Raw genomic sequence first — 115,343 nt, forward strand, 5'->3', positions numbered from 1 at the left:
TTCCGGCGTAAACCGTATTGTTGCCAATCACAATCGTGCCCTGAGTCGGCTTCTCCAGCCCGGCGACCGCGCGCAGCAGTGTAGTTTTGCCACTGCCGGACGGGCCAAGCAGGGAGACCACTTCGCCGCGCTGCAAATTCATCGACACGCCTTTAAGCACCGGATTGTCGCCGTACGTTAAGTGCAGGTTCTCAACCGATAATTCAATCATGTAATTTGACTCCAAATCGCAGGGCAATACCCAATCCGACCACGACCAGCAGGATGTTAATAAAGGAGAGTGCGGCAACGATATCAATCGCGCCCGCCGCCCACAGGGAAACCAGCATTGAGCCGATGGTTTCCGTGCCGGGCGAAAGCAGATACACGCCGGTGGAATATTCGCGCTCGAAAATCAGGAACATCAGCAACCATGAGCCAATCAGGCCGTAGCGGGATAACGGAATGGTGACGTGACGCGTAATCTGTCCGCGTGTGGCGCCGGTGCTGCGCGCCGCCTCTTCCAGTTCTGGACCCACTTGTAACAGCGTTGAGGAGATCAGGCGCAGACCATACGCCATCCACACCACGGTGTAGGCCAGCCACACGCTGAAGATGGTGCTGCGCAGCGAACGCAGCCAGACGATCAGGTGATCGCGCAGCCACTGCGACCAGACGAAATCCGATAGCCAGCCCGATTTGAGCGAGTTATCCAGCCACATCGGCAGGAACAGGAACACCCAGAGAAACGCCAGACCGGCCAGCAAACCCGGCACCGCACGCGGCACCAGCACGCTGTAATCAAGGAAGCGCGTGGTGTTATCGGGTTTTCGGTGCATGGCGATACCGATAAACAGATAACAACCCACCGCCAGCGCACCGCCGATCACGCCAATTGCCATTGAGTTGACGATTGCGCGCAGCAGGTTGGGCTGCGCCCAGATGGTCTGGAAGGTCTTGATCGACAGCTCATCCCAGATCGAAACGCCAACGCCCCAGTTAGAGATAAACGCACGCAGCACCACGCCCAGCAGCGGTACGCCAATGGTCACCGTCAGCCAGAACGCCACGACTGCGCCCGCCACCCAGCGCCATTTGCCCAGCGGCAGCGCACGCGCCTGGGAAGCTTTACCTTTCACGGTGACAAAGCGGTTAGCGGTGCGCATCAGGCGGCGTTGCAGCATCACCAGCGGAATGGTGATACAAATCAGCACCACCGCCACCGCAGCCATCAGGTGATAGGACGGCGTACCGAGTTTATTGGTCAGCTGATAGAGATAGGTGGCCAGCACCATGTTGCCTTCAGGATCGCCCAGCACCAGCATCAGGCCGAACACTTCCAGCCCGAGGAAGAACAGCAGCACGATGGCATACAGAATGGACGGGCGTACCATCGGCAAGCTCACTGCCGTCATCACCTGCAACGGCGAAGCACCCGAAATACGCGCCGCTTCTTCCACATCCGATCCCACGCTGCGCAGGGCAGAAGAGATATACAGATAGGCGTGCGGGACGTGCGTCAGACCAGCGATCACCACGATGCTCGACATGTCGTAGATATTCCACGGCACGAACCCGAGCAGTGATTGCGCCCACAGCGAGAAGAATCCCACCGGGCCCGCCGCCACCACATATCCAAAGCCCAGCACCATCGGCGAGACAAAAATTGGCACGAGGATCAGCGGCTCAATGATGCGTCTGCCGGGTAAATCGGTTCGCACCATCAGGAACGCCAGAATACCGCCCAGCGGAATGGCGATGATCACCAGCCCAAAGGCGAGAATAAATCCGCTGCGCAGCGCTTTGTAGAAATCGGGATCGGTGAAAATAAATTCAAACGATTCCAGGCTCCACTCTTTCGACGGCGCAAAGAACGGCGCGGACAAGAAGCTTTGTATAACGATAAACGACAGCGGAACGTAGATAACCAGCGCGGTTATCAGCACCACAACGCCGCGCGGCAGGCTTTGCCACTTTCTATGCAATGCACGCATATTGAGACCCTGAATGGCGAAATCAGATAAGAGAAAGCTGAGCGCGGCGCAGTCGCCGCGCTTGATAACGGCGGTTATTTACCGGCGGCTTCGCGCCACTGTTTGATGTAATCCAGACGTTTTTTCGGTTGCAGATATTCCAGCAGACTTTCATCAACCGGGATCGGTTTCAGCGCGTTGCCCAACATTTTGGTCATGCCATCAATGTCGTTTTTGCCTTCAATATCGTTGCGCAGAGAAGGGATGTCGGCCTGATTAGCCAGAATGCTTTGTCCTTTCTCAGACAGCACGTAATCGAGCCACAGTTTGGCGGCATGGCTGTTTTGCGCTTGCTGGCTGATGAACGAAACGCGTGATAGCACCAGCGTGTAATCCTTCGGATAAGAGATGCCCAGCGACGGATCGGTTTTAGCGCGCGCTTCGGCGTAAGAACCGAGGATGTTGAAGCCGATCAGGTTTTCACCGGATGAGACCCTTTCCATCATGGTGCCGGTGGAAGACTGCACGGCTAAACCGCCTTTCGCCACGTCGGCCAGGGTTTTGAAGTAGTTGGGATCGGCTTTGTAATCCTGCACTGAAAGCATGAAACCCAGTCCCGATTTCTCAATATCGTAGGTAGTGACTTTGCTCTTGAATTTGTCGGTCTGGCTGGCGATCAGCTTGGCCAGCGCGGTGTGTGAATCGGGCACATCACTGGCCGGGATCAGGCGCTTGTTATAGATGAACACCACCGGTTCGTAGGTGGTGCCGTAGGCTTTGTTGTTCCACACCGCCCACTTCGGCAGCTGCGCCAGTTCAGGGGATTTGTACTCCTGCGCGTAGTCGGTCGCCAGCTTCAGACCGGTATCCATAGAGGAGCTCCACACCACGTCGCCGCTGGTGCCGCCCGAGGCTTGTTCGCTGATAAAACGGTTGTACAGCTCGGTGCTGTTCATATCGTTATATTCAACTTTGATGCCGGGATAGGTGGCTTCGAAACCCTTGATCAGCGGACCGGCAGCTTTGATGTCGGTGGTGGAGTAAACCACCACTTTGCCTTCTTTAGTGGCGGCATCAATCACGCTTTGATAATCCGCTGGATAGCCTTGCGGCGGGGCAGCAACCGCTGACATAGACACAAAAACAGTTGCAGCAATCAGAGACAGAGGGAAAGTGTTCGACATTATAATTAACCTTTTAGTTACATTTGAGGAACTAAAGGTCAACATAGCCTATCGACTTTTCCACACAAGAGGTGACGGATTGTTATCTTCACGAAGTGTGATTGTTGGCGTCGTTTAGGCAATTAACACCATAAAAACCACGACAGGCCGCGCGCGCGATCTGCGCCAGATCACAGGATTTTGCGGTACAGCCGTCGCGGATGGCCAATGTTGCCGTACTGCATTTCGACGCCGATAAAACCGATCTCCACGCAATATTCCAGGTAGCGACGACCGGTGGTTTTACTGATGCCAACGCGTTCTACTACCTGTTCAACCGACCAGCTACTTTCTGGGGCAGCGCTAAAAAAGCTTTTCACCCGATCGAGCGTAATGGTTTCAATCCCTTTGGTCGAAGGTGCTGACGGCGCATCACTGGCTGGCAAATTAAACAGCTTATCCAGCGCCTGCTGATCAACGTTTTTCATCTGGCGCATGGTCTGCACCAGCAGCATAAAGCGTTCCAGCGATGCGCGCAGGCGATGGAAAAACACCGGTTTCAGCAGGTAGTCGAATGCACCGCTGCGCATCGCATGGCTACAGGTTTGCATGTCGCTGGCGGCGGTGATGAAGATCACCGAGCACTCAAAGCGCTTTAGCAGCGGATCGTCAATCAACGTCACGCCCTGACCATCCGGCAAATAGTTATCGAGCAGCAGCAGTCGTGGCTGATGTAATGTAATCAGCTCACGCGCCTGCGCCAGCGTAGCGGCAATACCGACCACGCGCAGATGAAAGTTCTGCTCAATATATTCACGATGCAGATCGGCCAGATGCGGCTCATCTTCCACAATCACCACATCAAGCGGCTTAGCATTATTCATGAGAAAGTCCTGTTAACGCGGCGGGCGGGAACGGGATAAACACCGAGAAAATGGTGCCCTGTGGTGAATTCTCGCTGATCTCAATGCTGCCGCCCGCCTGCTGTACATAACCCGCCGCCAGATAAAGGCCGATGCCGTGTTCTGCACCCAGCATATCGTCGCCGCTGTTGGGTTTACTGGTGACGCCTTGCTCAAACAAATGCGGTTTAATGCTGTCATCGATGCCGCAACCCTGATCGGCCACTTCGATTAACAGCTCCTGATTACGACCGGAAATATATAACTCAACCGGTGTCGCGGGCGTTCTGGCGTTGAGCGTGGCGTCCACCGCGTTATCCAGCAGATTGCCGATCACCGACATCAACGCCGTTTCACTCAGCGCGGCAGGAATGCGACTCAACTGGCAGGCGGGGTCAAATTTCAGCTCGACGCCTTTTTCCCGCGCGCTGACATATTTCCCCAGCAGCAGCCCACAAAGCGCGGGCGAGGTGAAGCGCGCCGAGACAAAATCCAGCACCTGCTGCGCGCCAGCAGATTGCGCGTGGATGTAGCGCATCGCGTCGTCGTAGCGCTGCATCTGCAGCAGGCCGACCAGCGTGGCGGTCCAGTTCAGCTGTTCATGACGCATGATGCGCAGATTATCCGCGTAGCGTTTCACCTGACTGAGCTGGCTGCTCAATGTGTTGATGTCGTTTTTATCGCGGAAGCTGCACACCCAGCCGCCTGGCTCGCCGGGTTCCAGCTCAATCGCCACCCGGTTAACGATCACCTGACGCTGATTGAGCACGGTGACGTGATCATGGGTTTTCACCTCATGCTGGCTTAAAAACGTCGGATGGATTTGCAGCACCTGATCCAGCGGTTTCCCCAGCAGTTCACTCTCACTCTGCTGGATATCCAGCAACTCGCGCGCAGCGCGGTTGATAAGAATCAGCTGCCGTTCCGCGTTCACCGCAAACACCCCTTCATACATCGCTTCCAGCAGCGCTTTTTGTTGCAGCACCAGCAGGGCGATATCTTTCGGCTCCAGCCAGAACATCTGTTTTTTCAGATTGCGGCTAAACATCCACGAAAAGATAAACAGCAGCAGCAACAGCGCCACACCATACAGGCTGGCCTGCCACAGTAAGCTGACATTGATATTGGCAATATAGGAGGTGAGATAACCCACCGAGACAATGCCAATCACCTGATGCTGCGTATTAAAGATCGGTGCCTTGCTGCGCAGCGACACGCCGATGCCGCCTTTGCGCACCGAAATAATGGTTTTGCCCTGCAGCACCTCCGCATTGTCGCCGCCAATCATCGGTAAATTGAGGCGCTCCGGTGATTCCGAATGGTAGAGATGCTGTTCCTGCGTGTCGCCAATCACGATGTAGCTGGCATCGCTTTGGTTGCGCAGCGGCTGGATCAACGCCGCGATACCGGCGATATCGCGGCGCGCCACTTTCTCCGCCAGACCGGGCATCAGCGCAATCTCACTGGCCTGCACCCGCGCGCGCTGCCCCAAATCGTGATGCAGTTGACGATCGATGAAATGGAACAGAATGGTGCCCAGCAAGGCGAGTAGCAGGCAGGAAAACAGCACCAGCGACAGGAAGAGTTTTACCTGAAAAGATAATCTGCGTTTCATACAACCTGCAGTAAAGGAAAACTGGAGAGAGGCATGGCTGGAGACTAGCACGCGAAAATGCGTGCTGTGACAGGCTAACATCAGAGTTGTGAGCTGGCTTCAATCCCGGCGCGGCTTAGGCGCTGGTTTCTGTTGGCACGATGTCAGCGATATTCCCATCTTATTCCTGGTCATCGCCTGCTGCGGCGCTAATCAATCAATAAAAAACCCATTCACCCCGGCTAATCTATGCGCCGCTATTTAATCCCTCCTTTCTCTGAGTAAATTCCGTTTTAACCCGGCAGCCATTGACCTTATAACCCCGAGTGGTGAGAATGCCGGGAAAAGTTTTGAATTAGATCGCAAGTTTTGGGCATCAAGCCTCTTGCAGTGCGGCTGCGATAGCCACACTGAATTAACGCCACTTGCACTTATCGGCGCGCGAATGACGCGCCAGCGTTATTAAAGTGCAGGGCATACAGCAAATATCGTTAATGTCGTGACGTTCGTTGAGAAGGCCCGTCTTTGGATGTACCTTCTCAGCCCCGGTCGGCATTTCTTGTTTTTAGTGATGAGCACGATAAAAACGCCAGCGTTTTTCAAGGTTCATTACCGGAAAGATAAAAAATTTAATTTAAGTGCGTCATGAATGGCGTGGTAATGGCGTTAAGCCAAATTACCAAAAGAAAAAACGTAACTAACTGAAAATAAACTGAACTCTTATGAGTGCAGCGCAGCTTCTTTACGCCAAAATAATGGGTTTCACTGTGGTCAGTATACAGGTAGCTGCAAGCCTGGGGCGGTAGCCTGCCTGGTTTAGCTAACGAAAACAGAATGAAACTGCACGGTTTATTTGGCGATTATCTTATTTAGCGATCTTTTTACAGAGAATTAAAGGCCAGTTTTAATTGACCTGAGGAAACTCTGAAATAGACAAGCAACAAATGTTAAGCCGGGCGCAAGCAACGCGCAGTGTGAATCACTGCAATGTTCACCGATTACTTTTTTGCCCGCAACGTTTACTCCGACAGAGTCCAGAGGTTATATGCAAAATCCCGTTAACGACGTTTTAATCAGCGTCATCGTGCCGGTGTATAACGCCGCAGCGTATCTGGAGCGATGCATTGATAGCCTGCTTCAGCAGGAAGAGAGCCGTTTTGAAGTGATATTTATTAACGACGGCTCCAGCGATAACTCGCTCGCGCTATTACAGAGCTACGCCCATTACCCACATTTTCATATCATCGACAAAACCAATGGCGGCGTCTCGTCGGCGCGCAATCAAGGCATTCGAGCCTCGCGCGGCAAACTGCTGTGCTTTTTAGACGCCGATGATTTTCTGCCAGCCAGCGCGTTTGCCACCTATGTGCGGCTGATGCAAAACAACATTGCGATGGTGGGTGGCGAATCGCAGCACTTCACGCCGCAAGGCGAGCCGCTCGATTTCCCGGCCAACACGACTGACACGCGCCAGCTGACCGCTTCGGCGGCGATCAACGATCTGCTCTATTTCAATCCGCGTCACGGTATCTGCGACAAGGTGTTTCGTGGCGATGTGATTCGTCAGCATCAGCTCAGTTTTAACGAAGAGATTTATAACTTCGAAGATCTGCTGTTCGTGATCAATTACCTGCATCTGCAACAGGATCGTCAGGTGATCTTCACCCAGCAGGTGGTTTATCACTATGTGGAATCTACCAACTCCGCCACGCGATCGGCGCTACGGGAAAAGCATTTCTCCTTTGCGCGTTCATTTAATGGCATGCAGGCGTTTTTATCCGCGCAGCATAGCCGCTGTTATTACCATCTCTATTTAAAAGTCACCTCATCTTATATCTATAAAGCGCTGCACAGCGACGGATTCAGCCGCGCCTTTATTGATGAATATATTTCGCTCTACCGTCGCAGCTTTAAGTCCTATTTCACATCAGGATTAATGTTCAATCCGTGGAGCCTGTACTTTGCGCTGTTTTTTGTCAGTCCACGACTGGTATCGCGTCTGCGCCGCCTGGCACAGAAATAAACGCTGAGGTTAAGTTGTGAAAGATAAATTAAAAAACTCCATGTGGATGATCGCTGAAAAGCTGATTGCAGTATTCGGCCTGATATTTATCACCTCCTATGTGGCGAAATACGTTGGGCCAACCACTTTCGGCATTATCTCGATCTCGATGCTGGTATTTCAGTTCATCCAGAGCATCGCGTTAATGGGCAGCGATGTGATTCTGCTGAAACGCTTGTCGCAAAATCATCACTCCGGCATGCGCTTAATGATGGCGACCTTTCTGCTGGTGTTGGTGATTTACGGCGTGCTGGCGGCCAGCGGCATGTTGATTATGGGCGAAGAGTGGAGCACTGAAGCGCGGGTGTTTATCTGCGCCGCGGCGATTGCCTGTCTTTTCTCTTCGCTGGATCTGGTCAATATCTACAACGAAGCGATGCTCAATGCGCGCCTGAATGTGATCGCCAATCTGGCGGGTTTGGCTATCAGTCTAACGGTGCGCTTCTTTATTTCGTATTACGGTTTGGATTCGCAACTGTTGTCGATTCCGATCGTACTGGCGACCTTTATTCCTTTTGCTATCAAACTGACGATATTCCTGAAATACCATCGTCAGGTACCGATTCCGGCACTGCGCCAGATGAAGAAATATTCCCGCTATATGGTGGCGTCCGGTATTTCTCTGGTGTTTTCTGTGATTGCGGTGGCGATTTATACCCGCGTTAACCAAATCAGCGTGTCGTATTTCCTTGGCGTGAAAGAGGCGGGGATTTTCTCTGTCGCGCTGACGCTCGCCACCGCGTGGGTATTTTTACCCAATGCCTTGCTGGCTTCCTTTTTCCCGGCGTTCTTTGCCGAGCGTGACGATCGGCAATCGATTATCAAAGCGCAGAAATTACACCTGCTGGTGATTGGCGTCTCGTCGCTGGTGATTCTGGCGATTTGGTTATTGTCCGGATGGTTTATCCGTGACTTTTACGGTGCGGAGTATCTCGATGCGGTCGCGCCAACGCTGTTACTCAGCGTCGGTGCGATGTGCGCGGTACTGAGCAGCGTGATGGATCGTTTCATTATTAAGTACAACGGATATCGCTATTTAGTGAAGAAAACCTTCGTGGTGTTATTAATTTGCGTGGCCTCTTCTTTAATTTTGGTTCCTAACTTCGGTTTAAATGGCGCGGCCATGAGCGTGGTATTAACCGAATTTTTATCGTTCTCCCTGCTTAATTACTTTTTCCCTGCTCAACCGGTAATGCGTATTCACCAAATATTTATCAACCCCAGGAAACTATGGCTGTTATTCAACAATATCAAAACCTCAGACAGTAAAGAGAGTTTATCATGAATGAAAAACCACTATTTAGTCTTATCATTCCCGTCTATAACTCACAAAAAACCATTAAACGTACCTTGCTGAGCGTGCTTAAACAGACGTTCAGCAGTTACGAAGTGATTGTGGTTAATGACGGCAGCAGCGATTCAACCGCAAATATTCTGCAGGAGTTTAGCGCTTATTCGCAGGTCACGGTGATTCACCAAATAAATGCCGGTGTCAGCGCTGCTCGAAACAGCGGAATGCAGCAGGCCTGCGGTGAATATGTGTTATTCCTCGATGCGGATGATTGGGTGGACGATAACTTCCTGATGATCTTCAAACAGAATCTCGATGCCTGGCCAGCGGAGTCTGTCGATTTGATGGTGGGAAACCTCAACGACAACCGCGTAGGAAAAGTGTCGCAGGCGGGCTTCTTCAGCAACGAGGACATTCCTTATGTGCTCGGTGAGCTGGAGATGAGTGATAACATCGGTTATCTGCATAACAAATGTTATCGCCGTCAGATTATTGATGAGCTGAACCTGCGCTTTTTGGAAGGTATCTCCATGAGCGAGGATTTGTTGTTTAACCTTAAATTCTTCAGTTGTATTAGCAATTTCCTTGTCACACCGGGCGCTGCTTATCATTATGAAGATGTGGAGGGTTCATTATCGAAGCGTAAAGTGCAATACAGTGAACTGAAAGTGCGTAAACAGTTTCTCACTGCACTGTATGATTCGATAATCAGTAAATATCAGTCCAGCAATCTCGATTATTTCCTCAAGGGCATTTCCAAACGTGTACTCGCGTTGGATATGCAAATCGTGACGGCGATGTATCACTCTTCGTTTTCACCTGCGGATATAGCCCAGGAAATTAATGAAATAAAGCGGGGTAAATACTCAAAAGGTATTTTCATTCTGCTGAATAAAAATGAAAAATTGAAGTACATGATTATGAATTTGAATACACTTACAGCGTACTATTTTCTTTATGCACTCTACAGGATGCGCGCATTCTGATTTGAAATTCTCCCGGTGTTAGTCTCTGGACGCATTTGCTGTACAGAGGCTAGTTGCCGGGGGAGTTTCACCCGATGTTCTCAGCTTTACCCGTGGCAACAGCCCAGCGTTGCCACACCTTTCCACTTTCCTCCCGTCTTTCTGCACACTCTCCATTTCTCCTTCTTGCACTCATCCCGCGTCTCATGTCAAATAGCGCCCCATGCAATCGATTGCGCGCATGTTCCGTGCATTTAGTGCGGCGCAAAACATCAGGATGCGTGAATTTCATCTCATGAAGCGTCATCCTTTGCGTTCCGGCCGGGCGGAGCAGCCTACGCCATGATGAGCAGTCATCCTTGTGGCTGCGTGTTGATAAAGCTTGAAATTCTGGAGAGACAGATGGACAACTCACAAACCGGTACGCTTGGCACCGTAGAAACGGCGGCTAAGGGCTGGCGTAAGAGTGATACCGTGTGGATGCTGGGTCTGTACGGTACGGCGATTGGTGCGGGCGTGCTTTTTCTACCGATTAACGCTGGTGCAGGCGGGCTGATTCCGCTGATTATCATGGCGATTCTTGCCTTCCCAATGACCTATTACGCGCACCGCGCGTTAACGCGCTTTGTCCTCTCCGGTAAAAATCCCGGCGAAGACATTACCGAAGTGGTGGAAGAGCACTTCGGCGTGGGCGCGGGTAAGGTCATCACTTTGCTCTACTTCTTTGCCATCTATCCGATCTTGCTGATGTACAGCGTGGCGATCACCAATACCGTCGATAGCTTTATCGTGCATCAGCTGGGGCTGGTTTCGCCGCCACGCGTGCTGCTGTCGCTGATTCTGATCATCGGCATGATGACGGTGGTGCGCTTTGGCGAGCAGATGATTGTGAAAGCGATGAGCGTGCTGGTGTTTCCGTTTGTGGCGGTGCTGATGCTGCTGGCGGCTTATCTGGTGCCGCACTGGCATGGCGCGGCGCTGGAAACCTTATCGTTAAACGCGAATGTAAGCGGCCACGGCATTCTGATGACGCTATGGTTAGCGATTCCGGTGATGGTGTTCTCCTTTAACCATTCGCCGATCATCTCCTCTTTTGCCGTTGCCAAGCGCGATGAGTACGGCGCAGGCGCGGAGAAGAAGTGTTCGCGCATTCTGGCGAACGCCCATCTACTTATGGTGGTGACGGTGATGTTCTTTGTGTTCAGCTGCGTGCTGAGCTTGTCGCCCGCCGATCTGCAGGCGGCGAAAGATCAGAACATCACTATTCTGTCTTACTTAGCCAACCACTTTAATGTGCCGATGATTGCGTGGATGGGGCCGATTGTTGCGATGGTGGCGATCACCAAATCGTTTCTCGGGCATTATCTGGGTGCGCGTGAAGGGTTTAACGGCATGGTGGTGAAGTCACTGCGCAGTCGCGGAAAAACCGTTACGCCGCAGCGCCTGAATCGCCTGACCACCGCGTTTATGCTGCTGACCACCTGGCTGGTGGCGACACTTAACCCCAGTATTCTTGGCATGATTGAAACGCTGGGCGGGCCGATCATTGCGATGATTCTGTTCCTGATGCCGATGTACGCCATCCAGAAAGTGCCGGCGATGCGTCAGTACAGCGGGAAGATCAGTAACGTGTTTGTGGTGATTGTCGGCGTGCTGGCGATTTCGTCGATTGCGTATTCGCTGGTGAGTTAGCATTGTAGGGGCGCCATTAATGGCGCTCAGTTAAGCATTGAGCGACTTTCGTTCGCCAGTTGCTGAGGCAGTTGCAGCACCTTCGTGCGGCGACCGAGCAGAGAGCGCCTGGCCGCGCCCTCTGCACTCCCGGGCCTTGCGCCAGCCCAACCCGCCGCTGCGCGGTACCTTCACTCATTCACGATTCCTGACGGACCGGTGGCGATTCGCTCCTGCTCAGCGCCACCTCTCGCCGCATCCATGCGGCTCGCCCTGGAATCCCTCATTCGCTCAGCGGTTTGGGATGTCGCCTCAACACCGTCGCTGTAGCAGTCGTGCGTATTCTTAACTCAAAATCGCTATAAATCCCGTAGGGTTGCCATTCATGGCAACCTGTTTATCTTTACACCGCCGCCGTTTTAAACACACTCATTGACTGCGCCAGACGATCGGCCTGTTCCTGCAACGCCTGCGACGCCGCTGAGGCTTCCTGCACCAACGCGGCGTTCTGCTGCGTTACCGCTTCCATCTGCGTAATCGCCGAGTTGATCTCGCTGATACCGCTGCTCTGCTCGCTGCTGGCAATGGTGATTTCGCTCATGATGTCCGCCACGCTTTTCACGCTGTTAACCACTTCACCGATGGTTGAACCGGCGTGTGTCACCAGACGGCTACCTTCATCTACCTGCGCCACTGAATCTTCGATCAACACCTTGATCTCTTTCGCCGCAGATGCCGAACGTGCCGCCAGATTACGCACTTCGGTGGCCACCACGGCGAAGCCACGGCCTTGTTCACCGGCGCGTGCGGCTTCGACGGCGGCGTTAAGGGAAAGAATGTTGGTTTGGAAAGCGATAGAGTCGATTACGCTGATAATATCAACGATCTTCTTCGAAGAGAGCGTAATCGCTTCCATCTTCTCGATCACCTGTTCCATCACTACGCCGCCTTGCTTCGCCACGTTGGAGGTATTGGCCACCAGCTGATTGGCTTCGCGCGCGTTCTCGGCGTTGTGCTTGACGGTGGCGGTCATCTGCTCCATCGCTGACGCGGTCTCTTCCAGCGAGCTGGCCTGCTGTTCGGTACGCGACGAGAGATCGATGTTGCCGCTTGAGATCTGATTTGATGCCACGGCAATGGTATCGGAACCGGCGCGCACATCGGAAACGATGGTCAGCAAGTTGTCGTTCATCGCCTGCAGCGCCTGCATCAGCACCGCCGTTTCATCTTTGCCGCTCACTTCTATATGTGAACTGAGATCGCCTGCTGCGACTTTTCCTGCTATTTCCACCGCTTCATTCAGCGGACGCACAATCGATCGCGTCAGCATAAAGCCCAACACGATGGCGGCGGCAATGGCGATAGCAGAGAAGATCAGCGTCATCTCAATGGCTGATGAGCCGTTATCAATAATTTTTGCGCCTTCCTGCTCCAGCTGTTGTGACTGTGAGTTGGCAAACGCCACGGCGCTATCGAGAAAGGCATTCTGCGTGCTGGTAATGGATTTCAGTACATAGGCGCTGGCGGCATCAGCATCGCCTGCATGTACCAGATTCAGCAGCGCATTTTTCTCCGCTTCAAACTTGTCGCTGGCGGCTAACAGACCGGCAATCTTCTTTTTACCCACTTCAGTCACCTGCACCGCTTTGATTTTATTCATCGCGCTGTTGGTTTTGTCAGTGGCGTCCGCTAATTGCTGATAACGTTTGACGTTATTTTCCGGACGCGTGGTATCAATCACGATGCCGCGCAGATATTTGATCTGTTCGTTCACGCCGTCGCGCACGTCAAAGCCAAGACGGACTTTCATGTAGCGATCTTCAACGATCGAGGTAATGCCGGTTTTGATGTTGTTAATTTTGGTTATCGACGTGACGCCGACGATGATTAACAGTGCCACCACCAGACCAAAGGCGATGCCCAGACGGACGCCGACCTTCATATTTTTTAAGCTCAACATTGGATCTCCCCGTAATGCCAAAAATTGATGTTTTCAAGACGGACAAGCAGGCAAGGTGCCCGCTTCAGGTTGATGTTTTGTAAGGTGAAAATCGTTGCGCAGCGTGACAAAGCTGGTATGGCAGCACCGGCGCAAGCGCTATCAGTTATCGGTTGTTAATGTTTTAACTTTAATTTTTTAGAGGTACGTCACAGTTTGGTTAATGACGTTAACATTGAGATTTGGCTGGACGGGAATGCTGGGGATTTTGTAGGGTGCGCATTCATGCGCACCTGGTTAACTGGTTGAGATGAATGGCGTAATACTGAAATCATGTTTCCCTGAATTTGGTGCGGGCTCTGACGCATCTGCTGCGTCACGGGCCGTCCTCGCGCCGCTAACGCGGTACCTTCGGCTTCCACGTTGTGCCAACGGACCGTTCGCGGATCGGCCGTCCTGGCCGGCCCCGAACTGCCTCACGCATCCATGCGTGAGGCTCCTGGCCCAACGTAAAAGCCTCAGCGCTGCGAATGCCCTTTTGCCGCAGCAGACGTGCCAGCGCCTCTGGAAATGTGCCCTTTTCAACAACACGCACTGAAGCTTACGAGCAGGCCGGGGACACTTTTGGGCAGGCAATCCGCAGCGCTGAACGGAACGAGGAAGCCAGGAGAGCCCGCAGGACGCGGGCGAAAGGCAGAGCCGGGACATGGAAGTCCCGTCTCAGCCGGTCCGTCAGGCAGACGAGCGAAGTGAAGGCACCGCGATAGCGGCGCGAGGACCGCCAGACCAAAAGTGTCCCGGGCCAGCGCAAGCGTCGTTGGCTTAACTGACAAGCATTACGCCATGAAGGGGGGCGTTACGATAATTAACGCGGCTTTTTCAGCACGCCGTGAATCACATTCGACAGCTCGTTGATTTCGAACTTCGCTACGTAACCATCGGCACCGACTTTACGCACGTGATCTTCGTTGGCGCTGCCGGAGAGCGATGAGTGAATCACCACCGGAATCTGACGCAGATTGTTATCGCGCTTGATGTTGCGCGTTAAGGTAAAGCCATCCATTTCCGGCATTTCGAGATCGGTCAGCACCAGCGCGATCTTGTCGTGGATCGATTCACCGTTGGCTGCGGCTTCTTTCTGCATCTCGTTAATTTTGATCCAGGCTTCAAGACCGGTGTTGTGCATAATCGCCGGGATGCCCATGCTTTTCAGGCCTTGCTCCAGCAGCTGACGCGCCACTTTGGAATCTTCCGCCACAATCGCTACCTGACCTGGCTTCAGATTGAAGTCTTTGGCGGTCTCTGCGCTCGGCTCAACGCCGCGCACGGAAGGAATGATGTCATACAGAATCTGCTCAACGTCCAGCACCATCGCCAGATTGTTGCTCTGACCATCGGTATCCAGACAAGCGATGCTGGTGATGTTGCGGCTGCCGATGCCCGCTTCAGCGGTATGCACCTGGCTCCAGTCGAGACGCACAATGTTCTCCACCGATTCCACGGCAAACGCCTGAGTGCTGCGCGCATATTCGGTCACCAGCAGCAGGTTAAGGCCGGTTTCCGGTTTGCAACCGGTCACGGCAGGCAGATCGATAACCGGAATAAACTGGCCGCGAATACTCGCCATGCCGAGCAGCGGCGATTGCATGCCCGCAGCGCGGGTGATGGTTGGCATCGGCACGATTTCACGCAGTTTAAACACGTTGATGCCGTACAGCTCAGATTTGCCTTTCAGCTGATCGGAACCCAGTCGGAACAACAGCAGTTCGAATTTATTGGAAAGCGCAAGGTTGGCGCGTTCATCGATCTCTTTCTGAAAATTATCCATCATGGCCTCGGAGCAGATCTGGGCTGGGTAAAGGGCAGGGCAATATCGCCGTGATTAACTTATCGGCAGAAGAGAAAAAAAATGAAGGGGAGATAACGGAAATTTTAGCGTGAGAGCGATCGCCCTCACGCGGGTACGATTTATTTCAACAGAATGGCGCGCACGCTTTTACCTTTGATCTTGCCCTCTTTCAGCTTGATCAGCGCTTTCTTCGCCTGAGCGGCGTCGATAGCTACATAGGCGTGCGTGGCCGTCATATCGATCTTGCCGATCTGATCGCCGCTGAAACCGGCTTCGCCGGTCAAGGCACCCAGAATATCGCCGGGACGGATTTTGGCTTTGCGGCCACCATCAATGCACAGCGTCATTTTGGTCGCCGGCAGCGATTTGGCGCTGGTGCCTTTCAGCGTGCTGGAGGAAACCCAGTTAAGCTTCTGCTGCAGATACTCTTCCAGCGCATTGGCGCGCACCATTTCATCGGGGGCGACAAAGCTCACCGCCAGACCTTTCTCACCCGCACGACCGGTGCGGCCGATACGGTGAATGTGCACTTCCGGATCCCACGCCAGCTGGAAATTCACCACCAGCGCCAGCGACTTGATATCCAAACCGCGCGCGGCGACATCGGTGGCGATCAATACGCGGATGCTGCCGTTGGCGAAGCGAATCAGCACGCGCTCACGATCGCGCTGCTCGAGATCGCCATGCAGCGCTAACGCACTGATATCACGTTCGTTGAGCGCGGCGGCCACGTCGTCACACTCGCGCTTGGTGTTACAGAACACCACGCAGGAGGCCGGTTGCTGCTGGCTGAGCAGCGCACCGAGTAGGCTGTGACGCTCTTTGGCACTGGCTTCAATAAACTGCTGCTCAATGGTTGGTAACTCGGTTTTATCTTCGGTGGCGACCGCCAGCGCATCGCGCTGAAAACGCTGGCTGAGGCTGGCGATGGTATCCGGCCAGGTCGCAGAGAACAGCAGCGTCTGGCGCGTTTCCGGCGTAAAGCCGATGATCGCTTCCATATCGTCGCGAAAGCCCATCTCCAGCATGCGATCGGCTTCATCCAGCACCAGCGTTTGCAGCTGGCTGAGATCGAGGTTGTCGCGCTTCAGGTGATCGAGCAAACGGCCCGGCGTGCCGACCACAATGTGGGGCGCATGCACTAAGGAATCGCGCTGCGCGCTCATTGGCTGGCCGCCGCACAGCGTCAGAATTTTGATATTGCGCGTAAAACGCGCCAGCTGGCGCAGCACGTTACTGACCTGATCGGCCAGTTCACGCGTCGGGCACAGAATCAGCGCCTGGGTGTGAAACTGGCTGTTATCGATGCGGTTCAGCAAACCCACGCCAAAGGCGGCGGTTTTGCCACTGCCGGTTTTCGCCTGCGCACGCACGTCGCGCCCTTCCAGAATCGCGGGCAGGGAAGCGGCCTGAATCGGCGTCATGGCGTCGAAACCCATCTCGCGCAGGTTATCGAGTTGGCTGGCGGGCAGTTGCGTCAGGGTAGAAAAAGCAGTCACGGGAAAGTCTCTAATTGCGGGTAGGATTGCGGCGGTCAGTCTGGCAGAAAGGGGCGTGATCGGCAATGGCAAAAGCGCCGCTGGTTCCTACTTGAAATCAGTTAGCGTTATACCCGATCTGTCTCTTTTTTAGACATTCAATGGTGCGAAGTTCTAATGCTTTTAAGGTTGATTTGATCCTGAGAAGTTGCGTTAAAAAAAGACATCTTTAACGAAAATGGAGAATTAGCGTTGTGAAACAAATGTTATCACGTCTTTTGGCACCCTTTTTAGAGGTGTCTCGCTAATGAATGGCTGCGGTTAGGTAAAATTCTGATTAAAACGAATGGCTGATTTGCTTTATATTTAGCGCGCCATTTGGCTAATTATTAAAAACCCATAATATTTCAGAGGTCATTTTGAGTCATTCTGTCCAGGGACAAAACGAAGACATTCTGAAAATCGTCGGCCGCGCCGTGTTAACACTACATGTGCATGGAGAAACCTTATCCTCGGATAAAGTGAGTTCCATGATTGCCTGTTACGCGGAAGAAGAGCCTGTCCGTGACGATGAAAACCAGCGGCTGTACGCGTTGGCGATTCAGATGCTTTCGTAAAATCCAGCACTCATCGGGTGTGCGCATGCCGCCCTGTTTATGTCGTACGTAAAGCCTCCTTGCGGAGGCTTTTTTGTTGGGGTGGTGCGGCCATTGAGAAGGTCGCCATGAATGGCGACCCTATGGCAAGATGCGCGTTGATGCGTATCGGGGATTATCAGGCGCTGAATACGGGCAACCCGCGGTGGAAGGTGGCGCGTACCGGGGAGATGCGGGCGACGGCTTCGGCGGAGCAGCTGGCCTCGACCAGCATCATGCTGGCTTCATCGTTGACCTTCGGCCATTGTCGCTCGCCCTGATTCGACAGCGGCAAAATCCCGCCGGTGGCGATATGCAGCGCGCGGCTCAAGCCAAACTCATCGGAACCGCGATACAGCTGCGCGTACAAATTAGCTTTTTCCAGCATGCTGCCGGTGCCAAACGGTGACCAGTGATCGATCACGCTGTCGGTGCCGGTCATCACCGTGATGCCCGCCGCCTGCAACTGCGGCAGCGGCATGGTCAGTTTGCCAATTGGAATGGTCGAGGCCACGCTCATCTGCTGCTCGGCCATGCCTGCAATCATCTGATCCAGCGCTTTGCCTTCCAGCGTGCCAAGCGCAAAGCCGTGGCTCAGCGTCACTTTGCCCTTGAGCTGCGGGTTTTTCGCGATGGTATCGATCATGTACTGAATCGCCGCCACGCCGGATGGCGAGGTTTCATGCAGATGGATATCCACGCCGCGCTGGAAATCAAGGGCGATCTGGAACATCGCATCCAGCGACGCCTGCATCGCGCCATCCACGTTGGTGGGATCGAGCCCGCCGACAAACTGCACACCCATCTGCATCGCTTCACGCATCAAGCCATCGACCTTCGAGTGCAGCAAACCGTGCTGCGGGAAGGCAACGATTTCACACGGGAATTCCGGATGATTCGCCAGCGCCAGCTTGAGGTGCTCAAGGCTTTTCAGGCCGCTAACCGGATCGATGTTGCAGTGGCTGCGCGCTTCGGTGGTGCCTTTGCTGTGCAGCAAACCAATGATCCCTTCCGCTCGCGCCTGCGAGGTCGGCAGCAGTTGCGGGATCAGCACCTGTTCGCGCGCAATCATATCCATGATGGTTTTGCCCTGGCGCGGACGCGGCGCTTCCCACGGGCCACCGTAAAAGGTTTTATCGAGATGGATATGCATATCGCGGGTGCGCGGCAGCAGCAGGGCGCCGTTGGCATCCCACTGTGGCAAGGCGGCGTTGCGCGCTTTGCCTGCGGCATCCATTGCCGCAAAAGTGCCGTCTTTGATGGTGATGTCGTACAGCGCGGTGCGCGTGGCGATCACCTCTTTACCGTCGCGCTCAAAGTCCTCTTCGAGGCGTACGTTGAGCAGTTGATAATGCGCAACGCGCGGCGGTGGCGTGTGCGGCTGCGGGCTGTTGGCGAGCAGCGGTGAAGCGGGCGCGGCGTAGCTGATGCCGGCGGCCAGCAGGCTACCGGCGGCGGTCAGGCTAAGGAATTCGCGACGGCTGGGAGAGGTTAGTTGCATCAGAGGTTCCATCAAATGAGAAACGCTTAATCTGGCAAAACTCAACGCAGCGCGCTGCGATATTTGCCACTGGTTAGCAGTGGAAAAATCACTGCCATTGCAACTGACAAAAGGTCACCAGCGCGGCGGCTAACGCCTGCTGTAGATCGTCCTGCGGCGCACGGCAAAACAGCGCCAGTTCAAAATGGTTGATGCTGGGCAAACCATCGGCTTCACCTAATACGCGATGTTCAGGCAAGCGGCAGCTGGCGGGCAGCAGCGTTAAGCCCAATCCGGCGGCGCTGGCGCTGGCGAGCGCCACCAAACTGGCGCTGCTGTAGCTGATGCGCCAGCTGCGGCCGAGGCTATCCAGCGTCTGCGCCATCTCTTCACGATACAAACCGAGCTGCGGGAATACCACCAGCGGCACTGGCGTTTGCTCAAAGCAGGGATGTGCGGCGCTGTCTAGCCACAGCAGCGGTTCGGGCCGCGCAGCCAGCGGACGTTCGCCGCCCGGCTGTTTGATCAGCATGATATCCAGCTCCTCGCGCTGCCAGGCGCGATGCAGATCGACATAAATGCCGCTCATCACATCGAGGCGCAGTTGCGGATGTTCGCGGCTAAATTCGGCCAGCAAGCCGGCGGTTGGCGCGGCGAAATCTTCCGGCACGCCGAGGCGCAACACGCCGTCGCGCCATTTATCGCTCAGCACGTCGTGCGCTTCGCCGTTCAGCGCGATGATGCGGCGCGCATAGCCCAGCAGCTTCTCGCCCTCTTCGGTGAGCGCCACCTGATGCGACGTGCGCTGCAGCAGCGGTTTGCCAATCATCTCTTCCAGCCGACGTACCTGCTGGCTGACGGTGGATTGCGACAGATGCACGCGATCGGCGGCGCGGGTAAAGCTGGCGGTTTCGCACACCGCCACAAAACTCAGCAGTTGCTGCGGGGTAAACATCGGCTGACGATTCATTTTTCCACTGGTCGTTATGGTGTTATTTCATTTCCAAATAGTAACGACTGCTGCAATGCTGACAACCTCTTTGCAGCAGGATTGTGTATGAATCGACATTATGACGGATTAACGCTCGGCGCTTTGGTGTTGGCTGGGCTGAATATGCGACCGTTACTCACTTCTATTAGTCCATTACTCGGCCAGCTTCGCCAGACGATGGGACTCTCTTCACTGGCGGCCTCGCTGCTGCCTGCGGTACCGATGGTGATGATGGGCGCGGTCGCGCTGCTGAGCGCTTCGCTGATGCAGCGCGTGCCGCTGCAACGCTTACTGCTGGCAGGATTGACGCTGCTGCTGCTGGCGCTGGCGGCGCGTGGCGTGATCCACAGCGGCAGTTGGCTGGTGGTTAGCGCGCTGTTTGGCGGGCTCGGCGTGGGCGTGGTGCAAATGGCGATGCCGGGCCTGATTCGTCAGCGCTTTGCGCAGCGCAGCGCGCCGGTCACCGGATTATGGGCCGGCGCGCTGATGGGCGGCGGCGGTTTGGGGGCGGCGTTATCGCCGTGGCTCAGCGATCATTTTGGCTGGTCGCTGGCGCTGACCGGCTGGGCGCTGCCGGTGCTGCTGGCGATTGGATTGTGGCTTTACGTGCGCGTGCCCACCGCCGCCAGCACGAAAAACGTTGCGCTGCCGTCGCTGTGGCGCACGCCACGCGCCTGGACGCTGGCGATCAGTTTTGGCCTGGTGAACGGCGGTTACGCCACCTGCGTTGCCTGGCTGCCGGATGCTTATCATCATCTTGGCTGGTCGGCACAGGCTGGCGGATCGCTGCTTGGCGCGATGATTCTGTGTCAGGTTGCGGGTGCGCTGCTGATGCCACTGCTGGCGCGCAAGGCGGATCGGCGTCCGCAGCTGATTATCAGCCTGGTTTGCCAGCTGATCGGCATGAGCGGCTTTCTGTTTGCTCCGCTGTTCGCGCCGTGGTTGTGGGCGGCGATTGCCGGATTTGGACTGGGCGCGGCGTTTCCGCTGGCGATGGTGTTGGCGCTCGATCACCTGCCGCATCCGCAGGCCGGTGCGCGGCTGGTGGCGTTTATGCAGGGCGCAGGTTTTATCATCGCGGGTTGCATGCCGTTTATCGCCGGTCAGCTGCAGGCATTAACCCACAGTTTCTCCAGCGTCTGGCTGATGCAGACGGCGGTGACGGTTGGGCTGATCGTGCTGAATCTGCGCTTTCACCCGCGCAGTTATGGTCGGGCCTTTGGCCGGACTACGGCGTAATTGGTCCTACCGCATGGCGCAATTGTGGCCGCGTCGTCACATAACATGAAAAATCCCGCCTGTTTCGTTGCATCGAAATAACAAAGCATTAACCATTCTCCTCCACGAAGTCCGCCACGCTGCATTTTGGTCCTACCAATTTAGCGTGGCGGGTGTGTATCACACAGGATAATGCGATGACGGAAAACACGCTGCGGGCGCGGCTCTGCGCCTGGATCACAGAGCACCAGCTGGAGCCGGGCATGCGGCTGCCGTCCGAACGCGCGCTGGCGGCGGAGTTCGGTTCGTCGCGTTCGTCACTGCGCGAGGCGATCCAGCAACTGATCAGCAGCGGCGTGTTAATCAGTAAACGCGGTGGCGGCACCTGGCTGCGTCAGCCGCCGCAGCCGTGGTCGGAACAGCGTATCGTTGAGCCAATTCGTCAGCTGCTGGCGGAGGATCCTGATTATCGCTATGACATTCTCGAAGCGCGCCACGCGATAGAAGCCAGCACCGCGTGGCATGCGGCGTTGCGCGCCACCGAATCGGATAAAGAGAAGCTGAGCTTCGCCTTTGATGCGCTGCTGAAGATTAAGCACAGCGACGATGCCGATCTCGCGGCGCAGGCCGATCTGCGTTTTCATCTCGCCATCGCCGAAGCCTCGCATAACGTGGTGCTGCTGCAGACCATGCGCGGCTTTTTCGATCTGCTGCAATCTTCGGTGCTGCACAGTCGCCAGCGCATGTATACCCAACCGGTGATTTTCAATCGTCTTAACGAACAGCATCAGGCGATATTTGATGCGGTGATGGCCGGTGACGCTGAAGCGGCGCGCCAGGCAGCGATGGATCACCTCGGTTTTGTTCACACCACCATGAAAACCCTGCATGAAGATGAGGCGCGCCAGGCGCGCATTACGCGTCTGCCGGGCCACCCATGACCTCAGCACAAGGAAAATAAGGGATGATCATTTCTGCTGCCAGTGACTATCGCGCCGCGGCGCAACGCATCTTGCCACCGTTCTTGTTTCACTATCTGGATGGCGGCGCCTACGCCGAGCACACGCTGAAGCGCAATGTCGCCGATCTCTCTGACGTGGCACTGCGCCAGCGCGTGCTGAAGAACATGTCGGAACTGAGCCTCGAAACCAAACTGTTCAACGAAACGCTATCGATGCCGGTGGCATTGGCACCGGTCGGCTTATGCGGCATGTATGCGCGACGTGGCGAAGTGCAGGCGGCGCGCGCGGCGGCGCTGAAAGGGATTCCGTTTACGCTCTCCACCGTGTCGGTTTGCCCCATCGAAGAAGTGGCGCCGGCCATCAATCGTCCGATGTGGTTCCAGCTCTACGTGCTGCGCGATCGCGGTTTTATGCGCAATGCGCTGGAGCGCGCCAAAGCCGCTGGCTGTACCACGCTGGTGTTCACCGTCGATATGCCGACGCCGGGCGCACGCTACCGTGATGCGCACTCCGGCATGAGCGGCCCCAATGCGCCGCTGCGTCGTTACTGGCAGGCGGCAACGCATCCGCAATGGGCGTGGGACGTCGGTTTACATGGCCGTCCGCACGATCTCGGCAATATCTCCACCTATCTCGGCAAACCGACCGGGCTGGAAGATTACATCGGCTGGCTGGCGAACAACTTCGATCCGTCGATTTCCTGGAAAGACCTGGAGTGGATTCGTGAATTCTGGGATGGCCCGATGGTGATCAAAGGCATCCTTGATGCGGAAGATGCGCGCGATGCGGTACGTTTTGGTGCCGATGGCATTGTGGTGTCGAATCACGGCGGGCGTCAGCTGGATGGCGTGCTGTCGTCGGCGCGCGCGTTGCCGGCAATTGCCGATGCGGTGAAAGGCGATATCACTATTCTCGCCGACAGCGGCATTCGCAGCGGGTTGGATGTGGTGCGCATGATTGCGCTCGGAGCCGACAGCGTGCTGCTGGGACGCGCGTTTGTCTATGCGCTGGCAACGCACGGTCAGCGCGGCGTTGAAAATCTGCTCAATTTGATTGAGAAAGAGATGAAAGTGGCGATGACGCTGACCGGTGCGAAATCGATCAAAGAGATTACTCAGGCTTCGCTGGTGCAGGCTAACGCGCTGCTGAGCGAGGCGGGCTTGAGTCCGGCGCGTCCTCGCGCGGTGAGCTAATCCAGCAGAATGAGTCATGTTGTCTATACTCAATAGCTGTCGAACATAACAGGAGGAATGACATGACCATTCATAAGAAAGGATCGGCCCATTGGGAAGGCGACATTAAAGGCAAAGGTACGGTAAGTACGGAAAGCGGCGTGTTGAGCAATCAACCTTACGGTTTCAATACTCGTTTTGAAGGCGAGAAGGGCACCAACCCGGAAGAGCTGATTGGTGCCGCACATGCCGCGTGTTTCTCCATGGCATTGTCATTGATGTTGGGCAATGAAGGGCATCCGCCTACAAGCATTGATACCACCGCTGATGTGTCGCTGGATAAAAAGGGCGACGGGTTTGCCATTACCAAAATCGCGCTGACCAGCGCCATCGTCTTGCCGGGTATTGATGAGGCGAAGTTTGATGAGATTATCCAGAAAGCCAAAGCGGGCTGCCCGGTCTCTCAGGTACTGAATGCTGAAATCACGCTCGACTACACGCTGAATAAATAATCGCCCAAATGGGTGACCAGCGTTAGAATCAACGGTGCGCCTTAGGGCGCATCGTTGCTTTCTGTCGTCTGGAGGATGCGTGGCAAAAAAACTGGCTGCAACCAAACACTGGAAAATGATCGTGGTGCTGTTGTGCATCTGCGGGGCGCTGATGCTGATTCGCTGGGCGGCGATGATATGGGGATGAAAGAGTGGATCAGCAGTCACAAGCTTGGCGTGTTGGTGATGGTAATTTTAGTGCTGGAGTTACTGCATTATCTGCTCACGGCATCGTGGTTCCCATGGCAGATCGGCTAATCAATCAGGCGAACTCACTGTCTGTCTGGCGTACGTTACGCACGCTGCTGCGCGCAATGCGATAGGCCTTGCGTGGATCGCCCGCCACGAACTCAAAAGTGGGCGAGAAATAGAATGGCAGCCAGCCGCCGAAGCCGCTTTCCCATTCCCAACGTACGGGGCAGGGCCAGAGAATGCCATCATACAAAATGTAGTAAACCCAGCGTCCGTTTGGACGACGGGGGCGAGATGTTTTCATTGGATTCACAACGGTGATAGTGAAAAGCAGCTTATATTTTGAACGCTACAACCCATTCTTGCAATGCCGTTTGGCTACTATTTGCGCAACTTTAATAAAGCTGGCACCGAATTAACGGTGCACTTCGCCACAAAGTAAGACCACATTTGGCCGCACTTTATGGATGCGATCGGCCATCTGCTCACAGGCCACTTTGGTCGGATAGATACGCTCCGAAACCGGTAAGGCATCACAGGCATCATGCCCACACGCGCTCACTAATAAAACAAAACCAATCAGCATAATCAGACTCCTTTAACACCTTCTCGCTGGTACGGAATGTGTGGCTGGTCGTTCCCTTTTTTTGATCCAGTATAGCTAAACGCCTTGAGAGTCAATTATCACCCTGAGCGGCTTTCGTGTCCGGCTTGCAAGATTATACGCATCGCGGCGCGCAACCGTAGCTCAATCTGGGCTAAACTATGCGGCCCTGATAAAAACGATGAGTGAGTTAACATGTCGAACGAAATTGCCCAGCCAGCCAGCAACCCAAAACAAGCCGCCTTGCAGCTGGTGATTGAACTGGTGCGCGCCGGAAAACTGAGCCCGCTGCAGGGTGATGCTTCTAACATGATTTCGATCTACGAGCAGTTCAAAAACCATTTCGAAGCGGAAAAAGCGTAATTTTTTTGCCAGCGGTCGCCATGAATGGCGACCCTACGCTGGCTCATCTGCGTGGGTGCGATCGTACTCTTCCTGCGCGCGTTCCAGTGATGGGCCATGCTCCAGCGCCCAGTCATACAGCGCGATAAACGGTTGTTGCAGCGTCTGCGCCAGTGGCGTCAGGCTGTATTCCACACCGATTGGCGCTGTGTTTAACACTTCACGATTCACCAGCCCATTGCGCTCCAGCCGCTTTAACGCATCCGCCAACGCTTTATGGGTGATGCCATCCAACCGACGACGAATCTCGTTAAAACGCGACGGCTTAGTACAAAGCACGGTGAGAATTAAAATCGACCATTTATTGGTGATGTGCTCCAGCACCGGCCGGGTTTTTCCTACATCTCTCAAGCTGTTACCGTCGATCTCCGCCATGGCGATATACTCCGCGATATCTGGTATAAATAAAGTGCGTAATTGTTATTAAGTATAAAATATATACCATCGGCTTTCTACCCAAACAGGAGAGAGCAGATGAGCAGACTGGATAACAAAGTGGCGGTGGTTTTGGGCGGCGCAAAGGGAATTGGTCTGGCGATCAGCCAGCGTTTTGCCAGTGAAGGCGCGACAACCTGGTTTACCTCGCGCCGCGATGAAGAGTTACAGGCCGCCAGCAGCAGCATCAACGGCAACGCGCATCCGCTGCGTGCCGATGTGAGCCAGCAGAGTGAACTAACGCGCATTATCGAGACGATCAGGCGCGAATCCGGCCAGCTGGATGTGTTGGTGATCAACGCTGGCATGGCGGAGTACGCCACCATTGATGAGATTAGCGCCGGGCATTTTGATCAAATCTTCGGCCTCAATGTGCGCTCGCCGGTGTTTGCCCTGCAGGCAGCATTGCCACTGCTGAAACCCGGCGCCAGCGTGGTATTGATTGGTTCGATTGCCGATGTGATTGGCACCGAAGGATACGGCGTTTACAGCGCCAGTAAAGCCGCGCTGCGATCCTTTGCCCGTACCTGGACGCGCGAGCTCTCTGCGCGCGGTATCCGCATTAACGTGGTGGCGCCTGGCCCGATCGATACCGATATGATGCGGGCGGCTTCTGAAGAGGTGCGCAACGGCATTACCAGCACCATTCCGCTCAGTAGAATGGGTAAACCCGAAGAAGTGGCCAACGTCGCGCTGTTCCTCGCCAGTGACGAGAGCAGCTACATTGCGGGCGCAGAAATCTGTGTGGATGGCGGTTTGACGCAGGTATAAGCATCATAAATAGCCATCTCAGGATGGCTGTTTTGCTTTGGTCAGGCGAAATACCAGGCCGGCAGGATAGCGATCAGGTTATTCAGCGTGTGCAGGAAAATCGGCAGCGCCAGGCTGTTACTGCGCAAACGCGCATAGCACAACAGCAGGGAAAACAGCGTTAAGGCGACCAGCGTTTCCCAGTGCACATATTGAGTGTGCATCACGGCGAACAGCAGGGAAGTGAGTAGCATGCAGGCAAAACGACTTCTCGGCGCCCACAGCAGAAAACCTTGCAGTAAAAATCCCCGGAACAGCACTTCTTCAAATACTGGCGCCAGCAAGACGGCGGTGAGCAGCAGAATCAGCATCGAGCTGCGCCCCTGCTGCGATTGCGCAATCAGCCAGCCTTCCGGTTGCAGAAACTGCGTCTGCGCCACCATCAATGCAAACAGCAAACCGATAAACAGCAGCGCCTGCATCGGACGCACATACCCCAGCGGAATATCGCTGCGACGCTGACAGTAAAAACGGTACAGCGGATAGATCACCGCAAACTCCACCAGGCAAAGCACTGGCATCAGCAAGCCGTTGGTGCGCAGCATCCCGTAATTGGGAAACAGCGTAACCAACATGGTCACAAGGTAATAGACCACAAAGCTACCCACGTAAAACAGCGTCAACGTAACTTTGTCGGATTGGGTGTCCATAGGCGACTCAGCGAGCAGAGGAGAGCGCATAGTAGCAACGCCGATCATCGCTGTCGAGGTGGCGTGCTGCACATTTGCGCTGCTCAAATATTCCACCAACAAGACTAAATCTGCGGCACTCGGGGCCGATAACCTTTCAAACCCTTACAGGGTGGAGATGTGCGCAGTCTGCGTTGTCATCCGCCTTTTTTGCTGCCTGTATTTCGCGAGCATTGCGCATGAATTCTGAGTTTCACCGGCACGCGGCACTGGCCGCCAGGGCCAACATGGAAGCACACACGGTACGGGTAACGCGGCGCAGCCTGCGCACCTTGTCCTCGCTGCTGTTTGGCGTGCTGCTTCTCTCTGTGGTGATGGTGCTGGTTATCGCCCATCGACAAAATATCGACGCCATCCAGCAGGATGCCAATTTGCTGCGTCAGGCGTGGCAGCAACAGCAGCAGGAGATGATCGTCGATGCGCGCGATTATGCTAACTGGGGCGAAGGCTGGAAAAACCTGCATCTGACAATCAATAAAGTCTGGGCGTGGGACGAAGAGAACTTTGGTCCGGGATTCTACAAGGAGTATCACTACGACGGCGTGTTCGTGGTGGATGGCAAGGGGAAAACCCGTTACGCGGTAATTCGCGGCAAATTATCCGATGTCACGTTAGAAAGCTGGTTAGGCGCACAAAGTGACCTTTTGGTGAGCACGGCACGTACGCTGCATGATGCCGTGGCACGCAATGCAAAGGTGGAGAATCATCCGGCCATTCTGGTGGCCGCGCCGATTACGCCGGGCAAAGTGCCGGATTTGCCGACCATTCCCGGCCCTGCTTCGGTGATGGTGTTCGTTAACATCTTTACCCCAGACAAGCTGCTCTCGTTGGGCAAATCTCTGAATGTGATTGAGCCGCGCATCGCCAGCGATTTAAACGATGCGCTGTTTGAACCTCGGCTGGTTGAGCCGGTGCTGCAGGGCGAGCCGTTGGTGTTACGCTGGCAGCCAAAAAATCCAGGTTTCGGCGTGATCTGGCTGATGATGCCGCTGCTGCTGTTCACCGCGCTGGCGGTGGCGCTGGTGACGCGTCGCGTGCTGCGTCATGCGCTGCACAATGCGGTGATCTCCGATCGGCGTTTTGAAATGCTGGCGATCAGTCAGCGTGAGTTAGCCAACAGCGAAGAGCGTTTTCGCGATCTGGCGGAAGCCGCGTCGGACTGGATTTGGGAAGTCGACGCACAGGGCCGCCTCTGCTATCTCTCCTCGCGCTTTGCGGCGGTGACCGGCCATGAAGTGAAAAGCTGGATGGGGCGTCCGCTCGATCAACTGCTGAGCCATCCCAGCCATTCGCTGGTCTCCTGGCTGATGCGCCAGGGCGAAGAGGTGCAGCATGTGCCGCTGCGCTGCCAGTTTATGTCGGCCAACGGCGAGCGCCGCATTGGGCAGTTAATGGCGAAAGCCATTCGGCGTAACGGCCTGCGCTCGGGTTTTCGCGGCACGGTGTCGGATATCACCCACGAAGTGGACGCCGAAGCGCGCATTCAGTTTCTGTCACGTCATGACATGCTGACTGGCCTCGCGAACCGCATGCAGCTGCAGGAGTATTTAACCGCGTATCTGGAGAGCGTTAGCGAGGATGATCCGCTGTTTGTTATCAGTTTCGATCTTGATCAGTTCAAACCGATCAACGATACGTGGGGCCATGCAGTCGGCGATGAAGTGCTGAATGAGATCTCGAAACGGTTGAAAAGCCTGCTGGCGCCGAATGAACTGGCGGCCCGGCTCGGCGGCGATGCCTTTATTTTGCTGCTGCGCGAAAGCACGCGCGCTGGCGTAGAATACCGCTGTCGTGCGCTGCAGCGCATGGTGCATCAACCGATCATCAGCGGCTCGCATCAGATCAGCCTTACCGCCAGCATGGGCATCGTTTCGGCACCGCAGGATGCTGCGCATCCGGAAGCGCTGTTACGCCTGGCCGATATTGCGCTGGCTCAGGCGCGCAGTGCCGGACGCGATCAGTGGGTGTGGTACTCCAGCGATATGGCCAACCATCTGCAGTCAAAACGCGACATGGTGCAGGCAATTGAAGCGGCGCTGCACAATCACGCCTTCACGCTGCATTATCAGCCGCGCTATCAGCTACAAAGTGGACAACTGGCCGGCGCGGAAGCGCTGATTCGCTGGCAGATAGCCGACGATCAGTGGATCACGCCCGATCGTTTTATCCCTTTAGCGGAAGAGAACGGCCTGATTGCGGCTATCAGCGATTGGGTGCTGATGCGTGCTTGCGTAGACGCCCGCGACTGGGGCGATCAGCGCTATGTTTCCGTCAACATTTCGCCGGTGGAGTTTCGTAATAACGATCTGGTGCAGCGCGTGGCGCATGCGCTGGAGGTGAGTGGATTACCGGCCACACGGCTGGAGCTGGAGATCACCGAAAACGTCACTTTTGAGAATCCGGATCGCGCGCTGGAAATCATGCAAGGCCTGCGCGCGCTCGGCGTGCGGCTGACGGTGGACGATTTTGGTACTGGCTATGCGGCGTTGGGTTATCTGAAAACCTTCCCGTTCAACGGTCTGAAGATTGATCGTTCATGGATGAAGGAGTTCCCTGAATCGCAGCAGGCACAATCGGTAGTGGCGGGGATAGTCGGCCTGGCACGCGCGTTTGCGCTGACCATTACCGCAGAAGGGATTGAAACCGAAGCACAGCTGAAAGCGCTAAAAGCGCTGTCGTGCGAGGAAGGGCAGGGATATTTCCTGGGCCGACCCATGCCGCTGGCGGCGTTTAATGCCCGGTTGCAGGAAGAAGTTACATCGTAGGGTCGCCATGTATGGCGACCCTCGTGTGAAACCGCTTAACGCACTCTGATCGCAACAAACGTCATCAGCGCCGCGAAGCCAACAAAAATCACCAGTTCCATAACGCCTCCTAACTAAGAAAATTCTTAGTTAATTGTAGTGTTCCGACGCGTGATGTTTAGACAGTGCGTGCGATTAATCCTAACTTTTGAGAGGAAGATCGTGCTTTAGAGCTAATTTATGCGACCAATTTGCTGCAAATATTTTCGCTTCACGGTCACGCTTTGCTACTCTCAAAAACCGGTTGTCTATTAATCCAGGAGGAGAAACTTGTGACCCATTATGGAAAAGCGCTACTGGTAACGGCCTTATTTGCCCTCAGCGCCTGCCAGTCCGCCAGCAAACCTGACACCAGCGCTGCTGCCAGCCACGATCCGGAAACCGATCAGTGCGGCGCATCGCAATATCAAAACTACGTTGGTCAGCCATTATCGACACTCGACAGCAAACGCTTCGCGGTGCCGGTGCGTGCCATTCCGTGGAATTCAGCGGTAACGATGGATTTCAATCTGCGTCGGGTGAATTTCGCGGCAGATCAAAGCGGTAAGATTTCCCGGGTGTACTGCGGATAACACCAAAACGACATTGCATTGTCATCTGGCTGTCACAGCGCCGGGCGAGGATAACTGCGCACTACGGAGATTTCCTCGTCACTCTCGAATATGCAATGCTCGTCTTATTTCTTCCCGCTTCGGCGGGAATTTTTTTATCTTTCGGCCTGTAAGGCTGATAGAGGAGCGATGATGAAAAAGAGTGCAAAACTGCTGCTGTTAACGCTGATGTTAAGCCCGCTGGCGCAGGCATCGAGCGAAGCGGCGTGGCAGCAAAACGACAAGAACATGCAGCAAAGCTGTCTCAAGGCCAGCGGCCTGAAGTCAGTGAAAGTGGTCGGTAAGCCGATGCAGTATGATGACAGCGTGGGCTTTGATGCGCTGCTGCTGGAAGGTCGCTATCCGCACAAGCACATGAAAAATCAGGTCGGGCGCGAACTCTGCCTGTACCAGCGTCAGAGCGGTAAGGCGTTTGTCAGCGAAGCCGACCATCTGCGTACAGTAAAATAAGGGCGTGGGCCGCTAGTTCTGCGGCCCCGATTCCAGCAGTTTTGCCAGTAAGTTGCGATAGCTTTGCAGCTGCTGTTCATCCCCTTCAAATTCCAGCTTATCAATCACGCGCGCAATAATCGCTTTGCTGGTGGCAGGCTGTCCGTCATCCATCAGTTCGCGCATGACCGCCGCCAACATGTCGCTCTCATGCGGTGCATGCCAGGCTGGGCTATTGAAGTAGTCGGTAATCGCCCGACTGGCGCTGTTAGGCTGGGTTCTCATAGCTGACCTCCGCAGAGACAACGATGCCCACCGCCGGATAATGGCAGCATGGGGATATAAAGGTTAATCATGCGGACTGTCCAGAACAGACAGCGCGTCGCCAGTGAAGACTGGTGGTTTTTTAAACATAGATGCGGTGTTGAATAATGTCAGTAACGTGTAGACATATTTTTTCACGTTTGCCTGCAGTCGCGATGCGCTTATCTTGCGGCAGGCATTGTTTCAGCACATAAAGACACTAATAAACGGCCCTCAGACATGATTTGCTGTGAGCAGAATCACGCTCGACAGTGTAAAACTGCGTTTTTTCGCCCATGCCATGTTTTGCCGTCCGGTAATGTTATGAGATTGTTAGACTGAACCCTCGTTTCATTCTTCTGATGCCCACGCCCATGTTACGCTCCATCGAGTCCTGGAAAGTTAATCTGATATCCGTCTGGTTTGGCTGCTTTTTTACCGGCCTCGCCATTAGTCAGATCATTCCCTTCCTGCCGCTGTACGTTGAAGAGCTCGGGATTCGTGACGGTAACGCGCTCAGCGTCTGGTCTGGACTCACCTTCAGCGTCACCTTCATTGTCTCTGCCGCCGTCGCGCCGTTGTGGGGCAGCTTGGCCGACCGTAAAGGGCGCAAGCTGATGCTTCTGCGCGCCTCGTTCGGCATGGGCGCGGTGATTCTGCTACAGGCGTTTGTCACTCAGGCGTGGCAACTGTTGCTGCTGCGCGCGCTGATGGGCCTTACTTCCGGTTATATTCCCAATGCGATGGCGCTGGTGGCGGCGCAGGTACCGCGCGAACGCAGCGGCTGGGCGCTGAGTTGTGTCTCCACCGGGCAGATCAGCGGCGTGATCCTCGGGCCGATGATTGGCGGTTTGCTGGCGGACTGGCTCGGCTTGCGCATGGTGTTTATCGTCACGGCGGTGCTGCTGATGGTGAGCTTCCTCGTCACCCTGTTCCTGATAAAAGAGACCGGTTATACGCCGGTCAGCAAGCAGGACAAGTTGAGCGGGCGCGAAGTGTTTCGCAGCCTCGACAATCCGCGCTTAATGATCTGCCTGTTCTTCACCACCATGGTGATTCAGATGTGCAACGGCTCGGTGAATCCGATCCTGACGCTGTTTGTGCGCGAGTTGGCACCCAATGCGCAGAACATCGCGTTTCTCAGCGGGGTGATTGCTGCGCTGCCGGGCGTATCGGCGCTGATCTCCGCGCCACGGCTGGGTAAGCTCGGCGATCGTATTGGCACGCAACGCATTCTGATCGCCACTATGATTGTGTCGTTGCTGCTGCTGGTGGCAATGTCGTTTGTCACCAGCGCGACGCAGTTGGGCGTGCTGCGTTTCCTGCTGGGATTTGCCGATGGCGCGATGATGCCGGCGGTGCAAACGCTGCTGGTACGGCATTCACGCGATAACGTCACCGGGCGTATTTTCGGCTACAACCAATCGTTTATGTATCTGGGGAATGTGGCGGGTCCGCTGCTGGGCGCGGCGGTATCGGCGGCAACCGGCTATCGCTGGGTGTTCTTCGCCACGGCGATGGTGGTGTTGGTCAACGTGATCTTCCTGCGCCGCTTCTATCGTCGCCCGAAAACCACGCTGACTCCCCCTTTGAGCCAGCGTGAAAGTGTGGAAAAACCTACTGACGCAACATCAGCGCGTAATGCCAGCGCTGCTGAGAAAGCAAAAACTCCGGGCTAACGCTGGGACTCCATGAATCGTCACCGCCGACGCCCATGTGGAAGCCGTCGAGGTGCAGCCAGCAACCCTCTTCTGGCTGCAATAAGTGGCGATGCGAGGTTTCACGCAGCTGTTCAAGGCTATAACGACTGAGCGAGAAGGCGAAGTCGCCGCTCACCTGCAAGCCATTGCTTTGTAACTGACGCGTGCCGCAGCGCAAGCCATTTTCACCGGGGAACACATACGCGGTGTTGAGCGCCGCCAGCGGCAGCTGCCAGCGTGAGAACTGCGCCGCCAGCTGGCGATCCGGATAGTTCTCGTGCGGGCCCAAACCAAGCCAGCTCACCTGCTGCGGTGACTTGACCAGTTGGCCGCGCAGCCCGATGCGTGCCGGCGGCGGCAGACCGGCGGCCTGTTCCACATTGACGCTGATGGACAACTCACCGTTCGCGCTGATTTGATAGCGTTTGTGACTGGTAAAAGCCAGTTGGCCGTTGGCGTGCCATTGATGCCAGGTTTCAATCAGCACGCTGTGTTTCAGGCTATCGACCTGCATATCCACCAACACCGCTTGCAACTCATCGTAACCCGCACGTTTCCAGCGCTCGACCCACGCATTAGGATCAACATTAGCGGCTTCGCTGGTGCCGATATCATTATCAATCGGTGCACGAATAAAGCACTCCTGCAATGGCGTCAGCAGGGTTTCTTCATCATCGACAAACCATTGCACCATCTCGCCGCTGCGGCGCGAGAAGTGCCAGCGCTGCTGCGGCAGCACCACCGCCACCAGATCGTGATTGGCGATCAGTTCCGGCGCGGTAGCACCGTTCTCTACAACGCGCACCGGCAGCGCAGCGGGCAGCGGCCACTGATCCCAGGCAACGCGCGCATCCGCTTCGGACCACGGCGTGGCGTTGACCTGATGCACCGCGAGATTCAGCCATGCGTTGCCCTGCAAATCGTCACTGGTCGGCAGCGTAAACGTCTGGCTGCCTTGTGCGGCGAGTTCGAGCGGCAGTTCTCCGCTGGCGATGGCAACGCCATCCTGCTCAATCGACCAGCGCAGTACCTCGTTATCGCTGCGGCGGAACAGATATTCGCTGCTGACGGTAAAGCGATACGGCTGGTTAGCGTCACGCTGGAACTGGAAGAACTGCTGCGCGCGCTGGGCTTCAAACAGCGCCGGATGGGGTGAGCGGTCGGCAAAAACCAGCCCATTCATGCAGAACTGGCGATCGTTCGGCGTATCGCCAAAATCCCCGCCGTAGGCTTGCCAGGCTTCGCCGTTGTCGTCGTAGCGCGTCAGGCTTTGATCGACCCAATCCCAGACGAAGCCGCCCTGCAAGCGCGGGAACTGGCGGAACGCCTGCCAGTATTTTGCGAAACCGCCAAAGCTGTTGCCCATCGCGTGCGCGTATTCGCACAGGATCAGTGGACGCGTTTCGCCCGGCAGACCAATCCACTTTTTCAGCGACCACTTGGGTACCGCCGGGAAAGGCTGATCCTGATCGACGCGCGCGTACATCGGGCAGACGATATCGGTGGCGGCCGTGTTGGCGCCGCCGCCTTCGTACTGCACCGGACGCGTTGGATCGCTGCTTTTCACCCATTGATAGAGCGCATCATGGGTGCTGCCGTGACCGGATTCGTTGCCCAATGACCAGATAATGATGCAGGCATGATTGCGATCGCGCTGCACCATGCGCGTGACGCGCTCGCTGTAGGCGGCGAACCAGCGCGGGTCGTTGGAGAGACGGTTCATCGGCTGCATGCCGTGCGTTTCGATATTAGCTTCATCCACTACATACAAACCGTATTGATCGCACAGGCGATACCACAGCGGATGATTAGGGTAGTGCGCGCAACGCACGGCGTTGAAGTTGTGGCGCTTCATCAGCTCGATATCGCGGCGCATGCTGGCTTCATCCACCACCTGACCGTTTTCCGGGTGATGTTCATGGCGGTTCACACCGCGAATCAGCAGCGGCTTGCCGTTCAGGCACAGTTGCCCTTTTTCAATGCTGACGCGGCGGAAACCAACGTCATACGCTTCGGCTTCGAGCACCTTGCCATTTTCATCCAGCAGCGTCACCACCGCGCGATAGAGATGTGGCGTTTCGGCGCTCCACAGCAGCGGCTGGTTGACCGGCAAGATCAGCAGGGCGCGTTCAGGATAATGTCCGCGCTCGTCGATGATGTCGCTGCCGGGCACCTGTTCCTGCTCGCCAAGGCAGCTGTCGCCGCGCCACAGGCTGACGCGCAAGCGGCATTGTGCGGGCTGACGATCGCCAGCATGGATTTTGACGCTAACGCGCAGATCGCCGCGCAGGTATTCCGGGCTCAGTGCGGTTTCAATCTGCACATCGGCCAGTTGCGTCTCGGGTTTGTGCAGCAAGCTGACATCGCGGAAGATGCCGCTCATGCGCCACATATCCTGATCTTCCAGATAGCTGCCATCGCTCCAGCGCAGCACCATCACGGCTAAACGGTTCTGGCCGGGCTGCAGCGCGTTGCTGAGATCAAATTCGGCGGGCAGGCGACTGTCCTGCGAATAGCCGATCCACTGGCCGTTACACCACAGGAAGAAGGCCGAATTCACGCCATCGAAGATAATGCGCGTCTGGCCCTGTTGCAGCCAGTTGTCGTCAACTTTGAATGTGAGCGAGTAACATCCAGTAGGATTCTCTTGCGGCACCAAAGGCGGCGTGACCGGAATCGGATACTGCACGTTGGTATAAATCGGCGCGTCAAAACCGTGCAGCTGCCAGTTAGCGGGCACCGGCAGCGCATCGGCGCCGGGCAGATCCTGCAGCAGCCAGCTTTGCGGCACCGCTTCAGGCTGCGTGAAGTAGCTGAAAGTCCATTGGCCATTTAATGACTGGCGCGAAGGCGAAGGGCGATCGTCGCGCGCGCTGGTTTCATCGCGCCAGCTGGCAAACGGCGGATGCGCATCCAGCCGATTAAGGCTGGTGATCACCGGGTTTTCCCAGTCACGACGCGCCAGAATTTCACTCAGGGATACAGCAGATAAGCTCATGATGAGATCTCATTTATTGTAATGCGCTCACATTGCGCGAAATTTCACCGGCTGTAAAGCGTTCGACAGCAATTTTGCGTAGCGCGTTGGCATCAATCGATGCCGCCTGTGTGATGTTTTTGCCGCTTTAGTGCCAGTGAATTATTAAGCGTGGTGAGCAGAGATGAATAGCGCCGTGTTGCGGAGAATTCTGTATTGTCGCGCCCGATGCGGCCTCATACACTCAGCCCGATTTCACCATTCCGAGGTAATTATGGTCCGTATTATTAAAATCGCCGCAGTTGTGGCACTGGTCACCGCGCTGAGCGGTTGTATTTTTCCCCCTCCGGGCGGCGGCGGTTGGGGCGGCGGTCATGGTGGCGGCGGTCCGGGACGCGGCTTCGAAGGCCCACGTTAATACCCGTCATACTTCAAGCTGCAGGTGCGTTGGCTGCGTGCATTCACCTTCAGTCACTTACTAAAGTAAGCTCCTGAGGATGATTGCACTTGCCGCCTTCCTGCAACTCGAATTATTTAGGGTATAGGTTAGCGAAACGTTTCAATAAATCTTTAAACGCCTGGTGAAACGTTTCGCTATTACATATTGAAATCTAGCCGGTTTTTTTATTCTGCCGTTTGGCTGTTTTTTTCTGAAAACCCTTAAAAATCCTTGTTGTTTTATTCAGCGCAATGATAACGTCTGTTTTTCTTCTCTCATTGAGCTTGTCGCATGAAAAACCTGATTGCGGAACTCCTTCTAAAGCTGGCTGAAAAAGAAGAAGAGTCTAAAGAATTAGTGGTACAGGTTGAGGCGTTAGAAATCGTGTTAACCGCGATGCTGCGTAAACTGAATCCCGAACAATTTCACGACATTGAGGCCGCTATTAAATTAGCCATGCCGCCCGTCGCCCCCGCTGCTGAAACGCCCGATACCACCCTGCTGCGTAATTACGTAGAGAAGTTGCTGCATCATCCCCGCGTTTAACGGCTATCGCCTGTTTTTTCAGGTGAATGTCATTATCGATTTCTCGTATTTGCTTATTCCGTGCCATGCTTAGGTGGCAATAATGCTATGGAGAATCCGGTAATGAAATCGTGTCTTTTGGCAATAATGACAGCAGGCTTGCTGATTGCAGGCGGAGCAAGTGCGGCTGAGAAAACTGCACAGCAGGAAAAAATGACCATGTGTAACCAGAGCGCCGGTACACAAAATCTGAAAGGCGATGCGCGTAAAAGCTTTATGAGTGACTGTCTGAAAAAAGACAGCAAAATGGGCAATATGACGCCGCAACAAATGAAGATGAAAACCTGTAATGCTGATGCGGGCGATAAAAAGCTCACCGGCGATGCACGTAAAACGTTTATGAGTTCGTGCCTGAAGAAAAGTTGATTTAATTAACGGTTAGCTCCGTTTTATTAAATCTAATCTGCGTGAAAAGTAATAAGGGTTCATGTTTGGCGTGAACCCTTTTTTAATTGCTGTAAGCTGCAGCGCAATGGTATTCAATTTCACTTATCACGTCAGAGGAAAAACTCATATCAGGATCCTCATCACAAAATTGCGCCGATAACGCTGCCAGGATGCTTTAGTCCTAATCGATGACTAATTATTCTGAACGCCTAATCCCCGCGAAGCCGGACCGTTCGTTGGGCAGCCTTTACCCGTGGAGTCTGCTATGAATGTGCTTGATTATGCTGTGATGGCGCTTTATGCGCTGATGATTGTGGCTATAACCTTGTGGGCGATGCGCAAGGTGGGCAGCACGCGTGATTTCTTTGCCGCCGGCGGCAAAATGCCGTGGTGGCTGTCGGGCGTGTCGCATCATATGTCGGGCTACAGCGCGGCGGTGTTTGTCGCCTATGCGGCGGTGGCCTACAACATGGGCATCACCATCTACTTTTGGTGGGCGTTTCCCATCGCTATCGCGGTGTTGATCGGTTCTCGCCTGTTCGCGCCGCGCTGGGCGCGCTTGCGCATCTACATGAACATCGAATCGCCAATGGAATATCTCGCCACGCGCTACAACCTGCCCACGCAAATGGTGCTGGCGTGGAGCGGGGTGCTGCTGAAAACCTTTGATGTCGGCGCAAAGTGGGCGGCGATTGCGGTGATTATTAACGTTTTCACCGGACTCGATCCGCTGATTGGCATCTGTGTTTCCGGCGCGCTGAGTTTGTTTTACACCGTGATGGGCGGATTGTGGGCCGATGCCTGCAACGACTTCGGTCAGTTCGTGGTGCAGTTTGTCGCCGCGATTGTGATGGTGGTCGCCGTGGCGGTGCATCTCGGCGGTTTTGCTGAGCTGTTCACCATCTGGCAGAAGCTGCCGTCAACCCACACGCAGATCATTCAGGAGCCGTACAGCATCGGCTTTATTCTCGCTTATTTTGTCATCTACACGCTGAGCTACAACGGCGGCACCTGGAATCTGGCGCAGCGCTTTATTGCCGCGCCCGCTGGACGCGATGCGCGCAAAGCGGCGCGCCTCTCTGCCGCGCTCTATCTGATCTGGCCGCTGATTCTGTTCTGGCCGATGTGGGCGGCGCCGTTGCTGTTTCCTAATCTTAGCGATCCGTCGCGATCCTATTCGATGATGGCGATGGAACTGCTGCCGAATGGCTTAGTCGGTTTGGTGCTGGTGGCGATGTTTACTCACACGCTGTCGATGACCTCTTCGGATGCCAACGCCATTACTGCCGTGGTGACGCGCGATATCCTGCCCGGCATGCTACCGAAACGCTTTCAGCGCGGTAAAAGCTCGCTGCTGGTGGCGCGGCTCACCGCTTTTCTCTTCATTATCACCACGCTAGTGATTGCCATGAACGCCAGCCACTTCGGCGGCGTGCTGTCGCTGCTGATCATCTGGTTTGGCGGCTTAGTCGGTCCGATCTCCATTCCCATGCTGCTGGGTTTGCTGCCGGCGTTTCGTCGCAGCGGCAGCGCCGCCGCACTGGTGAGTTGGGCGATTGGCGTCGGCACTTTCTTCTGCGTGAAATTTATCTTTACCGATGTCAGCACCGCCACCGTGGTGGCCGCGCCGGTGATGTCTTCACTGGTGCTGTTTGTGGTGATGGGCTGGTTGCGCCGCGCGCCGGTGCGTCCTGAAGTGGATCAGCTGCTCAATGCACTCAATCAGGATCAGGATACGCCCGCCGCACAACGCTGGGCGCATAAAAGCAACGTCTCTCAGGAGGGATAACATGACGCTACTACAACAGGGAACCCGAGATCGCTTACGCATCAAACGTTTTGCCAGCCGCGCAGCATTAGGTGCGGATGCGGCGCAGGATGTGGCTGCGTTTCTTCGTCAACGGCTGAGTGAACAGCGTGGGGTGCGCATGGTGTTTGCCGCCGCGCCCTCGCAAAACGAGTTTCTCGCCGCGCTGGTGGCGGCAAAGGATATCGACTGGTCGCGCATTCACGCCTTCCATATGGATGAGTACATCGGGCTGGATGCGCATGCGCCGCAGCGTTTTAGCCACTTTTTACGCCAGAAACTTTTTGATGTGGTGCAGCCCGGCGAAGTTCATCTGATCCCCTCTTGCGGCGATTCTGCAGAAATTTGTGCTGATTACGCTAAAAAACTTAATGCCGCACCGATTGATGCGGTGTGCCTCGGTATTGGCGAGAACGGCCATTTAGCCTTCAACGATCCGCCGGTGGCCGACTTCAGCGATCCTTTCACTGTGAAAGTAGTGCAACTGGATGATGCCTGCCGCCAGCAGCAGGTCAACGATGGCTGTTTCGCCACTTTCGCTGCGGTGCCAACGCATGCCGTGACGCTAACGATTCCCGCATTAATGAGTGGCGCGCGACTGTTCTGCATGGTGCCGGGCGCCACTAAACGCGCGGCGGTGCGGGCAACGCTTGAGGATGCGATCTCCAGCGCCTGTCCGGCGACGTGTCTGCGCCAGCATGCCAACTGCACGCTCTATACCGACAGCGATGCTTGCCCGGAGGTGATGTTTGACTAACCTCATTTTACGCGGCCGCGATTACCGTACGTTGCAACCGATTGAGCTGGAGATTGAGCACGGCATCATCATCGATGTGCGCGCGCTAAGCGAGCTGGAAGAGGAGATTATCCTCGCACCGGGCTTGGTCGATCTGCAGGTCAACGGCTTTCAGGGCGTCGATTTCAACCACTTTCCCTTCAGCGAAGAGGATGTGCTGCACGCCACGCGCGCGCTGTGGCAGCAGGGCGTCACCAGCTTTCTGCCGACGGTGATCACCGCCATGCCGGAGGAGATTGCGCAGGCGATGCAGCGACTCGCCAGCGCCTGCCAGCATCATCCTGACGTGGCGCGCGCCGTCCCCGGTTTTCATCTGGAAGGACCGTTTTTGTCGCCTGAAGATGGGCCGCGCGGTGCGCATCCGCGTGAAGCGATTCGCGCACCGGATATCGCGCTGTTCGACAGCTGGCAGCACGCGGCGCAGCAGCATATTCGCCTATTGACGCTGTCACCGGAATGGCCGCACAGCGATGCGCTGATCAAGCATTGTGTGGCGCAGCAGGTGCGCGTCGCCATTGGGCATACGTCCGCCACGCCACAGCAAATTCATGCGGCGGTTGACGCGGGTGCCACGCTCTCCACCCATCTCGGCAACGGCGCGCATCTGCAACTGCCGCGCCACCCCAATTACATCTGGCAGCAGCTGGCTGAAGATGCGCTGACGGCTACCTTGATTGCCGATGGCGATCACCTGCCGGCGGACGTGCTGAAAGTGTTCCTGCGTGCCAAAGGCGAGCAGGCGCTGCTGGTCAGTGACGTCACTTCTTTTGCTGGGCAGCCGCCGGGCATCTATGACACGGCGATTGGTGGCCGCGTGCAGCTCAGCGCCAGCGGACGCCTGAGCATCGCCGATGCACCGCAACTGCTGGCGGGATCGGCGCGGGGTTTACTTGATGGCGTGAATTTCCTGTTGCGTCAGCAATTGGCGACGCTGGCGCAGGCAATTGAGATGGCTTCCATACGACCGGCCCGCCAGCTCAATCTGCCGCAGCAGCAAGGTTTAGCCTGCGGTGCACCCGCCGATGTGTTGCTGCTTGCTGCTCAGCCGGATGGCAGCGTGGCATTACGCAGTTGTGTGAAGCAAGGCGCTGCAGTGTGGAGTGAAAACGTAGATTATCTTTAGCCATTAAACAACGACTTACCTCTCGCTGCGCTTTGTTGTTGCGGACAAATCACCATGCTTTGCCAGGCTTACTCTTTGTAGGGATTTGCTGTTTACATCAAAAACCAGAAGAAAGGAGGCCTAACGTGAGCTATCAAACTGTCGTAGAACTCAAGTCGCTGGCGCAGCGCAAACCCACCAAATTTACCGTCGGCGACACCGATGTGGTGTTAATTCGTGATGATGAGCGTGTGCAGGCGTTTCAGGCCAAATGTCCGCACGCCGGTGCGCCGTTAGAGCAGGGCGCGGTGTGTGGCGACAAGCTGATCTGTCCGTGGCACAAAGCGGTATTTCAGCTGCAGGATGGGCAGATGTGCGAGCCGCTGGCGCTGGCCAATCTCAAGCGTTATCCGGTGCGCATCGAACAAGGCAAAGTGCTGGTTAGCCCGCAGGCGATGTCGCCCGCCAGTGCGCCTTCTGCACAAGACGAGACGCCGGTTTGCGTGATTCTGGGTTCTGGCGCGGCGGGCAGCGCGGCGATCTGGACGCTACGCGATGCAGGTTTTAGCGGGCACATCGTGCTGATTGAGCGGGAATCGGCTGCGCCTTACGATCGCACCGCGCTGAGCAAATTTGTGCCGTCAGGCAAAATGGCGATTGAAGATGTACCGAAGCTGCTGAAGCAGGATGTGCTGGGCACGGTGGAGCGGATTCAGGGCGATGTCGAGCAGCTCAAAGCGCTTGAGCAAACGCTGATCCTCAAAGGCGGCCAGCAGGTGAAGTTTGACCAACTGCTGATTGCCAGCGGCAGCGTGCCGCAAGCGCTGGATATACCGGGTAAAGATCTCAACGGCGTGCATCTGCTGCGCTCGCTTAATCAGGCCGATGAACTACTCAAAGAGGTCGATAAAACTGAGCAGCTGGTGATTATCGGCAACAGCTTTATTGGCATGGAGATGGCGGGATCGCTGCGTAATCGTGATGTTGATGTCACGGTGATTGCGCGCCATCCGCTGCCGTTTGCTCAACAGTTTGGCGAAGAGATTGGCCGCCATTTTTACGATCTGCATCGCAGTAACGGCGTGAAGTTTGTCGAAGGCGATCCGGTGGCGCTGGAAGGCGAGGGCAAAGTGAATGCCGTGCGCCTGAAGAGTGGCAAAAAAGTTGATGCCAGTTTGGTGCTGTTTGGTACAGGCGTGGTGCCGGCGACAACATTCATCCACGATCTGCCGCTGGAAGAGGATGGCAGTTTGCTCACCGACAGCCAGTTGCGCGTAGCCGATAACATCTGGGTGGCCGGCGATATCGCCAGTTATCCGTCGGTGCAGGGCCCACAACGTATTGAGCACTATCGCGTGGCGCATCAGCAAGGGCGCATCGCGGCGCTGAATATGTTAGGAAAACAGATTCTGTATGACCGCGTGCCGTTCTTCTGGACCGCGCATTACGGGACGCGTTATGAGTATTTGGGGCATGCGGAAGAGTGGGATGATTACCGGCTGCTGGGATCGCTGCAGAATAAGCAGTTTATCGCTTTCTATTGTCAGGAAGGGATGATTGCGGCGGTGTGTTCTGCCGGGCTGTATACGCTGACGGCAGCGCTGGTGCAGGAGATGCAGCAGCCCATGACGCTGGCGCAGGGTATTGCGTTGTATGAGGCGTACTCTGCGGCCTGATGCCCTCACCCCGGCCCTCTCCCACAGGGAGAGGGAGACGCACGATCAGTTCCCTCTCCCGCTTGCGGGAGAGGGTTAGGGTGAGGGGCAAGCCGCACCGATCACTGCTTACTCAACGTCTCTGACTTCGCCATACACTGCTGCATCGCGTTCATCACCGCCGCACGGAAGCCTTTCTCTTCCAGCACTTTCACCGCTTCAATGGTTGTGCCGCCTGGCGAGCACACCATATCCTTCAGCTCGCCCGGATGCTTGCCGGTTTCCAGCACCATCTGCGCCGAGCCTTTGACCGCCTGCGCCGCGAACTGATACGCCTGCGCACGCGGCATGCCGCCGAGCACCGCGGCATCGGCCATCGCTTCGATAAACATAAACACATACGCTGGCGCTGAGCCGCTGACGCCGACCACCGCGTGAATCAGGTATTCATTCACCACCGCCGCTTTGCCGAAGCTTTCGAAAATGCCCACCACTTCATCCACTTCATGCGCTTCCACCAGCACGTTTGGCGTCACCGAGGTCATGCCTTCGTTCACCAGCGAGGGCGTGTTGGGCATCACGCGGATGATTTTGCGATCGTGGCCGAGCACCGACGCCAGAGAATCCAGCGTTACGCCGGCCGCAATCGAGACCACCAGCACATCTTTCTTCAGCTGGCCGGCAAGATCTTTCAGCACTTTGAGAATCACATTGGGTTTCACCGCGCCAAACAGGATATCCACTTCGCGCGCCAGACTTTCCACACTCTCTGCGGCGGTAACGCCATATTGCTGCGCCATCGCCTGATTGGTGGCGGGCTTGCGGTCGAATACCCAGATATTGGCGGGGGCGATCTGCCCGCTGTTGACCAGTCCGCTAATAATGGCTTTCGCCATATTGCCGCAGCCGACAAACCCGATTTTCTTCTCCAGCATCGCTTTATCCTCTAAGTGGTTCATTTTCTGTGGGGGTAAGCTTACGTCAGCAGGGATTAATAACAAGGCGGGCGGCCAGCAAAAACAGTTGCGATTCTGCCGCAGCACGGCAAGATCAGCCTCATTGCCGGTTAATAAGGATTCATCATGTCGATTTGGGTTGATGCGGATGCCTGTCCCAATGTCATCAAAGAAGTGCTGTACCGCGCGGCCGAGCGCACCAAAGTTACCGTTACCTTTGTCGCCAACCAGCCGCTGCGCGTGCCGCCGTCGCCGTGGCTGAAAACGCTGCAGGTCGCAGCGGGGTTCGACGTGGCGGATAACGAGATTGTGAAACGGGTGCAGCCCGGCGAGTTGGTGATCACCGGCGATATTCCGCTGGCGGCGGAAGTACTGGAGAAGGGCGCAGCGGCGTTGAATCCGCGCGGAGAACGTTATTCGACAGATACCATTCGTCAGCGCTTAACCATGCGTGACTTTATGGAGACGATGCGCGCCAGCGGAATTCAGAGTGGCGGACCATCGACCTTAAGCCAACGCGACCGCCAACTGTTTGCTAACGAACTCGATAAGTGGTTACGTCAGCGCTAATCAGACGAAGCTGTCATCGTCATCGTAGTCGCCGCCAAAATCGCCGAAATCATTGTTATCCGCAACGTTGTTATCCCAACCCGAATTATCGTTGTTGAGGAACGCGTTGTTGCTGTCGTTGCCGTTAAAGGTATCGAGGCTGTTATCCACCTGCGGCAACGCCGGTTCGTTGATGATGTTAACGATCTCTTCCGGCTGTGAATGGTGGAACATGCTGGTCAGCATATCCGCCATCACCACGCCGCCCGCCACGCCAACGGCCGTTTGCAACGCGCCGCCGAGGAAGCCAGTGCCGCGTGCCGCCGGTGCGGCATATTGCTGCTGTGGTGGTGGCGCATACTGCTGTTGCGGCTGCGGCGGTGGATTCCCCCACGCTGGTTGCTGTTGCGCTGCCGGGCGCGATCCGCCGCCAAACAGGCTGGAGAGAAAACCGCCGCTGCTCTGCTGCGGTGCCTGTTGCTGCTGCGCCTGCGCCAGCCGATTTTCCAGATCCGTAACCTGCGCATTGAGCTTCTTCAACGCCGCTTCCTGAATCAGGATCGCCTGCGACATGTAATAAGGCGCGCCGGGCTGATTCTGTAAATGCTGTTTGATTAACTGCTCTGCGCCAGCATCACGCGGGCCGCTTTGCGTCTCAGCCTGTTTCAGGCGGCTGAACAGGTTTTCAATCAGTTGTTGTTCTTCGCTTTGCATGGGGAACCCTCCTTTAAGGTATGCCTCATATATGAGGGCGCGACTCAAGAAAGTAAATCAGCGGCCTGGTAAGGAAATGTTGGCCGCTGTTACATTTGGCCCGATGCACGATTCATGCATTGTTTTTCGCTGGATTTTCAAACGGCTAGCTTAAGATGTGACTGAAATACGCGTAAATCGTGCCTCGCGGGTGGCTGATAAAATAAAATCCAGGTATTATGCGACGCATTATTGACCTGATGACGTTGCCCGCGCGGCACATTACGGCGGAGGATGAGCCCGGATGTCATTACCCATCTATCTGATCGGCGCACGCGGTTGCGGTAAAACCACTGTTGGCAAGGCGCTGTCGCAAGCGCTGGGCTATGCCTTTAACGATACCGATCACTATCTGCAACTCACTACGCAACGCAGCGTGGCAGAGATTGTGGCGTCTGAAGGGTGGGATAGTTTCCGCGCCCGCGAAACGGAATCGCTGCGTGCGGTCACCGCGCCGAATACGGTCATCGCCACTGGCGGCGGCATGGTGCTGGCTGAAGTGAATTGTCGCTTTATGCGCGAACACGGTCAGGTGATTTGGCTGAATGCGCCCTCGGAAGTGCTGGCCGATCGTCTGGAACATCAGCCGGAAGCAGCGCAGCGTCCTACATTAACCGGCCGCCCGATTGCCGAAGAGATGGGCGATATCCTGCGTGAGCGTGCCCATCTGTATCGTCAAACCGCGCATCATGAAGTCAACGCGATGCAATCGCCCGATCGCGTGGTTGAGCACATTCTGCAATCGCTCTCTCTGGCGCGCGCCAGCTAAATACTCAGATTTCTCTCTGTTTTTTTGCAGCGATCCTCAGTTGTCTATACTTAGCGTTAGGCAGAGGATCACCGCTGTCTGTGGACAACTGATAGAAGAGGGAAAACTATGCCAACTAAACCACCCTATCCGCGCGTCGCGCGTATTGTCGCCGTTGAAAAAGGTTCGGCGGATCAAACCGTCACCTGGTATGAATTGCGTGCTGACCATCCCAAACCCGATACGTTAATTAGCGAACACAAAACCGAAGCCGAAGCGCAAGATGCCAAAGAGCGCTATGAGGACGCCGGTAAAGATTAACTTTACCCTTCATATTCCAAGCTGCAGGTGCGTTGGCTGCATGTGTTCACCCCAGTCACTTACCTAAGTAAGCTCCTGGGGATTCACACATTTGCCGCCTTCCTGCACCAAGAGTAGGCCCCATGAGGGGACTTGAACTATTTAGGGTAAAGAATCTCCGCCGAAAAACTGCAATATTCCAAAAAAGTTACACACTTTCCTGCTGAATATTTAACTCACCTGATTACGTCATTTATTTCCCACTTCACGCCGTATTTAATTCTGCCTTAAATTTCCTCAGAAACGTCCGACTTAAAATTTGCGCTTGACCGCAAAAGCGTAGCGCTTTATTTTCTGGTTATTGATAGAGGAACTCAGTTCCATATAGTGAAACCGACACCATGACCACACTCGAAAATGCCTCCGCCGTACTGAAGCTGTTTCAGCGATTTGGCGTGACGCAGGGCCATCCCGGCTTAACCTTTACCGAGGTGGTGGATGCGTTGGGGTTGCCGAAAAGTACGGTATCGCGCCTGCTGGCAACCATGGAAAGTGAAGGCTTACTTGAGCGTGACGCTGAGAGCCGCTGCTTCCAGATTGGTCGTGTGCTGCTGTCGGTGGCAGGTCACTATCTGTCGACACCGCTGGTGGATAGCGCGTCGGCGCCGATGGCACGTCTGGCGGCCAGCAGCGGCTGCATGGGCTATATCTCGGTGCTGGATGGTGACGAAGTGCTGGTGATGCGCATGTATCACGGCCGTTTCTTCACCCAACTGGTGACGCCGCCGGGCACGCGCGTTTCATTAACCGGCACCTCGACCGGACGCGTGCTGCTGGCGCAGCTCAGTGATGAAGAAGTCCGCGATCGTTTTGCCAGCAACTGGCAGGCTGCGTCGATGAATTCGCCGCTGAGCGTGGATGCCTTATGCCAGGAGTTAGCTGTGATTCGCCAGCAAGGCTGGGCACTGGCGCGCAATGAGACGCTGCCAGGCATCAGCTCGTTAGCGGTTGCGGTAACCAATAAACATCGCGGTGAAAGTGCCGCGCTTTGTCTCTCGTTTTTATCGCAAGAAGCGGCGCCCGGTTATCCGGAGATGCTGCTCAGCGAACTACGCGCAACGGCTGCACTGATGGCCGAAAAGTACGGCGCATAATCCTGTCTGAACAGGAAACCCTATTTTAAGTTTTGAAGGCGTTTATTCGCGCCACACCAGGGAAATAGCAGGTCTTCGGACCTGCTTATTTCAATAATCAGGGAACGATTAATATAAAAACGTTGATGTCCCGCGTGTCGGGCGCTGCGAATTAACGCGTTTTCTACAGGGTGAAAATACGGGGATCTTATGCGTCAAAATAATCCAATAAAAAGTGTTGGCGTTGCCTTAATGCTGGTTCTGCTGTCCGTTGCAGGCGCCATCATTGGGGTTCAGCTTATTACCACTATTGGGGTAACACCCAATACCTCTATTATCGGCGCGCTGTTTGCCATGTTGCTGGCGCGTATTCCACTGCAATGGTTTCGTCGCTATCGCTCCATTGAAGTCCAAAACCTTGCGCAAACCGCCATCTCTTCTGCCACCTTTGGTGCCGCCAACAGCCTGTTGATGCCCATCGCGGTGCCGTGGGCGCTGGGCGAGCCGCAGCTGGTGCTGCCGCTGTTTGTCGGCGTCAGCGCGGCGATGCTGCTCGATGCTTATTTACTCTATCGCCTGTTTGATACGCGCGTCTTCCCGGCCAGCAATGCCTGGCCGCCGGGTGTGGCAGCAGCCGAAGCGATCAAAGCCGGTGATAAAGGCGGTCGTCAGGCATGGTTGCTGGTGGTGGGCATTGTTGGCGGCATCGTCGGTTCGATGCTGAAGATCCCCATGTCGGCATTTGGTACCGCGTTTATCGGCAATATCTGGGCGCTGAGCATGCTCGGTATTGGTTTCCTGCTGCGTGCTTACGCGCAACCGGTTGCTGGCATCGATATCAACGCGCTCTATATTCCGCACGGCGTGATGGTCGGTGCCGGTTTGGTGGCGTTGATTCAGGTGGTGCAGGTGATTCGCAGCCGCCGCAATGATCAGGTCAACGTCAGCCGTAGCGACAGCGAAGTGAAACGGTCGCTGGGTTTCGGCAGCGTCGGTTACATCGTTATCTCTACGCTGCTGGCGCTGGCGGGCGGCTTGTGGAGCCAGATGGGCCTGCCGATGCTGGTGCTGTTTATCCTCTACGCCGCCTTTGCTGCTTTCGTGCATGAACTGATTGTTGGTATCGCCGCGATGCACTCCGGTTGGTTCCCGGCCTTTGCGGTGGCACTGATCACCCTGATTCTCGGCATTCTGCTCGGCTTCCCGCCGCTGGCGTTGTGCCTGCTGTGCGGCTTTACCGCCGCCACCGGTCCGGCGTTTGCCGATATGGGTTATGACCTGAAAGCGGGTTTTATCCTGCGCGGCAACGGTGCTGATGTGCAGCAAGAGCTGTGGGGTCGCCGCATTCAGCTGATCGCCGCGATGATCGCCTTTGTGATCTGTATTCCCGTGGTGTGGTACGCGCATACGATTTTCTTTGCCGAGAATCTGTTGCCGCCGGTGGCGCGCGTCTATGCCAAAACCATTCAGGCCGGCGCCGAGCCGGGTATCGCTGGAAATCTGCTGATGTGGGCGATTCCGGGCGCCATCATTCAGTTGATCGGCGGACCGAAGCGTCAGCTTGGCGTGCTGCTGGCGACCGGTTTATTGATCAACAACGCCGCTGCGGGTTGGGCGGTGATGGTGGGTATCGCGCTGCGTATCATCATCCTGCGCGTGTGGGGCGAGCGTGGACGTTCACCGATGGAGGTGATGGCCGCTGGATTTATCGCGGGCGACGCGCTCTACAGCTTCTTCCATTCACTTTTTGCCAGCGGCACTAAAAAATAATCCAGGGAATTTATTATGAGTTTACAGCAGACACTGCAGGTCTTTGAGTTACTCGATAGCGCCTACATTGATGGCCAACAGGTGGTTGATCTGTTCGCGGGCTATCCGGGCGTCACCGCCAGCACGAAACGCGTCAGCGGGCCCAAAGGGCGGACCGATTTCGTCCGCATCGACATACCCGGCGCGCAGGGCAAAAGCAACGGCGGCAACGCACCAACGCTGGGCATCATTGGGCGTCTCGGCGGTATCGGTGCGCGTCCAACGCGTATTGGGATGGTGTCAGACGCCGATGGCGCAGTCGCGGCGGTGAGCAGTGCGCTGAAGCTGGCGCAGATGCAAACCAAAGGCGACGTGCTGGCCGGTGATGTGATCATCACGACCCACATCTGCCCGGATGCGCCAACCCGTCCGCACGAACCGGTCGATTTCATGGATTCGCCGTGCGACGACATCACCATGAATGACAACGAAGTGATTCCGGGCGTCGATGCGATTCTGTCGATCGATACCACCAAAGGTAACCGCATTCTCAATCACAAAGGCTACGCGATGTCGCCGACGGTGAAAGAGGGTTACATCCTGCGCGTGTCAGAAGATCTGCTGCGCATCATGGAGATGACCAGCGGCAAACCGGCGGTCACCTTCCCGATCACCACGCAGGACATCACGCCATACGGCAACGGGGTTTATCACCTCAACAGTATTTTGCAGCCTTCCACCGCGACGGATGTGCCGGTGGTCGGCGTGGCGATCTGCGCCGAATCGGTGGTGCCGGGCTGCGGCACCGGCGCGAGCCACGAAGTGGATATCGCCTTAGCGGTGAAGTTTGCGGTGGAAGTGGCGAAAGAGTTCGGGCGTGAAACCTGTCACTTCTACGACGCGCAAGAGTACGCTCTGCTGCTCTCTTTGTATGGTAGTCTCAGCCATCTGCGCAACCGGAAAGCCTGATGATGACTATCTCCCTGGTCACACTGACGATTGGTCAATCACCGCGCAGCGACATTTTGCCGTTGCTGCTGGAACATCTGCCTGCCGATCAGGTGGCGCATGCCGGTTTACTCGACGGTTTGACGCTGACCGACGTCGAGCAGCAGTATGCGCCCGCGCCGGGCGAAACGGTGCTGGTGTCGCGCATGATCAGCGGCGAGCAGGTGCGCCTGTCGGGACCAAAAGTGGAGCAGGGACTGCAACGTAAGATCAACGCGCTGGAAGAGCAGGGCTACGACACCATTCTGCTGCTGTGCACCGGTGAGTTTGGCGCGCTGAAAACGCAATCCGCCTTGCTGCTGGAGCCGGATCGCATCATCCCGCCGCTGGTTAAGGCGATTGTGCAACAACACAAAGTCGGCATTGTGGTGCCGGTAGCAGAACAGATTGCCGAGCAGGCCAACAAGTGGCGCAATCTGGATACGCCGCCGTGCTTTGCCGTCGCCAGTCCCTATCTGGCGGAGCAGGCCGATTTGGTGGAAGCGGGATTGTCGCTGCAGGAGCAGGGCGCGGATGTGGTGGTACTGGATTGCATCGGCTATCACCAGAAGCACCGTGATTTCCTGCAGAAAATGCTGGGCATTCCGGTGCTGCTGTCGAACGTGCTGGTCGCCAAGCTGGCGGCAGAATTGATCGTCTAATGCGGAGAGATCACAAGTTGCGATCTGTGGCGCTAATTCGCGTGACAGATCAGCGAGTTCCTTAGTAATCTGCCAGTCACGATAATGTGCTGTGAGGAAGTAATATGCTCAATACAAGTGAGTATTTCGACGGAAAAGTGAAATCCATTGGTTTCGACAGCGTGACCATTGGCCGTGCCAGCGTTGGCGTGATGGCGGAAGGTGAATACACCTTCGGCACCAACCAACCGGAAGAGATGACGGTAGTAAGCGGCGCGCTGAAAGTGCTGCTGCCGGGTGAAACCGAGTGGAAATGGTACGAAGCTGGCGCCGTGTTCAGCGTGCCAGGCCAGAGCGAATTCCATCTGCAGGTGGCCGAGCCTTCGTCTTATCTGTGCCGCTACCTCTAAACTCAACCTGTAGAACATCTTAAACCTGCGACTCTCTGTGAAGCGCAGGTTTTTTTATTGCTGAGTAATAGGTGCGCATGAATGCGCACCCTACGAAAATCCGCGCAGGTCTGTCGTAGGGTCGCCATTCATGACGACCAGGTTCGAGGGGGATTAACGCTTCGCTTCGCCGCCTAACGCTTCTACTAAATTGCTGATCAACGCAGCCAATTCGCTGGTCATCAGAATGAAATCGGCATCGAAACGCTGGGCGAAATCATCGCGGTCAATGTCATCATTCTGCTCACGCAGCGTGTCGCTAAACTTCAAACGCTTCACTGAAGCATCATCGGCGATGACGAACTGAATGCGTTCCTGCCAGTCGAGCGCCAGTTTGGTGACCACTTTACCGGCTTCAATGTGCGTGGCGATCTCGTCAGAAATCAGGTCCTGCTTCTTACAGCGGATCACGCCGCCATCTTCCAGCATCGCTTTCAGTTCGGCTTCATCCATCAAGGCAAAACCGGCTGGCAGCTCACCAGAGCGCACCCATTCGGTCAGCGTCAGCTCGATGGGATTTTCCAGCGTCAGCGGTACCACCGGCAGCGAACCGAGGCTTTTACGCAGCAGCGCCAGCGTATCTTCAGCTTTCTTAGCGCTGGCGCAATCGACGATGATCAGGTTGTTAACGGTGTCGATCCACATATACGTCTGGCTGAAACGGCTAAACGCGCGTGGCAGCAAGCTGTGCAGCACTTCATCTTTCAGCGAGTCTTTCTCAGTCTTCTTCAGCTTGCGGCTCTGTTCCGCTTCCAGCTTGTCGATTTTGGCTTCCAGCGCCTGCTTCACCACCGGCGACGGCAGAATTTTCTGCTCGGTGCGCGCGCAAATCACCATCTGACCGTTGATTTCATGCGTCAGCGCTTCGCTGCGGTTGCCCATCGGTGAAACCCAGCCGGTTTTCGCCATATCCTGGCTACCGCACGGCGAGAAGGTGAAGGCGTCGAGCTGCTTTTCCAGATCGTCTGCGGACAGCGGAATGTCACGATTCAGACGATAAACCATCATATTTTTAAACCACAACATCGGGATTCCTTACCGTGGGTGCGATCGGGCGCACAAGTCTCAAAGTCAGCGCGCATGATAGCGAAACATCGGATGGGTTTCATTGCCTTTCCCGATTCAGCCTTCTACTGTATTTGTCACCAGAACGAATAATGAGGAATAAATCGTGCGCATCGGGATTGATTTAGGCGGGACCAAAATTGAAGTGATTGCACTGTCTGATCAGGGTCAGGAGCTGTTCCGTCATCGCGTTAACACGCCGCGTGACGACTACGCTGCCACGGTTCAGGCGATTGTCGATTTAGTGCTGCTGGCGGAGGAGAAAACCGGCCAGCAGGGCACGGTAGGCATCGGCATCCCCGGCACGATTTCGCCCTATACACAGCGGGTGAAAAACGCCAACTCCACCTGGCTGAACGGTCAGCCGCTGGATAAGGATTTAGCGCAGGCGCTGAATCGTGACGTGCGCATTGCCAATGACGCGAATTGTCTGGCGGTTTCCGAAGCGGTAGATGGCGCGGGCGCGGGTCAGCCGCTGGTGTTTGCGGTGATAATTGGCACCGGGTCGGGCGCGGGCGTAGCGATTGGCGGTGAGTCGCGCATTGGTGGTAACGGCAATGCCGGTGAGTGGGGCCACAATCCGCTGCCGTGGATGGACGAAGATGAACTGCGCCATCGCGCCGAAGTGCCCTGTTATTGTGGCTTGCAGGGCTGCATTGAGACCTTTGTGTCGGGCACCGGTTTCGCTATCGATTATCAGCGTCTGAGTGGTAAAGCGCTGAAAGGTGCGGAGATCATCAAGCTGATTGAGCAGCAGGATCCGGTGGCGGAATTGGCGATGAATCGCTACGAAATGCGTCTGGCGAAATCGCTGGCGCAGGTGGTGAATCTGCTGGATCCCGATGTGATTGTGCTGGGCGGCGGCATGAGTAATAACGATCGCCTGTATCAAACCGTGCCGGCGCTGATGAAGCAGTGGGTGTTTGGCCGCGAATGTGAAACGCCGGTGCTGAAGGCGGTGCACGGAGATTCGAGCGGCGTGCGCGGGGCAGCGTGGTTGTGGCCGTTGAAAGGGTAGTTTCTTTTACGCACCTCTGTATGTGCTCGCTTTCCCCCTCCTCGGTTTGTGCCTGCTGTCCCCCTCCTCGGTCCTCCCCCATAAATGGGGGAGGAAGATGCTGCTATATGTGAGTTTGGAGGCTGCATGTGGCAGCGTCTCCTTCCCCCGCTTGCGGGGGAAGGCCGGGATGGGGGACAGCCAGCACTAACCCACTTACTCACCCACTAACATCGAATCCTGCGGTGCGTTATCGCGCTGGGCTTTGGTCGCCAGGAAGTAGACATATCCCACCGCCATAATCGCCACAAACAGGCCGCCAATCACCGGGTTAAACCACAGCATCGCCACCAGACACACCAGCGACAGCACCAGCGCAATGCCGGGTACAATCGGATAGCCCGGCGCACGGAAGCTGCGTTCCATCTCTGGCGCAGTGCGGCGCAGTTTAAACAGGCTCAGCATACTCATCAGATACATCACAATCGCACCAAACACCGCCATGGTGATCATCGCGGCGGTCAGCGTCATGCCTTGCAGATTGATAAAGCCATCGCTGTAGATGGCAGCGATACCAATCAAACCCCCGGCGATAATCGCGCGGTGCGGCGTCTGGAAGCGCGACAGCTTGGCCAAACTCTGTGGCAGATATCCGGCGCGGGCGAGGGCAAAGAACTGGCGCGAATAGCCAAGAATAATACCGTGGAAGCTGGCAATCAGCCCAAACAGACCAATCCACACCAGCATGTGCATCCAGTTGGAGTTTTCACCAACAATCATCTTCATTGCCTGCGGCAGCGGATCGTTGATGTCCGACAGCTTGCGCCAGTCGCCAGCGCCACCGGCCAGCAGCATCACGCCAATCGCTAGCACCACCAGCGTCAGAATACCGGTGATGTAGGCTTTGGGAATGGTGCGCTTCGGATCTTTGGCCTCTTCGGCCGCCATCGCCGCGCCCTCAATCGCCAGGAAGAACCAAATGGCGAACGGAATCGCGGCGAAGATACCCGACATCGCCGGCATGCCGAAGTGATCGCTGCCCGCCCAGCCGTTCGCGGCAAAGTTGGCGATGCTGAAGCCTGGCGACACCACGCCCATAAACACCAGCAGCTCCAGAACCGCCAGCACCGTGACCACCAATTCGAACATCGCCGCCAATTTAACGCCGAGAATGTTCAGCGTCATGAAGACGATATAGGCGCCGACTGCGGCGGTTTTCGGATTGAGATCGGGATATTGCACGTTGAGGTAAGCGCCAATCGCCATGGCAATCGCCGGCGGTGCGAATACGAACTCAATCAGCGTGGCGAGGCCCGCGATCAAGCCGCCGGTTTCACCGAACGCGCGGCGGCTGTAGGCAAATGGGCCGCCGGCATGCGGAATCGCGGTGGTCAGTTCGGTGAAGCTGAAAATAAAACAGGTATACATGGTAGCGATCATCGCGGTGGTGATGAGAAATCCCAGCGTGCCCGCCACGCCCCATCCGTAACTCCAGCCAAAATATTCACCAGAAATCACCAGTCCAACTGCAATGCCCCACAAATGCAGGGTGCCCAGCGTGGGTTTGAGCTTATTCGTCATCGTCTTTTCCCCGTCGTCATTGTTGGTGCGGCAGCTTCACCGCGCTTTTTTATCTTTGCGCTACAGTGAAGTGATAATGCCGCTGGCTGGCGCGGGAAAACTTGACGCGGGCGCAGTGAGTTTTGTCCTCCACGGTCAACTCTGAGGCAAGAAAAGTGCCAGATGCACGCTGCGGTCAACTTTGGGTTGTCTGCGGTCAAGCAGTCAGGACGACGTCATCCCATGCTGATACCACTTGCTTGATGCTGGAGATTGATGAATGAGTGCCGAACAATCCGATACCTTAACCGATGCTGAAATCACCCTGCTGGCGCATCAGGCGTTGGCCAGTTATCCCGCGGCACTGCGCGGCGAACTGAAGCTGCTGTGCCGCTCGGAAAATGCCACCTTCCTGTTGCAGGCGGCGGGCAAACGCTACGCGCTGCGTCTGCATCGTCCTCACTATCACAGCAAAGCGGACATTCAGAGCGAGCTGCTGTGGCTGGATGCGCTGCGCGACATCGGCATCATGGTGCCGCAGGCGATCCCGGCCAGCGATGGCGCAACCGTGCTGACGCTGCCGATGACAAATGGCGCAGAGCGTTATGCGGTACTGTTCCACTGGATCGAGGGTGACATGCCCACCACCGATGTCGATCCCAAAGCTTTTCAGCAGCTTGGTCACATCACCGCGCGTCTGCATCAGCACAGCCGCAGCTGGCAGAAACCGGCAGGTTTCCAGCGCATTATCTGGGATCACCACACCATGGTCAGCGATCAAAGCCATTGGGGACGCTGGCAGGATGCGCCGAACCTCAATCCGGCCGATCACGGCATCGTCGCCGAAGCAGTGGCGCGCGTCGGGCAAGAGCTACAAGGCTTCGGCAAAGGGGCGGATCGTTATGGTTTGATCCACGCCGATCTGCGTCTGACCAATCTGCTGCTGCATAAAGGCGAAACGCGGGTGATCGATTTTGATGACTGCGGGCTCGGCTGGTATCTGCACGATCTGGCGGCGGCGATCAGTTTCGTTGAGCATCATCCGCGCGCCGCCGAATGGGTGGATAACTGGATCCTCGGTTACGAAAAAGTGGCGCACATCAGCGATGAAGAGATGGCGCTGGTGCCAACGCTGCTGATCCAGCGTCGCATTCAGATGACCGCGTGGATGGGATCGCACGCGGAAACGGAAATGGCGCTGAGTCTCGGGCCGCGCTGGGCCGATCACTCGGTGCGTCTCTGCCGACGTTATCTGGAAACCAATCAGCTGCCGGTCGGCGTCTGATGCACCAGCAGTGAGCAGCTTTGCGCTGTTGCGGCGCAATTGAGGTCGCCATGAATGGCGACCCTACGACGAAATCCGCAAATCACTCGCCTGGTACGAAAATTGCTGGAATCCTCCACCTGTTTCACATGCGCCACACGCAGAGGTTCCGATGCAATCACTCATCACACCCACTGAAGCCTTCAGCGCTTTGTCCGTCAGCGCCAGCAACCGCGGCGTGTTGGCAGCGGCCGCCACCGGACTGAGCGGGTTTATCACTGACAAAGGCGGCGATGTCGATCGCATCTTTGGCATCAGCGGCATTAACTCCGAACTGCTGGCGAGCCCCACGCTGAGCCTGGGTTTGGTGAACTACTGCCGCGTGATGGAAGAAGCGGCGCGTCATTCCGGTTTTGATAACTTCGGTTTGCATTACGGCAAGCAGTTCAAACCGCAGTCATTAGGCTTGATTGGGTATATCGGCCTCTGTTCGCCGACGCTGGAGCAGGCGCTGCACAACGTGGTGAATGCCTTTCCATGGCATCAGCACGACACGCTGACGCGGCTGGTGGACAAAGGCGAGTGCTGGCGGCTCGATTATCAGGTGCGCCACGGCGCGATCCTGTCACGACGTCAGGATGCGGAGCTAACGCTCGGCATGTTCCTCAACTTGATCCGTCACGTCGCCGGCAAAAACTGGGCGCCGCGCGAAGTGCACTTCGAACATCCGCGCCCGGAGCAGTGGCACGAGCACTGCAAAGTGTTCGATGCGCCGGTGTGGTTTGATCAACCCTTCAACTCGTTGTTGATCCCGAAACGCGATCTGCTGCGCAGTATGCCGGAGCAGGATCCGATGCTGCTGATGGTGATGCAGGATGCCATTCGCCGCCTGAACAGTTCTGCCAGCCAGCAAAGCGTGGTGGAACAGGCGCGATCGCAGGTGAATTTGTCGCTGATGCAGGGCGAACCGGTGCTGGAAGAGATTGCCGAAAAAATGGGCTTGTCGAGCTGGTCGCTGCAACGGCGGCTGCGCGAAGAGGGCATCAGTTTCACCGCGCTGGTGGACAAGGTGCGCTGCGAGATGGCAACGCACTATCTGCAACAGAAGCAGCTGCCGATTTCAGAGATGGCGCTGCTGCTCGGTTACTCCGAAGTCAGCGCCTTTTCCCGCGCCTTCCGCCGCTGGTTTGGCATCAGCCCGCGCCAGTGGCGCCAGGATGGCTCGGCGTCGCCGGGGCAAAACCGAACCACGCTGGCTGGTTAATCTCTGGCGGCGGCGGTAAATCTTTGCTTTGACCAATCAACTGCCAGGCGCGCAGGCACAGCGTTTCGTCGCCTTGCGTCTGCGTCACCGCGTAGCGCCCGCTGTTTTGCCACTCGAGCCGCACCAGACATTGCTGACCGGCATAACGCCGCGCATCGCGGAAATGCTGGTTGAGCTGATGCTGCATCTCATCAGCCCATTTGCAGGATGCGCTGCCCGGCGCACTCTGCGGCTGGCACAGGTTGACGATGCTATCCTGTTGCTTTGGCTGAGAATGCTGACAAGCGCTAAGCGCCACCACAATCATTAACCCGCCCAATAATCCCGCCATTCGATTAATTAAATTCATTAATGTGCCTGTATTTTCACTAAAGATCCTTTCCCTCACTGCCGACAGTCTACAGACCGACTCAACCAATGCTATGGCATTACTCTGACTGTCGGCAGAACCAGAATTTGCCGCAGCCTCGCGGCTTTATCCCCTTTTGATTCATGGATTAGAAATGCAGAAAAAATATGCCCTTGCGGCACTCTCCTTGTTAAGCGTCACGCTGCTCAGCGGCTGCGCAACCGAATCGTCACGCGCCATTGAAGCGCCACAGGTGCGTGCGGCCAGCCAGCCCGCGTATCAGGGCGTGCGCAGCCCGATTGCGGTTGGCCAGTTTGATAACCGCTCCTCCTACATGAACGGCATCTTCTCTGATGGCGTTGATCGTCTTGGCAATCAGTCGAAAACCATTTTGGTCACCCACCTGCAGCAGACCAATCGCTTCAACGTGCTGGATCGCAGCAACCTGAAAGAGTTGCAGCAGGAAGCGGGCTTTAAGAAGAGCGAACAGAACATCAAAGGTGCGACTTACATCATCACCGGCGATATCACTGAATTTGGCCGCAAAGAAGTGGGCGATCAGCAGCTGTGGGGTATTTTGGGACGCGGTAAGAGCCAGGTCGCGTATGCCAAAGTCAACCTGAATGTAGTTGATGTCACCACCTCAGAAGTGGTGTACAGCGCGCAGGGTGCGGGTGAATACCAGCTTTCAGCGCGTGAAATCATTGGTTTCGGCGGCACCACCAGCTATGACTCAACCCTCAACGGTAAAGTGATGGATCTGGCGATTCGTGAAGCGGTTGATCACTTAGTAGATGGCATTAACAGCGGCGCATGGCGTCCGGCGAAATAAGGATATTGAGCATGAAAATGTTGCAACTGAGTGCGGCGCTGATCGCTGCGGGCATGCTGGCAGGCTGTGCGCCAAAAGGGCCGGAACCGATCTATTACTGGGGCGATTACCAGCAGCAGATTTACAGCTACTACAAAAAAGATAGCGATCCGCAGAAACAGATTGAAGCACTGAACCTGGATATTGAAAAAGCTAAATCGGTCAACAAACCGGTCGCGCCGGGCTTGCACGCGCAGCTCGGTTTGCTGTACGCCAAAACCGGAGATACCGATAAAGCCTTCGGCCAGTTTGCCACCGAGAAACAGTTGTTCCCGGAATCTGCGCCATACATGGACTTTCTGATGAAGAAAAAACAAGGAGTTGCTCAGTGAAAAAGCTGATTGTTTCTTTAGGCGTGCTCGCCGCGCTGCTGTTGACCGGCTGCGCGCACAAAAAACCGTACGACTACAGCGCCTTCCGCGCCAGCAAACCGGCCTCGATTCTGGTGCTGCCTGCGGATAACCGCGCGCCGGATGTGAATGCGGCGAACAGCTTCACCTCGCTGGTAACGCGTCCGCTGGCGGAAGCGGGCTATTACGTGTTCCCTGTGGCGGTAGTGGATGAAACCTTCCAGCAGAACGGATTGACCAATGGCCATGAAATTCAGGCTGTCAGCCCGCAGCGTCTGCATGACATCTTCCACGCCGACAGCGCGCTGTATATTTCGGTGACCGATTACGGCAGCAGCTATCAGGTGATCCAGAGCGTGACCAAAGTGTCGGCGACGGCGCGTCTGGTAGATCTGCGCAGCGGTAAAGAGCTGTGGCAAGGCATTGCCACCGCCAGCGACGCGGAAGATGGCAACAACAATAACGGTGGCATTATTGGCATGTTGGTGTCAGCGGCAATCAAGCAGATTGCCAGCAATGTGTCGGATAAGGCACACACCATCGCCGGGGTGACCAGCGCCCGTCTGCTGGCGCAGAACGAGCAGGGCGGCTTGCTGGTTGGCCCACGTTATAAGTTGGCGACAGTGAGATAAAAAACCGGTGCCCGCCTAAGCATCGTAGGGTCGCCATTCATGGCGACCTGATTTATTCCCCTGGCAACTCCAGCTTGCTGTAACCCAGACCGTTCATCTTGCGGACGCGGATCTGCACCGGAATACGCTCTTTCATCGCTTCCACATGGCTGATCACGCCTATGGTTTTGCCGCTGGCGTTCAGGGCGTCGAGCGCATCCAGCGCGGTGTCCAGCGTCTCGGCATCCAGCGTGCCGAAGCCTTCGTCGAGGAACAGCGATTCGATGCGCGTTTTATGACTCACCAAATCCGACAGCGCTAACGCCAGCGCCAGGCTGACGAGGAAACTCTCGCCGCCCGACAGCGTGCGCGTATCGCGCGTGGCGTCGGCCTGCCAGGTATCCACTACTTCCAGCTCCAGCTCTTCACTGATGCGGCGTTGCAACAGATAGCGACCGTGCAGGCGATCGAGCTGACGGTTCGCCAGCCACACCAGATGATCGAGTGTCAGGCCTTGTGCGAAGCGGCGGAATTTATCGCCTTTGGCCGAACCTACCAGATCGTTCAGGCGGCCCAACTGCGCCAGCTCTACTTCATCCGTAGCGATTTGCGTCAGCAACGATTGCTGCTGTAAACGCTGTTGTGCATCGCTGTGCAACTGCTGCTGCGCTTCGCCCTGTTGACGGGCGTTGTCACGCAACGTCACGCGCAGCTGTTCCAGCTGTTGCTGAATCGTGGCGGCGACTTCATCGCTGAGATCGGCCGGGCGCTGCTGCTGATGCGCGGTGCAGCGCTGCGTGAGCTGCTCGCTGAGGGTGAGTTGCTGCTGGCGCTGCTGATCGAGCACCTGTAACTGTTGGCGCAGTTCATGCACCTCGCGCTCATCCAGCAGGGCGGCACGCAGCGCCGTTTCATCGGCAAAATCACTCTGCTGCAGCGCGGCGAGGAAGGCGCTTTCGGCTGCGGCAGCGCGTTCACGCAAAGTGTGTTGCTGCGCCGCGATCTGCTCACACTGGCCATTCAGACTGTGCAGCGAGCTTTGCGCCTGCTGCCACTGCTGTAGCTGCTGCGCCAGCGCCTGTTCACACTGTTGCAGCGCGGCGTGCTGCTGCTGTCGAGCTTCTGCTACGAGACGATCGCCAAACAGCTGCTGACGCTGTTCTTGTTGTTGCTGGCGCTGCTGTTGCAGCGCGCTGAGCGTCTGCTGCAGCTCATCCAGCCACTGCTGTTCACGCGCCAGATTCTGCTGCAGGCTGCTGCGCTCGCTTTCGGCTTTTGCCAGCTGCGGCTGCAACTCGCCGTGTAAGCGCTCATTTTCCTGCCATGCGCTCCAGCGCTGCTGTAGCCTGTGGAGCCAGCTTTCCCGCTCAGCCGCGTCTGGCAAACTGAGCTGATGCTGCGCTAACTGTTGTTCAAGCTGCTGCGCCAGTTGCTGCATGGCGCTGCGCTCGCGGGTCTCACGCTGGCTGATTTCATCCAGCGTCTGCTGCGTGCTAACGATCTGCTGAAGCGCCAGCTGCTGTTGATTTTGATGCTGCTGCCACAGCTGCTGCTGTTGCAGATGCGCATCCTTCGCCTGCTGCAGCGCGCGCGCGGCATTTTCCCGCGTCTGGAGCTGCTGCAGCTGAGTTTGTTCCTGTGCATCCTGCTGCTGTTGCCATTGCGTAAAGTCGTCCTGTTGCTCCAGCGTGCAGGTAAGTGCCAGCTCACCGCTCAGCGCTTGCCATTGGGTGTTCACCGTCGCCAGCTGCTGGTCGTAATCAGCGATCTCCTGCTGCAACGCCTGCTGCTGTTGCAGCGACAGCTTCTGCTGCTCACCTTTGGCGGTGCCGGACTCTTTCAGCTGTGCCACGCGCGTTTCCAGCTCAGTTAAACGCTGCTGATTGGCGCCGGGTTCAAGCTGTTGATATTGCGCGATTGCCGGATGCTGACACGAGCCGCACAGCGGGCAGGGCTGATCCGGCTGCAATTTGGCGCGCTCGTCGGCCAGCTGGGCGATGGTGCGCTCCAGCTCGCAGATTTTGCGCACATCGAGCAACGCCTGATGTTCCCGTTTGTACTCGTCGCGCAGCGCCTGTAACGCCTGTTCAGCTTCCTGATGCTGCTGCTGAAGCTGCATCAGTTTTTGCTGACGCTGCAAGCGCTGCGGCTGCAGCGCGCGCCACTGCGCGGCGAGCAGGCTGAGCTGCTGGCGTGCGGCACGTTGCGTTTGATGCTGCGCCAGGGCGTCGCGCAGGCTGGCGCTGGTGATCTCGGCCTCAAGCGAAGTCAGTGCTTGCTCCGCTTGCAGACGCTGCTGCGCGGCCTGCGCTTCGGCTTGCTGCAACGGTTGCGCCGCTTTTTCACGCTGAGCCTGCGCCTGCTGATGCTGCTCCATCTGGCTGCGCTGCTGTTGCTGCTGCGCGATGAGCTGCGTCAACGTCTGCTCGCGCTCATCCAGCCGGGCGATCTCCGCCTGCCAGCGCGTCAGTTCTGCGCCCCAATCGGCGACGGCGGCTTCTCGGGTGCGGAATTCCTGCTGCTGCACTAGCTGCTGTTGTAAACGTTCACTTACCTGCTGTTGCTGGCTCAACGCGGTTTGGCTGGTTTGCAGCGCCTGTTGCTGCTGCAGATGCAGCCGCTGCTGTTCATCCCGTTGCTGCGAGAGGGTGGTAATGCGTTGATCGAGCGGGATAACCTGCTCGGTCAGCAGCGTTTCGAGCTGCTGCTGTTGCTGTAACGCCTGCTCGCGCGCCTGCTGCGCGGCCTGATAATGGCTTTCGCCCTGTTGCAACGCGGTTTTGGCCTGCTGCTGTTGCGCCTGCAGCTGCTGCGATTGCTGTTCCAGCGTGCGGAGATCGCCTTGCAGCTGTTCGCGCTGCTGTAGCTTCTCGCGCAGTTTTTCTGCCGGTTCGGCCCGCGCCAGCCGCTGACGATCGCCATCCGCCTGCTGCCACGCCTGTTGCGCGGCAAGCAGCGTCTGTTCGGCCTGTTGCTGTTCCTGCATCAGCTGTTGCTGCTGCACCAGCCATTGTTGCTGATGCTGCGCCAGCGTGAGCTGTTCGCTAAGCGATTTCTCCTGCACGGCGAGTTCTGCCAGCTGCTGCGTCAGCTCTGCGCGGCGCGCTTCATCGAGCAGCGACATGCCACCGGCGCGGGCGCGCAGCGTATCCAGCTCGCTGCGTGCGCTACGCCAGCGTTCGTAGATCTGCACGGAGATTTGTCCGTAGATCTCGGTGCCGGTCAGCTCTTCCAGCAATTCGGCGCGTTCGCCGGGTTTGGCATTGAGGAAGGCGGCAAACTGGCCTTGCGACAACATCATTGAGCGGGTAAAACGGGCGAAATCGAGTCCCGACAGGGTTTCAATCGCTTTCAGCTTGTCGCCGACTTTATCAGCGATGATCTGATTATCCGCCACGCGCGCCAGTTCGACACGCGGCGCCTGCAACTTACCGTCGGCCTGGCCGCGCGCGCGGTTCTGGCTCCAGAAGGCACGCCAGGCTTCGCCTTTGATCTCAAACTCCACTTCTGCCAGACACTCGGCGGTGTCGCGGGTGATCAGCTCATTCTGGGTTTGCGACAGCGTGCCGAGGCGCGGCGTTTGGTGATAGAGCGCCAGGCAAATTGCATCGAGTAAGGTGGTTTTGCCCGCGCCGGTGGCGCCGGTGATGGCAAACAATCCGTTGCTGGCAAAGGGCTCACGGCGGAAATCGATAAACCATTCGCCGCGCAGCGCATTGAGGTTCTTAAAACGTAACGTCAAAATTTTCATGCGGATGGATTCTCCAGCGCGGCAAGCTGGGTGCGGAACAGCTGCGTTAACTGTTCTGCTTGCTCAGCATCCAGCTGATCTTCCTGCGCCAGTCGGCGGGCAAACACTTCTTCCACTTTTAATTCGCTCAGGGTTTCGTTCTCCAGCCGTTCGAGGCTGCGCTGCCGCTGTTCGCGGCTGCGGCGCACCAGCAGCACTTCGACCGGCAGATTTTCGGTCAGCGCTTCAATGCGACGTTGCAGATCGCTGAGGTATTCCTGGGTGGTGATCTCAATATCCAGCCAGGTCGGTAGCTCGCTGGTGCTCTCGCTGAACTGCGCCAGCTGATGTTCAATCTCCGCCATCGAGCCTTTCAGCATCTGCATCGGCTGGAAGTGCGGAATGATCAGCGGCGTCACGTCCTTAAGCTTGTCGGAAAATTCCAGCAGGAAGACGCTTTTCTCGCGACCAAGCTCATCAAAACTGAGCGGAATTGGTGAGCCGCTGTAACGAATATGTTCGCTGTTGGCGATGCGCTGGGCGCGATGGATGTGACCGAGCGCGATGTAATCCGCTGGCGGAAACGCCTGCGCCGGGAAGGCATCCAGCGTGCCGATATAGATGTCGCGCACCGAATCGCTTTTAGTGACGCCAACGGTGGTGAGATGGCCGGTGGCGATAATCGGCAGCGTACTGCTCATTGACTGCGCGGCGGCGAAACAGCGCTGATAATGCTGCTCGATCGCCTCCAGCAGCGAGATCTGTTTTTCGCGACCGGATTGGCCAGCCTGGCTGCGCAGAATGTCACGCGGACGCAGAAAAGGAATGGCGCACAGCAGCGCACCCGACACGCCATCGCGCTGCTTCAGGGTTAACACCTGTTGTTCTCCCTGCGGCGTGGCGCTGGTGATCACCTGCGTATTCAGGCAGGCCAGCAGCTCGCGTGATTCATTCAGCGTCGCCACCGAATCGTGATTGCCCGCCAGCACCACCAATTGACAGCCGCTTGGCTGCAGCGCCACCACAAAACGGTTAAACATTTCACGCGCGTAGCTCGGCGGCGAACCGGTATCAAACAGATCACCCGCGATAATCAGCGCATCCACCTGATGCTGCACAATCTGATCCAGCAGCCAGTCGAGAAACGCCTGATGTTCCCGCGCGCGACTTTTGCTGTAAAAGAACTGACCGAGATGCCAGTCAGCGGTGTGAATGATGCGCATGTTTGCTCCGTGCTCTGTTTAGCGAAGGCGAATTATAACCACTTAAGATCACAAAGAAAAAAAGCAGATTTTTATTGTGACATTTCTGTTTTTTATCTATCTATCTTAGGGCGGCTTTTTCATAAAAGTGTCACAAAACTGACGCATAATGGCGCCGCAAATCCCCGTGACACGTTGTCACACTAGCAGGAGTTACAATGGCTAAGCGCATTTTGGTTGTGGAAGACGAAGCTCCCATCCGTGAAATGTTATGTTTCGTGCTGGAACAGAATGATTACCAGCCTATTGAGGCGGAAGATTATGACAGCGCGATTGGTAAGCTGATCGAACCCTGGCCTGATTTAATTCTGCTGGACTGGATGTTGCCCGGCGGCAGCGGAATTCAGTTTATTAAGCATTTGAAGCGTGAAGCCATGACGCGTGACATCCCGGTGATGATGCTGACGGCGCGCGGTGAAGAAGAGGATCGCGTGCGCGGTCTGGAAGTGGGCGCGGATGATTACATCACCAAGCCATTCTCACCCAAAGAGCTGATGGCGCGTATTAAAGCGGTGATGCGCCGTATTTCACCGATGGCGGTGGAAGAGGTGATTGAGATGCAGGGCCTGAGCCTTGATCCATCCTCACATCGCGTGATGTCGGAAACCACGCCGCTGGAGATGGGGCCGACCGAATACAAACTGCTGCACTTCTTTATGACGCACCCGGAACGCGTGTACAGCCGCGAACAGCTGCTGAACCACGTTTGGGGCACCAATGTGTATGTCGAAGATCGCACCGTCGATGTGCATATTCGCCGTTTACGTAAAGCGCTGGAATTGACCGGCCACGATCGCATGGTTCAAACCGTTCGCGGAACAGGGTATCGTTTCTCTGCCCGCTACTAAACGTAAACGGAGTTTTTACCGTGCTGGAACGACTCTCCTGGAAGAGATTGTTGACCGAGCTGGCGCTGGTCTGTTTACCTGCGCTGGTGTTGGGTCTGTTGTTCGGATATCTGCCGTGGTTACTGCTGATTGCGGTGACCGGCGTGATGTTCTGGCACTTCAGCAATCTGATGCGTCTGTCGCACTGGTTGTGGGTCGATCGTTCAATGACGCCGCCCACCGGACGCGGCAGCTGGGAACCGCTGTTTTATGGCCTGTATCAGATGCAGTTGCGCAACCGGCGTCGCCGCCGCGAGCTGGGCAATCTGATCAAACGTTTCCGCAGCGGTGCCGAATCGCTGCCGGATGCGGTGGTGCTGACCACCGAAGAGGGCACCATTTTCTGGTGCAACGGCTTGGCGCAGCAGCATCTTGGCCTGCGCTGGCCGGAAGATAACGGCCAGAACATCCTCAATTTACTGCGTTATCCTGAATTCTCCCGCTATATCCGCCAGCGCAAGTTCGACACACCGCTGACGCAGATCCTTAATAATCAGCATCATATGGAATTCCGCGTGATGCCTTACAGCGAAGGACAGTGGCTGATGGTGGCGCGTGATGTCACCCAGATGCACCAGCTGGAAGGCGCGCGGCGCAACTTCTTTGCCAACGTCAGTCATGAACTGCGCACGCCGTTAACGGTATTGCAGGGCTATCTGGAAATGATGGACGACGCGGTAATGAACGAGCGCACGCGCAGCAAGGCGTTACATACTATGCAAGAGCAGACGCGCCGCATGGACAGCCTGGTGAAGCAGTTGCTGACCTTGTCGCGTATCGAAGCGGCGCCAGCCATCGATCTGAAAGAGACGGTGGATGTGCCGGGCATGCTGCTGCTATTGCAGCGTGAAGCGGAAACGCTGAGCCAGGGACGTCACACCATCCATTTCCATACCGATCCGCACCTGAAAGTGTTCGGCAACGATGAGCAGTTGCGTAGCGCCATTTCCAACCTGGTCTACAACGCGGTGAATCACACGCCGGATGGCACGCGCATCGACATCAGCTGGTTGCGTACCAAACAAGGCGCGCAGTTTAAGGTGTGCGATGACGGGCCGGGCATCAGCGAACAGCATCTGCCGCGCCTTACAGAACGCTTCTACCGCGTGGACAAAGCGCGTTCACGCGCCACCGGCGGCAGCGGGTTGGGGCTGGCAATCGTGAAGCACGCGCTGGGCCATCATAATGCGCGGCTCGAGATCACCAGCGTGCCGCATCAGGAAACCTGTTTCAGCTTCCTGCTGCCGCCACGCTTGATTGTGGCTAGCGCGCTGCAAGCGCAGGTTAATTAAGGTTTGCACATCCATGGCGTAATGCCGCTCAGTTAAGCACAGAGCGGCTTTCGTTCGCCCTAAGCTGAGGCAGTTGCAGCACCCTTGTGCGGCGACCGAGCAGAGAGCGCCTGGCCGCGCCCTCTGCACTCCCGGGCCTTGCGCCAGCCCAACCCGCCGCTGCGCGGTACCTTCACTCATTCACGATTCCTGACGGACCGGTGGCGATTCGCTCCTGCTCAGCGCCACCTCTCGCCGCATCCATGCGGCTCGCCCTGGAATCCCTCAATCGTTCAGCGGTTTGGGATGTCGCCTCAACACCCGCGCTGCACCATAAAGGCATAATTTTGACTCGCCATCGCTACAAGTCTCGTAGGGTCGCCATTTATGGCGACCAGGTGCGCATAAATGCGCACCCTACGGGATTTTCGTAGGGTTGCCATTTATGGCGACCGCTTCGCGCTTAACTGACAACCCTTACGCAATTTATTGCGCGATAAATCACGCCGCTCCAGAATAGGCGTCTCATTAAATTGCGGAATCGCCCATGAAATCGCTGTTGCTATCCCTCTCGCTGCTTTGCTCTGCTTTGGCACACGGCCAACAAACCATGCTAACCGGCAATCTGAGCAGCGTCGGATCGGATACGTTGGGTTATCTGATGACCCTGTGGGGCGAGGATTTTAGCCGCCAGTCGCCGGGCGTGAACGTTCAGGTGCAGGCGGCGGGATCGTCTACCGCACCGACCGCGCTGGCCGCCGGTGCTGCACAATTGGGCGCGATGAGCCGCCCGATGCAGATCGACGAACGTCAACTGTTCATTGCGCGCTACGGCTATCCGCCGCTGGCGGTGCCGGTGGCGATGGATGCGCTGGTGGTGGTGGTCAATCAGGACAATCCGCTGCCGCGCATCGCGCCGCAACAACTCGATGCGCTGTTTTCCATCACGCGCCTGTGCGGCGGACAGCTGGTGCCGCAGCGCTGGGGCGATCTCGGTTTAAGCGATAATCAATGGGCAACGCGCAGCATCCAGCGTTATGGCCGTAACTCGGCGTCGGGTACCTGGGGCTTCTTCAAGCAGCAGGCGCTGTGTAAAGGCGATTTCCGTGCTGACGTCGCTGAATTCCCCGGTTCCGCGGCGGTGGTGCAAGCCGTTGCCGCCACGCCCAACAGCATCGGTTACGCCAGCTTTGGCTTTCATCTCAGCGGCGTGAAAATGCTGCCGGTGGTCACGGCGAATGGCGACAGCGTGATGCCGGATGCCGAATCCATTCGCAGTGGCCGCTATCCGTGGTCGCGCCCGCTCTACATCTACGTCAACAAAGCGCCTGGCAAACCGCTGCCGCCGCTGGTGAATGCCTTTCTGCATCAGGTGTTGTCGCCACAAGGTCAGCGCCGGGTGAGCGAGGCCGGTTATCTGCCGTTGTCAGACAGCCAGATGGCGCGAGCGCGGGCGGCCATTGAGGGAAATTGAAGAACGTGCATCTGAACATGAAATAGTTTCATGTAAGCTGAATTTTCTTCCGTTGCTGAAAGGGCAACAGCGTGGCATTCTCTTTGGACATATAGCCATCCAGATGGCCAAAATAACCCAGCGAAATTATACCCTGACGCAACTAAGCGCTCAGCGAGGAGATAAGATGCCACGTCATAACCCGTTCCGCGCCGATACCGTCGGCAGTTTTCTGCGTCCCGCTGCCATCAAGCAGGCGCGTGTGCAGTTTGCCAATGGCGACATCAATGCTGATCAACTGCGTCAGGTTGAAGATCGCGAAATACGTCATGTGGTGGAGCAGCAGCGCGCCAATGGCCTGCAGATCGTTACCGATGGTGAATTCCGTCGCGCATGGTGGCACTTCGACTTCTTCGGCGATCTGCACGGCGTTGAGCTGTTCGAAGCGGAGCAGGGCATTCAGTTCAATGGCGTGCAGACCAAAGCGCACGGCGTGAAAGTCACCGGTAAAGTAGCCTTTAATCCGGAACACCCAATGCTGGATCACTTCCGCTTCCTGCAAAGCGTAGCGGGCGATGCGGTTGCCAAGATGACCATTCCCAGCCCAAGCGTGCTGCACTTCCGCGGTGGCCGCAAGGTGATCGATGCCACAGTCTATCCCGATCTGAAAGAATACTTCGCCGATCTGGCGCAGACCTATAAAGACGCAATTAACGCGTTTTACGCGGCTGGCTGCCGTTATCTGCAGCTGGATGACACGGTGTGGGCCTATCTGTGCTCTACCGACCAGCAGCAACAGATCCGCGAACGCGGTGAAGATCCGCAGGAGCTGGCGCGCATCTATGCTGAGGTGCTGAACACCGCGCTGGAAGGCAAGCCAGAAGATCTGACCGTCGGGCTGCATGTGTGTCGCGGCAACTTCCGCTCGACCTGGATCTCCGAAGGTGGCTATGAGCCGGTTGCCGAAGTGCTGTTTGGCGGCGTAAATATCGATGCCTTCTACCTTGAGTATGACAACGAACGTTCGGGTGGCTTTGAGCCGCTGCGCTTCCTCAAGCCGGGTCATCAGCAAGTGGTGCTGGGTTTGATCACCACTAAAACCGGTGAGCTGGAAGATGCGGAACAGGTAAAAGCGCGTCTGCAGGAAGCAGCACAGTTCGTCAGCCTCGATCAAATCTGCCTCAGCCCGCAGTGTGGTTTTGCCTCTACCGAAGAGGGCAACAGCCTGAGCGAAGAGCAACAGTGGCAGAAGATTCGTCTGGTGGTCGATATAGCAAGAACAGTCTGGTAATTCCGTAAAGTTAGCCAAACAGGCGCGTAAATCGCGCCTTTTGTGCATCTTAAGGGCGATTTATGCAAAGAGATCTCCCGTGCTGAGGAAACTTTTAGCAAATCATCTGAGGTGTTTTCCTACAATTCCACCGTGATTCACTGCTTTCTCCCGCTATCTTGTTATATCCTTCTGGTTTTTCGATCCCGTATTGCCTTTCTTCGCTATAAACGTTCTAATTTGCGCCGTTGTCGATTTATCCCTCTGCGAACAGAAGAAAAGTAGATTAAATCACCTGCGCTTTAACGATTAGTCCCGCATAACACGCTGGTCTTGCCGAATAAGTCCTTGTTTTAGCGCATCCAGAGGACAACACGAACTCAACTTCCACCGCAACATTAGCTACAGGCAGTACAGAAGTTTATGACACATCGTTTAACCTCCAAGGATATCCTGGCGCTGGGCTTCATGACGTTTGCCCTGTTCGTTGGCGCAGGAAATATCATCTTCCCACCGATGGTGGGGATTCAGTCTGGCGAACACGTTTGGATTGCGGCCTTCGGCTTCCTGATTACCGCGGTTGGCTTACCGGTGATCACTGTTATCGCGCTGGCGCGCGTGGGCGGCGGCATTGATGCACTGAGCTCACCGATTGGTAAAGCCGCAGGCTTGCTGCTGGCGACCGTTTGCTATCTGGCTGTTGGCCCGCTGTTTGCCACGCCGCGTACCGCTACCGTTTCCTTTGCCGTCGGTATTGCACCGCTGACCGGCGACGGCGCGCTGCCGCTGTTCATCTATAGCCTGATTTACTTTGCGCTGGTGATCGGCATCTCGCTGTATCCGGGCAAATTGCTGGATACCGTTGGTCACTTCCTCGCACCGCTGAAAATTCTGGCGCTGATTGTGCTCGGCGTTGCCGTGCTGATCTGGCCTGCCGGTGGCGTTTCGCCGGGCACCGAAGAGTATCAGCGTGCGGCCTTCTCCAGCGGTTTCGTTAATGGTTATCTGACCATGGATACGCTGGGTGCGCTGGTGTTCGGTATCGTTATCGTCAATGCGGCGCGTTCACGCGGTGTTGAAGATGCCAAACTGCTGACGCGCTACACCATGCTGGCGGGTATTATCGCGGGTATCGGTTTGACGCTGATTTACCTGACGCTGTTCAAGCTCGGTAACGATAGCGGCGCATTAGTGGCGCAGAGTGCCAACGGTGCTGAGATTCTGCATGCTTACGTGCAGCAGACCTTCGGCGGCATGGGCAGCTTCTTCCTCGCCGCGCTGATCTTCGTCGCCTGCATGGTGACGGCGGTGGGCCTGACCTGCGCTTGTGCAGAATTCTTTGCGCAATACGTTCCGCTGTCGTATAAAACGCTGGTATTTATTCTGGGTCTGTTCTCGATGGTGGTGTCGAATCTCGGCCTGAGCCATCTGATTCAGATCTCGATTCCGGTGCTGACGGCGATTTATCCGCCTTGCATCGTGCTGGTGGTGCTGAGCTTCACGCTGAAGTTCTGGAACAAAAGTTCGCGTATCATCGCGCCGACCATGCTGGTAAGCCTGCTGTTCGGTATCGTTGATGCCATCAAAACCACCAGCTTTAAAGATGTGTTGCCGCTGTTCAGCCAGCATCTGCCGCTGGCCGATCAGGGGCTTTCCTGGTTGCCGCCATCGCTGGCGATGCTGGTGATTGCTGCGGTAGTTGATCGGGCAAAAGGACGTGAGCAGGTCGCGGTTCATCAGTAAGCGGCATTGCTGTTAATTTCAACCACGGGCTTGCCCGTGGTTTTTCATTTTCAAGGTACTGAGTGTTATGCAAGAAACCAATAAGCTCAAACGCGGACTGAGCACGCGCCACATTCGCTTTATGGCGCTGGGATCGGCGATTGGCACCGGGCTGTTCTATGGCTCGGCGGATGCCATCAAAATGGCAGGCCCAAGCGTGCTGCTGGCCTATATCATCGGCGGCGCGGTGGCGTACATCATCATGCGGGCGTTGGGTGAGATGTCGGTCAACAACCCGCAGGCCAGCTCATTCTCGCGCTATGCGCAGGATTATCTTGGCCCGCTGGCCGGTTATATCACCGGCTGGACCTACTGTTTTGAAATCCTGATTGTGGCGATTGCCGACGTCACGGCTTTTGGTATCTACATGGGTGTGTGGTTCCCCGATGTGCCGCACTGGATTTGGGTGTTGAGCGTGGTGCTGATTATCGGCGCCATCAACCTGATGAGCGTGAAAGTGTTTGGCGAAGTGGAGTTTTGGTTCTCCTTTTTCAAAGTCGCCACCATCATCATCATGATCCTCGCCGGCTTCGGCATGATTTTCTGGGGCATCGGCAACGGCGGTCAGCCGACCGGCATTCACAATCTGTGGACCAACGGCGGCTTCTTCGCGCACGGCATCGTCGGCATGCTGCTGTCACTGCAGATGGTGATGTTTGCCTACGGCGGGATTGAGATTATCGGCATTACCGCCGGTGAAGCGGAAGATCCGAAAACCTCGATTCCACGCGCCATCAACTCCGTACCGATGCGTATTCTGGTGTTCTACGTTGGTACGCTGTTCGTCATCATGTCGATTTATCCGTGGAATCAGGTGGGCACTTCCGGCAGTCCGTTCGTGCTGACTTTCCAGCATTTGGGCATTGCGGCGGCGGCATCGATCCTTAACTTCGTGGTGCTGACGGCGTCGCTGTCGGCAATCAATAGCGATGTGTTTGGCGTGGGACGTATGCTGCACGGCATGGCGCAACAGGGCCACGCACCGAAGGTATTCCAGAAGGTATCGAATCGCGGGATTCCGTGGGTGACCGTGTTGGTGATGATGCTGGCGATGTTGATCGCGGTGTATCTCAACTACCTGATGCCGGAGAAAGTGTTCCTGGTCATCGCCTCGCTGGCGACCTTTGCTACCGTTTGGGTGTGGATCATGATTCTGCTGTCGCAGATTGCCTTTCGCCGCAAGATTGGTCAAGAGCAAGCCGGGAAGCTGGATTTTGCCATGCCGGGCGGCAGTACTACCGCATGGTTTGGCGTGCTGTTCCTGGCCTTCATTATTGGACTGATTGGTTACTTCCCGGATACGCGGGTGTCGCTTTACGTTGGTTTTGCGTGGATTGCGCTGCTGTTGCTGGCGTGGCCGCTAGTGAAAAAGCGTAAAGGCTAACTATATTGTAGGGTCGCCATTTATGGCGACCTTTTTATATATGACGATTTCAATATAAAAATAATCACGCCATCCCAAAATAATAAAACACCAAAAATATCTCGGCGCATCCTGGCGCCGAAAAGAACTGCAAAAAGGAAACAATGAGTATTACTAAGGGATGTTTGACTTGCGCAGCATATCGTATTTTTATTGATGCCAGGATGTTCGAAAAAAAAAAGAGAAAAGTCTCACTACGAAGTAGAATATTACTTACAGTGCGCTTAAGTAATTTTAGTTAAAGGTTAAGTTCGCATAAATTAACGAACTTAACCCAATGTGAAAATTATAACGACAAATGCGCAGGCAATAGCGCTTTCAGCTGTGGATAAATTACCGCATTTGCCAGCAGCACCGGATTGCCATTTTGCAAACCCTGATTAGCCAGATAATCGTTGGTGATGCCGCCCGCTTCACGCATCAGCACGATGCCCGGCAAGCCATCCCACGGATTCATATGCGCTTCGTAGTAACCTATTAGTCGACCCGCCGCGGCCCACGCACTCATTAATGCTCCCGAACCGTTACGGATAAACATGCCGCCCTGCGCCAGTAATGTGCTGATAAAAGTGGTCAGCGGTTCAATCGGTTGGCTGTTGGAACTGCTCAAACCGAGCAATCCCTGATCGAGCTGCTGCGCGCTGTGCGCCTGAATGCGTTTATCATTTACCCAGGCACCTTTTCCTCGGCAGGCGTGAAAGGTTTCATGATGATTGGGATCGCACACCACGCCGATTACGGCTTCGTTTTCACAAACAATCGCCAGCGAAACGCACCAGTTGTGCAAGCCGTTCAGGAAGCTGCTGGTGCCATCAATCGGATCGATCACCCAGATAAAGCGTGCGCCTGACGTTTCTCCGCCGCTCTCTTCGCCCAGCACCGCATCGTCAGGAAAGCGTTCGTGGATCAGATGCTTGACCAATTCCTCCACGTTGCGATCGGCTTCGCTGACCACATCCTGCAGGTCTTTCTTATGCTCAACCACTAATTGATGACGTTGCTGATACCAGGATAAAGCCCGACTGGCGGCGGTTTTGGCAACCTCACAGGCGAAATGATAACGTGCGTCGAGTTCGGTAAGCGAAGCTGATGACATCTTTTCCTCTTATGATTTTTAGGCTGGCGAAGCGACAACAGACGCCCAAAATGGCGTATTGGCTGTGTGACGGACTTAACAAAAGTTAAGAAAGGTTTCATTAAGCCGTAGATGACTGCGCGTGACAAGAGGGGGAGAAGGCCCGCCACTAAAATTTTTATTTTCTCTGGCGGGTTATGCGGGATGAAGCGTTAATGGTGGGTTCTCACGCCGATTTGACGCATGTCGTTGCCGGTAGGCGATTGGTGTACGCGCAGGCCAAAAGTCGGCAGCACCGCGTAAATATGGTCGAAGATATCCGATTGAATATTTTCATACTCTTTCCATACCGTGGTGCTAGTGAACACATACACTTCCAGCGGCAAACCGTTTTCACCCGGCGCTAACTGACGCACCATTAATGTCATCTCTTTATGAATATGCGGATGTTGCTCCAGCCAGCTTTGCAACCAGGCGCGGAAAGTACCAACGTTAGTCAGGCGGCGACCGTTGAGCGGCGAATTCAAATCACAGCCGAGCTGCGCATTCCACGCCGCCACTTCTTCGCTTTTGCTATTCAGATAGGGCGTGAGCAGATGCGCACTTTTTAACTGCTGCATCATGGCGTCATCAAGGAAAGTGATGCTGGTGGTATCGATATTAATACTGCGCTTAATGCGACGTCCGCCGGATTCCGACATGCCGCGCCAGTTTTTAAAGGAGTCGGAAATTAAGGCGTAAGCGGGAATGGTCACAATGGTGTTATCCCAGTTGCGCACTTTTACCGTGGTCAGGGAAATATCAATGACCGCACCGTCCGCGCCATATTTCGGCATTTCCAGCCAATCATTCATTTTCAGCATATTATTGGCCGCTAACTGAATGCCGGCCACCAGACCGAGAATCGGATCTTTAAATACCAGCATCAGCACCGCCGTCATGGCACCGAGACCGGTGATCAATACGCCAGGCGATTTACCCAACAGCAGCGAAATAATCATGATCACCATTAAAATGGCAGCGATCAATTTCACGCTCTGGATAATTCCGCGCAGCGGCAATTGCTGCGCCAGCATGCTGTTTGTGCTGAGCTGCTGCAGCAGATCCAGCAGCGAGAACAGCATCAGCAGCGCGAAGATCATCATCCACAGCTGAGCGAATATCAGCAGCGCAGGATAGATCTGAGAGCTGTCGTGCAGGAACAGCTCGGTCTGTAATTTGAATAGCACGCCTTGCATCAACCATACGCTGCGGCTAAACAGGCGGCTGTTAATCAGCGCCTTCGGCCACTGACGGCTGCTTTTCTCGGTATAGCGACGCAGGAGCGGCAAGATGGCGCGGTGCAGAATGGCGTGAGTGATTAACGAGATGGCAAAGATAATGGCGATCACTATCCCTAACGCCATAATGTGCGTGTAGCTAAGACCGGCTTCTGCGAGCCGGTTGGCAATAAGATGCTGCATGAGATTTCCCTAAGTGTGACGAAGATTAAGGCCACGAAGGGTAGGGGATGGGAAATTTCCCGTCCAACAGACGGGTCTTGAATTACCTAATATTACAATTCCTGCGCCCGCGCGGCGGCCATTAAGCGCGGATAAAACTGGAAGAACAGCGGCTCAAGTTGATCATAATGATCAACAAAATCCTGGTAAGAATCGCGCAGTGCGGCCAGACGCGGACGGCGATGCGCCATGCCATTTAGCACCCGCGCCAGCCGTGTCGGTTCGGCATAGTGCTCAAACCAGCGTTCGCGCCACATCACTGCATTCAGTTCGATGAAACCTTCCGGCGTGCCGGCCAGTTGCGGCACGATGTCTTGTTCTGCCGCAGCGGTAAACGCTACCAGCGATTGCGTCGGGTGAATTTTCTCCCAGTGCAGTGCGAGAAAGTGGTCCCAAATCACGTCCAGCGTGATGGGCGCCACGCGGCGTGTTTCCGGGCGAAATAGCTCACGCGCAATACGCACTTCGGGCAGATTATCGGTCAGGACGTCGAGGCGACGATGCATGGCAATGCCAGCCACCACCGGTGCAGGCCATTGTGATTGCACGTTGCCGCGCACGAAATCGGCCATGAGATTGCCCAGCAGAGAGCTGTTAGCCAGCTGCGCCAGGTGAAGGTGAGCGAGAAAGTTCATGGCGCATTATATACACGTCATACGTCAAGTTACAGGTGCGTTGGCTGCTCTCATTCACCGCCTTCCTATACCTCGAATTATTTTGTGTAAAAGCAGACTCACAGAAACTCAGCCAGTTGTTCAGAATTTGCCGCTTTTCCGCTAGACTATGCCGCCTGATTTTAAGTCCTGAAGAAGTGAAGCATGCGCGTAGCCGATTTTACCTTTGAGTTGCCAGAATCCTTAATCGCCCACTATCCGCAGGCGCAGCGAAGCGGTTGCCGCTTACTGTCGCTGGATGGCCCAAGCGGCGCGTTAAGCCACGGCGTATTTACAGACGTGATGGATAAGCTCAATCCGGGCGATCTGCTGGTGTTCAACAACACCCGCGTGATTCCGGCGCGCGTTTTTGGCCGTAAAGCCAGCGGCGGCAAAATCGAGATGCTGGTTGAGCGCATGCTGGACGACAAACGCGTGCTGGCGCACGTGCGCGCTTCTAAAGCGCCCAAGCCGGGTGCAGAGTTACTGCTGGGCGATGACGAAAGCGTCAAAGCCACGATGGTGGCGCGTCATGACACGCTGTTTGAAATCGCTTTCGAAGACGACCGTGCGGTGCTGGATATTCTCAACAGCGTCGGTCATATGCCGCTGCCGCCATATATCGATCGTCCGGATGAAGATGCAGACCGTGAGCTGTACCAAACCGTGTACGGCGTGCGTCCCGGCGCCGTCGCCGCGCCGACCGCCGGTTTGCACTTTGACGAGCCGCTGCTGGAGGCGCTGAGAGCCAAAGGCGTTGAGATGGCGTTCGTCACGCTGCACGTCGGTGCAGGGACTTTCCAGCCGGTGCGCGTGGAAACCATCGAAGATCACATCATGCACGCCGAATACGCGGAAGTGCCGCAGGATGTGGTGGATGCGGTGCTGGCGTGTAAAGCGCGCGGCAACAAAGTGGTCGCCGTGGGCACCACCTCAGTGCGATCGCTGGAGAGCGCCGCGAAGGCCAGCCAGAACGCGCTGATTGCACCGTTCTTCGATGACACGCAGATTTTCATCTATCCCGGCTATCACTATCAGGTGATCGATGCGTTGATCACCAACTTCCACTTGCCGGAATCGACCCTGATTATGCTGGTTTCGGCCTTTGCCGGTTATCAGCACACCATGGCGGCTTATCACAGCGCGGTGGCAGAGCAGTACCGTTTCTTTAGCTACGGGGATGCGATGTACATCACCCGTAATCCACAAGCGCCTGATGAAAGCGTCGGCGCATAATTGAATCAGACTGTTTCTCTGATTAGAGGTTAATGTGAAATTTGAATTAGATACCACCGACGGGCGCGCGCGCCGTGGCCGTCTGGTCTTTGATCGTGGCGTAGTCGAAACCCCGGCATTTATGCCCGTGGGCACCTACGGCACGGTGAAAGGCATGACGCCGGAAGAAGTGAAAGAGACCGGTGCGCAGATCCTGCTCGGCAACACCTTCCACCTGTGGCTGCGCCCAGGTCAGGAGATCATGAAACTGCACGGCGACCTGCACGATTTCATGAACTGGCAAGGGCCGATCCTCACCGATTCCGGCGGCTTCCAGGTATTCAGCCTCGGCGATATTCGCAAGATCACTGAAGCGGGCGTGCATTTCCGCAACCCGATTAACGGCGACCCGATTTTCCTCGATCCGGAAAAGTCGATGGAGATTCAGTTCGATCTCGGCTCTGACGTAGTGATGATCTTCGACGAATGTACGCCATATCCTGCGGATTGGGATTACGCCAAACGTTCGATGGAGATGTCATTACGCTGGGCCCAGCGCAGCCGTGACCGCTTCGATTCGCTCGGCAATAAAAATGCATTATTCGGCATTATTCAGGGCGGTGTTTACGAAGATTTACGAGATGTCTCGGTTAAAGGTCTGGTAGAGATTGGCTTTGATGGGTACGCTGTGGGCGGCCTGGCGGTGGGTGAACCTAAAGAGGACATGCACCGAATCCTGGAGCACGTCTGTCCGCAAATTCCGCAAGACAAACCGCGTTATTTGATGGGCGTCGGCAAGCCAGAAGATCTGGTGGAAGGCGTTCGCCGCGGTATCGATATGTTTGACTGCGTTATGCCAACGCGCAATGCGCGTAATGGTCATCTGTTTGTTACGGATGGCGTGGTGAAAATTCGTAATGCCCGGTATAAAGATGACACCGCAACGCTGGATGCAGAGTGTGATTGTTACACCTGTCGCAATTATAGCCGCGCCTACTTGCATCATCTTGATCGCTGTAACGAAATACTGGGCGCACGCCTGAATACGATTCACAATCTGCGCTACTACCAGCGTTTGATGGCCGGTTTACGTAAGGCTATCGAAGAGGGTAAATTAGAGCACTTTGTTAGCGAGTTCTACCAACGGACGGGGAAGGCGGTTCCTCCGCTGAACGTCTGATAATTCATCAATGAGGGAAATTTAATGAGCTTTTTCATTTCTGACGCCGTAGCCGCAGCAGGCGCACCGTCTCAGGGAAGTCCGTATTCTCTGGTGATCATGCTGGTGGTATTTGGTCTGATCTTCTACTTTATGATTCTGCGTCCGCAGCAGAAGCGTACTAAAGATCACAAGAAGCTGATGGATTCCATCTCTAAAGGTGATGAAGTGCTGACCAGCGGTGGTTTAGTTGGCCGTGTGACCAAAGTGGCAGAAACTGGCTATGTTTCTATTGCCCTGAACGACACCACTGAAGTAGTTGTTAAACGTGATTTCGTGGCCGCCGTTCTGCCGAAAGGTACTTTGAAGGCGCTGTAATTTTTTCTTCCCGAAGGGAACTGCCGTGTTAAACCGTTATCCTTTGTGGAAGTACATCATGCTGGTCGTCGTGATTCTCGTCGGCCTGCTCTATGCGCTTCCTAACCTTTATGGTGAGGATCCGGCCGTTCAGATCACTGGTGCGCGCGGTGGCGCCGCCAGTGAGCAAACGTTGGATCAGATCCAGACCGTATTAAAACAAGACAATATCGAGAGCAAATCCCTCGCTCTGGAAAATGGTGCCATTCTGGCCCGCTTTGCAACGCAGGATGCGCAGCTGCGCGCGCGTGATGCTATCACCACCGCGCTGGGCGAAGACTACATTGTGGCACTCAACCTTGCGCCGGCAACCCCTCGCTGGCTGAGCATGCTGGCCGCAGAACCGATGAAACTCGGTCTCGATCTGCGCGGCGGCGTTCACTTCCTGATGGAAGTGGATATGGATACGGCTCTGGGCAAACTGCAAGAGCAGAACGCCGACAGCCTGCGCAGCGACCTGCGCGACAAAAGCATTCCGTATACCACCGTTAATAAAATCGCGAACTATGGCGTAGAAGTGCGTTTCCGTGATGGCGCCAGCCGTGACGCGGCAATCAGCTACTTGTCTACTCGCCACCGCGATCTGGTGATCTCAAGCCAGGGCAGCGATGCGCTGCGTGCGGTGATGAGTGATGCGCGCCTGAGCGAAGCGCGTGAATATGCGGTGCAGCAAAACATCACCATTCTGCGTAACCGTGTGAACCAGCTCGGCGTTGCCGAACCGCTGGTGCAGCGTCAGGGTTCTGACCGTATCGTGGTGGAACTGCCGGGTATTCAGGACACCGCGCGCGCTAAAGAGATTTTGGGCGCAACTGCCACGCTGGAATTCCGTCTGGTGAACACCAGCGTAGATCCAACCGCCGCGGCCAGCGGCCGTGTGCCAGGCGATTCGGAAGTGAAGAAAACCCGTGAAGGGCAGCCAGTGGTGCTGTACAAGCGTGTGATTCTGACCGGTGATCACATTACCGATTCCACGTCGAGCATGGATGAGTACAACCAGCCGCAGGTGAACATTTCACTGGATGGCGCAGGCGGCAACATGATGTCGAACTTCACCAAGGACAACATCGGCAAGCCGATGGCGACCCTGTTTGTGGAGTACAAAGACAGCGGTAAGAAAGATGCCAACGGCCGTTCGATTCTGGTGAAACAGGAAGAAGTAATTAACGTGGCGAACATTCAGTCGCGCCTCGGTAACAGCTTCCGTATCACCGGCATCAACAATCCAAACGAAGCACGTCAGCTGTCGCTGCTGCTGCGCGCGGGTGCGTTGATTGCACCAATCCAGATTGTAGAAGAGCGGACTATCGGCCCAACCATGGGTCAGCAGAACATCACACAAGGCCTTGAAGCCTGCCTGTGGGGTTTGATCGCCTCCATCCTGTTCATGGTGGTGTTCTACAAGAAGTTTGGTCTTATCGCGACCAGCGCACTGCTGTGTAACCTGGTGCTGATTGTCGGCATCATGTCACTGCTGCCGGGTGCAACGCTCACCATGCCGGGTATTGCTGGTATCGTGTTGACGCTGGCGGTTGCGGTCGATGCTAACGTGTTGATTAACGAACGTATTAAAGAAGAGTTGCGTAACGGACGCTCGGTACAGCAGGCGATTCATGAAGGCTATAAAGGCGCCTTCTCCAGTATCGTCGACGCCAACGTCACTACGCTGATTAAAGTCATCATTCTTTATGCGGTCGGTACCGGTTCAATTAAAGGCTTTGCGATTACTACCGCTATCGGTATCGCAACCTCAATGTTTACCGCTATCGTCGGCACCCGTGCCATCGTTAACCTGGTGTACGGCGGCAAACGCATCAACAAGCTGTCTATCTGAGGAGTGCGTTGTGGCACAGGAATATAGTATTGAGCAGCTAAACCACGGGCGTAAAGTCGTCGACTTTATGCGCTGGGATAAGCTGGCTTTCATCATCTCCGGTCTGCTGATTGTGGCGTCTATCGCCATCGTCGCTGTCAAAGGCTTCAACTGGGGCCTCGACTTTACCGGCGGAACGGTGATTGAGATTAACCTGGAAAAACCGGCGGATCTTGATGCGCTACGCGAAGGCTTGGTGAAAGCGGGCTTTGAAGAGCCGCTGGTGCAGAACTTTGGTAGCAGCCGCGATGTGATGGTGCGTATGCCTCCGGCAACCGGCAATGCTGGCACCGAACTGGGCAACAAAGTGCTGGCTTCCATTAGCCAGACCACGCAGCAGAACGCCACCGTTAAGCGTGTCGAGTTCGTTGGCCCAAGCGTGGGTAGCGATCTGGCGCAGGCTGGCGCAATGGCGCTGCTGTCGGCGCTGATTGCGATTCTGATCTACATCGGCTTCCGCTTTGAGTGGCGTTTGGCGCTGGGTACCGTACTGGCGCTGGCGCACGATGTGATCATCACCTGCGGAATTCTGGCGCTATCACGGGTTGAAATTGATCTGACGATTGTCGCCTCGCTAATGTCGGTGATTGGTTACTCGCTTAACGATAAGATCGTGGTCTCTGACCGTATTCGTGAGAACTTCCGCAAAATCCGTCGCGGTTCTTCTTACGACATCACCAACGTGTCGCTGACCCAGACGCTGAGCCGTACCTTGATCACCTCCATCACTACGCTGGCGATGATCATGATCCTGTTCGTGTTTGGTGGTGCGTTGCTGAAAGGCTTCTCACTGACCATGCTGATCGGTGTCACCATCGGTACCATTTCATCGATTTATGTCTCTTCAGCGCTGGCGTTGAAACTGGGCATGAAGCGTGAACACATGCTGGTGCAGAAAGTGGAAAAAGAGGGCGCAGATCAGCCTTCGATTCTGCCGTAATTCTGCGTGAAAATAGAAAGGGCTGCCAATGGCAGCCCTTTTTTTATGCCTGTCGATCAGGGCATGCTTTTCGCGGCTGAAGGCTCAACATCGTGCACGCGCACGTAGCCGAGTTGATCCGGGGTTAACCCGCTGAGTCGCAGCGGCACGCTAACCGAACTGCGTGGCATTAACTCGGCGGGAACGTCGATGGTCTGGCTCAGGCTGCCCGCGGTAAGCGGTTTGCCGCTGGCCGGATCCATTTCGCCCCAAACCACGGTAGCGCGCAGCGCCGGAATCGGCTGGTCATCGGTCGAGCGGATATTCAGGTTGGCGCGACTGCCGCTGGCTTCACCCGCCACCTGCGAGAGTGACAAGCGCAGTTTACCCAGCTGCGTCTGCAGTTCCACCGGCGTATTGGCTTGCGGCAACAGCCACGCGCCCTGGTTGGATTGGCTGTTCAGCTGTCCCTGAATCTCCAGCGCCGTTGCCTGATTGGTCAGCTTGCGCATCTGCTGATTAAGCTGACTCACTTCCTGATGCAACTCTTTGACCTGCGGTGAAACCGGCGTTGAACTGCAACCACCGAGAACCAGCAAAGAGAATGCTGCCGGAGCCCAAAACGTCCTGATCGTCATGCAATGTCCTTTCTTTATTCGGGAATACGTAAAACCTGGCCAGGGTAGATCTTATCAGGATGCGTCAGCATTGGCTTGTTCGCCTCGAAAATCTTGTTGTATTGATTAGCATTTCCGTAGACCTCTTTCGATACCGCACTCAAGGTATCGCCTTTTTTCACGGTGTAGAACTTCGCGGGCGTAGCGGCATCGCTGGTGGTGACCTTGTCATCGACCTTGGTGATCCCCGCGACGTTACCGGCTGCGACCAGAATCTTCTCTTTCAACTCCTGAGAGATGCCATCACCGGTCACGGTCACGGTATCGCCTTTCACATCTACCTTGACCTTATCGCTGTCGGGCAAACCGAGTTTGTTAATGTGATCCTGCAATTTCTTGCTGGCATCGTCGCCGCCGCCACTCACGGCATCCCACAGTTTTTCTCCAGCATCTTTCACGAAATCAAACAGACCCATACATCCTCCAGATTTTTATGATGTTGGCCGCCTTGCTGGCGGCTCTCTAAGCGTAGTGGTTTTTGGACGAGGTAACATGAGGGAGATGTCATGCATTTGGCTTAATGTCACAAATCGCGATTCACACATTATGTGCCACACACATACATTTTGTGCCGCGATCGCGCTACACTGTGTGGCCTATTTATCTCGCATCAGGAAGCCTCATGCATTGCCCATTCTGCTCCGCTGTGGACACCAAAGTGATTGATTCTCGTCTGGTTAGTGAAGGATCGTCGGTGCGTCGCCGTCGTCAGTGTCTGGTGTGTCATGAGCGTTTTACCACCTTTGAAGTAGCGGAGCTGGTGATGCCGCGCGTGGTGAAAAGCAATGATGTGCGTGAACCCTTCAATGAAGACAAGCTCAGCAGCGGCATGATCAAGGCGCTGGAAAAACGCCCGGTGAGCGCCGATGCGGTTGAGAGCGCGGTCAATCATATTAAAACCCAGCTGCGCGCCACCGGCGAACGCGAAGTGCCAAGCGCACTGATCGGCAATCTGGTGATGGATGAGCTGAAAAAACTCGATAAAGTCGCCTACATTCGCTTTGCCTCGGTCTATCGCAGCTTCGAAGATATTCGCGATTTTGGTGAAGAGATCGCCCGCCTACAGGACTAATCCATGACTGACGAACGCTATATGGCGCGCGCGCTGGAACTGGCGCGCCGCGGACGCTTTACCACCACACCGAATCCGAATGTCGGCTGCGTGATTGTACGCGAAGGCGAGATTGTCGGCGAAGGCTGGCATCAGCGCGCCGGCGAACCGCATGCCGAAGTGCACGCGCTGCGCATGGCGGGCGAACGTGCCGCTGGCGCAACCGCGTATGTCACGCTGGAACCTTGCAGTCATCATGGGCGCACGCCGCCGTGCTGCGATGCGCTGATTGCCGCTGGCGTGACGCGCGTAGTCGCTGCGATGCAGGATCCCAATCCGCAGGTGGCGGGACGTGGACTCTATCGTTTACAGCAGGCGGGCATCGACGTCAGTCATGGCCTGATGATGAACGAAGCGGAAGCGCTGAACCGGGGTTTTCTGAAACGCATGCGCACCGGATTCCCATGGATCCAGCTGAAACTCGGCGCATCCCTTGATGGGCGCACCGCGATGGCGAGTGGCGAAAGTCAGTGGATCACCTCCGCAGCCGCAAGGCGCGATGTGCAACGTTTACGCGCGCAGAGTTCAGCTATTCTTAGCACCAGCGCCACCGTGTTAGCAGATAACCCATCGTTAACGGTGCGCTGGAGTGAATTGAATGAAGAGGTGCGTGAGCAGCTCGATGAAAGCCAGCTGCGCCAGCCGGTGCGCGTGGTGATTGACAGCCAACAGCGTGTCACGCCGCAACACCGTTTGATTGACCAACCGGGCGAAACCTGGCTGATGCGCAGCGAACCCGATGAACAAGCGTGGCCCGCCAGCGTGACCCAGATCGCCGTGCCACAGCGTGGCGAACAGCTGGATCTGGTGGCGATGATGATGTTGCTCGGCCAGCGGCAGATCAACAGCGTGTGGGTAGAAGCCGGTGCCGGTTTAGCGGGCGCGCTGCTGCAAGCTGGGCTGGTGGATGAGCTGATCGTTTACATGGCGCCGAAGCTGTTAGGCAATGCTGCTCGCGGCCTGTGTACGCTGCCGGGACTGGAACAGCTGGCCGATGCGCCGGCTCTGAATTTTAGCGATGTGCGCCTGGTGGGCGAGGACCTGCGCCTGACGCTGACACCGCGTTGAAAGCGCGCGGAAAAGCCTGAGCGCGTCGCCAAAGAGTATGATAGAATCCGCCCCCTTCTGCGGGGCCATAAAACAACCCAAAGGATATGTATGAAAGTTATCGAAGCTCCTGTTGCCACGCCTGATGCAAACATTGCCATCGTAATTGCGCGTTTTAACAACTTCATTAATGACAGCCTGCTGGACGGCGCGATTGACGCACTTAAGCGCATCGGCCAGGTGAAAGCAGATAACATCACCGTTGTCTGGGTTCCGGGTGCATACGAACTGCCGCTGGCAGCACGCGCACTGGCGAAAGCCGGTAAGCACGACGCCATTGTTGCGTTGGGCACCGTGATTCGTGGCGGCACCGCACATTTCGAATATGTGGCCGGTGAAGCCAGTTCGGGCATTGCGCATGTCGCGATGACCAGCGAAATCCCGGTGACCTTCGGCGTGTTGACCACTGAAAATATCGAGCAGGCGATTGAACGCGCCGGCACGAAAGCAGGGAATAAAGGTGCCGAAGCGGCCCTGACTGCACTCGAAATGATCAACGTATTGAAAGCCATCAAAGCCTGATTTTTGTAAGGGGAATTTTGTGAAACCTGCTGCTCGTCGTCGCGCCCGTGAGTGCGCTGTCCAGGCGCTTTACTCCTGGCAGCTGTCTAAGAACGACATTGCCGATGTGGAATACCAGTTTCTGGCGGAACAAGACGTCAAAGACGTCGATATTAGCTATTTCCGCGAATTGCTGGCCGGTGTGGCGACTAACAGCGCGTACCTGGACGGTCTGATGAAGCCTTACCTGTCGCGTCAGCTGGAAGAGCTGGGCCAGGTAGAAAAAGCCATCCTGCGTATTTCGCTGTATGAGCTGAGCAAGCGTTCTGATGTGCCGTATAAAGTGGCCATCAACGAAGGCATTGAGTTGGCAAAAGTGTTTGGTGCTGAAGACAGCCACAAATTCGTCAACGGTGTCCTCGACAAAGCTGCCCCGCAAATTCGACCGAATAAAAAATAGTCTTAAAGGCCGGTTTTCCGGCCTTTTTCTCATTGAGACCTGACTTATGTCTTGTGGTGAATTCGAACTGATCGCACGTTACTTTAACCGCGTCACCAGCTCCCGCCGCGATGTGGAGAAAGGAATTGGTGACGACTGTGCGTTACTCAACGTGCCAGAAAAACAGACACTTGCCATCAGCACCGACACGCTGGTTGCGGGCGTCCACTTCTTACGTGATATCCATCCCGCCGATCTCGGCTACAAAGCCGTCGCCGTTAACCTCAGCGATTTAGCCGCCATGGGCGCCGATCCGGCCTGGCTGACGCTGGCATTAACGCTGCCTGAAATCGATGAAGCGTGGGTAGCGGCCTTTAGCGATAGCCTGTTTGAGCTGCTGGATTATTACGATATGCAGCTGATTGGCGGCGATACCACGCGCGGACCGCTGAGCATGACGCTCGGCATTCACGGTTTAGTGCCGGTGGGAAGGGCGCTGAAACGTTCGGGCGCGAGGCCCGGCGACTGGATTTTTGTCACCGGAACCTTGGGTGACAGCGCAGCCGGTTTGTCGCTGCTGCAACATCGCCATCGCCTGAACGATCCGGCGGTGCACGAAGCGTTGATCAAACGCCATCTGCGTCCGATGCCGCGCGTGCTGCAAGGCCAGGCGCTGCGTGGATTGGCGACCTCGGCAATCGATATCTCTGATGGCCTGATTTCCGATCTCGGCCATGTGCTGACCGCCAGCCGCGTTGGTGCGCGCATCAATCTCGACGCGTTACCGCTATCAGCAGCCCTGCGCGATCACTTCGAGCCTGAATTGGTGCTGAAATGGGCGTTAAGCGGCGGCGAAGATTATGAGCTGTGCTTTACCGTGCCGGAAGTGAACCGTGGCGCGCTCGATGTGGCGTTAGGGCATTTTGGCGTGCCTTATACCTGCATTGGGCAAATTGCACCGGAATCGGAAGGGCTGAGTTTGCTGGAGAACGGCAAGCCGCGCAGCGTGGATTTGCAAGGGTTTGATCACTTCGGTGCGAAGTGAATTGCCCTCACCCTAACCCTCTCCCACAAGTGGGAGAGGGGACTATTAGGTAGGGACTGCACGTGCTGCTCCCTCGCCCGCTTGCGGGAGAGGGCTGGGGTGAGGGATAGTCTGCCTTACTCAAATCCCACCACCGGATGCGGTTGATACACCGTCTCCAGTTCGGCAATTTCATTCTCACTCAACTCTACATCCACCGCTTTCACCAGCTCGGCGAATTGCTGCTCGCGCGAGGCACCAATAATCGGCGCGGTGACCGCCGGTTTATGTAATAGCCACGCCAGCGCGACCTGCGCGCGCGTCACGCCTTTATCGGCGGCAACGTTAGCCAGACGCTCGGCAATCGCCGCATCGTTCTCTTCTGTGCCGGTATACAGCTTTTCCATCACATTATCCGACACCGAACGTGCGGTGGTTTCGCCCCAAGGACGCGTGAGTTTACCGCGCGCCAGCGGGCTCCACGGCAGCACCGCGATCCCTTCGCGCTGACACAGCGGATGCATGTCATTCTCCTCCTCACGCTGAATCAGGTTGTACTGATCCTGCATGCTGACAAAGCGCGCCCAGTTATTCTGCTTCTGCAGATCCCGCGCCTGAGCAAATTGCGATGCGTGCATTGATGATGCGCCGATATAACGCGCCTTGCCAGATTTCACTACGTCATGCAGCGCTTCCAGCGTCTCTGCAATCGGCGTGTCGTAATCCCAGCGATGGATTTGCAGCAGATCGACGTACTCCATGCCAAGACGCGTCAGGCTGTCATCGACGGATTGCAGGATATTCTTGCGCGATAGGCCTTGTGACAGATTGCTTAGCGGGAAATAGACCTTGGTGGCGACCACAACCTGATCGCGGCGGGCAAAATCTTTCAGTGCGCGGCCCACGATCTCTTCACTGCTGCCATCGGAATAGCTGTTAGCGGTATCGAAGAAGTTGATGCCGGCTTCCAGCGCCTGCTTAATTAACGGTCGGCTGCTCTCTTCGGGCAGCGTCCATGCGTGGTTTCCGCGCGTGGGATCGCCGTAAGTCATGCAGCCTAAACAGAGACGCGAAACCTGTAAGTCGGTCTGGCCTAAGGGAATGGTTTTCATGTATTTGGGCTCCTGCTCTTATGCTTGAGGGAAATCGTTCCCTAAGCATAGCAGCAGGCTCGCTCACCGGGCGGTGAGCGAGCCGGGCAGATTACTGGGCGAGCCAGTCAGCGATTTGCTGCTGAATACCGGCGGCATCCAGTTGGTAATCCTGACGCACTTCTTCCTGCGTACCTTGTGGGATGAACTCATCCGGCAGACCGAGGTTGAGCACTGGCACGCGCAGGCGTTTTGCCATCACGTACTCGTTGACGCCGCTACCGGCACCGCCTTTAATGGCGCCTTCTTCCAGCGTAACCAGCGAATCGTGGCTGGCCGCCAGTTCGGCGATCAATGCCTCGTCGAGTGGCTTCACAAAACGCATATCCACCAGCGTGGCATTCAGCGCTTCCGCAGCGGCAGCGGCTTCTGGCAGTAAGGTACCGAAGTTAAGGATCGCCAGCTTTTCGCCGTGACGCTTCACGATGCCTTTACCCAGCGGCAAGCTCGCCAGCGGTTCCAGCGTTGCGCCGGTGCCGGTACCGCGCGGGTAACGTACCGCACTTGGGCCAGCCTGATAGTGATAACCGGTGTACAACATCAGACGACATTCGTTTTCATCGCTTGGCGTCATGATCACCATCTCTGGCACGCAGCGTAAGAACGCGATATCAAATGCGCCCTGATGAGTTTGACCATCCGCGCCGACAATGCCGCCGCGATCGATAGCAAACAGCACCGGCAATTTCTGGATGGCGACGTCGTGGATCAGCTGATCGTAGGCGCGCTGCAGGAAGGTTGAGTAGATCGCCACAACCGGTTTGTAACCACCAATTGCCATGCCCGCCGCGAACGTCACGGCGTGCTGCTCGGCAATCGCCACATCAAAATATTGTTGCGGATAATCGCGCGAGTAGCTCACCATGCCGGAACCCTCACGCATCGCTGGCGTGACCGCCATCAAACGCGCATCGTCAGCGGCCATTTCACTCAGCCAGTTGCCGAAAATCTTTGAGTAGCTTGGCAAGCCCGGCACGCTTTTCGGCAGCGCTAGGCTGGCGGGATCGAATTTCGGTACCGCATGCCAGGTGATCGGATCTTCTTCCGCCGGGGCATAACCTTTGCCCTTTTTGGTCATAATGTGCAGGAACTGCGGACCTTTCAGATCGCGCATGTTCTTCAGCGTGCTCACCAGCGTCAGCACGTCGTGGCCATCCACCGGGCCGATATAGTTAAAGCCCAGCTCTTCAAACAGCGTGCCCGGCACCACCATGCCCTTCAGGTGCTCTTCGGTGCGTTTCACCAGCTCTTTAATCGGCGGCAAACCGCCCAATACACGCTTGCCGCCTTCGCGCAGGCGTGAATAGGTTTTTCCGGAGAGAATCTGTGCCAGACGATTGTTGAGTGCGCCCACGTTTTCGGAGATCGACATCTCATTATCGTTGAGGATCACCAGCATATCCGGCTTGATGTCACCGGCGTGGTTCATGGCTTCAAACGCCATGCCCGCTGTGATCGCGCCATCGCCAATGATACAGGCGGTGCGGCGGCCTTTACCTTCACGCTCGGCGGCAACGGCCATGCCGAGACCGGCGCTGATTGAGGTGGAAGAGTGACCCACGCTTAACACGTCGTACTCACTCTCTCCGCGCCACGGGAACGGATGCAGGCCATTTTTCTGGCGGATGGTGCCGATGCGATCGCGGCGTCCGGTTAGAATTTTGTGCGGATAAGCCTGATGGCCGACGTCCCACACCAGATGATCAAAGGGGGTGTTATAAACATAATGCAGCGCGACTGTTAGCTCGACGACGCCCAGACCCGATGCAAAGTGGCCGGAAGAACGGCTCACGCTATCCAGCAGATACTGACGCAGTTCGTCACACAGCTCCGGAAGTTTTTCTTTCGGTAATAAACGTAATTCCTGAACCGTGTTGGCTAACGCCAGTGTCGGGTATTTTGCAATATCAAAACTCATCAGAGACTCATTATGAAAGTTATTTATCGCGTTCAATTATGAAGCTTGCCAGCGCTTGTAAGGCGAGTGTGTTGTAAGACTGTGCCGCCAGAATATCGAGCGCGCCGAGCGCCTCTTGATAAAGATCCCAGGCTTTACTGCGGGCATTTTCCAGCCCCATCAATGCAGGATAGGTGCTTTTACCCAACGCCTGATCTGAGCCCTGTGTTTTCCCTAACACGGCGGTATCGCCGATTACATCGAGGATGTCATCCTGCACCTGAAACGCCAGTCCGATGGCGTTGGCGTAGATATCCAGCACCGGCAACGCGGCGCGGCCACGCTCCCCGGCGGCTAATGCGCCAAGACGTACCGCTGCACGTATTAACGCGCCGGTTTTATGACGGTGAATCTGTTCCAGCTGCGCCAGATCGATACTTTTTCCTTCCGCCGCCAAATCCAACGCCTGACCGCCGCACATGCCTGCCACGCCGCTGGCCTGCGCCAGTTCGGAAATCATCGCAATACGCGCTTCGGCGTTGACGCCGGGCATCGGCTGATCGGCCAGAATCGAAAAGGCCAGAGTTTGCAAAGCATCGCCGGCGAGAATCGCCGTGTCTTCACCATATTTTATATGGCAGGTTGGCTGCCCGCGGCGTAACGCATCGTCATCCATCGCCGGCAGATCGTCATGAATCAGGGAATAAGCATGAATGCATTCCACGGCCGCAGCCGGAACATCCAGGCTGGCCGCATCGGCCTTCAGCATTTCACCTGTTGCGTACACCAGAAAGGGACGCAGACGCTTACCGCCTAATAATGCCCCATACTCCATGGCATTCACCAGAGGAGAACTCTGAAAAGGAAGTGGATCTATTAAACGCGTCAAGGCCTGATTAACGCGTTGATGGTAAGCGCTCAGCAGTTTAGCGAAATCCATTACTCATTTTCCGGGGTAAAAGGGGCGAGGGCGGCATCTTTCTCTTCGCTGAGCAGGATTTGCACGCGCTGCTCTGCCTGCTGCAGAGTTTGCTGACCGGTACGTGCCAATTGTACGCCGTGTTCGAATTCGTTCAGCGCCTGCTCCAGCGGCAGCTCGCCACTTTCCAGACGGCTGACAATCTGTTCCAGCTGCTGCAATGCGCTTTCAAAACTGGCTGGCGCTTCGGCTTTTTTCGGCATAATCAGTGTCGACTCACAGGTTAGGACATTATCTTGCAATTGGTCATGGTAGCCGACAGGGATTAATTAGCAAAATAATGAATGTGAAGAAGGTTGCTTAAAGCAGTCACCCAGCAAAGGTGGTATACTTTTGCGCCTCGGATGCGGGGGCTCCTGAATCAACCCGCAATTATATGATTTTAACAGTTAAGTGCTGATGCTTTTAGCACTTATTTGTCCAAACGAATCCCTGTCGCCATGAAGTTTATCGTCAAGTTGTTCCCAGAAATCACCATCAAAAGTCAGTCGGTGCGTCTGCGCTTTATCAAAATTCTCTCCAGTAGCATTCGTAATATTCTGCGCACTGTCGATGAAGACATCAAAGTCGTGCGCCATTGGGACCACATTGAAGTGCGTTCTAAAAATGAGTCGCTGCGTGAGACCCTTGTCACCGAACTGACGCGCATTCCGGGCATACATCATGTGCTCGCGGTAGAAGATCGCTCGTACACCGATATGCACGATATTTTCGAGCAGACGCTGGTGCTGAACCGCGAGCGTCTGGAAGGCAAAAGTTTCTGCGTGCGCGTGAAGCGTCGCGGCAAGCACAGCTTCAGCTCGCAGGACGTGGAACGCTATGTGGGCGGCGGCCTTAATCAGCACATCGCCAGCGCGCGCGTGCAGCTCAATCGCCCGGAGGAAACGGTGAATCTGGAGATCGAAGACGATCGCCTGTTGCTGATCACCGCACGCTATGAAGGCTTAGGCGGTTTCCCGATTGGTACCCAGGAAGATGTGCTGTCACTGATTTCCGGCGGTTTCGACTCCGGCGTGTCGAGCTATATGCTGATGCGCCGCGGTTGCCGCGTGCATTACTGCTTCTTCAACCTTGGCGGTGCGGCACACGAGATAGGCGTGCGTCAGGTTGCGCATTATCTCTGGCAGCGTTTTGGTCGCTCGCACCGCGTGCGTTTCGTGGCGATCAACTTCGAGCCGGTAGTCGGTGAGATTCTGGAGAAAGTGGACGACGGCCAAATGGGCGTGGTGCTAAAGCGCATGATGGTGCGTGCGGCGTCGATGGTGGCGGAGCGTTACGGCGTGCAGGCGCTGGTGACCGGCGAAGCGCTGGGCCAGGTTTCCAGCCAGACGCTGACTAACCTGCGTTTGATCGATAACGCCTCCGATACGCTGATTCTGCGTCCGCTGATCTCCCATGATAAAGAGCACATCATCGATGTGGCGCGTAAGATCGGCACTGAAGATTTTGCCCGCACCATGCCAGAGTATTGCGGTGTGATTTCGAAAAGCCCAACCGTTAAAGCGGTGAAGGGCAAGATCGAAGCGGAAGAGCAAAACTTCGATTTCGAGATTCTTAATCGCGTGGTGCAGGAAGCCAGCAACGTCGACATCCGTGAAATCGCCGAGCAGACGGAAGAAGAAGTGGTGGAAGTTGAAACCGTTGACTCTTTCACCCGCAACGACGTAGTGCTGGATATCCGTTCGGCCGATGAGCAGGAAGCAAAGCCGCTGGAAGTTGAAGGCGTTGAAGTGAAAACGTTGGCGTTCTACAAACTCAGCACCCAGTTTGGCGATTTGGACCAGAGCAAAACCTGGCTGCTGTATTGCGATCGCGGTGTGATGAGTCGCCTGCAGGCGCTCTATCTGCACGAGCAGGGCTTCAAAAACGTAAAAGTTTATCGCCCGTAATTAGTAGGGTCGCCATTTATGGCGACCTCTGCCAATTAACGCTCTTCAAACTCCTGATAATTATAAATTCCCGCCGCCAGTACCAGCTGTGAAGCCACTTCACGCGCGGTCTCTTTATCCACCAGCAAATCAATCAGCTTCAACGCAAAATCAATCGCGGTGCCCGGTCCCTGGCTGGTCAGCAGATTAACGCGCGGATCCCACACTACGCGGCGCTCCATCCATTTACTGTCTGGAATGGTGTCACGCAGGCCGGGAAAACCGGTCATATTGCCGACGGGAAACAGATCGTGCGTGACCAAAACCGTGCCCGGCGCGGCACAAATTGCCGCCACAATTTTGCTGGAGAGATGGAACTGGCGCACGGTTTCCACCAGCAATGGGCTGTCGCGGAAAGTCTCCGCGCCTTTCAAACCGCCGGGCAGTACAATCGCATCGTAATCGTTGTCCGCGACCTCAACCAAAGGCGCATCCGCCAGCAGCCGCACACCGCGCGAGCAGACGATCTCACGCGTGCCATCGCTCTCCACGCTGGCGGTGGTGACGCTTAATCCGCCGCGTATCAGCAAATCGATAGTGGTGACCGCTTCGGTCTCTTCACTTCCATGTGCCAGGCAAACCAGAACCGATGCGTTCGCGCTCATAGTAGGACTCCTTACGTTTAATCAGATCGTACAAACGGGTATTTTCCGGCAGTGAAATGCCCTGCGCGCGGGCGCGACGCAAGAGGTAACCGGTGATGTAATCAATTTCGGTCAGACGCTGCGCCCGCACATCCTGCAGCATCGATGAGGTATTGGCAGCGGTGCTATCGATCACGTCGTAAATAATATCGCGCAGATTATCCACCGCCATGTGCTGACCTTCGCGCTCCATCACCCAGGCGATCTCTTCGCACAGCAACGTTATTTGTTCCGGCCAGGCACGCAGCGCACCGTTTTGGCAATCGTGTTCAACGGTCATCGGGTTGATTACGCAGTTGATGGCCAGCTTGCGCCAGCTGGCGGCGGCGATGTTGTCATGCCAGGCCACGTCCGGCAGCGCCTGATGCAGAATATCGGCGATATCGCTCAGCGCGGCGCTCTCGCGATTAGCAGGACCAATGTGCGTGATGCCGTGCGCGATATGTTTGATCACCGTGCCGTCGCGCATCGCGGCGTGCGTGGTAATGCCGCGCAGCAGCGGCTGGCGCAGGTCTTTCAACTCTTCCAGCGTACCCATACCATTATGCAGCAGCAGAATCGGCGCGTGCGTCGGCAGCACGCTTTGCAGGTTTTTCACTGCAGGAGAAACCTGCGGCGCTTTGAGCGTCACCAGTAATAGCTGGCTTTCGGCGAGGAACAGCGGATCGTTGGCGATAAAGGTGTGATTGCTCACCTGGCCTTGCGGATCGACCACGTTGGCGGAGCAATACGGCTGCGGCACACGTAACCAACCCTGCACCTCATGTCCCTGACGGGCGAGAGCGGCGAGCCAAATTTGACCTAAGGCGCCACACCCCAACACGGTAATTTTCATTTTGCCTCCCGTGGGCGGGTTCCGGTTTTCACGTTACGAGTCAGTATAGCTTTCCATGTATCGTGTTTTATTAGCGCCACAAGACGCGTATTATGCATGTCACTTTAGTATCAGGAGAAGAAAAGATGCCATCTTTCGATATCGTTTCCGAAGTCGAATTGTCGGAAGTGCGAAATGCCGTGGAGAATGCGAGCCGCGAGATCTCAACCCGTTTCGATTTCCGTAACGTGAGCGCAACCATTGAGCTCAACGAAAAGAATGAGACCATCAAACTCAGCAGCGAATCTGATTTTCAGGTAAAGCAGCTGGTGGATATTCTGCGCGAAAAGCTGCTGAAGCGTGGCATTGAAGGCGCGGCGATTGAAGTGCCAGAAGAGATCGTGCACAGCGGTAAAAGCTGGTCGGTGGAAGCCAAGCTGAAGAAAGGTATCGAAAGCGATATCGCGAAAAAGCTGGTGAAGCTGATTAAAGACAGCAAGCTGAAAGTGCAGACGCAGATTCAGGGTGAAGAACTGCGCGTAACCGGTAAGTCACGCGACGATCTGCAAGGTGCGATGGCGCTGGTGCGCGGTGGCAACCTCGGTCAGCCTTTCCAGTTCAAAAACTTCCGCGACTAATCGCGTTTGTCGCGCGCCGCACGACGATAGAGCGTGCTGCGTGCGACGCCTAAGGCTTCCGCCGTTTTACTGATATTGCCATTAAAGCGCTGCAGCGTTTCGCTGATCAACCGTTCATCATGACTCTGCCGATCGGGCTGTGGCGGCAACGCCGCGCGACGATACTCGGCCGGCAAATGCACCTCAGTGACTTCCTCACCTTCATCCGCCAGCGCCAGCAGCACGCGTAACAAGCTACGCAATTGCCGCACGTTGCCCGGCCACGGCAGCTGTGCCAGTGCTGTTAATAAAGCAGGTGAAAGCTGAATATCACGATCCGCGCCGCCCAGCTCCAGCCATAAACGGCTGATAAAACCTTCTACGTCCGGCCAGTCGCGCAGCGGCGGAATGGTCATTGAGAATTCCTGCAGGCGATAGAGCAAATCTTCGCGGAATTCGCCTTCATTTACGCGCTGTGCCAAATCGCGGTGCGTGGCGCTGATCACCGCAAAATTTACCGGCCAGCTGTGGCTGGAGCCGAGTGGCGCCACCTCTTTCTCCTGCAACACGCGTAGCAAGCGGGTTTGCAGCGCCAGCGGCATATCGCCAATTTCATCGAGAAACAGCACGCCGCCATCCGCTTCACGGATTTTACCGATATAGCCATTCTTGCTGGCACCGGTGAACGCGCCGGGTTGATAGCCAAACAGCTCAGATTCAATCAGCGCTTCTGGGATAGCCGCGCAGTTAATGGCAACGAATTTACCTTCGCGCCAGCGGCTCTGCTGATGCAGCGCGCGGCTGACATACTCTTTGCCGCTGCCGGTTTCGCCGTGAATGCACAGTGAAACGCCGGCATTGAGCAGCCGCACCATCTTCTTGCCATCGCGGCCCAGCGAGAAGGGCAGATCGCTGGCGGATTCGCTCGGCGTGGCAAAATGGCTGCGCTGCGGCGCACGCAGGCGGAAATAGTAGCGCTGCGCGGCGTAATCGAGCGGAACGGGAATGGTGTTGGCTTGCTGCTGCTGTTGCGGGAACAGTTGTTGAAAGGTCACGCTGCCGAGTTGTTCGACGCTCAGCGCCAGTTCGCGCATCGCCAGACGATTAGCGGCGGTCAGGACGTTGTCCGAGAACACCAGCAGCAGTTCATCGCTGGTATCGATGCCCTGCGGCTGCAGATGCAGGCTCATCAACCATTGCTGCGGATGCAGGCTCTGTTTTACCCACAGGTATTCGATCTGTTTCGCCGCCGCTTTCACCCAATTAAAGGTTTGCGGATGCGGGAAGTGCGCCGGGCCGGAAATATCCAGCACGCCAGCAATTTGGCCGTTCGGCATTTGCAGCGGCATCGCCGCGCAGTACAAGCCTTGATTGAGCGTCAGGAAGTGCTGATGACCTTCAATTTCGCAGCCGTCATCAATCGCCAGCGCGGTGCCAATCGCATTGGTACCACGCCCGCATTCACTCCACAAATTGCCCGGCGCCAGCGCATAACGTTGGGCTTTTTCCATCGAAGGCATATCGCCAAAGGTATTCAACACCAAACCGGTGGCATCCGACAGAATCACCACCGATTGCTTCTCGGCCAGTCTCTGCGCCAGCTGTTTAATAACCGGCTGCGCGAACTGCTGCAGCCCGGCATTGCTGGCGAGCACATCGGCCAGTTCACCCTGACGAACACGAGGAAAATCATCGGCGGTGCGATCGAGACCATACAGCTGGCTACGAAACCAGGAGTCGCTTAACAGCGGATTGGTGTTAACGGCAGACGCGGATGGATTTCCCTGCATTGATGACCTCATGCCCAAGCGAAAGTGTTGCAGCATTGTAGCGGGTTGGTTTCTGTACTGTTGCGATACGCAACACAGATGGTGAACTTTTCTGCACAACATCTGCAAACCAAGCCACACGTGGGTTTATAACTTGATGATTAAATTTATATTTTTTCAAATAATCAGCTGATGAAAAAAGCTGGCACGCCCGCTGCAATAGCTTCTTTGACAGCATGTTCTCTGAATGGCGACTGACCTTTCAGATTATCTGACCCTACATAAAGGAGTTTGCGATGCGTTATGCACATCCCGGCACGCCCGGCGCTTTGGTTTCATTTCAGGCGACTTACGGCAACTACATTGCGGGCAAATTCGTCGAGCCGCTCAGCGGCCAATACTTCACCAACACCTCGCCAGTGAATGGCAGTGATATCGCCCAGTTTCCGCGTTCGGATGCGCGTGATATCGATTTAGCGCTGGACGCGGCGCATCAGGCGGCCGATGCCTGGGGAAAAACCAGCGTGCAGCATCGTGCCAACATCCTGCTGCAGGTGGCGGACCGTATTGAGGCCAATCTCGAAAAACTGGCCGTAGCGGAGAGCTGGGATAACGGGAAACCAATCCGCGAAACCCTGAATGCCGATCTGCCGCTGGCGGTGGATCACTTCCGTTACTTCGCCGGTTGCCTGCGGGCGCAAGAGGGCAGCACTGCGGAGATCGATGAAACCACCGTGGCGTATCACTTCCATGAGCCGCTCGGCGTGGTTGGGCAGATCATTCCGTGGAACTTCCCGCTGTTAATGGCGGCGTGGAAACTGGCGCCGGCGCTGGCGGCGGGGAACTGTGTGGTGCTGAAACCGGCGGAACAGACGCCGCTGGGCATTACGCTGCTGATGGAGGTGATTGGCGATCTGTTCCCGGCTGGCGTGTTGAATGTGGTGCAGGGCTTTGGTCGTGAAGCGGGTGAAGCGCTGGCGACCAGCAAACGCATCGCTAAAATCGCCTTTACCGGTTCAACGCCGGTGGGTCGTCACATCATGGCCTGTGCCGCCGAAAACATCATTCCCTGCACCGTCGAGCTGGGCGGCAAGTCGCCGAATATCTACTTTGCCGATGTAATGGACGGCGAGGATGAGTTTATTGAGAAAGCGGTGGAAGGGTTAGTGCTCGGTTTCTTCAATCAGGGCGAAGTCTGTACCTGTCCGTCACGCGCGTTGATTCACGAATCGATCTATCAACCCTTTATGGATCGCGTGATGGCAAAGGTGGCGAATATCCGTCGTGGCGATCCACTAGATAGCGACACCATGATTGGCGCGCAGGCTTCACGCCAGCAATTCGATAAAATCCTGTCGTATATCAACATCGCTCGCGACGAAGGCGGGCAGATTCTCACCGGTGGCGATCGCGCCAGCATGGCCACCGAGCTGAATGATGGATTCTACATTCAGCCGACCTTAATCAAAGGAACCAACCAGATGCGTTGTTTCCAGGAGGAGATTTTTGGCCCGGTGATTGGTGTTACCACCTTTAAGGATGAGGCAGAAGCGCTCGCCATCGCCAACGAAACCCAGTTCGGTCTTGGTGCGGGCGTGTGGACGCGCGACACCAATCTGGCTTATCGCATGGGACGCGGCATTAAAGCCGGTCGCGTCTGGACCAACTGCTATCACATCTATCCCGCTCACGCGGCATTCGGCGGCTACAAGCAATCGGGGGTGGGCCGTGAGACGCACAAGATGGCGCTCAGCGCCTATCAACAAACCAAAAATCTGCTGGTTAGCTATGGCACCGCGCCTTTGGGCCTGTTCTGAGTCCGCATCCGATCAAATGGAGAGTGAAAGATGAATATGCAAATCAAAACCACCATGAAAGCCGCCGTTGTGAAGGCTTTTGGTGAACCGTTAGTGATTGAGCAGGTGCCGGTGCCGCAGGTCGGGCCGGGGCAGATTTTGGTGAAAATCGCGGCGACCGGCGTATGCCATACCGATCTCCACGCCGCCGAAGGCGACTGGCCGATTAAACCTAATCCGCCATTTATTCCGGGCCACGAAGGTGTTGGCCAGGTGGTTGCATTGGGCGAGGGCGTTAAGCACCTGAAAATGGGCGATCGCGTCGGTGTGCCATGGCTCTATTCGGCGTGCGGTCACTGCGAACACTGTCTCGATAGCTGGGAAACGCTGTGTCTGTCGCAGCAAAATGCCGGTTACTCAGTGAATGGCAGCTTCGCGGAATACTGCCTCGCCGATGCCAACTATGTCGGCATCATTCCGGATAACGTCGATTACAACGAAATCGCGCCAATCCTCTGTGCGGGCGTTACCGTGTATAAAGGGCTGAAAATGACCGATACCAAACCTGGCGATTGGGTGGTGATTTCCGGTATCGGCGGCTTAGGGCATATGGCGGTGCAGTACGCGGTGGCGATGGGTCTGAACGTGGCGGCGGTGGATATCGATGATGAGAAGCTGGAGTTTGCTAAACGTCTCGGTGCCAGCGTGGTGGCGAATGCGAAAAATGTCGATCCGGCCAAGGTGTTCCAGGAGAGTTTTGGCGGTGCGCACGGCGTGCTGGTCACGGCGGTTTCACCAAAAGCGTTCGAACAGGCGATTGGTACGCTGCGTCGTGGCGGCACCATGGTGCTGAACGGTTTGCCGCCGGGCAAATTCGATCTGTCGATTTTCGATATGGTGTTGGACGGCATTACGGTGCGCGGTTCCATCGTCGGTACGCGCAAAGATCTGCAGGAAGCGCTGGATTTCGCCGGTCGTCACAAGGTGAAAGCCACCGTGGCGGTTGAACCGCTGACGAATATCAACGATATCTTCGCGCGTATGCACGCTGGCAAGATTGAAGGGCGTATTGTGGTGGATATGTCGCTGTAACAAAAAGCCCGACGCAGTGGTCGGGCTGGTCATTTAACAGCTGGCGAGCAGCGCTTCAAGTTCGACGCGGCTCGTCACTTTGCTGTCGATTTTGATGTAGGCACTTTTCTCTTCCGGCACGATAAACACCGACGCCACGCCGGGCTGCGCTTTTAAACGCTTCTCAAGGTTTGGCACCGCCAGCACCGCATCGCTGAGCATAATGCGCAGGCTGCTAACGTAAGGCGGTTCCTGCATCGACATTGCCACAAACAGCCAGGCAGCCGCGACGATCGCGCCGACCAGGAACACGGTTTGTGCATCTACATGACCATAGATCCATCCGCCCATGCTGCCGCCAATCGCCACGCCAATGAACTGGCTGGTGGAGTAAATGCCCATAGCGGTGCCTTTATAGCCCGGCGGCGACTCTTTACTGATCAGCGATGGCAGAATCGCTTCCATCAGGTTGAAGGCGAGGAAGAACAGCTGCACGCCAATCACCAGCGTCCAGAAGTGGCCTGCCGCGCCCCACAATACGATTTCCGCGATGATGATGATCGCCACGCAGCCAACGAACACGCGCTTCATGCGGCGCTTCACTTCGGCATAGATAATGAAAGGCACCACAGCGACAAACGCCACCAGCATGGTCACCAGATAAACTTTCCAGTGTTCTGCCGCCGGTAAACCGGCTTGTTCAAACTGTCCCGGCAGCGCCACGAAGCTCGACATCAACAGAATGTGCAGGCAGAGAATGCCGATATTCAGTTTTAACAGTTTTGGATTGGTCAGCACCGCACGGATGCTGCCTTTCACCATGCCGGACTCACGGTTCAATACATGATTTGGCGCATTCGGTACCACAAATAAGGTGATGACGATGCCCAGCGTCGCGAGGATGGCGATCATCCAGAACAGCGCGTGCAAGCCGAGCGCGTGGGTGACAATCGGGCCAACTACCATGGCAATGGCAAAGGTGACGCCAAAGCTGATGCCGATAAACGCCATCGCTTTGGTGCGGTTCTGTTCACGGGTTAAGTCCGACAGCAACGCCATTACCGCGGCGGCAATCGCGCCGGAACCTTGTAATGCGCGGCCTAAAATCACGCCCCAAATGGTGTCGGAGGTGGCGGCGATTACGCTGCCGAAAACGAACAGCAGCAGTCCGCCGACGATCAGTGGCTTACGGCCGACGCGATCGGAGAGCAGACCAAAGGGAATCTGGAAGATGGCTTGTGCCAAACCATAGATACCGATTGCTAGACCAATCAGTGTTTCACTGGCGCCCTGTAACGCCATGCCGTACGTGGTGAGTACCGGCAAGACCATAAACATTCCCAGCATGCGCAGGGAAAAAACGGTACCTAAACCCCATGTAGCGCGTAGCTCTACTGGCGTCATTTTATTGTCGTTCATGTTTACCTCAAAATTATACTGCGCCCATTTTAGGCAGCAGGGCAGGGCGGGTAAAACATTTGTTCTTAAGCAGTGGTAACAAAAAGAAAGGGCGCGAAATTCGCGCCCTTTCTGGTTTTGCGGAGCTGAATTACCAGACGTAAGTCAGCAAATCCTTCGACGCTGGCGTCATGAAATCAACCGACATCATCACGCTCAGGGCGGTGATAGCGACAATCGAGAACACAAACAGTTTACGTGCCCAAACTTTGTCGTTTGAGGTTTTGTAACCTGAAAGTGCCATGCCGAGCCACCACACGCTAACGGCTGCAGCCACCACCAGATATTTGTAGCCCGCGTAACCGCCAAGGGTCAGCATCAGCGTGGCAATCATGAACGCCAGGATATACAGCGTAATATGATTTTTTGCCACTGAGATGCCTTTCACCACCGGCAGAACCGGAATGTTGGCAGCCTGGTAATCTTTAAAGCGGAAGATGGCAATCGCATAGGAGTGCGGCATCTGCCACAGGCTAAAGATAGCCAGTAAAATCAACGCGCCAGCATCAAACTGGTTGGTCACTGCGCAGTAGCCAATCACCGGCGGCGCAGCGCCAGAGAGACTACCAATCAGCGTGCCGTAGACAGAGTTACGCTTCATATAGAGGCTGTAAACGCCTACGTAAACCACGAAGCCCATCACCGCCAGCCACATGGCCAGCGGGTTAGCGCCGAAATACAGCAACGCAAAGCCAGCAATACCCAATGCGGTTGCATAAACCAGGCTTACTTTCGCCGAGATCAGGCCTTTGACCAGAACACGGTTCCGCGTTCTCTCCATTTTGATGTCGATATCGCGGTCAATCACGTTGTTAAAAACACAACCTGATGCGACAACCAGCGATACGCCCACCAGCGAGGCGAGAAACAGGGTGTAATCAATGCTGCCTTTCGAAGCCAGCAGGAATCCACCGATCACAGAAATTAAATTGCCGAAAATAATTCCTGGTTTTGTTACTTGCAGGTATTGCTTAATCATTACGCGACTCTTTAGTGGGCCATCATGTTGTAGTTGAGGTTCCACATAATCCACAGTGAGCCTACAACAACAATCAAGATAATGAGTGCTGAGAAGACGATGGCCACCATGTTCCAGCCACCTTCTGATTTGCTGTCTAAGTGCAGGAAGTAGACGAGGTGAACCAGCACCTGAACTACCGCACACACCAGAACCACACCCAGAATAGTGCCGTGTGAAGCGCCGCCATCCATTACCATCCAGAACGGAATACCGGTCAGGATGATAGAGAGGACGAAGCCGATCATGTAAGACTTCACGCTACCGTGCGAAGCGCCATGTTCGTTAACAGAATGACTCATTACATGGCTCCCATCAGGTAGACAACGGTGAATACGCAGATCCAAACCACATCCAGGAAGTGCCAGAACAAGCTGAGGCACATGATACGGGTGCGGTTGGTTGCAGTCAGACCACGTTTAGAAATCTGGAACATCATCACTGCCATCCAGATCAGGCCAGAGGTCACGTGCAGACCGTGCGTGCCGACCAGCGTGAAGAACGCTGACAGGAAGCCGCTGCGATCGGGACCGAAGCCTTCTTTGATCAGGTGATGGAATTCATAGATTTCCATGCCGATAAAGCCAGCACCGAACAGGAAGGTCAACGCTAACCAGCTGATGACCGAACCTTTGTTCTGGTTGTTCATCGCAATCACTGCCATTCCATAAGTAATGGAGCTGAGCAGCAGCAGCGCGGTTTCGACCAGAACGAACGGCAGTTCGAAGATGTCTTTACCTGCCGGGCCACCGGCAGTGTTATTGACCATTACTGCATAGGTCGCAAACAGGGTTGCGAAGATAATGCAGTCACTCATCAGGTAGATCCAGAAGCCAAAGACTTTATTGGCTCCTGCATCGTGATGCCCATGCTCCGCATGGGCGTCGTGGTGGTGTTTTGCAGTTTCAGTTGACATTATTTCAGACCTGCTTTGCTGATTTCGTCAAAGTGCTTCTTCTCGATCTGCTCGACTTCAGCAACCGGCACGTAGTAATCCACGTCTTCATCGAAGCTCTTCACAATCCAGGTGACGATAGTACCCACGAAGGTGAGGCCAGCCAGCCACCAGATATGCCAGATCATGGCGAAACCGAAGACAGTCATCAGGGCCGCGATAACAACAGCTGCGCCGCTGTTTTTCGGCATATGAATTTCTTCATATTTTTCTGGCTGCTTGTACGCTTCGCCTTTCTCTTTCATTTCCCAGAACGCATCGCGCTCGTGGATATGCGGGATAACAGCAAAGTTGTAGAACGGCGGCGGTGAAGAGGTTGCCCACTCCAGCGTACGTCCACCCCACGGGTCACCGGTCAGATCGCGGTTCTGGTCGCGGTCACGCACAGAAACGTAGAACTGGGTAATCTGGCACAGAATACCGCAAGCGATCAGCGCCGCACCGCCAGCTGCAACCACCAGCAGTGAGTGGAACTGAGGATCGATGTCCTGGCTAATACGACGCGTCATACCCATGAAGCCCAGCGCATACAGCGGCATGAATGCCACGAAGAAGCCGATGATCCAGAACCAGAACGCGCGGATGCCCCATTTTTCATTCAGCGTGAAGCCGAATGCTTTCGGGAACCAGTAGGTCACGCCAGCCATACAACCGAACACCACACCACCGATAATCACGTTATGGAAGTGCGCGATCAGGAACAGGCTGTTGTGCAGAATGAAGTCCGCACCCGGAACCGCCAGCAGAACACCTGTCATACCACCAATCGAGAAGGTCACCAGGAAGCCGATGGTCCACAGCATCGCTGAGTGGAACTCAACGCGACCCTGATACATGGTGAACAGCCAGTTGAAGATTTTCACGCCGGTCGGGATAGCGATGATCATCGTCATGATACCGAAGAAGGCGTTTACGTTCGCGCCCGCACCCATGGTGAAGAAGTGGTGCAGCCAAACGATGAACGACAAGACGGTAATCGCGATGGTCGCCCACACCAGAGAGGTGTAACCGAACAGACGCTTTTTAGAGAAGGTAGCCGTGACTTCAGCAAAGACACCAAACACCGGCAGAACCAGGATGTACACTTCCGGGTGACCCCAGACCCAAATCAGGTTGACGTACATCATCATGTTACCGCCCATTTCATTGGTGAAGAAATGGAAGCCAAGGTAACGGTCAAGCGTCAACAGAGCCAGCGTAACGGTCAGTACCGGGAACGCAGCGATGATCAGGACGTTAGTACACAGTGATGCCCAGGTGAACACCGGCATTTTGAACAGGTCCATGCCCGGTGCACGCATCTTCAGAATGGTCACGAAGAAGTTGATACCGGTCAGTGTCGTACCGATACCGGACAGCTGGAGACTCCAGATCCAGTAATCGACCCCGACGCCAGGACTGTACTCCGCACCCGAAAGCGGCGGATAAGCCAACCAGCCGGTCTGTGCAAACTCGCCCACACCCAGAGAGATGTTCACCAGGATCACACCGATCGCGGTAAACCAGAAGCTCAGGTTGTTCAGGAACGGGAAGGCAACGTCACGTGCACCGATTTGCAGCGGTACCGCGATGTTCATCAGACCTACCACGAATGGCATCGCCACGAAGAAGATCATGATCACGCCGTGAGCGGTGAAGATCTGGTCGTAGTGGTGTGGCGGGAGTATGCCGGCTTCCCCAGCGGAAGCCATCACTTGTTGGGTACGCATCATTACCGCATCGGCAAAGCCGCGCAGCAACATGACGAACGCCATGATGATGTACATGATACCCAGTTTTTTGTGGTCGATGGAGGTGAACCATTCTGACCACAGGTACTGCCACTTACCAAAATAGGTAATCGCAGCAACCAGTGCCAGACCACCTAAGATGATAGCGGCGACCGTAACCACGATAATGGGTTCGTGGTATGGCACTGCATCCAGTGTTAATTTTCCGAACATCGTATTATTCCTCGGCTCCCGCGGAAGCGGCGTGACTCATGTCCATGCCTTTATGTTCTGGCATGTCCATCTTCCCGTGGCTCATCATGAACTTATCAATCACTTGCTTGAACAGTTCTGGATTTGCCGTTGAGAAATATTCCACCGGGTGATTTTCGCTTGGCGTGGCCAGTTTCTCGAAATCATCCATGGTGTTCAGCGCGTTAGGTGCCGCTTTAACTTTGGCAACCCACTGCTGGAATTCCGCATCGTCTTTAGTTGCAATGGCTTTGAACTTCATGCCAGAGAAACCACGACCACTGAAGTTCGCAGAGATACCGTCAAATGTTCCTGGCTCGTTGGCGATCAGATGCAGTTTGGTCTGCATACCGGCCATCGCGTAGATCTGGCTGCCGAGAGTAGGAATAAAGAAGGAGTTCATCACGGAGTTGGAGGTGATCTTGAAGTTCACCGGAGTGTTTGCCGGGAAGGCAATCTGGTTAACGGTTGCAATACCCTGTTCCGGGTAGATGAACAGCCATTTCCAGTCCAGTGCCACTACGTCGATCTCAACCGGTTTAACGTCAGAAACCAGCGGTTTGCTCGGCTCCAGCGCGTGGGTTGATTTCCAGGTCAAAACGCCGAGGAAGATAATGATCAGGATCGGAATGGTCCAGACCACGGCTTCCACTTTGTTCGAGTGTGACCAGTTAGGGCTATAAGTTGCGTTAGTATTGGTTGCCCGATATTTCCAGGCAAAGAATACTGCCATGAAGACTGCCGGGATAACGACGATCATCATCAAGCCGAAAGCTGTCAGAATCAACGAACGTTGCTCCAGTGCAATCTGTCCTTTGGGATTTAACAACGCACTATCGCAGCCACTGAGTAATACAGCGCCTGCAATTAATGACAAAATCCCCAAACTTTTATTGTATTTACTGAGTCTCATTTAACGACCTCAATGACAAAGGGCTCTATTGTCGTTTAAGTGTGCGCGCATTTTACGGGAAGGTTTATGCAGTGTAAACCAGCTTAAGGATGTGTCAGAAGGCTGTTGACACCTTTTGCTAAGGGTGTCACAGATGTTACGCAGGGTGACAAATTATTAACTGCGACAAGCAGTTGGCATCAATATAACAAAAACCAATGGTAGAAACCGCAGAAAAATCAGGGAAAGTATAAACCGTACTCTTAATACTCATTTATTTAACATTTCTGCATCATTTCAGCGATGTCTTTAATACAAAGTAATTGCGCACCGGATTTAAATATTCGCCAGCAGTTGTTAATTTAATGTTTCTAATTCGCTTTAAAAAAAATGCTATTGGTAAAATCGGCGACTGATATTTCTTAGCCGATTATTTCGTCACGAAAATTGGCTTACTTAACCCAGATTTTCCCGCGACGCTTTTTTAATGCCAAACTATCCAAAATAACCCCAAGTGCGACAGCCAACAGCGCGAATGCCATGCCGGCTTCAAACATCGGCGTGAGCAGCGCATTGATCTGCACAACTCCGCTGGCGTTGAGTGCTAATGCCAGCAGCCACAGTGCCAGCAAGCCGCAGCCGATGCTGAACAGACGCACCGTCCAGCGGTAACCTTGCGGCCACAAGCTGCGCATCACAAACTCCCCGCTCTGCTGCATGCTGTGCAAGGTACCGCGACACAGCCACAACAGCAGCAATCCCGGTACGCCAGCAAACACGGTGAAGGCATAGAAGGTCGGCCAGCCCCACAGTTCAACCAGCCAACCGGCAGCGGGACCGACGTAAACACGGCCCACGGCGGAGAGGGCAGAAAGCAGTGCGAACTGCGTTGCTGAGAAGGATTTGTTGCACAGCGTCATCAACAACGCGACAAAAGCCGCAGTGCCCATGCCGCCGCACAGATTTTCAATAAACACCGCGCTCGCCATGCTCCACAAGTGCGGTGGCGTCACCGCCAGCAACCAGTAAGCAAAGTTCGACACCGCTTGCAGTACGCCGAATATCATCAGGGCGCGGAACAAACTCAGGCGCTGCATTAGTACGCCGCCGTACAGTGCGCCGATGATGGTGGCCAAAAGGCCAAGCGTTTTGTTCACCAGACCGACATCGCCAGCGCTAAAACCGACGCCGCGAATAAGGAACGTGGTGGTGAGCGAGGCGGCAAACGCATCGCCGAGCTTATAAAGGATAATCAGCGTGATCAGCAGCCAGGCGTTATTACGCTGGAAAAAGTCTTTTAGCGGGAATGTCACGGCCTGGCGAAGCGAATGCGGTTCGCGCGCCGGCATCTCCGGCTCTTTCGCCAGCAAGGTGGCGATCAGGCCCGGCACCATCAGCAGCGCCATCAGCCAGTAAGTGGCTTGCCAGCCGAGATAGCGATCCGCTAACCACAGCGCCAGCCCGCCTGAAATCAACATCGCCAGACGATAGCCCAGAACGGTGATTGCCGCGCCGCTGCCGCGCTCTTCCGGCGGCAGCACATCGGTTTTCCAGGCATCAAACACGATATCCTGCGAGGCCGAACAGAAGGCAACCAGCACTGCGAGCGCGGCCAGCAGCGTCAAGTCACGCGATGGCTGCATAAAGCCCATGGCGATAATGCCGCCAATCAGCGCCAGCTGCGTGACCAGCAGCCAGCCGCGACGGCGACCAAGAAACGGTGGCGTATAGCGATCCATCATCGGCGACCACAGGAACTTAAACACGTAAGCCTGGCCGACAAGGGAGAAGAAACCGATGGTTTTCAGGTCAACATTCTCTACCGTCATCCACGCCTGTAACGTCCCGGCAGTTAACGCCAGCGGTAAGCCTGAGGCAAAACCCAGCAGCAGCAATACCGCCGCATTACGTTGGGTAAAAATACGCAGATAGTGAGATGTCATAGCCAACCTGAAATGAAGCCCGGCGAGGCGTCGCCGGGCAAATGACTGCGGAAATTAGCGGGCGTTCTGCTTGATGAAGTTGTGAACGCTGGTGTCCTGCGCCATATCAGCAATCACGTCACTCAGCGTTGAGTTAACCGCGTTGGTGATCTTCGCGTTGGTGGCGGTAAACGCGCCTTCTACGCTGTAAGTCTGGCGATAGTTTTTCACCTGCTTGTTACCGTTTTTCGCGGTGGCGATGATGGAGATATCTGCCTTGGTGGTGATGCTGTAGCGCACGTTGCCTTGTGTCACATCAGCGTACAGACCATTCACCACGATCTGCAGATCAACGGCACCGCTTGGGCCAATCATGTAGCCGCGCGACGTCATCTGCTTCTCTAACACTTCCTGCAGCAGGAAGCGCAGATCGCGGGAGGGTGTCAGCGTGATCAACTGACCATCACGGTTCACTTTTGCCAGCGCCTGATCGGAACGTTGATCGGCACCGTTAACGCTGATGGTGACGCCCATCAGGCTGGGATCTTGCTGCGGCAGTTGAATCTTCGGTTGAATATCCAACGTGGTGGTGTTGCTGGCACAGCCGGCCAAAATAAAAGCAGCCAGCAGAGGGAATAACAGTTTTTTCAACATACTCATTCTCGTTAGCATATGGGTTGGTTTGCAAAACTGCGGCCATCATAGCATTGCGCAGCGGTGAAAAAAGCCCCGGGCCAATGGAAATTGATTGTAAAGGCTTTTTTCGGACAGGATGAAACGCCAGCCGGTTGACCTGCGAGATAAGCAGGTTACTATGCGCAGCGCTGACGGATTTATTTACGGCCAAGCTGCGGAAGCGGTAAAAAACCTACTAATATTTAAACAGATGGGCACAGCGCTCGCCGGAAAGGAGTGTTAATCATGATTCGCGAACAAATAGAAGAAAAGTTGCGTAACGCTTTCGAACCTGCACATCTTGAAGTGCACGATGAAAGCTACCGTCATAACGTGCCCGCCGGTTCTGAAAGTCACTTTAAAGTGGTGATTGTCAGCGATCGATTTACCGGTCAGCGCTTTCTGCAACGTCATCGCGCTATTTATGGCGAACTGGCAACCGAATTGGCGGGCAGCGTACACGCGCTGGCACTGCATACTTACACACAAAAAGAGTGGGATGGATTGCAGGATACGGTTTTGGCTTCACCGAATTGTCGCGGTGCTGGCACGCTTGCCTGAATTCCCTACTTTCACATCTCCAAAAACGGCCTGCGGGCCGTTTTCATTTCATTTATTACACTCAAACGCGATCTACGGCGCAAAAAAGCAGCAAAACCGCTAAAAAGTGGTGAGTTTGCAGCCTCGACTCATTCCAGCGATGCCGCTATAATGCTGCGTCTATTTTTCCGGAATGTCTTCGGGACGCTTCTGGTGACAGGGATTAGGTTCTGCCTGCAGAGGCCGTCCCGGTTGTTGGATACGGCGCATTTTATGTGTGGTGTCTGAAGTTGACCGAGCACGTGATTTTTTGAGGTAACAAGATGACAGTTTCAGTAGAAACCACTCAGGGTCTGGGCCGTCGCATTTCGATTACTGTTGCAGCTGACAGCATCGAAAGCGCAGTGAAGAAAGAACTGGTGGAAGTGGCTAAGAAAGTCCGTATCGACGGTTTCCGTAAAGGCAAAGTGCCGGCACACATCATTTCTCAGCGCTACGGTGCTTCTGTTCGCCAGGACGTGCTGGGCGAGCTGATGACGCGCAACTTCGTTGACGCCATCATTAAAGAGAAAATCAATCCGGCTGGCGCACCAAACTATGTGCCGGGCGAATATAAAGAAGGCGAAGACTTCACCTACGCGGTAGAGTTCGAAGTGTATCCAGAAGTTGAGCTGAAAGGCCTGGACGCAATCGAAGTCGAGAAGCCAGTAGTCGAAGTGACTGACGCTGACGTTGATACCATGCTGGAAACCCTGCAGAAGCAGCAGGCGACCTGGAAAGAGAGCGATGCAGCAGCGACTGCTGAAGATCGCGCGACCATCGACTTCAGCGGTTCTGTTGACGGCGAAGAGTTTGAAGGCGGCAAAGCCTCTGACTTCGTGCTGGCAATGGGCCAGGGTCGTATGATCCCAGGCTTCGAAGAGGGCGTTGTTGGCCATAAAGCCGGCGAAACCTTCACTATCGACGTGAAATTCCCAGACGATTACCACGCAGAAAACCTGAAAGGTAAAGATGCGAAGTTCGACATCGTGCTGAAGAAAGTTGAAACCCGCGAACTGCCAGAGCTGACTGAAGAGTTCATCAAGCGCTTTGGCGTGGAAGATGGTTCAGTTGCCGGTCTGCGTGCAGAAGTGCGTAAGAACATGGAACGCGAGCTGAAAGGTGCTATCCGTAACCGCGTGAAGACGCAGGCAATCGACGGTCTGGTTAACGCCAACGACATCGACGTTCCGGTTGCACTGATCGACAGCGAAATCGACGTTCTGCGTCGTCAGGCTGCACAGCGTTTTGGTGGTAACGAGAAGCAAGCGCTGGAACTGCCACGTGAACTGTTCGAAGAGCAGGCTAAACGTCGCGTAGTGGTTGGTCTGCTGTTGGGCGAAGTGATTCGCATCAACGAACTGCAGGCTGATGAAGATCGCGTTAAGACGCTGATCGAAGAGATGGCTTCTGCGTACGAAGATCCGCAGGAAGTGATCGAGTTCTACAGCAAGAACAGCGAGCTGATGAACAACATGCGCAACGTGGCTCTGGAAGAGCAAGCGGTTGAAGCGGTACTGGCGAAAGCGAAAGTGACCGATAAAGCCACTAACTTCCAGGAACTGATGAACCAGACCTCTGCGGCCTGATTCATTCGTTAACCGTTAGTGCTAAGCCCGTGACTGAAAAGTCGCGGGCTTTTTCGTTTCTGGCGCTAAGTACACGGATTTGTCCTCTATTTGCTTAATTAATCGGCAAATTATCCGCTAAGCTCTTTTTCCGTGTTAGCGAATGGGCAAAAGGTTGTTATGCTTGAAACAACTGGGCAGCATCCCCAGATACAGGGAGAATGCATGAAAACAGTGAGACTGACTGATTAACCGGGTTGTTATTTCGGTTTGAGGCCGTGGCACGTAGCGTTTGCGCCTCGGCTTACGTAAAATCGGTACAGAATGTTGCCAATGAAATTTATCAGGAGACGGTAATGTCATACAGTGGCGATCGTGAATTTACTGCACCGCACATGGCGCTGGTGCCAATGGTGGTCGAACAAACCTCGCGCGGCGAGCGTTCTTACGACATCTACTCTCGCCTGCTCAAAGAGCGTGTGATCTTCCTGACCGGTCAGGTTGAAGATCATATGGCTAACCTGATCGTGGCGCAGATGCTGTTTCTGGAAGCTGAGAATCCTGAAAAAGACATTTACCTCTACATTAACTCGCCAGGCGGCGTGATTACTGCTGGAATGTCGATTTATGACACAATGAAGTTTATTAAGCCCGATGTCAGCACCATTTGTATGGGGCAGGCTTGTTCAATGGGTGCGTTCCTGCTGACCGCAGGCACCAAAGGCAAACGCTTCTGCTTGCCTAATTCACGTGTGATGATTCATCAGCCGTTGGGCGGCTATCAGGGCCAGGCGACGGATATCGAAATCCATGCGCGTGAAATTCTGAAAGTGAAGCAGCGCATGAATGAGTTAATGGCTGAGCACACGGGCAAATCGCTGGAAGAGATTGAACGCGACACCGAGCGCGATCGTTTCCTCTCTGCGAGCGAAGCGGTTGAGTATGGCTTAGTCGACTCAATCCTGACGCATCGCCAATAAGACACATCTGCTTGCCCCTTACGCTATAGTTAACGGGGAGCAGGCAGATGGGTTGAATGCATATCGGCCGTTGATGTACGGCCAGCGCCGTACAACAAATTTGGTCTGAGAAAGAAAAGAGGTTAGCTGATGACAGATAAGCGCAAAGACGGTTCAGGTAAGTTGCTGTACTGCTCTTTCTGCGGCAAAAGCCAGCATGAAGTCCGTAAGCTAATTGCCGGGCCGTCAGTGTACATTTGCGATGAGTGCGTTGATCTTTGCAACGACATTATTCGTGAAGAGATTAAGGAAGTTGCGCCGCATCGCGAGCGTAGCTCACTGCCGACGCCGCATGAAATCCGCCATCACCTTGATGATTATGTTATTGGTCAGGAAAGGGCGAAGAAAGTGTTGGCAGTAGCGGTATATAACCACTACAAACGCTTGCGTAATGGCGATACCAGCAACGGCATTGAACTGGGCAAAAGTAACATTTTGCTGATCGGTCCAACCGGTAGCGGTAAAACACTGTTGGCAGAAACGCTGGCGCGCTTGCTGGATGTGCCTTTCACCATGGCGGATGCCACCACGCTGACCGAAGCGGGTTACGTGGGTGAGGACGTTGAAAACATCATCCAGAAGCTGCTGCAGAAGTGTGATTACGATGTGCAGAAAGCGCAGCGCGGCATTGTCTACATCGATGAAATCGACAAGATTTCTCGTAAGTCTGACAACCCGTCGATCACACGTGACGTATCGGGCGAAGGCGTACAGCAAGCGCTGTTGAAATTGATTGAAGGTACCGTAGCTGCCGTACCGCCGCAGGGCGGACGCAAACATCCACAGCAGGAGTTCTTGCAGGTTGATACCTCCAAGATTCTGTTTATCTGTGGTGGCGCATTCGCCGGTCTCGATAAGGTGATTTCCCAGCGTGTTGAAACCGGATCCGGCATCGGCTTCGGCGCAACCGTGAAGGGCAAATCCCAGAAGGCGAGCGAAGGCGAATTGCTGTCGCAGGTTGAGCCAGAAGATTTGATCAAGTTTGGCTTGATTCCTGAGTTCATTGGTCGTCTGCCGGTTGTGGCGACGCTGAGCGAACTGAGTGAAGAAGCGCTGATTCAGATCCTGCGTGAGCCGAAGAACGCACTGACCAAACAGTATCAGGCGCTGTTCAATCTGGAAGGTGTGGAGCTGGAATTCCGTGACGAAGCCTTAACGGCGATCGCTAAAAAAGCGATGTCACGCAAAACCGGTGCGCGTGGTCTGCGTTCTATCGTTGAAGGTGCGCTACTTGAAACCATGTACGACCTGCCTTCAATGGATGACGTTGAAAAAGTAGTGATTGATGAGTCGGTGATTGAAGGACAATCTGAGCCGATGTTGATTTATGGAAAGCATGAAGCCCAGGCTTCTGGTGAATAAATAAACAATCGCACCACGTTGTTATCTTAAAAAAGGGGAAAAATCTTTCCCCTTTTGTTTTTCTCTCGCCAGTGACATTGAATGTCGTACAAGCATCCCCATATACTCAATATCCTGTGGGTTTAACTGCAAAACCTCTATTGCGCGGTACCCATCACCTGGCGGACATTAAACTAAGAGAGAGCTCTATGAATCCTGAGCGTTCTGAACGCATTGAAATCCCCGTGTTGCCGTTGCGCGACGTGGTGGTTTATCCGCACATGGTAATTCCGTTGTTTGTTGGTCGGGAAAAATCGATTCGGTGCCTCGAAGCCGCAATGGATCATGATAAAAAGATCATGCTGGTTGCACAGAAAGAGGCTTCAACGGATGAACCTGGCATTAACGATCTCTTCTCAGTAGGGACCGTCGCTTCTGTATTGCAGATGCTGAAACTTCCAGATGGCACGGTAAAAGTGCTGGTTGAAGGTTTACAACGCGCGCACATCACCACGCTGGCTGATAATGGCGACCATTTCGTTGCCCAGGCCGAATACCTTGTCTCGCCAGAAATTGAAGAGCGCGAGCAGGAAGTGCTGGTACGCACGGCCATCAACCAGTTTGAAGGCTACATCAAGCTCAATAAAAAAATCCCACCTGAGGTCTTAACCTCCCTCAACAGCATCGACGATGCGGCCCGTTTGGCCGATACCGTCGCAGCGCATATGCCGCTGAAACTGGCTGATAAACAGTCCGTGCTGGAGATGTCCGACGTCAATGAACGTCTGGAATATCTGATGGCGATGATGGAATCAGAAATCGATCTGCTGCAGGTTGAGAAGCGTATTCGCAACCGCGTTAAAAAGCAGATGGAGAAAAGCCAGCGTGAGTACTATCTGAATGAGCAAATGAAAGCCATTCAGAAAGAGCTGGGCGAAATGGATGATGCGCCGGATGAGTACGAGGCGCTGAAACGTAAGATTGAAGCGGCCAAAATGCCGACCGAAGCGCGTGAAAAAGCCGAAGCTGAGCTGCAGAAGCTGAAGATGATGTCGCCGATGTCTGCAGAAGCGACCGTGGTGCGTGGCTACATCGACTGGATGGTTCAGGTTCCGTGGGTGGCGCGCAGCAAGGTGAAAAAAGACCTGCGTAAAGCGCAGGAAACGTTGGATATCGACCATTACGGTCTGGAACGCGTCAAAGACCGCATCCTTGAGTATCTTGCGGTGCAGAGTCGCGTCAGCAAAATTAAAGGCCCAATTCTGTGCCTTGTTGGACCGCCAGGCGTGGGTAAAACCTCGCTGGGACAGTCGATTGCTAAAGCTACCGGACGTAAATACGTGCGTATGGCGCTGGGTGGCGTGCGTGATGAAGCGGAAATCCGCGGACATCGTCGTACCTACATCGGTTCTATGCCAGGCAAGCTGATCCAGAAAATGGCAAAAGTGGGCGTTAAAAACCCGCTGTTCCTGCTGGATGAGATCGACAAAATGTCTTCTGACATGCGTGGCGATCCGGCTTCAGCGCTGCTTGAGGTGCTGGATCCTGAGCAGAACATCGCGTTTAACGATCACTACCTGGAAGTGGATTACGATCTCTCTGACGTGATGTTCGTGGCGACTTCAAACTCCATGAACATCCCGGCGCCGTTGCTCGACCGTATGGAAGTGATTCGTCTCTCCGGTTATACCGAAGATGAAAAGCTGAACATCGCGAAGCAACATTTGCTGCCGAAGCAGATTGAACGCAATGCGCTGAAAGAGAAAGAGATCACCGTCGACGACAGCGCGATTGTTGGTATCATCCGCTACTACACCCGTGAAGCGGGCGTGCGTAGTCTGGAGCGCGAACTCTCCAAGCTGTGCCGTAAAGCAGTAAAAGCGCTGCTGATGGATAAGTCGAAAAAGCACATCGTGATCAATGGCGATAACCTTAAGGATTTCCTTGGCGTGCAGCGCTTTGATTATGGTCGCGCAGAGAGCGAAAGCCGTGTGGGTCAGGTGACCGGTCTGGCGTGGACGGAAGTGGGCGGCGATCTGCTGACCATCGAAACCGCCTGCGTGCCAGGTAAAGGTAAGCTGACGTATACCGGTTCGCTGGGCGAAGTGATGCAGGAATCGATTCAGGCGGCGCTGACTGTGGTGCGCGCGCGTGCAGAGAAACTGGGCATCAACGGTGATTTCTACGAGAAACGTGACATCCACGTGCACGTACCCGAAGGTGCGACGCCGAAAGATGGTCCGAGCGCCGGTATCGCCATGTGCACCGCGCTAGTGTCATGCTTAACCGGCAACCCGGTGCGTTCTGATGTGGCGATGACCGGTGAAATCACCCTGCGTGGCTTGGTTCTGCCGATTGGTGGCCTGAAAGAGAAGTTGCTCGCGGCACACCGTGGCGGCATCAAAACCGTGCTGATCCCGGACGAAAACAAGCGCGATTTGGAAGATATTCCACAGAACGTGATTGCCGATCTCGAGATTCATCCGGTGAAGCGTATTGAAGAAGTGCTGAACCTGGCACTGGAAAATGCGCCTTACGGCATGCAGGTTGCGACCGCAAAATAGTGATTAGCGACATAAACCGCTAAAAAGCGAAGCTGGCAGGCAAAATGGTGCTTGCCAGCTTTTTTTTGTGCCGCTAACTTAGTGGGCTGCTGGATCAACGATTGAGATGAATACCGTTGTTTCAGCTCCACAGGCTTGATATAACTGGCTGCGCGTTCGCACCGGGCGGGAAGCGCGGGTGCGATGTGAATAATAAAAGAGGGGATGAAGAGAGTGAATAAGTCACAGTTGATCGACAAAATTGCTGCAGATGCTGATATTTCTAAAGCAGCAGCGGGACGTGTTTTAGATGCATTCATGGACTCCGTTACCGAAGCTCTGAAAGGCGGAGATGAAGTGGCACTGGTTGGTTTCGGTACTTTCTCTGTACGTGAGCGTGCAGCTCGCACCGGCCGTAACCCACAAACGGGTAAAGAGCTCACCATTCCGGCTGGTAAAGTTCCGGGCTTCCGTGCAGGTAAAGCACTGAAAGATTCCGTCAATTAATGACCGCTGATACATCCATTGAAGCATTTTCTTCCGTGGATTGAGGACGCAAAAGCCGTTCTCATGTAACATACGGGCACATCATTTTTGATGTGCCTTTTTTATTCTTGATGCGCGACGATAGCCTTTGGTTGTTGTCTCCGCATGGTTGCCAACTGCCAGCCTGAACAGCAGTTGCACGATGATGACATCGTGTTAGAGCTTTACATTCACACTACAGCGGAGTGTTGTCATACCATGATGGACAATTTACGCGCGGCGTCGAATCATGTCGTGCTCAAGATTATTCTG

108 protein-coding genes (2 of these 108 only partly in view) are annotated in these 115,343 nt (G+C 55.4%); 64 read left to right on the forward strand and 44 right to left on the reverse strand.

What is annotated here, in order from left to right; all coding sequences use genetic code 11:
* From NQH49_RS04415 to NQH49_RS04435, 5 genes are all read right to left on the reverse strand, one after another.
* Positions 1–211, reverse strand: the 5' end (the start) of a protein-coding gene (locus NQH49_RS04415) for an ABC transporter ATP-binding protein (protein ID WP_256695725.1). 860 nt of this gene lie to the left of the window's left edge; 211 of the gene's 1,071 nt are visible here — the first part of the coding sequence; the start codon lies at positions 209–211; its stop codon lies beyond the left edge, outside the window.
* A complete protein-coding gene (locus NQH49_RS04420; RefSeq protein ID WP_008108966.1) occupies positions 204–1,973 on the reverse strand; it encodes an ABC transporter permease in 1,770 nt (589 codons plus the stop codon). Before NQH49_RS04420 ends, NQH49_RS04415 begins: the two co-directional genes overlap by 8 nt.
* A 74-nt stretch (positions 1,974–2,047) precedes the next feature.
* On the reverse strand, positions 2,048–3,136 hold the full coding sequence (locus NQH49_RS04425; protein ID WP_256695726.1) for an ABC transporter substrate-binding protein: 1,089 nt from the start codon (positions 3,134–3,136) through the stop codon (positions 2,048–2,050).
* A 170-nt stretch (positions 3,137–3,306) separates the two neighbouring features.
* A complete protein-coding gene (locus NQH49_RS04430; RefSeq protein ID WP_256695727.1) occupies positions 3,307–3,999 on the reverse strand; it encodes a response regulator in 693 nt (230 codons plus the stop codon).
* Positions 3,992–5,632, reverse strand: coding sequence for an ATP-binding protein (locus NQH49_RS04435; RefSeq protein ID WP_256695728.1), 1,641 nt, complete (start codon positions 5,630–5,632; stop codon positions 3,992–3,994). The genes NQH49_RS04430 and NQH49_RS04435 overlap by 8 nt, the downstream gene beginning before the upstream one ends.
* A 1,024-nt stretch (positions 5,633–6,656) precedes the next feature.
* Here NQH49_RS04435 and NQH49_RS04440 point away from each other — a divergent pair.
* The 4 genes from NQH49_RS04440 (at position 6,657) to NQH49_RS04455 (ending at position 11,621) form a co-directional block, all read left to right on the forward strand.
* Entirely contained in the window at positions 6,657–7,634 is a 978-nt protein-coding gene (locus NQH49_RS04440; RefSeq protein ID WP_256695729.1) for a glycosyltransferase family 2 protein, read from the forward strand.
* Positions 7,635–7,650: 16 nt separating this feature from the next.
* Complete coding sequence (locus NQH49_RS04445) at positions 7,651–8,958, forward strand: oligosaccharide flippase family protein (protein WP_256695730.1); 1,308 nt, start codon at positions 7,651–7,653, stop codon at positions 8,956–8,958.
* Entirely contained in the window at positions 8,955–9,950 is a 996-nt protein-coding gene (locus NQH49_RS04450) for a glycosyltransferase family 2 protein (RefSeq protein WP_256695731.1), read from the forward strand. The genes NQH49_RS04445 and NQH49_RS04450 overlap by 4 nt, the downstream gene beginning before the upstream one ends.
* A 381-nt stretch (positions 9,951–10,331) precedes the next feature.
* Positions 10,332–11,621 carry an HAAAP family serine/threonine permease gene (locus tag NQH49_RS04455; protein ID WP_256695732.1) on the forward strand — a complete coding sequence of 430 codons (1,290 nt, stop codon included), beginning with the start codon at positions 10,332–10,334 and terminating at the stop codon, positions 11,619–11,621.
* Between the two features lie 382 nt (positions 11,622–12,003).
* Here the strand turns inward: NQH49_RS04455 and NQH49_RS04460 are convergent, their stop codons facing one another.
* The 3 genes from NQH49_RS04460 to dbpA form a co-directional block, all read right to left on the reverse strand.
* Complete coding sequence (locus NQH49_RS04460; RefSeq protein ID WP_256695733.1) at positions 12,004–13,560, reverse strand: methyl-accepting chemotaxis protein; 1,557 nt, start codon at positions 13,558–13,560, stop codon at positions 12,004–12,006.
* A gap of 844 nt (positions 13,561–14,404) precedes the next feature.
* Positions 14,405–15,367 (reverse strand): chemotaxis protein, encoded by a 963-nt coding sequence (locus NQH49_RS04465; protein ID WP_008105989.1) that lies wholly within the window; start codon positions 15,365–15,367, stop codon positions 14,405–14,407.
* Positions 15,368–15,507: 140 nt separating this feature from the next.
* Positions 15,508–16,887, reverse strand: coding sequence for an ATP-dependent RNA helicase DbpA (gene dbpA, locus NQH49_RS04470; protein WP_008105991.1), 1,380 nt, complete (start codon positions 16,885–16,887; stop codon positions 15,508–15,510).
* 398 nt (positions 16,888–17,285) lie between these two features.
* Between dbpA and NQH49_RS04475 the strand changes: the two genes are divergently transcribed.
* Positions 17,286–17,483 (forward strand): hypothetical protein, encoded by a 198-nt coding sequence (locus NQH49_RS04475; RefSeq protein WP_256695734.1) that lies wholly within the window; start codon positions 17,286–17,288, stop codon positions 17,481–17,483.
* Positions 17,484–17,640: 157 nt separating this feature from the next.
* On the opposite strand, the gene NQH49_RS04480 is transcribed toward NQH49_RS04475, so the two are convergent.
* On the reverse strand, positions 17,641–19,002 hold the full coding sequence (locus NQH49_RS04480; RefSeq protein WP_256695735.1) for an amidohydrolase family protein: 1,362 nt from the start codon (positions 19,000–19,002) through the stop codon (positions 17,641–17,643).
* An 88-nt stretch (positions 19,003–19,090) separates the two neighbouring features.
* The gene (locus tag NQH49_RS04485) at positions 19,091–19,951 is read right to left on the reverse strand and encodes a LysR family transcriptional regulator (protein WP_256695736.1); all 861 of its coding nucleotides are present in this window, start codon (positions 19,949–19,951) and stop codon (positions 19,091–19,093) included.
* An 87-nt stretch (positions 19,952–20,038) separates the two neighbouring features.
* Between NQH49_RS04485 and NQH49_RS04490 the strand changes: the two genes are divergently transcribed.
* The 5 genes from NQH49_RS04490 (at position 20,039) to yniD (ending at position 24,023) form a co-directional block, all read left to right on the forward strand.
* On the forward strand, positions 20,039–21,211 hold the full coding sequence (locus tag NQH49_RS04490; RefSeq protein ID WP_256695737.1) for a cyanate transporter: 1,173 nt from the start codon (positions 20,039–20,041) through the stop codon (positions 21,209–21,211).
* A 176-nt stretch (positions 21,212–21,387) separates the two neighbouring features.
* Entirely contained in the window at positions 21,388–22,131 is a 744-nt protein-coding gene (gene lldR / locus NQH49_RS04495; RefSeq protein WP_256695738.1) for a transcriptional regulator LldR, read from the forward strand.
* A gap of 23 nt (positions 22,132–22,154) precedes the next feature.
* Positions 22,155–23,345 carry an FMN-dependent L-lactate dehydrogenase LldD gene (lldD, locus tag NQH49_RS04500; RefSeq protein ID WP_008106005.1) on the forward strand — a complete coding sequence of 397 codons (1,191 nt, stop codon included), beginning with the start codon at positions 22,155–22,157 and terminating at the stop codon, positions 23,343–23,345.
* Positions 23,346–23,407: 62 nt separating this feature from the next.
* Positions 23,408–23,836 carry an OsmC family protein gene (locus NQH49_RS04505; RefSeq protein WP_154183140.1) on the forward strand — a complete coding sequence of 143 codons (429 nt, stop codon included), beginning with the start codon at positions 23,408–23,410 and terminating at the stop codon, positions 23,834–23,836.
* 79 nt (positions 23,837–23,915) lie between these two features.
* Positions 23,916–24,023 (forward strand): small membrane protein YniD, encoded by a 108-nt coding sequence (yniD, locus tag NQH49_RS04510; RefSeq protein WP_021507251.1) that lies wholly within the window; start codon positions 23,916–23,918, stop codon positions 24,021–24,023.
* A gap of 114 nt (positions 24,024–24,137) precedes the next feature.
* Here yniD and NQH49_RS04515 read toward each other — a convergent pair whose 3' ends face one another.
* Positions 24,138–24,371: a hypothetical protein gene (locus NQH49_RS04515; protein WP_256695739.1), complete on the reverse strand. Its 234-nt coding sequence runs from the start codon at positions 24,369–24,371 to the stop codon at positions 24,138–24,140.
* 111 nt (positions 24,372–24,482) lie between these two features.
* Positions 24,483–24,653 carry a hypothetical protein gene (locus NQH49_RS04520; RefSeq protein ID WP_007887091.1) on the reverse strand — a complete coding sequence of 57 codons (171 nt, stop codon included), beginning with the start codon at positions 24,651–24,653 and terminating at the stop codon, positions 24,483–24,485.
* Between the two features lie 213 nt (positions 24,654–24,866).
* On the opposite strand from NQH49_RS04520, the gene NQH49_RS04525 reads away from it, so the two are divergent.
* Positions 24,867–25,034 carry a hypothetical protein gene (locus NQH49_RS04525; protein ID WP_008106014.1) on the forward strand — a complete coding sequence of 56 codons (168 nt, stop codon included), beginning with the start codon at positions 24,867–24,869 and terminating at the stop codon, positions 25,032–25,034.
* Positions 25,035–25,067: 33 nt separating this feature from the next.
* Here NQH49_RS04525 and NQH49_RS04530 read toward each other — a convergent pair whose 3' ends face one another.
* Positions 25,068–25,448, reverse strand: a complete 381-nt coding sequence (locus tag NQH49_RS04530; protein WP_154183138.1) for a winged helix-turn-helix transcriptional regulator — start codon at positions 25,446–25,448, stop codon at positions 25,068–25,070.
* Positions 25,449–25,547: 99 nt separating this feature from the next.
* On the opposite strand from NQH49_RS04530, the gene NQH49_RS04535 reads away from it, so the two are divergent.
* On the forward strand, positions 25,548–26,279 hold the full coding sequence (locus NQH49_RS04535; RefSeq protein ID WP_256695741.1) for an SDR family NAD(P)-dependent oxidoreductase: 732 nt from the start codon (positions 25,548–25,550) through the stop codon (positions 26,277–26,279).
* A gap of 41 nt (positions 26,280–26,320) precedes the next feature.
* Here NQH49_RS04535 and NQH49_RS04540 read toward each other — a convergent pair whose 3' ends face one another.
* Positions 26,321–26,968 carry a CPBP family intramembrane glutamic endopeptidase gene (locus NQH49_RS04540; RefSeq protein WP_008106020.1) on the reverse strand — a complete coding sequence of 216 codons (648 nt, stop codon included), beginning with the start codon at positions 26,966–26,968 and terminating at the stop codon, positions 26,321–26,323.
* A 218-nt stretch (positions 26,969–27,186) separates the two neighbouring features.
* Here NQH49_RS04540 and NQH49_RS04545 point away from each other — a divergent pair, with 218 nt between their 5' ends.
* The 3 genes from NQH49_RS04545 to NQH49_RS04555 all read left to right on the forward strand — a co-directional run bounded on the left by NQH49_RS04545 (position 27,187) and on the right by NQH49_RS04555 (position 30,872).
* The gene (locus NQH49_RS04545) at positions 27,187–29,772 is read left to right on the forward strand and encodes a bifunctional diguanylate cyclase/phosphodiesterase (protein WP_256695742.1); all 2,586 of its coding nucleotides are present in this window, start codon (positions 27,187–27,189) and stop codon (positions 29,770–29,772) included.
* Between the two features lie 311 nt (positions 29,773–30,083).
* Positions 30,084–30,383 (forward strand): I78 family peptidase inhibitor, encoded by a 300-nt coding sequence (locus tag NQH49_RS04550; RefSeq protein ID WP_179451736.1) that lies wholly within the window; start codon positions 30,084–30,086, stop codon positions 30,381–30,383.
* A gap of 171 nt (positions 30,384–30,554) precedes the next feature.
* Positions 30,555–30,872 (forward strand): hypothetical protein, encoded by a 318-nt coding sequence (locus NQH49_RS04555; protein WP_256695744.1) that lies wholly within the window; start codon positions 30,555–30,557, stop codon positions 30,870–30,872.
* A 12-nt stretch (positions 30,873–30,884) separates the two neighbouring features.
* On the opposite strand, the gene NQH49_RS04560 is transcribed toward NQH49_RS04555, so the two are convergent.
* On the reverse strand, positions 30,885–31,136 hold the full coding sequence (locus NQH49_RS04560) for a biofilm development regulator YmgB/AriR family protein (protein ID WP_256695745.1): 252 nt from the start codon (positions 31,134–31,136) through the stop codon (positions 30,885–30,887).
* Positions 31,137–31,528: 392 nt separating this feature from the next.
* Here NQH49_RS04560 and NQH49_RS04565 point away from each other — a divergent pair, with 392 nt between their 5' ends.
* Positions 31,529–32,833 carry a multidrug efflux MFS transporter gene (locus NQH49_RS04565; protein ID WP_305961164.1) on the forward strand — a complete coding sequence of 435 codons (1,305 nt, stop codon included), beginning with the start codon at positions 31,529–31,531 and terminating at the stop codon, positions 32,831–32,833.
* Here NQH49_RS04565 and NQH49_RS04570 read toward each other — a convergent pair.
* A complete protein-coding gene (locus tag NQH49_RS04570) occupies positions 32,772–35,852 on the reverse strand; it encodes a beta-galactosidase (RefSeq protein ID WP_256695746.1) in 3,081 nt (1,026 codons plus the stop codon). The two genes, NQH49_RS04565 and NQH49_RS04570, sit on opposite strands and share 62 nt — an antisense overlap.
* Positions 35,853–36,105: 253 nt before the next feature.
* Between NQH49_RS04570 and NQH49_RS04575 the strand changes: the two genes are divergently transcribed.
* From NQH49_RS04575 to NQH49_RS04605, 7 genes are all read left to right on the forward strand, one after another.
* Positions 36,106–36,249: a hypothetical protein gene (locus tag NQH49_RS04575; protein WP_196761357.1), complete on the forward strand. Its 144-nt coding sequence runs from the start codon at positions 36,106–36,108 to the stop codon at positions 36,247–36,249.
* A 312-nt stretch (positions 36,250–36,561) separates the two neighbouring features.
* On the forward strand, positions 36,562–36,816 hold the full coding sequence (gene iraP / locus NQH49_RS04580; protein WP_256695747.1) for an anti-adapter protein IraP: 255 nt from the start codon (positions 36,562–36,564) through the stop codon (positions 36,814–36,816).
* A 102-nt stretch (positions 36,817–36,918) separates the two neighbouring features.
* Positions 36,919–37,221 carry a PsiF family protein gene (locus NQH49_RS04585; protein WP_008106038.1) on the forward strand — a complete coding sequence of 101 codons (303 nt, stop codon included), beginning with the start codon at positions 36,919–36,921 and terminating at the stop codon, positions 37,219–37,221.
* 286 nt (positions 37,222–37,507) lie between these two features.
* A complete protein-coding gene (locus NQH49_RS04590) occupies positions 37,508–39,031 on the forward strand; it encodes a sodium:solute symporter family protein (protein ID WP_256695748.1) in 1,524 nt (507 codons plus the stop codon).
* A gap of 1 nt (position 39,032) precedes the next feature.
* A complete protein-coding gene (locus NQH49_RS04595; RefSeq protein WP_256695749.1) occupies positions 39,033–39,806 on the forward strand; it encodes a glucosamine-6-phosphate deaminase in 774 nt (257 codons plus the stop codon).
* Positions 39,799–40,968 carry an N-acetylglucosamine-6-phosphate deacetylase gene (locus NQH49_RS04600; protein WP_256695750.1) on the forward strand — a complete coding sequence of 390 codons (1,170 nt, stop codon included), beginning with the start codon at positions 39,799–39,801 and terminating at the stop codon, positions 40,966–40,968. The genes NQH49_RS04595 and NQH49_RS04600 overlap by 8 nt, the downstream gene beginning before the upstream one ends.
* Before the next feature lie 125 nt (positions 40,969–41,093).
* Positions 41,094–42,623 carry an FAD-dependent oxidoreductase gene (locus NQH49_RS04605; protein WP_256695751.1) on the forward strand — a complete coding sequence of 510 codons (1,530 nt, stop codon included), beginning with the start codon at positions 41,094–41,096 and terminating at the stop codon, positions 42,621–42,623.
* Positions 42,624–42,724: 101 nt separating this feature from the next.
* Here the strand turns inward: NQH49_RS04605 and proC are convergent, their stop codons facing one another.
* Positions 42,725–43,537, reverse strand: coding sequence for a pyrroline-5-carboxylate reductase (gene proC, locus NQH49_RS04610; RefSeq protein ID WP_256698376.1), 813 nt, complete (start codon positions 43,535–43,537; stop codon positions 42,725–42,727).
* A 147-nt stretch (positions 43,538–43,684) separates the two neighbouring features.
* Here proC and NQH49_RS04615 point away from each other — a divergent pair, with 147 nt between their 5' ends.
* The gene (locus NQH49_RS04615) at positions 43,685–44,128 is read left to right on the forward strand and encodes a YaiI/YqxD family protein (protein WP_008106050.1); all 444 of its coding nucleotides are present in this window, start codon (positions 43,685–43,687) and stop codon (positions 44,126–44,128) included.
* Here NQH49_RS04615 and NQH49_RS04620 read toward each other — a convergent pair whose 3' ends face one another.
* Entirely contained in the window at positions 44,129–44,821 is a 693-nt protein-coding gene (locus NQH49_RS04620) for a DUF2076 domain-containing protein (RefSeq protein ID WP_179451729.1), read from the reverse strand.
* A gap of 283 nt (positions 44,822–45,104) precedes the next feature.
* Here NQH49_RS04620 and aroL point away from each other — a divergent pair, with 283 nt between their 5' ends.
* The 7 genes from aroL to ppnP all read left to right on the forward strand — a co-directional run bounded on the left by aroL (position 45,105) and on the right by ppnP (position 50,828).
* On the forward strand, positions 45,105–45,629 hold the full coding sequence (aroL, locus tag NQH49_RS04625; RefSeq protein WP_256695752.1) for a shikimate kinase AroL: 525 nt from the start codon (positions 45,105–45,107) through the stop codon (positions 45,627–45,629).
* Positions 45,630–45,737: 108 nt separating this feature from the next.
* A complete protein-coding gene (locus NQH49_RS04630; protein ID WP_008106056.1) occupies positions 45,738–45,929 on the forward strand; it encodes a YaiA family protein in 192 nt (63 codons plus the stop codon).
* 380 nt (positions 45,930–46,309) lie between these two features.
* The gene (locus NQH49_RS04635) at positions 46,310–47,062 is read left to right on the forward strand and encodes an IclR family transcriptional regulator (protein WP_256695753.1); all 753 of its coding nucleotides are present in this window, start codon (positions 46,310–46,312) and stop codon (positions 47,060–47,062) included.
* Between the two features lie 189 nt (positions 47,063–47,251).
* Positions 47,252–48,811 (forward strand): OPT/YSL family transporter, encoded by a 1,560-nt coding sequence (locus tag NQH49_RS04640; protein ID WP_256695754.1) that lies wholly within the window; start codon positions 47,252–47,254, stop codon positions 48,809–48,811.
* Positions 48,812–48,826: 15 nt separating this feature from the next.
* A complete protein-coding gene (locus NQH49_RS04645) occupies positions 48,827–49,759 on the forward strand; it encodes a DUF1177 domain-containing protein (RefSeq protein WP_256695755.1) in 933 nt (310 codons plus the stop codon).
* Positions 49,760–49,761: 2 nt separating this feature from the next.
* A complete protein-coding gene (locus NQH49_RS04650) occupies positions 49,762–50,439 on the forward strand; it encodes an AroM family protein (RefSeq protein WP_256698377.1) in 678 nt (225 codons plus the stop codon).
* A 104-nt stretch (positions 50,440–50,543) separates the two neighbouring features.
* Positions 50,544–50,828 (forward strand): pyrimidine/purine nucleoside phosphorylase, encoded by a 285-nt coding sequence (ppnP, locus tag NQH49_RS04655; protein ID WP_008106067.1) that lies wholly within the window; start codon positions 50,544–50,546, stop codon positions 50,826–50,828.
* 153 nt (positions 50,829–50,981) lie between these two features.
* On the opposite strand, the gene rdgC is transcribed toward ppnP, so the two are convergent.
* The gene (rdgC, locus tag NQH49_RS04660) at positions 50,982–51,893 is read right to left on the reverse strand and encodes a recombination-associated protein RdgC (RefSeq protein WP_008106069.1); all 912 of its coding nucleotides are present in this window, start codon (positions 51,891–51,893) and stop codon (positions 50,982–50,984) included.
* Between the two features lie 145 nt (positions 51,894–52,038).
* Here rdgC and mak point away from each other — a divergent pair, with 145 nt between their 5' ends.
* Positions 52,039–52,950 carry a fructokinase gene (mak, locus tag NQH49_RS04665; RefSeq protein WP_110867766.1) on the forward strand — a complete coding sequence of 304 codons (912 nt, stop codon included), beginning with the start codon at positions 52,039–52,041 and terminating at the stop codon, positions 52,948–52,950.
* Positions 52,951–53,145: 195 nt separating this feature from the next.
* Here the strand turns inward: mak and eat are convergent, their stop codons facing one another.
* The gene (gene eat / locus NQH49_RS04670; protein ID WP_061717487.1) at positions 53,146–54,510 is read right to left on the reverse strand and encodes an ethanolamine permease; all 1,365 of its coding nucleotides are present in this window, start codon (positions 54,508–54,510) and stop codon (positions 53,146–53,148) included.
* A 259-nt stretch (positions 54,511–54,769) separates the two neighbouring features.
* Here eat and NQH49_RS04675 point away from each other — a divergent pair, with 259 nt between their 5' ends.
* Both NQH49_RS04675 and qhpR read left to right on the forward strand, forming a co-directional pair.
* Positions 54,770–55,774, forward strand: a complete 1,005-nt coding sequence (locus NQH49_RS04675; RefSeq protein ID WP_256695757.1) for a phosphotransferase enzyme family protein — start codon at positions 54,770–54,772, stop codon at positions 55,772–55,774.
* Positions 55,775–55,925: 151 nt separating this feature from the next.
* The gene (gene qhpR, locus NQH49_RS04680) at positions 55,926–57,017 is read left to right on the forward strand and encodes an AraC-like transcriptional regulator QhpR (protein ID WP_256695759.1); all 1,092 of its coding nucleotides are present in this window, start codon (positions 55,926–55,928) and stop codon (positions 57,015–57,017) included.
* Here the strand turns inward: qhpR and NQH49_RS04685 are convergent.
* A complete protein-coding gene (locus NQH49_RS04685; protein WP_256695761.1) occupies positions 56,947–57,366 on the reverse strand; it encodes a cell envelope integrity TolA family protein in 420 nt (139 codons plus the stop codon). The two genes, qhpR and NQH49_RS04685, sit on opposite strands and share 71 nt — an antisense overlap.
* 154 nt (positions 57,367–57,520) lie before the next feature.
* Here NQH49_RS04685 and NQH49_RS04690 point away from each other — a divergent pair, with 154 nt between their 5' ends.
* The 3 genes from NQH49_RS04690 to NQH49_RS04700 are packed head-to-tail and all read left to right on the forward strand — an operon-like array spanning position 57,521 to position 59,219.
* On the forward strand, positions 57,521–58,198 hold the full coding sequence (locus NQH49_RS04690) for a CsgG/HfaB family protein (protein WP_256695762.1): 678 nt from the start codon (positions 57,521–57,523) through the stop codon (positions 58,196–58,198).
* Between the two features lie 11 nt (positions 58,199–58,209).
* Positions 58,210–58,569, forward strand: coding sequence for a DUF4810 domain-containing protein (locus NQH49_RS04695; protein ID WP_256695763.1), 360 nt, complete (start codon positions 58,210–58,212; stop codon positions 58,567–58,569).
* A complete protein-coding gene (locus NQH49_RS04700; protein ID WP_256695764.1) occupies positions 58,566–59,219 on the forward strand; it encodes a DUF799 domain-containing protein in 654 nt (217 codons plus the stop codon). The genes NQH49_RS04695 and NQH49_RS04700 overlap by 4 nt, the downstream gene beginning before the upstream one ends.
* A gap of 52 nt (positions 59,220–59,271) precedes the next feature.
* Here NQH49_RS04700 and NQH49_RS04705 read toward each other — a convergent pair whose 3' ends face one another.
* Both NQH49_RS04705 and sbcD read right to left on the reverse strand, forming a co-directional pair.
* The gene (locus tag NQH49_RS04705) at positions 59,272–62,949 is read right to left on the reverse strand and encodes an SbcC/MukB-like Walker B domain-containing protein (RefSeq protein ID WP_256695766.1); all 3,678 of its coding nucleotides are present in this window, start codon (positions 62,947–62,949) and stop codon (positions 59,272–59,274) included.
* Positions 62,946–64,151 carry an exonuclease subunit SbcD gene (gene sbcD / locus NQH49_RS04710; protein WP_256695768.1) on the reverse strand — a complete coding sequence of 402 codons (1,206 nt, stop codon included), beginning with the start codon at positions 64,149–64,151 and terminating at the stop codon, positions 62,946–62,948. Before sbcD ends, NQH49_RS04705 begins: the two co-directional genes overlap by 4 nt.
* Before the next feature lie 197 nt (positions 64,152–64,348).
* Here sbcD and phoB point away from each other — a divergent pair, with 197 nt between their 5' ends.
* From phoB to proY, 6 genes are all read left to right on the forward strand, one after another.
* Positions 64,349–65,038 carry a phosphate response regulator transcription factor PhoB gene (gene phoB / locus NQH49_RS04715; RefSeq protein ID WP_007887040.1) on the forward strand — a complete coding sequence of 230 codons (690 nt, stop codon included), beginning with the start codon at positions 64,349–64,351 and terminating at the stop codon, positions 65,036–65,038.
* A 20-nt stretch (positions 65,039–65,058) separates the two neighbouring features.
* Positions 65,059–66,369, forward strand: coding sequence for a phosphate regulon sensor histidine kinase PhoR (gene phoR / locus NQH49_RS04720; protein WP_256695769.1), 1,311 nt, complete (start codon positions 65,059–65,061; stop codon positions 66,367–66,369).
* A 526-nt stretch (positions 66,370–66,895) separates the two neighbouring features.
* On the forward strand, positions 66,896–67,822 hold the full coding sequence (locus tag NQH49_RS04725; protein WP_256695771.1) for a PstS family phosphate ABC transporter substrate-binding protein: 927 nt from the start codon (positions 66,896–66,898) through the stop codon (positions 67,820–67,822).
* Positions 67,823–67,988: 166 nt separating this feature from the next.
* Positions 67,989–69,092 carry a cobalamin-independent methionine synthase II family protein gene (locus tag NQH49_RS04730; RefSeq protein ID WP_256695773.1) on the forward strand — a complete coding sequence of 368 codons (1,104 nt, stop codon included), beginning with the start codon at positions 67,989–67,991 and terminating at the stop codon, positions 69,090–69,092.
* A gap of 402 nt (positions 69,093–69,494) precedes the next feature.
* Positions 69,495–70,814 carry a branched-chain amino acid transporter carrier protein BrnQ gene (gene brnQ / locus NQH49_RS04735; protein ID WP_061717476.1) on the forward strand — a complete coding sequence of 440 codons (1,320 nt, stop codon included), beginning with the start codon at positions 69,495–69,497 and terminating at the stop codon, positions 70,812–70,814.
* Between the two features lie 67 nt (positions 70,815–70,881).
* The gene (gene proY, locus NQH49_RS04740) at positions 70,882–72,237 is read left to right on the forward strand and encodes a proline-specific permease ProY (RefSeq protein ID WP_256695774.1); all 1,356 of its coding nucleotides are present in this window, start codon (positions 70,882–70,884) and stop codon (positions 72,235–72,237) included.
* 325 nt (positions 72,238–72,562) lie between these two features.
* Here the strand turns inward: proY and NQH49_RS04745 are convergent, their stop codons facing one another.
* From NQH49_RS04745 to NQH49_RS04755, 3 genes are all read right to left on the reverse strand, one after another.
* A complete protein-coding gene (locus NQH49_RS04745) occupies positions 72,563–73,372 on the reverse strand; it encodes an inositol monophosphatase family protein (protein ID WP_256695775.1) in 810 nt (269 codons plus the stop codon).
* A gap of 191 nt (positions 73,373–73,563) precedes the next feature.
* Positions 73,564–74,814, reverse strand: coding sequence for a mechanosensitive ion channel family protein (locus NQH49_RS04750; RefSeq protein WP_256695776.1), 1,251 nt, complete (start codon positions 74,812–74,814; stop codon positions 73,564–73,566).
* Positions 74,815–74,906: 92 nt separating this feature from the next.
* Positions 74,907–75,488, reverse strand: a complete 582-nt coding sequence (locus NQH49_RS04755; RefSeq protein ID WP_256695777.1) for an ACP phosphodiesterase — start codon at positions 75,486–75,488, stop codon at positions 74,907–74,909.
* A gap of 183 nt (positions 75,489–75,671) precedes the next feature.
* Between NQH49_RS04755 and queA the strand changes: the two genes are divergently transcribed.
* The 5 genes from queA to secF are packed head-to-tail and all read left to right on the forward strand — an operon-like array spanning position 75,672 to position 81,110.
* Positions 75,672–76,742, forward strand: coding sequence for a tRNA preQ1(34) S-adenosylmethionine ribosyltransferase-isomerase QueA (gene queA / locus NQH49_RS04760; protein ID WP_256695778.1), 1,071 nt, complete (start codon positions 75,672–75,674; stop codon positions 76,740–76,742).
* Between the two features lie 34 nt (positions 76,743–76,776).
* Complete coding sequence (gene tgt / locus NQH49_RS04765) at positions 76,777–77,901, forward strand: tRNA guanosine(34) transglycosylase Tgt (protein ID WP_061717469.1); 1,125 nt, start codon at positions 76,777–76,779, stop codon at positions 77,899–77,901.
* A 24-nt stretch (positions 77,902–77,925) separates the two neighbouring features.
* Entirely contained in the window at positions 77,926–78,258 is a 333-nt protein-coding gene (gene yajC / locus NQH49_RS04770) for a preprotein translocase subunit YajC (RefSeq protein WP_008103990.1), read from the forward strand.
* A gap of 25 nt (positions 78,259–78,283) precedes the next feature.
* Complete coding sequence (gene secD, locus NQH49_RS04775) at positions 78,284–80,131, forward strand: protein translocase subunit SecD (RefSeq protein ID WP_256695779.1); 1,848 nt, start codon at positions 78,284–78,286, stop codon at positions 80,129–80,131.
* A 10-nt stretch (positions 80,132–80,141) separates the two neighbouring features.
* Positions 80,142–81,110 carry a protein translocase subunit SecF gene (secF, locus tag NQH49_RS04780; RefSeq protein WP_256695780.1) on the forward strand — a complete coding sequence of 323 codons (969 nt, stop codon included), beginning with the start codon at positions 80,142–80,144 and terminating at the stop codon, positions 81,108–81,110.
* 56 nt (positions 81,111–81,166) lie between these two features.
* Here the strand turns inward: secF and NQH49_RS04785 are convergent, their stop codons facing one another.
* Together NQH49_RS04785 and lysM are read right to left on the reverse strand one after the other, a co-directional pair.
* Complete coding sequence (locus tag NQH49_RS04785; protein WP_256695781.1) at positions 81,167–81,727, reverse strand: SadB/YajI family lipoprotein; 561 nt, start codon at positions 81,725–81,727, stop codon at positions 81,167–81,169.
* A gap of 14 nt (positions 81,728–81,741) precedes the next feature.
* Positions 81,742–82,182, reverse strand: coding sequence for a peptidoglycan-binding protein LysM (lysM, locus tag NQH49_RS04790; RefSeq protein WP_256695782.1), 441 nt, complete (start codon positions 82,180–82,182; stop codon positions 81,742–81,744).
* A gap of 206 nt (positions 82,183–82,388) precedes the next feature.
* Between lysM and nrdR the strand changes: the two genes are divergently transcribed.
* The 5 genes from nrdR to thiL all read left to right on the forward strand — a co-directional run bounded on the left by nrdR (position 82,389) and on the right by thiL (position 85,969).
* Positions 82,389–82,838 (forward strand): transcriptional regulator NrdR, encoded by a 450-nt coding sequence (nrdR, locus tag NQH49_RS04795; protein ID WP_008103978.1) that lies wholly within the window; start codon positions 82,389–82,391, stop codon positions 82,836–82,838.
* Positions 82,839–82,841: 3 nt separating this feature from the next.
* Entirely contained in the window at positions 82,842–83,945 is a 1,104-nt protein-coding gene (gene ribD / locus NQH49_RS04800) for a bifunctional diaminohydroxyphosphoribosylaminopyrimidine deaminase/5-amino-6-(5-phosphoribosylamino)uracil reductase RibD (RefSeq protein WP_256695783.1), read from the forward strand.
* 90 nt (positions 83,946–84,035) lie between these two features.
* Positions 84,036–84,506 carry a 6,7-dimethyl-8-ribityllumazine synthase gene (ribH, locus tag NQH49_RS04805; protein ID WP_007887008.1) on the forward strand — a complete coding sequence of 157 codons (471 nt, stop codon included), beginning with the start codon at positions 84,036–84,038 and terminating at the stop codon, positions 84,504–84,506.
* Positions 84,507–84,525: 19 nt separating this feature from the next.
* Positions 84,526–84,945: a transcription antitermination factor NusB gene (nusB, locus tag NQH49_RS04810; RefSeq protein ID WP_007887007.1), complete on the forward strand. Its 420-nt coding sequence runs from the start codon at positions 84,526–84,528 to the stop codon at positions 84,943–84,945.
* Positions 84,946–84,991: 46 nt separating this feature from the next.
* Complete coding sequence (thiL, locus tag NQH49_RS04815; RefSeq protein ID WP_256695784.1) at positions 84,992–85,969, forward strand: thiamine-phosphate kinase; 978 nt, start codon at positions 84,992–84,994, stop codon at positions 85,967–85,969.
* 116 nt (positions 85,970–86,085) lie between these two features.
* On the opposite strand, the gene NQH49_RS04820 is transcribed toward thiL, so the two are convergent.
* From NQH49_RS04820 to xseB, 4 genes are all read right to left on the reverse strand, one after another.
* Positions 86,086–87,060, reverse strand: coding sequence for an aldo/keto reductase (locus NQH49_RS04820; RefSeq protein ID WP_256695785.1), 975 nt, complete (start codon positions 87,058–87,060; stop codon positions 86,086–86,088).
* A gap of 91 nt (positions 87,061–87,151) precedes the next feature.
* A complete protein-coding gene (gene dxs, locus NQH49_RS04825) occupies positions 87,152–89,017 on the reverse strand; it encodes a 1-deoxy-D-xylulose-5-phosphate synthase (protein WP_256695786.1) in 1,866 nt (621 codons plus the stop codon).
* A 19-nt stretch (positions 89,018–89,036) separates the two neighbouring features.
* On the reverse strand, positions 89,037–89,936 hold the full coding sequence (gene ispA, locus NQH49_RS04830; protein ID WP_256695787.1) for a (2E,6E)-farnesyl diphosphate synthase: 900 nt from the start codon (positions 89,934–89,936) through the stop codon (positions 89,037–89,039).
* Positions 89,936–90,178 carry an exodeoxyribonuclease VII small subunit gene (gene xseB, locus NQH49_RS04835; RefSeq protein WP_256695788.1) on the reverse strand — a complete coding sequence of 81 codons (243 nt, stop codon included), beginning with the start codon at positions 90,176–90,178 and terminating at the stop codon, positions 89,936–89,938. The genes ispA and xseB overlap by 1 nt, the downstream gene beginning before the upstream one ends.
* Before the next feature lie 237 nt (positions 90,179–90,415).
* On the opposite strand from xseB, the gene thiI reads away from it, so the two are divergent.
* Positions 90,416–91,864, forward strand: coding sequence for a tRNA uracil 4-sulfurtransferase ThiI (gene thiI / locus NQH49_RS04840; protein WP_256695789.1), 1,449 nt, complete (start codon positions 90,416–90,418; stop codon positions 91,862–91,864).
* A gap of 35 nt (positions 91,865–91,899) precedes the next feature.
* On the opposite strand, the gene yajL is transcribed toward thiI, so the two are convergent.
* Both yajL and panE read right to left on the reverse strand, forming a co-directional pair.
* Positions 91,900–92,508, reverse strand: coding sequence for a protein deglycase YajL (gene yajL / locus NQH49_RS04845; protein ID WP_256695790.1), 609 nt, complete (start codon positions 92,506–92,508; stop codon positions 91,900–91,902).
* Complete coding sequence (gene panE, locus NQH49_RS04850; protein WP_256695791.1) at positions 92,462–93,382, reverse strand: 2-dehydropantoate 2-reductase; 921 nt, start codon at positions 93,380–93,382, stop codon at positions 92,462–92,464. Before panE ends, yajL begins: the two co-directional genes overlap by 47 nt.
* A 125-nt stretch (positions 93,383–93,507) precedes the next feature.
* Here panE and NQH49_RS04855 point away from each other — a divergent pair, with 125 nt between their 5' ends.
* Positions 93,508–93,999, forward strand: a complete 492-nt coding sequence (locus NQH49_RS04855) for a YajQ family cyclic di-GMP-binding protein (protein ID WP_008103954.1) — start codon at positions 93,508–93,510, stop codon at positions 93,997–93,999.
* Here NQH49_RS04855 and NQH49_RS04860 read toward each other — a convergent pair.
* Both NQH49_RS04860 and NQH49_RS04865 read right to left on the reverse strand, forming a co-directional pair.
* Positions 93,996–95,768, reverse strand: a complete 1,773-nt coding sequence (locus NQH49_RS04860) for a sigma-54-dependent Fis family transcriptional regulator (RefSeq protein WP_256695792.1) — start codon at positions 95,766–95,768, stop codon at positions 93,996–93,998. The two genes, NQH49_RS04855 and NQH49_RS04860, sit on opposite strands and share 4 nt — an antisense overlap.
* Positions 95,737–95,985: a hypothetical protein gene (locus NQH49_RS04865; RefSeq protein ID WP_256695793.1), complete on the reverse strand. Its 249-nt coding sequence runs from the start codon at positions 95,983–95,985 to the stop codon at positions 95,737–95,739. The genes NQH49_RS04860 and NQH49_RS04865 overlap by 32 nt, the downstream gene beginning before the upstream one ends.
* Before the next feature lie 58 nt (positions 95,986–96,043).
* Here NQH49_RS04865 and exaC point away from each other — a divergent pair, with 58 nt between their 5' ends.
* On the forward strand, positions 96,044–97,564 hold the full coding sequence (gene exaC, locus NQH49_RS04870) for an acetaldehyde dehydrogenase ExaC (protein ID WP_256695794.1): 1,521 nt from the start codon (positions 96,044–96,046) through the stop codon (positions 97,562–97,564).
* Positions 97,565–97,594: 30 nt separating this feature from the next.
* Entirely contained in the window at positions 97,595–98,635 is a 1,041-nt protein-coding gene (gene adhP / locus NQH49_RS04875; protein ID WP_256695795.1) for an alcohol dehydrogenase AdhP, read from the forward strand.
* A gap of 33 nt (positions 98,636–98,668) precedes the next feature.
* On the opposite strand, the gene NQH49_RS04880 is transcribed toward adhP, so the two are convergent.
* The 8 genes from NQH49_RS04880 to NQH49_RS04915 form a co-directional block, all read right to left on the reverse strand.
* Positions 98,669–100,033, reverse strand: a complete 1,365-nt coding sequence (locus NQH49_RS04880) for an MFS transporter (protein WP_256695796.1) — start codon at positions 100,031–100,033, stop codon at positions 98,669–98,671.
* Between the two features lie 130 nt (positions 100,034–100,163).
* Complete coding sequence (cyoE, locus tag NQH49_RS04885) at positions 100,164–101,051, reverse strand: heme o synthase (protein ID WP_008103945.1); 888 nt, start codon at positions 101,049–101,051, stop codon at positions 100,164–100,166.
* Positions 101,052–101,062: 11 nt separating this feature from the next.
* The gene (locus tag NQH49_RS04890) at positions 101,063–101,392 is read right to left on the reverse strand and encodes a cytochrome o ubiquinol oxidase subunit IV (RefSeq protein ID WP_007886986.1); all 330 of its coding nucleotides are present in this window, start codon (positions 101,390–101,392) and stop codon (positions 101,063–101,065) included.
* Positions 101,392–102,006: a cytochrome o ubiquinol oxidase subunit III gene (locus NQH49_RS04895; RefSeq protein WP_007886985.1), complete on the reverse strand. Its 615-nt coding sequence runs from the start codon at positions 102,004–102,006 to the stop codon at positions 101,392–101,394. Before NQH49_RS04895 ends, NQH49_RS04890 begins: the two co-directional genes overlap by 1 nt.
* Positions 102,006–103,988: a cytochrome o ubiquinol oxidase subunit I gene (gene cyoB / locus NQH49_RS04900; protein WP_256695797.1), complete on the reverse strand. Its 1,983-nt coding sequence runs from the start codon at positions 103,986–103,988 to the stop codon at positions 102,006–102,008. Before cyoB ends, NQH49_RS04895 begins: the two co-directional genes overlap by 1 nt.
* A 4-nt stretch (positions 103,989–103,992) precedes the next feature.
* Positions 103,993–104,919: a cytochrome o ubiquinol oxidase subunit II gene (cyoA, locus tag NQH49_RS04905; RefSeq protein ID WP_101762426.1), complete on the reverse strand. Its 927-nt coding sequence runs from the start codon at positions 104,917–104,919 to the stop codon at positions 103,993–103,995.
* A gap of 431 nt (positions 104,920–105,350) precedes the next feature.
* Complete coding sequence (gene ampG / locus NQH49_RS04910; protein WP_256695798.1) at positions 105,351–106,841, reverse strand: muropeptide MFS transporter AmpG; 1,491 nt, start codon at positions 106,839–106,841, stop codon at positions 105,351–105,353.
* 54 nt (positions 106,842–106,895) lie between these two features.
* The gene (locus NQH49_RS04915; RefSeq protein ID WP_256695800.1) at positions 106,896–107,474 is read right to left on the reverse strand and encodes a lipoprotein; all 579 of its coding nucleotides are present in this window, start codon (positions 107,472–107,474) and stop codon (positions 106,896–106,898) included.
* A 267-nt stretch (positions 107,475–107,741) separates the two neighbouring features.
* Here NQH49_RS04915 and bolA point away from each other — a divergent pair, with 267 nt between their 5' ends.
* From bolA to ppiD, 7 genes are all read left to right on the forward strand, one after another.
* Positions 107,742–108,056 (forward strand): transcriptional regulator BolA, encoded by a 315-nt coding sequence (bolA, locus tag NQH49_RS04920; RefSeq protein ID WP_008103937.1) that lies wholly within the window; start codon positions 107,742–107,744, stop codon positions 108,054–108,056.
* 302 nt (positions 108,057–108,358) lie between these two features.
* The gene (gene tig, locus NQH49_RS04925) at positions 108,359–109,663 is read left to right on the forward strand and encodes a trigger factor (RefSeq protein ID WP_256695801.1); all 1,305 of its coding nucleotides are present in this window, start codon (positions 108,359–108,361) and stop codon (positions 109,661–109,663) included.
* A 335-nt stretch (positions 109,664–109,998) separates the two neighbouring features.
* Positions 109,999–110,622: an ATP-dependent Clp endopeptidase proteolytic subunit ClpP gene (gene clpP, locus NQH49_RS04930; protein ID WP_008103933.1), complete on the forward strand. Its 624-nt coding sequence runs from the start codon at positions 109,999–110,001 to the stop codon at positions 110,620–110,622.
* Positions 110,623–110,751: 129 nt separating this feature from the next.
* Complete coding sequence (clpX, locus tag NQH49_RS04935; protein WP_008103932.1) at positions 110,752–112,023, forward strand: ATP-dependent protease ATP-binding subunit ClpX; 1,272 nt, start codon at positions 110,752–110,754, stop codon at positions 112,021–112,023.
* A gap of 188 nt (positions 112,024–112,211) precedes the next feature.
* Positions 112,212–114,566 (forward strand): endopeptidase La, encoded by a 2,355-nt coding sequence (gene lon, locus NQH49_RS04940; RefSeq protein WP_101762422.1) that lies wholly within the window; start codon positions 112,212–112,214, stop codon positions 114,564–114,566.
* A gap of 213 nt (positions 114,567–114,779) precedes the next feature.
* On the forward strand, positions 114,780–115,052 hold the full coding sequence (hupB, locus tag NQH49_RS04945) for a nucleoid-associated protein HU-beta (protein WP_036648244.1): 273 nt from the start codon (positions 114,780–114,782) through the stop codon (positions 115,050–115,052).
* 237 nt (positions 115,053–115,289) lie between these two features.
* Positions 115,290–115,343 carry the 5' portion of a peptidylprolyl isomerase gene (ppiD, locus tag NQH49_RS04950; protein ID WP_154191760.1) on the forward strand. 1,815 nt of this gene lie beyond the right edge of the window, so only the first 54 of its 1,869 coding nucleotides appear in the window; the start codon lies at positions 115,290–115,292; the stop codon falls past the right edge of the window.

Origin of the sequence: Pantoea trifolii (assembly GCF_024506435.1) — a bacterium.
In the GTDB taxonomy this organism is placed as follows: Bacteria; Pseudomonadota; Gammaproteobacteria; order Enterobacterales; family Enterobacteriaceae; genus Pantoea; species Pantoea trifolii.

Bases quoted from the DNA above. Each gene is read 5' to 3' on its own strand.
- panE (WP_256695791.1), bottom strand. From the start codon at position 93,382: ATGAAAATTACCGTGTTGGGGTGTGGCGCCTTAGGTCAAATTTGGCTC.
- thiL (WP_256695784.1), top strand. From the start codon at position 84,992: ATGTCTTGTGGTGAATTCGAACTGATCGCACGTTACTTTAACCGCGTC.
- ppnP (WP_008106067.1), top strand. From the start codon at position 50,544: ATGCTCAATACAAGTGAGTATTTCGACGGAAAAGTGAAATCCATTGGT.
- NQH49_RS04435 (WP_256695728.1), bottom strand. From the start codon at position 5,632: ATGAAACGCAGATTATCTTTTCAGGTAAAACTCTTCCTGTCGCTGGTG.
- NQH49_RS04820 (WP_256695785.1), bottom strand. From the start codon at position 87,060: ATGAAAACCATTCCCTTAGGCCAGACCGACTTACAGGTTTCGCGTCTC.
- NQH49_RS04675 (WP_256695757.1), top strand. From the start codon at position 54,770: ATGAGTGCCGAACAATCCGATACCTTAACCGATGCTGAAATCACCCTG.
- NQH49_RS04645 (WP_256695755.1), top strand. From the start codon at position 48,827: ATGAGTTTACAGCAGACACTGCAGGTCTTTGAGTTACTCGATAGCGCC.
- NQH49_RS04615 (WP_008106050.1), top strand. From the start codon at position 43,685: ATGTCGATTTGGGTTGATGCGGATGCCTGTCCCAATGTCATCAAAGAA.
- NQH49_RS04730 (WP_256695773.1), top strand. From the start codon at position 67,989: ATGCCACGTCATAACCCGTTCCGCGCCGATACCGTCGGCAGTTTTCTG.
- tig (WP_256695801.1), top strand. From the start codon at position 108,359: ATGACAGTTTCAGTAGAAACCACTCAGGGTCTGGGCCGTCGCATTTCG.
- NQH49_RS04490 (WP_256695737.1), top strand. From the start codon at position 20,039: ATGAATCGACATTATGACGGATTAACGCTCGGCGCTTTGGTGTTGGCT.
- NQH49_RS04505 (WP_154183140.1), top strand. From the start codon at position 23,408: ATGACCATTCATAAGAAAGGATCGGCCCATTGGGAAGGCGACATTAAA.
- lldD (WP_008106005.1), top strand. From the start codon at position 22,155: ATGATCATTTCTGCTGCCAGTGACTATCGCGCCGCGGCGCAACGCATC.
- NQH49_RS04890 (WP_007886986.1), bottom strand. From the start codon at position 101,392: ATGAGTCATTCTGTTAACGAACATGGCGCTTCGCACGGTAGCGTGAAG.
- xseB (WP_256695788.1), bottom strand. From the start codon at position 90,178: ATGCCGAAAAAAGCCGAAGCGCCAGCCAGTTTTGAAAGCGCATTGCAG.
- NQH49_RS04640 (WP_256695754.1), top strand. From the start codon at position 47,252: ATGCGTCAAAATAATCCAATAAAAAGTGTTGGCGTTGCCTTAATGCTG.
- NQH49_RS04745 (WP_256695775.1), bottom strand. From the start codon at position 73,372: ATGTCATCAGCTTCGCTTACCGAACTCGACGCACGTTATCATTTCGCC.
- NQH49_RS04705 (WP_256695766.1), bottom strand. From the start codon at position 62,949: ATGAAAATTTTGACGTTACGTTTTAAGAACCTCAATGCGCTGCGCGGC.
- NQH49_RS04865 (WP_256695793.1), bottom strand. From the start codon at position 95,985: ATGCTGTCAAAGAAGCTATTGCAGCGGGCGTGCCAGCTTTTTTCATCA.
- NQH49_RS04755 (WP_256695777.1), bottom strand. From the start codon at position 75,488: ATGAACTTTCTCGCTCACCTTCACCTGGCGCAGCTGGCTAACAGCTCT.
- NQH49_RS04635 (WP_256695753.1), top strand. From the start codon at position 46,310: ATGACCACACTCGAAAATGCCTCCGCCGTACTGAAGCTGTTTCAGCGA.
- cyoE (WP_008103945.1), bottom strand. From the start codon at position 101,051: ATGATTAAGCAATACCTGCAAGTAACAAAACCAGGAATTATTTTCGGC.
- NQH49_RS04485 (WP_256695736.1), bottom strand. From the start codon at position 19,951: ATGAATCGTCAGCCGATGTTTACCCCGCAGCAACTGCTGAGTTTTGTG.
- NQH49_RS04785 (WP_256695781.1), bottom strand. From the start codon at position 81,727: ATGACGATCAGGACGTTTTGGGCTCCGGCAGCATTCTCTTTGCTGGTT.
- NQH49_RS04420 (WP_008108966.1), bottom strand. From the start codon at position 1,973: ATGCGTGCATTGCATAGAAAGTGGCAAAGCCTGCCGCGCGGCGTTGTG.
- NQH49_RS04555 (WP_256695744.1), top strand. From the start codon at position 30,555: ATGAAAAAGAGTGCAAAACTGCTGCTGTTAACGCTGATGTTAAGCCCG.
- eat (WP_061717487.1), bottom strand. From the start codon at position 54,510: ATGACGAATAAGCTCAAACCCACGCTGGGCACCCTGCATTTGTGGGGC.
- NQH49_RS04695 (WP_256695763.1), top strand. From the start codon at position 58,210: ATGAAAATGTTGCAACTGAGTGCGGCGCTGATCGCTGCGGGCATGCTG.
- proY (WP_256695774.1), top strand. From the start codon at position 70,882: ATGCAAGAAACCAATAAGCTCAAACGCGGACTGAGCACGCGCCACATT.
- exaC (WP_256695794.1), top strand. From the start codon at position 96,044: ATGCGTTATGCACATCCCGGCACGCCCGGCGCTTTGGTTTCATTTCAG.
- NQH49_RS04575 (WP_196761357.1), top strand. From the start codon at position 36,106: ATGGTCCGTATTATTAAAATCGCCGCAGTTGTGGCACTGGTCACCGCG.
- NQH49_RS04560 (WP_256695745.1), bottom strand. From the start codon at position 31,136: ATGAGAACCCAGCCTAACAGCGCCAGTCGGGCGATTACCGACTACTTC.
- lysM (WP_256695782.1), bottom strand. From the start codon at position 82,182: ATGGGTCTGTTTGATTTCGTGAAAGATGCTGGAGAAAAACTGTGGGAT.
- yajC (WP_008103990.1), top strand. From the start codon at position 77,926: ATGAGCTTTTTCATTTCTGACGCCGTAGCCGCAGCAGGCGCACCGTCT.
- clpX (WP_008103932.1), top strand. From the start codon at position 110,752: ATGACAGATAAGCGCAAAGACGGTTCAGGTAAGTTGCTGTACTGCTCT.
- ribD (WP_256695783.1), top strand. From the start codon at position 82,842: ATGACTGACGAACGCTATATGGCGCGCGCGCTGGAACTGGCGCGCCGC.
- aroL (WP_256695752.1), top strand. From the start codon at position 45,105: ATGTCATTACCCATCTATCTGATCGGCGCACGCGGTTGCGGTAAAACC.
- NQH49_RS04630 (WP_008106056.1), top strand. From the start codon at position 45,738: ATGCCAACTAAACCACCCTATCCGCGCGTCGCGCGTATTGTCGCCGTT.
- nrdR (WP_008103978.1), top strand. From the start codon at position 82,389: ATGCATTGCCCATTCTGCTCCGCTGTGGACACCAAAGTGATTGATTCT.
- ampG (WP_256695798.1), bottom strand. From the start codon at position 106,841: ATGACATCTCACTATCTGCGTATTTTTACCCAACGTAATGCGGCGGTA.
- NQH49_RS04690 (WP_256695762.1), top strand. From the start codon at position 57,521: ATGCAGAAAAAATATGCCCTTGCGGCACTCTCCTTGTTAAGCGTCACG.
- NQH49_RS04650 (WP_256698377.1), top strand. From the start codon at position 49,762: ATGACTATCTCCCTGGTCACACTGACGATTGGTCAATCACCGCGCAGC.
- thiI (WP_256695789.1), top strand. From the start codon at position 90,416: ATGAAGTTTATCGTCAAGTTGTTCCCAGAAATCACCATCAAAAGTCAG.
- NQH49_RS04915 (WP_256695800.1), bottom strand. From the start codon at position 107,474: ATGTTGAAAAAACTGTTATTCCCTCTGCTGGCTGCTTTTATTTTGGCC.
- ribH (WP_007887008.1), top strand. From the start codon at position 84,036: ATGAAAGTTATCGAAGCTCCTGTTGCCACGCCTGATGCAAACATTGCC.
- NQH49_RS04880 (WP_256695796.1), bottom strand. From the start codon at position 100,033: ATGAACGACAATAAAATGACGCCAGTAGAGCTACGCGCTACATGGGGT.
- rdgC (WP_008106069.1), bottom strand. From the start codon at position 51,893: ATGTTGTGGTTTAAAAATATGATGGTTTATCGTCTGAATCGTGACATT.
- NQH49_RS04750 (WP_256695776.1), bottom strand. From the start codon at position 74,814: ATGCAGCATCTTATTGCCAACCGGCTCGCAGAAGCCGGTCTTAGCTAC.
- sbcD (WP_256695768.1), bottom strand. From the start codon at position 64,151: ATGCGCATCATTCACACCGCTGACTGGCATCTCGGTCAGTTCTTTTAC.
- lon (WP_101762422.1), top strand. From the start codon at position 112,212: ATGAATCCTGAGCGTTCTGAACGCATTGAAATCCCCGTGTTGCCGTTG.
- NQH49_RS04725 (WP_256695771.1), top strand. From the start codon at position 66,896: ATGAAATCGCTGTTGCTATCCCTCTCGCTGCTTTGCTCTGCTTTGGCA.
- bolA (WP_008103937.1), top strand. From the start codon at position 107,742: ATGATTCGCGAACAAATAGAAGAAAAGTTGCGTAACGCTTTCGAACCT.
- clpP (WP_008103933.1), top strand. From the start codon at position 109,999: ATGTCATACAGTGGCGATCGTGAATTTACTGCACCGCACATGGCGCTG.
- NQH49_RS04620 (WP_179451729.1), bottom strand. From the start codon at position 44,821: ATGCAAAGCGAAGAACAACAACTGATTGAAAACCTGTTCAGCCGCCTG.
- NQH49_RS04455 (WP_256695732.1), top strand. From the start codon at position 10,332: ATGGACAACTCACAAACCGGTACGCTTGGCACCGTAGAAACGGCGGCT.
- NQH49_RS04570 (WP_256695746.1), bottom strand. From the start codon at position 35,852: ATGAGCTTATCTGCTGTATCCCTGAGTGAAATTCTGGCGCGTCGTGAC.
- NQH49_RS04585 (WP_008106038.1), top strand. From the start codon at position 36,919: ATGAAATCGTGTCTTTTGGCAATAATGACAGCAGGCTTGCTGATTGCA.
- queA (WP_256695778.1), top strand. From the start codon at position 75,672: ATGCGCGTAGCCGATTTTACCTTTGAGTTGCCAGAATCCTTAATCGCC.
- qhpR (WP_256695759.1), top strand. From the start codon at position 55,926: ATGCAATCACTCATCACACCCACTGAAGCCTTCAGCGCTTTGTCCGTC.
- NQH49_RS04425 (WP_256695726.1), bottom strand. From the start codon at position 3,136: ATGTCGAACACTTTCCCTCTGTCTCTGATTGCTGCAACTGTTTTTGTG.
- NQH49_RS04465 (WP_008105989.1), bottom strand. From the start codon at position 15,367: ATGGATAATTTTCAGAAAGAGATCGATGAACGCGCCAACCTTGCGCTT.
- NQH49_RS04895 (WP_007886985.1), bottom strand. From the start codon at position 102,006: ATGTCAACTGAAACTGCAAAACACCACCACGACGCCCATGCGGAGCAT.
- phoB (WP_007887040.1), top strand. From the start codon at position 64,349: ATGGCTAAGCGCATTTTGGTTGTGGAAGACGAAGCTCCCATCCGTGAA.
- NQH49_RS04430 (WP_256695727.1), bottom strand. From the start codon at position 3,999: ATGAATAATGCTAAGCCGCTTGATGTGGTGATTGTGGAAGATGAGCCG.
- NQH49_RS04515 (WP_256695739.1), bottom strand. From the start codon at position 24,371: ATGAAAACATCTCGCCCCCGTCGTCCAAACGGACGCTGGGTTTACTAC.
- NQH49_RS04530 (WP_154183138.1), bottom strand. From the start codon at position 25,448: ATGGCGGAGATCGACGGTAACAGCTTGAGAGATGTAGGAAAAACCCGG.
- ispA (WP_256695787.1), bottom strand. From the start codon at position 89,936: ATGGATTTCGCTAAACTGCTGAGCGCTTACCATCAACGCGTTAATCAG.
- NQH49_RS04535 (WP_256695741.1), top strand. From the start codon at position 25,548: ATGAGCAGACTGGATAACAAAGTGGCGGTGGTTTTGGGCGGCGCAAAG.
- NQH49_RS04480 (WP_256695735.1), bottom strand. From the start codon at position 19,002: ATGCAACTAACCTCTCCCAGCCGTCGCGAATTCCTTAGCCTGACCGCC.
- NQH49_RS04595 (WP_256695749.1), top strand. From the start codon at position 39,033: ATGACGCTACTACAACAGGGAACCCGAGATCGCTTACGCATCAAACGT.
- yajL (WP_256695790.1), bottom strand. From the start codon at position 92,508: ATGAGCGCGAACGCATCGGTTCTGGTTTGCCTGGCACATGGAAGTGAA.
- NQH49_RS04520 (WP_007887091.1), bottom strand. From the start codon at position 24,653: ATGCTGATTGGTTTTGTTTTATTAGTGAGCGCGTGTGGGCATGATGCC.
- adhP (WP_256695795.1), top strand. From the start codon at position 97,595: ATGAATATGCAAATCAAAACCACCATGAAAGCCGCCGTTGTGAAGGCT.
- dxs (WP_256695786.1), bottom strand. From the start codon at position 89,017: ATGAGTTTTGATATTGCAAAATACCCGACACTGGCGTTAGCCAACACG.
- NQH49_RS04590 (WP_256695748.1), top strand. From the start codon at position 37,508: ATGAATGTGCTTGATTATGCTGTGATGGCGCTTTATGCGCTGATGATT.
- NQH49_RS04440 (WP_256695729.1), top strand. From the start codon at position 6,657: ATGCAAAATCCCGTTAACGACGTTTTAATCAGCGTCATCGTGCCGGTG.
- NQH49_RS04545 (WP_256695742.1), top strand. From the start codon at position 27,187: ATGAATTCTGAGTTTCACCGGCACGCGGCACTGGCCGCCAGGGCCAAC.
- NQH49_RS04450 (WP_256695731.1), top strand. From the start codon at position 8,955: ATGAATGAAAAACCACTATTTAGTCTTATCATTCCCGTCTATAACTCA.
- cyoA (WP_101762426.1), bottom strand. From the start codon at position 104,919: ATGAGACTCAGTAAATACAATAAAAGTTTGGGGATTTTGTCATTAATT.
- iraP (WP_256695747.1), top strand. From the start codon at position 36,562: ATGAAAAACCTGATTGCGGAACTCCTTCTAAAGCTGGCTGAAAAAGAA.
- NQH49_RS04540 (WP_008106020.1), bottom strand. From the start codon at position 26,968: ATGGACACCCAATCCGACAAAGTTACGTTGACGCTGTTTTACGTGGGT.
- proC (WP_256698376.1), bottom strand. From the start codon at position 43,537: ATGCTGGAGAAGAAAATCGGGTTTGTCGGCTGCGGCAATATGGCGAAA.
- NQH49_RS04460 (WP_256695733.1), bottom strand. From the start codon at position 13,560: ATGTTGAGCTTAAAAAATATGAAGGTCGGCGTCCGTCTGGGCATCGCC.
- lldR (WP_256695738.1), top strand. From the start codon at position 21,388: ATGACGGAAAACACGCTGCGGGCGCGGCTCTGCGCCTGGATCACAGAG.
- NQH49_RS04860 (WP_256695792.1), bottom strand. From the start codon at position 95,768: ATGCAGGGAAATCCATCCGCGTCTGCCGTTAACACCAATCCGCTGTTA.
- NQH49_RS04855 (WP_008103954.1), top strand. From the start codon at position 93,508: ATGCCATCTTTCGATATCGTTTCCGAAGTCGAATTGTCGGAAGTGCGA.
- NQH49_RS04685 (WP_256695761.1), bottom strand. From the start codon at position 57,366: ATGAATTTAATTAATCGAATGGCGGGATTATTGGGCGGGTTAATGATT.
- NQH49_RS04525 (WP_008106014.1), top strand. From the start codon at position 24,867: ATGTCGAACGAAATTGCCCAGCCAGCCAGCAACCCAAAACAAGCCGCC.
- cyoB (WP_256695797.1), bottom strand. From the start codon at position 103,988: ATGTTCGGAAAATTAACACTGGATGCAGTGCCATACCACGAACCCATT.
- brnQ (WP_061717476.1), top strand. From the start codon at position 69,495: ATGACACATCGTTTAACCTCCAAGGATATCCTGGCGCTGGGCTTCATG.
- NQH49_RS04565 (WP_305961164.1), top strand. From the start codon at position 31,529: ATGTTACGCTCCATCGAGTCCTGGAAAGTTAATCTGATATCCGTCTGG.